We start from the raw sequence: 115,343 nt of genomic DNA, 5'->3' as shown, positions 1-115,343 counted from the left end.
CCGTAGATAGCGATCGCCTTGAGGATGAAACGAACTTACTCCCTGAAGAAAGAAAGTTGATAACTGAGGAGTGATATAGCGTTTCTTAATTACATAAGGTACATCAGAGCAAGTTCCTCGCTTGCTCTTAGGGGGTTATTGTACCTCACTCAACCGAGAACCACTATAGATATTTGCTTTTCATCATGCATTAAGCAATGGTTAATTAGTATTAATCTTCATGAGTTTTTAAGTATTTATTCTGGTATTTTTTTATAAAAATGAATTTTAAGTATTCCGATATATTTTATGCATTAGGGACTTGCAAAAAATAAATTATTCCAAATTATTTATTGTAGGGGCGCAAGGCCTTGCGCCCCTACTCTTTGTGTATCAAAAGGAAGATTAAATTTTTATTAATACTTGATTCCGGGAAATACATCGACTAGTATTAAATATATCTTTAGAAATATATCCAAAGGCGTAGGCTGTAACTATAAGTCAGAGACTGGTTAAGAGGAAATTTTATTCAAAAACTAATCCATAATTACCTATATTTCTATCGGTATATGTGCCATTGCGCCTATTAAAACTTGCTCAATAAAAAAGAATAATCATCCCATCAAGGTATTTATGCTTGAAAACTAGATTGTCTTTTTTTATCGGAAGTACTAGCGCAATCTTTCGCTGTAATTGCACCCCCGACAATCCCAGCATCTAATATTGATTAATCGTTGCACTTTCAGAAAATTTAATGGGACTTTTGAGTGAGAAGTTAAGAGTTAAAATTTCTCCCGGCTTCTGACTTTTGAATACCCAAGCAACAGGGTATTACGCACAATTATCAACAGCTATATCTGTAGTCAGTAGTTACTTGCCAATTAAGTTTTAAAGAATACAAAAAAGTTTTTCGTATCTTGATATACATATAAAAAAAGAGGAATTAAATTTGACTATTTTAGAATTTTCATTACTGGTTTGGATAGGTTCATTTAGCGCTGGCTTGTTAGGGGCGCTAACTGGGTTAGGCGGTGGAGTAGTAATTGTTCCTTTATTAACTTCGGTATTTGGCGTTGATATTCGATACGCCGTAGGTGCTTCATTGGTATCTGTAATCGCTACATCTTTAGGCGCAGCATCTACCTATATTAAAAAAGGTTATACCAATTTGCGATTGGGAATGTTTTTAGAAGTAGCGACAACCATTGGTGCGATCGCAGGAGCAATTATTGCCACTTTTGTTTCTGTAAAAGCCCTAACTATCGTACTAGCGATCGTTCTCATTTATTCAGCATACCTTTCACAACGGCCCAGAATAGAACATGCTGAAGATGAAGTAGCAGATCCGATGGCAAATTATCTGAAATTAAATAGTAGTTATCCAACTCCTGATGGAGTGATGTCTTACCAAGTTCATTCAGTACCAATGGGATTTGGTGTGATGTTAATAGCTGGGGTACTTTCTGGGTTGCTTGGGATTGGTTCCGGGGGATTCAAGGTATTGGCAATGGATCAAATTATGCGTTTACCCTTCAAAGTTTCTACCACCACTAGCAACTTTATGATCGGTGTTACAGCAGCAGCATCAGTCGGAGTTTACCTAGCACGCGGCTACATCGATCCGGGACTATCCATGCCGGTGATGTTAGGGGTATTACCTGGTGCTTTCTTAGGCGCACGAGTTCTGACAGGCGCTAAAACGCAAATTTTGAGAACTATCTTCAGTATTGTGCTAGTGCTAATGGCTTTGAAAATGGTCTACAACAGTTTAATAGGGGGGCTGTAAAATGTATAAATTTAATAGTAGCTTTCGCTGGACATTCTTGGCACAGCCCGATAGTGAAGTGGTTACACTAACCTTACCGCAGAAAGATTCAGACTCTAATATCGAACAATTAGAACAGCACAGTAGCACAGTAGCACAATTGCCTAATAGCTGTGAGATTGATGCTAACAAAAATGTGACAAAAACGTTAAGCGAGCAGCAATTGGAATACTTGCTCAGTAACTTGATGAAATATGGCGTTTTGATAGCTAGTGCTGTCGTTTTGCTGGGGGGAATACTCTACTTAATTCATCACGGTGCGGAACCTGCTGGATATCACTTTTTTCAGGGAGAACCATCAGAATTTCGCTCGCCAGCAGGTGTAGTAAAAGCAGTTTTCTCAGGTAGCGATGCCTACGGCGGGCTACGCCTACGCGGCATTATTCAACTCGGACTGTTACTATTAATCGCTACTCCAATTTTACGCGTTTTTATCTCCCTATTAGCTTTCCTACTACAGCGAGAATTTATCTATGTGATTGTTACTTTATTAGTAATGGCTAGTCTGATTTACAGTCTTGTCGGAGCATATTATTAGGAATATTTTCAAAGTTTAAGGGGAAATATTAACCTTTTCCCCTTAACGCACTCAAAAATAAATCTTTCAGACCTCTTAAGATCCTTGCAAAAGGTCATTTATTGAACTTATGCTCTGTTTAATTTGTTCTGTCAGAGAAGTTCTTAATAAGTCAAAGGTTCCGCCTGAAAGATTGAGTAATCCCAAAGCATATAATAGGCTCGAAACCCCAATAAATAAAGCTAAAAACCTACCAAAAAAACCGGGATTAATCTCAATAAAACCTAATTTAGATTGCCCGATGACAGCAATCGTTATAAAAACAATTCCTGTTATTAAAAATGTGCTATTTGGAGTTAAATCTGTCATTTTCCTATTAAGATGGCTCAGTAATTTTATTGTAGCTATTATTAATTCAAATTTCTGTCCCGGCTATATGCAAAAACATAAAAATTTTGCTACTTAACATCCACTCACCCCACCCTAAAGAGGCTCTGGCTATTGCAGTATCGGTGTTGCATCTCATCGTGTGCTATGATTTAGAAAGATATATTTTGATTTTGAAACCTATTGAGCGATAAATAGAGAGAATTCTCTCAATTGTGTTTAAATTGTTCCATTTCCTCACATAGCGAAGAACAATCCCAGATTCTGCAAGAAGCGAGCACTTATGCATCTCTGATACAAATCAGCGCCCAGTGGCATCTGAGTTAAACCTCTATTTTGCTGAAACTATGCAATGGTAAAAGTTTCAGCATCAAAAAGCCCAAATATTGTCACTCTTGTACTAGACTTTGCTTTTGTTTATATATTAAACTACACTAAGTCGATAAGAATAGTGGGTTTTTATGGAAAGCGTCCAAAACGTCAGTCAAGAGTTGAATGTAGCAGAAAACACAGCTCTGGAGGACTTACAACAGCCTACTCCAAAAGAGTTCAAAAAAGACATTTTCAAAAAACTCAGAGGTGGATTCTTTCTAGTACTGGGATATTTGTTATCACCGCTATGTTGGTGGAATGACCTACTATTTAATTTGCCAATAGCTTATGGTTTTGGGTATGCATGTAGTTTACTTTCCCCAAAATTACTTCTACCTTGTTCAATTATCGGATACTGGCTCTCTAATATTGTGGGAATTCTCTTGATGCAATTCGGTTCTAAGGACATTTTCCAAAAAGAACCTCAAGAGCATAACCTCAAAAAAGAATTAGTCACGGGTCTAATTTCTTCAACAGCTTATACCTTGTTGATTGTGCTATTGATCCAGTTGAAGATTCTAGATTCTCCTATTTTATTCTCCAACAATTAATTTAGCCGATCGCATTTTAAAAAATTAATCGGTTGTGGGGATGCACAGATGTGCATCCCTATGTATAAGTCAATACGCTTGGGTTAAGGCTAAAACTTTTTATCAAAGTTATTTTTTAACGAACCGCGTACTCCTACGGAGAAGCAAGCTAGGCGTAGCGTCTCGCAGAGAAGGACGCGAAGGACGCGAAGGAAGCGAAGGAAGAAAAAAAAAGAGAAGGAAGAAATGCTTAACTGAACTGTATTGATGTATAAGTAGATATCTCGTTAAAAAGAATATCAATTTTCATCAAATTTTAAAAATTCACTTAAATTCAACAATTTTGGAGCTTCCTTACTGACAATTAATGGCAGCTTACCATTCCATTTTTCTATTGCTTGCCTTTGCAGAATTTCTGGAGTTAAACCGTCACGTAATAATCTGTGCGCCTCAGCCTCTCCTTTTGCTAAATTAACTTTTGCCTCAGCCTCTTTTGTTGCTTTCAGCGCGATAAACTCTGCTCGTTTTGCTTCTTGTTCAGCAATCTGCTTCGCCTCCACCGCCTCACCAAATCTTTCTGAGAAATGGACATGAACTAGAGAAATATCATCAATTGCAACATGATAGCTACCCAGTCGAGTGGACAACGCATCATCTACTCCACCTTTGACTTCTCCTCGTTTAGTAATAATTTCTTCAGCAGTATACTTTGCCATTACTGCTTTTAGTACTTCTTCAACTGCTGGGTTAATAATCCGAATAACCACATCTTGCTCATCTCCAATTTCTTGAAAAATGGCATTTGCTTGCTGGGGAATAATATGCCAATTTATCGCTACATCTGTAAAAACATTTTGTAAATCTTTGGAAGAAGCCTCAGCGACAATTTCTTGTTTTTGGACTCTAATACTCAACTTTTTCACAGTATTGACTACAGGAATAATTAAGTGAAGTCCTTCTCCTAATATCTGATTTTGTACTTCACCAAATTTCATCAATACACCACGTTCGCCTGCATTTACAATTACACAAGGCGTGAGAAAGAGAGTTATCAGGAATAAAAGAGCAGTCAGTTTACCAGCACTGTTAATTGTATTTTTTTTCATCTGTGTGAAACATGTATGCGTCTGGTATAGAGACACATATTTAGGAGTTGTAAGCTTTTTCTCGTCATACTCTTATAACTTTGGCTCGAAGTCACTTTTCATATCACTGAGCAGTTAATGTGTTGAATATATATACAGGCATCTAGTTAAGCCACGAATGTGTACTTTACTACCCCAACTTGGAGATAGTGAAGGTTAGGGTAGCTTTATATTTACCTAAATCACTGTAATAATATCTAAAAACCGTAGTATTTGAAAAGGTAAGTTGCCCTTAATTCAGTAAAGCAGCAGGGCAAATCACACTTTTCTCAACCGATGTATTACATTTAGCTCGTCTTTTTGTTTACCAAACTCATCAGCTGCTTATCCAAGCCGATGAGGTAATCTTTACCGTAAGCGCCATTCTCTAAACCTGTAACAAGATGATGGGGAATGTCTTGTGTAATTTCCTCGCTACAAGAACCAGCAGCTATTGCGATCGCAGCTACTGTATCTACATCCCCGGTAAAAGCGATACAATCTCGTAAAAGTTCGCTCATGCTGTCATTTCGCATCACCGCAGTAATTGCAGCCCTGACACTCATCCAACCTTTGGACTTTACTTTACCTTCCCACGGTTTAGACCATTCCCCAGAGACATAACCTTCTAGAAACTGTCCTAATTTGCGTTTTGCTCCCAATCGATAGATAAAATAATGTGACATCAAGGCAGCCGCAACGGCAGCATTGATTCCATCAGGTGTATTGTGGGTAATTGCCGCTTGAATTGTTGCCGCCTCAATGACTTTTTCTGGTGTCGCATAGATACCAATGGGGGCTGCACGCATCGCCCCCCCACTTTTGTCACTATCAGGGTTAATTTTCGTTAAAAACTCTTCCCCATCTTGAATTTCTCCCAGAAAATGGTAGAAGTTTCGGGAATAACCTTCTCTCTCATCGCGTTTGAAGGCTCTAACAAAACTATCGGCTAAAATTTCTGGCGTCCACGGTGCTTGAGCAACAATCACTTCGGCAATGGCAATGCTCATCTGGGTGTCATCGGTGTAGCTGCCAGGATTGAGTCGAAAACGCGGATGTTCGACGTATCGACTCAAATCGTTGTTAACAATCATCTCGTCAGCATATTCAAAGCCTGCACCGTAGGCATCGGCGATCGCTAACTCTAGCAGCATATTGGTATTAAATTAAAAACGGACGCGCCAGAAAAAAGCTAGAAACTGATTTAGCATCTACCGGCTCTCCCTCCAGAATAGCTTTTTCTAATTCTTCGGGAGTCAAAAACACAGTTTCGATATCCTCGTCTCCATCTTGTGGTGGTGGTGTTTCCAGCTTTTCCAAATCCCGTGCTAGAAAAGCATAGATAATTTCATCAGAATAGCCGGGTGCTAAGAAAAATTCGCCTAGTTTGTCCCATTTTTGGGCACTATAGCCAGTTTCTTCTTGAATTTCACGCTGGATCGTCTCTAGAGGCTCTTCACCCGCTTCTACAGTTCCGGCCGGAAATTCTAATATCCGCCCTTGAATTGCAAAACGATATTGGCGCACCAGTACAAGTTTACCCTCTGGCGTCACCGGCACAGCTAGAGCGCCACCGGGGTGACGAATACATTCCCACTCTCCTTCTGATTTATTCGGCAAACGCAAGCGATTAACTTCAAAATCAAACTTGCGTCCTTTATAAAACAGGCGTTGTCTTAGTAGTTGTGGTAATTCTCTACCTAATGGCATAGTATAATCTGATTATCTGTGAATACAGAGGTGAAATCAGCGTTCTTCTGCGTTTAAGGATGGTAATTTTAATTGCCCATCAATAAATGTACATCAGAACAGTCTACCTCTTTCAGCAGTTCTTTAATAACATACCCGGATACTGGTTCTATCCAATCTGGAGCAATTTCTGCCAGTGGTACTAACACAAACGCCCGATCCCGCATTCGTGGATGAGGAATCTGGAGATTTGGTGTATCCAAAATAATGTCATCAAATAATAACAAATCTAAATCTAAGATTCGTGGCCCCCAGCGTTCTTGACGCACACGCCCAAATTGTTGTTCAATTCCTAACAAAATTTCTAATAACTGCTGGGCTGTGATTTCTACCTGCAATGTGACGCAGCCATTTAGGTAATCTGGCTGTGGTGGCCCAACGGCTTTGGTTTGGTACCAATTGGATCTAGCTTCTAAGAGAATACCTGGTGTTTGGGCTAAAGTTTCTATAGCCGCTTCTAAAATTGTTTGTGAATCGCCGATATTACTACCAAGGGCAACGGCGCTTCTTCTTGGCTTTGCTTCGGCGTCGCTCGCCTTAAGCATCGCACTCTCCTGAATTAAGCTGTTTTCGGGCTGTCTTTGGGAATACTTCGGTACACCTGTTCCAGAAAATGCCAATAATTTTAGATATCAAAATTGCAGTGTTTTTACAAAACTAAATTAACTAAATCTTAAAAACATTATTTTCTGGTGAATTTAGTTAATTATTTATAGGATATTATACTAACACAATGGTGGTGCACTAACCCCAAAGTTGATTGATGGTGGTTATATAGTTACTACTTTGAGCGAGGAACTGACGTGGGGAAGCTTACCTCCTGGTTCAAGCGAAGACCAACTAATTTGAGTGACTCTGAACAAGGAGGAACAAATGAGAGCTTACCACCAGCACATGTGGCGCAGGCGAGGCAGTTACTGAGCAAAATGAAAATTTTACCTAGAATGAGGGGCAATCAGGCAACTGGCGGTAAACCGCTCTACCTTCGCATATGGTTTTGGGCAGGCTTGGGTGTTGGTGGTGGGATAGTTGCCTCGATCTACGGCATCAGTTTAATAGATCGGACTTTGCCAGATCGGGCCGAGTTGAATGCCGTGCTCAGAGAGCAAACAATAACCATCAAAGCCGCCGATGGCACCATATTACAACAACAAGGTGAAGCAACCAGAGAACAGCTAAAGCTGGAACAAATACCAGATAATTTAAAAAAAGCTTTCATTGCCTCAGAAGATAGAAGATTTAAGCAACACAACGGAGTCGATCCTCAAGGGATTGCCAGAGCGGGTTTGAATAATTTGCGATCGCAAGGTGTAGTCGAAGGTGCTAGCACCATCACCCAACAGCTAGCGCGGATTCTCTTTTTGAAACAAGAACAGACAATCTGGCGCAAACTTAAAGAAGTCCGTTTAGCCCAAAAAATGGAGCAAGAATTAACCAAAGATCAGATTCTAGAGCGTTACCTGAATCTGGTTTATTTGGGATCTGGAGCTTACGGTGTGGCAGATGCATCCTGGGTATACTTTAGTAAAACGCCAGAGCAGCTAACTCTTGCAGAAATGGCAACGATTGCTGGATTAGCTCCTGCTCCTAGTTTATACGCTCCAGACAAGAATCCAGAAGCGGCGAAACGGCGGCGAAATCTGGTATTACAACGGATGCAAGAAGATAAAGTAATTACACCAGAGCAAAGGCAGGCAGCAGTTCAGGAGCCACTAACCCTCAAAAGCAGTTTACCCAAGCGAGTGCAAGTAGAATCACCCTACTTTACCAGCTACATCCAAAAAGAATTGCCGAAGTATGTTTCTCCTAACCTGCTAAAAAGTGGGGGTCTAGTAGTGGAAACTACGCTGAACCCGACTTGGCAGAAAGCCGCAGAAGAGGCGGTTGCCAAAACGCTGCGAAATCAAGGACGCTGGGAGAACTTTAAGCAAGCAGCAATGGTGGCCATTGACCCCCGCAGCGGTGAAATTAAGGCAATGGTTGGGGGAAAAGACTTTGGTAAAAACCAGTTTAATCGGGTTACCCAGGCACAGCGGCAGCCAGGATCGACATTTAAAGGGTTTGTATATGCTACTGCGATCGCTAGCGGTAAAAGCCCCTACGATAGCTACGAGGATGCGCCCTTCGTCGTAGATGGTTACGAACCGAAAAACTATAGTGAAAAGTTTCGGGGTTCCATGAACATCCGAGATGCCCTCACCCGCTCTGTCAATATTATTGCGGTAAAGGTGTTGATTGATGTGGGATTTATCCCAACGATTAAACTTGCCCATGATATGGGGATAAAATCTGAACTCAAGCCCACCTATTCTTTGGCCCTCGGCTCAAATGAAGTGAATTTGCTAGAGTTAACCAGCGCCTATGGCAGCTTTGCAACTCAAGGATTGCACGCAGAGCCTCATGGTATTACTCGCATCCTCAACCGCCAAGGCAAGGTAATCTGGTCAGCTAATTTCAAGCCAGAACGGGCCCTTGACGCTGACAGTGCCGCGATCATGACTTGGATGCTACGCAACGTAGTGGAAGCGGGAACTGGTGGTGCTGCTCAATTAGATAATAGACCAGTTGCAGGCAAAACCGGCACCTCCGACGAAGCCCGCGATTTATGGTTTATTGGCTATATTCCCCAGATGGTGACAGGGGTCTGGCTAGGTAACGATGACAACCGCCCCACATACGGCAGCAGTGGTAGTGCGGCTTATACCTGGCACGAATTTATGGAAAAAGCGGCAGAAGGGATGCCCGTAGAAAAGTTTCCCAAACGACCCAAGTTAGAAGGTCGTAAAGGCACCATCAAAGCGCAATCAATCAAGCCCAAACAAGTGCTGAATCGTTCTATTGACTCTGATGATGACTCAGAAGGGGAAAGCGCTAGAAATTCTAATTCTGAAGATAGTGGTTCATCTAGGAGACGTAGAAGGAGGAGAAGTTATTCTCAAGAAGAACAGCAATCGAGCGATTATACCCCAAGACGGAGAAGACGCGATGCCTACGGCGGGCTACGCCTACGCACCGAAGAATCAAGTTCTAATAACTCTTCTTCAGAGTCATCTCGCTCACGGCGGCGCTCTCGAAGAGTAGAATCTGATTCTCCCCCACCTCGAAGAACTCGGCGATCTTCCTCTGGGGAAAATAGTTCTGGTTCTTCAGGTTCTTCATCGTCACAGCCATCCTGGCGAGATAGACTTAGACCTTCTAACTAATCGTGGGCATTGGGCATGGAGAAGAGGCAGAGGGGCACAAAGCTGGGAGCAGGGGAGAAAGAGCTAATTTTTTATTCTCCCCTTTGTCCTTTGACTCTTGCTCCCCATCCTCTTTTCTCTGCAATATGAAGTTCTCAAACTAAACTCCAGAGGGATGTTAAGTGATACGCTCATTCTATAGTGTGTCAAGTAGTGTTACTTAACATTGGAGAATATACTCATGCATATATTCATGCAGGCAGCAGATTCAGTTGCAACAGGTGGTGGTCAGTTTCCCTTTGCTTTCACCTTGGTGTATGTCGTTGGTTTTATTGCTGCTGTCACCATTGGTTCAATAGCTTGGTACAACTCGAAACGCCCCGCAGGTTGGGAAAGCAAAGAGCGTCCTGATTTTGTGCCTAAGGTTGAGAAAGAAGAAACTCCGGGTCTGGGCGATCCGAAGTCATAATTTAGTCATTAGTTATTAGTCATTAGTCATTAGTCTATAGACTTTTGACTATGATTAATTTTGCACTTCAACCCAACGCCGGTAAAGCTTTTGAATTTGTTTGAGAAGTGCATTGGGAGCCGGTTGAGTTGAGTCATTCGGCTTGGCTATATCCTGCAATTGGGTCAAGAGCCTGGCTTCTTCAACGGCAACTTCACCATCGCTATAAATTAAGCCACTGATGGCTTCAATAAGATTTTCACAATCTTCCAGACTGGGGCGATCGCCTAGATACTCACGCACCCAATCGTAGCATTCTTTTGGCTGTACAGGAACCAATTCGTACAGCCAAGGCTTAATTTCTGGATCGTTAGCTAAACCTTTTGCTTGAGCTATTTCGCGGAGATATTGCCGTTCTTCTGGTTGGATTCTGCCATCGATCCAGGCTGCTCCAATCAGGATTTTAACTAAATTTTTGACATTGGAAGGGGTAACCATTGCTGCCTCCTCTGGTAGATTCAGGCCTCTACCAAATCGTACAATCCCAAACAGTATTCACTCGGAATTATTGGTTTTTCTTAAGCGAACCATAAAAAAGCCATCCATGTCCTGTCGATGGGGCCAGACTTTAAACCAACCTTGAGGGGTGCTATGGGTCGAATCAGGTAACTCAAAGCCCTTTGGAGACTCGATTTGCCAATAAGGTGACTCAGCTAAAAATGTCGAAATTACTTCTTCATTTTCTGCTGGATGCAATGTACAGGTGGCATAAACTAGTACACCACCAGGTTTGACAAAAGTAGATGTATGTGCTAATAATTCTTTTTGCAGCACCGAAAGTTCCCGGACAGATTCTGGTGTCTGTCGCCAACGAGCATCAGCATGACGGTGCATGGTTCCCAAACCAGAACATGGAGCATCGAGTAATACACGGTCTGCGGTATTTTGAAATTGCTTGAAGTGGCGGCTGTCGCCAGTGTACATTTGAATAGATTGTAAATTTAGCCGTTGAGAATTTTCTTGGAGTTTGCGAAGACGAGAAGAAGTGCGATCGCAAGCCCAAATTTTCCCTTTATCTCCCATTAACTCAGCCATGTGGGTTGTTTTACCTCCTGGTGCAGCACAGGCATCAATTACCACCTCACCTGGTTGGGGGTCGAGCAAATGGCTTACCAATTGGGCGCTACTATCTTGTACAGTCCACCAACCTTCTTTGAAACCAGGTAGTTTTTGAATTGACCCAGCACTACCAATCAATCGTAAAGCTTGGGGTAAATCAGGAATCCGTCTCACTAAAATACCAACAGATTGCAAAGCCGCCTCAACTTCTTCGATTGAAGTGCGAAGTGGGTTGATACGCAAGTCAATTGTTGGTGATTGGTTCATCCATTCACACAGTTTTTCTGTCTCAGCCAAACCCAGTTGTTCTAACCAAACTTGAATAATCCAGTCAGGAAAGCTGTGTAAAATGCCCAAGCGTTCCACTGGGATTTCTGGAAGTTGTAACGGATCTTTCTTTATCTTCTCTGCAAGGCGGATGTACTGGCGTAATAGACCATTAACAAAACCCGTGAGTCCAGAAAAACCGTTTTCTTTAGCGAGTTGGACGGTGGTATTAACAGCAGCTGAGGCGGGAATCCGCTCTTGATAGCGCAGTTGGTAGAAGCCTAGATGTAAGATGGTGCGGAGGTCTTGGGGTTGTTGATGAGATTTCTTTTTGGCAAGTTGATCGATGAGAGTATCTAGAGTGCGCTGCCTTCTGACGCTCCCATAAATCAATTCTGTCATTAAGCGGCGATCGCTATCAGCCAAATTAACTTTTTGCAGCACTCTATCTAGGGCAACATCAGCATAAGCCCCCTTATGAACATCTCGCAGGGCGATAAAAGCTAGTTGACGGGGGTTTGTCATGGAAACTTGATTCAGGAGTCAGAAGGCTTTTGTATTCTAACTCCTGTACGGACGCGATTAATCGCGTCTCTATCTCCTTCCCGATCAAGACATATACGGGTCTACAGTGGCGATTTCAAGCTCACATGCTCTAGAAACCTGTTCTGCTGGTAATTTACCAAAGCTGATTAATGGTAAATAAGTGGGGTTTGCCATCAGTTCTTTTGCTAATAAGAACCCGGTAATTGTCCAAGTTTGATATTTCCTGGCTTGTTTGCCAATCAGTCGCCCTTTCTTACCGTCGTAATATTCTGGCCATTCATCTGTACTGAGGCGTCCTTGGGCAGTTTCAATAGCCTTTTGTGCAAGATTTGTTTTGTTAGTTTTCACCGCCGCCGCCGCTAACATCCACATTAAGACAGGCCAACTACCAGCATTATGATACGACCAGGGGATATTTTTGGGGTCACATCCAGTTACAATTCTGTATTCTTCATGTTCCAAAGCTGGGAAACAAATTTTCATTGGCATATCTCCCACCAAATCATCCCATCGATCCTCAATGAGAGTCATAATCGCTAGTGACTGTTCTTCGGTGGCTAAGTCTGAAATGATTGCCATTAAGTTTCCGAGTGAAAAGAAGCGAGTATCTAGCTGCGACGGGCCAACATTACCTGCTAGATAACCACCTTTTTTTGGCAGCCACTTATCTAATTCATAATAGGGAACAGAATCTACATATATGTTGAACAGATTAACAGCACCCTTACCATATTCTTCACTTTTGAAGCGATAAATTGCATTCAGGCGATTAATATCTATCCAATAATGCTGGCGGATATGAGCGCATAAAAGAGGCAACCGATTATCTATGGCTTCAACAATATCGGAATTACCTTGGCAAATTAACAGTTCACGAGATGCACGCAATGCCGTGTAAAAGAGAACTTGTAATTCTAGAGGATGCCCATAAATGCCCATACGACGGTCAATCATACAAGCACCATCTGGAACCAACAGCGTTGGGTACATATCAAAACGATTCGCCAAGCAGATTTCCATGATTAACCTGATACCATTTTGGAATTCAGGTTGATAGGCTAGAGAAAAATCGTCTGTGGCGACTACATAAGCACGCAACAAAATAATCCACCATAGACAAGAATCTACAGGTGTAACTCTAGCGATCGCATGTTCGCCAAAATCTGCTTCTAAATATTCTTGCCCATTTTCTAATACAACTTTAAAGCTAGCTGGAATTAATCCTCGTCCAGGCTTATAAGCATCTAATGCCCTTTCTTTAGGTTGTAACTTTAAGGTTTCTTCTAAAAAATTCCGAACAATATCTGTTCTACCTTTAATCAGAAAAATTAGACCTGAAGAGACAAAATCCCGAACAAAGCACTGGTCATAATTCAGAGCCTCTACAGATGCATCATAAGCGGCTACCGTCCCAACAGGGCGTCCTTGATAGTATAGAATTGACTTTTCTAACGTTCGCCAAGCTTCTTCGACTTCTTTTAAATTTTCAGTAGTTTCCAATTCGTTTAGGTGCATCGCCAGAATAGCTCCATTTGGATAGTGAATTTGTGGTAGCTGCGTCTTCATTTATTATTTTTGCCATTCTCAGCATAACAAAAACAATTCTTTGAATAGCAAATATAATTTGGAGAAAAATTAATAAACTAAAAAGGAATAAATCTGCTGACATGTATGCAGCTTTATTGCTAGTTAATTTGCTTATAATCGATTACTCTTTTGGTGATTTATAGTTGTTCATCACCGCAAGCAGTAACATGATTTTATAAACAGTCACACAAGATATATTTTTAGATTATTTATTGTTCCGTTTTATGTACAGAATCTTTGCTTTACCAAATAAAAACATATCTTCAGTGCTGTTTAGGATTTGCATGAAGTTAAAACTGGTTGCAGTATATTTACTTGAGCAGGATTAGTTTTTGACATTAAGAAGTCAGATTATTCCCCTATAAACTAATAATTTATAACGTTTTTTCAAAATATGCAAGATAAATGCGTCAAAAAGTCAAGATGTCAATACTTCTGAAGAGTTATATATTTTACCCTACTGACAGATGATATGGGGTGTTTATCGGAGTGCGTCAAAAATAATCAAGGTGCTGAGTCGAAATACCGTCTATAAGGTATAGAGAATATATCAAGTACATAAGTACTGAGTATTAACAAATGTTCGTTACTGTTCTCCTGAAGCAGCCCTAAACACTTGTTCAGCAGTTAGATTTAGCTCTATTAAAGTTGGCGATTGAATTTGGTCTTCACCACAAAACTGAGTTACTTGGTACTCGCCTTCCACTAATTTATAAACTGATATTGTCGGTTGTTTCGGATTGCCAATAAAACGTTTTCCACCAAGAGCAGCATAGTCAACAATCCAATATTCTGAAATTCCAAGTTCCTCTCTTCTCTTCGAGAGGCTACGCCAACGAGACGCTACGCGAACATATTCACCAAATTTGAGAAAGTAATCATCTCGCCAATTTGTACTCACAACTTCTACTACTAATGGAATTGATGCGGCTTGAGTAACTGTTGATGATTTTTTCCAAAGTGGTTCATTAATTAAGTTAGGGATATTCAATACCAACACATCTGGAATATAACCAGATTTTTTATCAACAGATTTGATTAATGCTTGAGCAGGAATCGAATAAGCTAGGTTAAACCTCCGAATCTCAAAATTGAGTTCTCTAATCAGAAATGCTCTGACTAACTCATGTTCTCCTGTCGGCTGCATTTCAACTATTACTCCTTTATGTAATTCATATCTGCTGTTCTCCGGTTTACATTCGACAAATTCTTCAAAACTTATCGCTTCTACTAAATGTTGAAACATAACACTATTTCCTGAAATATTATTCATATTTTGAATTGCATCGATAAACTGCTAACTTCATATTACCCGTTCCTGAAATTCTTTATAAGCTTGATTAATTGCTTGTATAGAGGCTTTTGCAATTACAGAAGTGTTGACATCAGGATGATACAATCTTGCTAATCGACGGTAGGCAAATTTGACAACGTTAGGGCGATCGCTCTGATTTACACCCAAGACTTCCCACCATTCTCCAGATAATACAGAGGCGAGGGTAAATTTATCAAAGCTTTGCACTTGACTCCAAACCTTGATACTTCCGCCATTACCGCCACTTACCAGCGTCTTGCTATCAGAACTGAAAGCAACAGGACTACATCCAGAGAGAGTTTGTAGTAGTTCCCCAGTGTGGAAGTTCCAAAGTTTGATAATACAGTCTCTGCTGCTACTGGCGAGGGTTTTTCCATCGGGGCTGATGGCAACAGACAAAACCGCCGTTGAGTGTCCAGTCAGAGTGGAGAGTAATTCTCCAGTTTGGAGATTCCACAGCTTAATTGTGGCGTCTGTGCTACCGCTAATAAGAGTTTGACTGTTAGGACTGATGACAACTGTATTCACAGCTCCCAAATGTTCTGTGAGAATGTAGCGCTGTTGCCAAGTTTTGACATCCCAAAGCCTAATAGTTTGATCGACACTACTGCTTGCAAGAATTTTACCATCAGGACTAATAGCAACTGACAAAACTGCATCTGAGTGTCCATTCAAAGTGCGTTTTATTGTTCCTGTGTAGCGTCCCCAAATTCTTATAGTCTTATCGGCAGCACCACTAGCAACAATTGCCCCATCAGGGCTGTAAGCAATTGAGTTAACAAAACCATTATGACTATAGGGAGAGTTTAAATAAAAGAATGTACGGTGAAATTTTTTTGTGTCCATCTGCCAAGTGCTAATTTTGCAATCGACACTACCACTTGCAATCTGCTGTCCATCAGGGCTGATAGCAACAGATAAAACTGCCTCAGCTTGTCCAGAAAAGGTGTAAAGCCATTTTCCGGTTTTCAAATTCCACAAATTAACTTGTCTGTCATCACTGCCACTGATTAAAGTAGTACCATCAGGACTGATAGCGATCGCATTAACTGCCGCTAAGTGACTTTTGAGTGTGCGTACACATCTCCAGGTTTCAGGTAGCTGGGTTGTCAGAGATATTCTTTCTGCTTCAATATTGGGAGTAGAAGGTTTAGGGGTAACAAATTCTGATTTTTTCTTGAATTCAGCCTTAAGTGCTTGTAACTCATCTTCGATTTCCAAAACAGCAAATTTTTGGTTGAGATCCTCACTAGATAAAAATGCTTCTAATTCCATCACTGCTTCGGAATAGTAGTCCATCAGCAACACTTTCTCTTCCATCCGCTCAAAAAGCTGTGCTGGAGTTTCGCTAATTCCCGATTCGTCTAAAAGTTTAGCAATACCATAGGCGGCGAGTCCCACCACTGCACCAATTCCTGCCATCGGTACTGCACCAATCCCAAACGCCAGCCCTACTTTAGGCGCGACTAAACCCATACCACCGACGACGCTATAAACACCAGCACCGCCGACTGCACCAATTCCCATTGTAGCGAAAGCAGCTGCATCTCCCTCTACTATGGCTTTGAAAGCACCATAAGCCGCTGCACCAGCCACACCGCCAGCAGCCACTACAGGAGTTGCACCAATGCCAACTGCACCAAATCCGCCTGCTAGTCCCATCCCGCCTACCGTTGTAGAAACACCAGCACCTGCTATGGTTCCGCCTGCGATAAATGCTGCGCCTGTTTTAGAGTTTTGTGTCACTGGTTTTTGAAGAGGAACAGATTAGGAATGAAGAAGATAGAGTGCGATGCCTAGGGCGGGCTACGCCTACGTATTTTTATAGTTTCTCATTTGCAACGAGACTTTCTATAGCCATTAAGTTTCGTACAAGTATATCTATTGTTGCTTTCTGGTGCTGAAGCTGAGTTTGAAGAATAAGCACAATTTTATTTTGAACTTTTTTATTCACTACAGCTTCAAGAGCTAAATCATCATCATTGTTTCTCAAAGCTGTCTGAGCTTTTTCATTCCAGTATTTAGCTTCTTTCTGCGCTTTTTCAAAATTTTTCTGAATCCCTTCTTGGTTAGCAACAGCATTTGTTACAGATTCTTCTATCTCGTGAATAGCCTCTGCTAAAAGCACTTTAGTGTCTTTTTTCGCTTTAGTTAGCTCTTGAAGTTTAGGTGGTAGCAATAATACTTCTTTAAGTTGCTGTAATTCATCATCAGCACATAAATCAATATGTTCATGTTCAAAGCTGATCAATGTCCGTGAAACCTTACTAGTGTTAGGCTTGCTGCGTAATACATCATTCTGTACTTCTGAAACCTTTTTCTCCCAAGATTCCAAACTACTTTTAATTGCATCTACTTGTGGTTGTTGCTCTTCTAGCAGTGTTTTTAGCCTACTAGCAATTGCTTGGTATCCTTCCTTTTGGAATTTTGCTTGACGAATTAAATCCTGATTACTTCCTTTTAAAGCAAGTTGATATTCTTGTTCCCATTTATCAGCTTCCGCTTGAGCTTTCGCATAGTCTCGTTGAGCAATTTCTTGGGCTGCTTTGGAGTGGCTTGTTCCTTCGCGTAACTTTCGTAGTGCATCCTGTGATAATTGATTTTGGTCGTAAAGTACCATAAGTTTATCTGAGTAGCCTTATTACCCAGAGCGTAGACTAATTAATACTGTTGCGTCCTCGTAAAAATTACTTAAGCCTTGACTTTGCTTTTAATGCTACGTTAGAAAAGTCTCAACACAATATTTCATTAATTCCTAGCTAATTACTAGGCAAAACTCTGCGATACTCCGCGTTTACTTTGCGTTCCTCTGCGTTTAAAAACATTACAAGTTCATCTGTCAAAACACGTAGTGCTACTGCTTGAACTCTAGCGATCGCTGACTGTCCCACACATACTATATTCATAATGTCAAGGAAGCCTGCGCTTTTATTAATCAGCAAATAGGCGAACTTGAACAAAAAACGCATACGCGATTCGCAATTTTATTGTGGAGTCTGTGCTACCGCTAATAAGAGTTTGACTGTTAAAACTCTATCGTCAAGTTCATAGCCAGTGAAGGTATTGTAATAAAAGCGATTCCTGAAATAAAACAAAAAATTTATATGACTTCAGTTGATTCTAGCAAGCACAAAAAAGCCAGAGCCTTAAAATCTACCAGCCGCCGCCCTGCGAAAGAACTCTGTAGCGAGTGCGGACTATGCGATACATACTATATTCACTATGTCAAGGAAGCCTGCGCTTTTATTAATCAGCAGATAGGCGAACTTGAAGAAGAAACGCACACGCGATCGCGCCATCTCGAAAACCCTGATGAACTGTACTTTGGTGTTCACCAAGACATGATAGCGGCGCGGAAACAACAGCCCATCGAAGGCGCACAATGGACGGGTATTGTTAGCAGCATTGCCATTGAAATGCTCAATCGCGGCATCGTTGAAGGTGTCGTCTGCGTGCAAAATACCAAAGAAGACCGCTTTCAACCCATGCCCGTCATCGCCCGTACTCCAGAAGAAATACTAGCAGCGCGGGTAAATAAACCAACTCTTTCCCCAAACCTTTCTGTGTTGGAACAGATAGAGAAATCGGGGATGAAGCGGCTATTAGTCATTGGTGTTGGTTGCCAAATCCAGGCATTACGAGCCGTTGAAAAACAACTTGGTTTAGAAAAGCTGTATGTTTTGGGTACGCCCTGCGTAGATAATGTTAACCGCGCCGGACTGCAAAAATTCTTAGAAACCACCAGCCGATCGCCTGATACAGTTGTGCATTACGAATTCATGCAAGACTTCCGGGTTCACTTCAAACATGAGGATGGTTCAACAGAAACCGTGCCTTTCTTTGGCTTGAAGACAAACCAACTCAAAGATGTCTTTGCCCCGTCCTGTATGAGTTGCTTTGATTACGTCAATTCCCTAGCCGATTTAGTCGTTGGCTACATGGGCGCACCCTTCGGGTGGCAATGGATTGTAGTTAGAAATGATACTGGTAAGGAAATGCTGGATTTGGTGAAAGACCAGTTAGACACCCAACCAGTAATGTCTAAAGGCAACCGGAAGGAAGCTGTACAGCAAAGTATTCCTGCTTACGATAAAGGCGTTACCCTGCCCATGTGGGCAGCAAAACTGATGGGTGTGGTTATCGAAAAAATCGGCCCCAAAGGTTTAGAATATGCGCGGTTTTCGATTGATTCTCACTTTACTCGGAATTATTTGTATGTGAAGCGAAATCATCCTGAGAAATTAGAAGCGCACGTTCCAGAGTTTGCCAAGCGTATTGTTGGGCAATATAAATTACCAGAATAGTGTTTCGCGTTTGTGTGAAATATATCTGAGCCTGCAAAAGCAGGCTTTTTTGTCTAGTGGCAAACTTATATACTAAGTAGTAAAAGCTTGTTTGTAATTTTCGGCTGAGGGACAGTACTTAATCTTTAGTAATTATTAAAACTGCTGAGACGCTAATCGCTTACGGGCTAGAGTAACTGCTTTGACATTCTCGGTAATTATAGCTACTTGACCACATAATCCAACTAGATTACCTATTCTTTCCGTTTTTCCAGAATCTTTTTTATCGTATGAAGCTATACCTACTATAAAAGCAGTGACAAATACATATCCAAGAATTTTTAGATTATTTACTCCTCTGTTGAGATAAATCATGGCAGCAAGGGGAAGAAAAAATGTTAACACACCAGCAACGACAGGGCTTTTTTGCGCTAGTTCTTCAGTTCTGCTTATATCTCTTTTAGTGGGGAGGAAAGGATTCCAAGGAGAATCTGGGGTTTGGTTTTGATTAGAGTCAGTTGCCATTTTTTAAGTATTTTTAACATTCCCGTAGTTGGCTTTGATACGTTAATGATTCAACAGAAACATGATTTTTGGCTTCAGAGTCAACACGGTTTTTATTTACAAGTTTTTGTAATACATAAAGTAAAATTACCGATAAAAAACTATGATAAGTATAGAATGCAATGTTGAGCGAAGGAAGCTATAGGGCAAAATCTTCTTAAGCCTCTCCCCATGCTCCCTCATCCCCCTGCTCCCCATTCTCTACTCAGTTGTAACTACTAGCTTGACGAGTAAACATCAAATGATACTGTCCGCCTTGTGCCATTAGTTCGTCATGAGTGCCTACCTCGATAATTTGACCGTGTTCTAGTACTACTACTCGGTCTGCTAGTTTTGCTAAGGCGAGGCGATGGCTGACTACAACGGCTATTCTGCCCTTCGCCAGGGTACGCAAAATGTTGTAAATCTCGTGTTCTGTTTTTGGATCGAGGTTCGCTGTTGGCTCGTCAAGTATGAGTAGTTCGGCTGGAGATAGTCGCAACAAAGCACGAGCGATCGCTAATCTTTGCCATTGTCCCCCTGATAGATCGATACCACCTTCTAGCTGTTTGCCTAAGAGGGTTTCTAAACCGCGATCTAGCTTTTCAATCACTCTAGCCAAACCAGCCTCAGCGATCGCTTCCCTAATTGCCTCATCATCCTGCATTTTCGGTAAATTCCCAAAGGCAACATTCTCGCGCACGGTAGTGGGAAAACGAGCGTAATCTTGCATAACTACGTCAATCCGCGATCGCAAATCTTCTAAGGGGAGCGATCGTAAATCCTGACCATTCCAAATAATCGCACCTTGGCTAGGATCGTAAAGGCGACATAATAGCTTTGCTAATGTGGTTTTACCAGCACCATTCTCACCCACTAATACAATCATCTCGTTGGGGTGAATCGCTAGGTTGATATTTTTCAAGATTGCGCGATCGCTATTCGGATAGGTAAAGGACAGATTTTTGATATCAATACCTGTCTCTGATGCTTCATACTCAGTTGTATTTATACCTGGTAAAACTTGCCGACGATCGGATGAATTTTTGCCATTTTTTTGAAAATTCCGATTCTTAACAGCCGATTCTCTGACTTCTCCCCATGCCTTTGTTACTGACTTTGATTGAGAATGGGACAACTGCGGCTCTAATTCCAAAAGCTGGAAAATGGGCGTTGTTGCCAGTGCAATATCATATAACTCTGACCCGCCAGACATCAAATTATCCAAACTTCGACGCACTTCTAAAATTACCCCAGTGTAAAGTGCTAAATCCCCTAAAGTATGGGTTCCACCTAGCACTCCCTGAACTACGTACACATAAGGTAACGCAAAGCCTAAGCCACTGAGTAAAGACCAACTAATAACCGCCGTTGTCCCCCGACGGCGAATTTGTTCCATTGCTCTAAAAATGGTACGGTAAAGTCCGTGCCAACGTTCTAGTAGTAAGGGTTGCAAGCTAAACAAGCGTATTTCTTTAGCGTATGTCTCCCCAGTTAAAACCGTTTTATATAAGTTCATTTCCCGAAGAACGCTCGCTTGGGTTTTTTCTACCCTCCAAACTTGCTTACGGTATTTTCTTTCTACATACATACCAGGGGTAACGCAGATAAACAAAATTAGTGGTATCCACCAAGCAAGGGACACCGAAAGCAGTATGGCTGGAATGAAGATAAAAATTCCCTCTAACATCATCACAAGCCTGACACAAAGCTCTGGAAGTCGTTGCACTCCCTTTTCGGTCAATTGCAACAAATTGAGTAAATCTGGTGTTTCAAACAGGGCAATATCTTCAAAAGTGGCAACCTTCTCAATCACTTGTCCTTGGATAAAGCCTGTAATGCGATCGCGCAGGGATGTATATACAAAGCTATTGATGTTAGCGATCGCATCACTCACCAAATTTACCAACAGTGAACCTGCAATACTGGAAAGTAGCAGAGGTTGGGCAAGTATCAGGGCGATCGCATTCTGCGTTGTCCCGGCGCTTAATAAGCGGGTTATTTCATCAATAATTACCTTGTTGAGCCAAATGGCGATCGCTGGGCCTGCCCCACCCAGTAATGCCAGGATTGTCACATAGCGTAGCTCCTTTGGAACTACCTGGATCACCGTTGCCACACTGCGGCGAAATGCTTGGAATGGGGAAATTTCAATTATTTGCATATATTTTAAAGAAGCAAATAATAGCAAAATTCCCAGACAGACGCTGTGATCTCAATTTCAATGAGTAGCACTGATATCAAGCTAATAGCAGACATTAGCGTAGTCCGCTGTAGGCATCGCACAGGTGAGTGATATTCATGTCCAATTGGCATCCTCCCTGCAAGCGGGGCTAAGGTGTACACACAAGCCCTAATAAATCTAGCTTGATGAGGCAGAAGAGTATCAAAGATGTTATTTCTTAACGCAACAGAGTATTAGCCCGAATGAACAAAATCCTAATTTTAGCAGCCAACCCGCAAGGCGTGAGTAGATTACGTTTAGAGGAAGAGTTACGTGATATCGAGGAAGGTTTACTAAGGGCAAAAAAACGCGAGCAGTTTGTATTAAAGCTAGCATTGGCAGTACGCCATAGAGATATTCACCGCCAGATTATGGACTTTGAGCCAGAGATTGTCCATTTTTCAGGACATGGAGCAGGAGAGGATGGCTTAGTATTTGAGGATGTAAAAGGAGGGGTAAAGCTAGTAGATGCAGAAGCACTCGCAGGACTGTTTGAGTTGTTCGCGGATCATGTAAAGTGTGTATTACTCAACGCTTGTTATTCCGAGATTCAAGCTAAGGCGATCGTGCAACATATTGATTATGTAATTGGCATGAGTCAGGCAATCGGAGATAAGGCAGCAATTGAATTTGCCGTCGGTTTTTACGATGCTTTAGGTGCGGGTAAATCTGTTGAATTTGCATACAAACTTGGCTGTAGACTCATCCGTATAGCAGGTATTCCAGAACATCTTACTCCTACACTGCTGATAAAAAAACAGTTGCAATCGGGAAATTTAAATAAAACAGCTTCATGGTTGCCAGATCCAGATATAAACTCTAAGATTCCTAGTGCAGATAATTCAAAATTTGATATTGATCCTTTATTGCAACTAGTTAATAAATTATCAGTAACTGCTGTATCTAATTATACTGAGCAAGTCACAAAAGCTAAACAGTCTGAGGCCAAAAGCTACATTGGAGCTATAAATAGAGCACAACAAGTATTTTATTTAGAAAATTCAAAATTTGCTTCTACACTAAACGAACTTGAATTAGATATTTGCTCACAAACAGAAAATTATGAATATAAAATTATTGTAGTAGATCAGACAAAGAGCGTTGTAACAGCTACTGCAAAATCAGATGGATTAAAGAGTTATATAGGTGTCGTATTTCAAGAAAATATAAAGGGAGATGAGACCACAATTGCTACAGCTTGTGAAACAGTAAACCCCTCAAGAATACCTCCTGAAATGCCGCGATTAGTTGGAAGTAAAATTCAATGTGCTCCAGGTTCTGTTAATCTAATTAAATCCTAAAATCTACTATAGCAATTCTCATTTGAATGAGGTACGCGGGCAGGTTATCACACATTTGCTAACCTACAAGTATCTGTCGTGAGCTAGAGTTAATTATTTCTTTTTTCTTTGTAAGGCTGCGCCAAATTTTTTTGTGATAGTTAGCTAAATTAACAACAATCAAAAGCTGAGTGTGAGCTAATCATCCACACTAAAATACCTAAGACTTGCTCTACTGGCGAAATTAAGTATTCAGTTAAATCAATAGTTACAGTGCTATCCTCCAACTTGAGGAATGTCCACAGGTTGCCACTAGTAACACTACCGTAGATAGTCGCAATAGGTTTTTCGTATTTGGCATTAAACCTTTGAGCGGCGATCATTTCTGCGATACACTGCCCCAAACCACCTTTAAGATTTTCCTTTTTGGCTTCTACTATCACCACTGCTGGGGCTTCAATAAATAACTGTTCTGGCGAAAGCCCGATCAGAAAGTCGCAAAATCCCGCCAGTCCAACTTCTGGTTCAACATTAAATTCTTCTCTAGAAAAAAAAACTGATTTGTCTGTTGAGAATTTTTCGGACTTCAAACAATATTGGGCTGATAATCAATTCCGATCTAGCTTTCTCAGAACCCATTGCAATTGCTAGCTGGATACTTTCTGCTAAAAATTCAGCCAGCAGAGGGCTAGGTGAAATTGGTTCTATAGGAGGTAAAAATCGCCCACCTTCTACTAAGGTGAGATTAAAGTCTTGTTTTACTTTTCTTAAAGAAAACTCTCTATAGAACATCAAGTGTCTCCTAGTGGCATCCCCTCTCCGCACTGCAAAGAGGGGTTAGGGGTGAGGTTACGCCGGATAAATGCGTAAGCGGCGATTTGGTTCTTCGCCAAAACTATGCGACTTGAGGCGATAATGTTCTACCAACTCATGTTGCATTTTGCGAACTTGGGGAGAACGCGGCAATAACTCGACTGGCTGTCCTTTCGGAATCACAATTTGCTCAACAGCAAGTCTAGCTTCTTCCAAGGCGTCCATCTCATCATCGCTACCATTGTGCAAAAACAGTTGCAGTTCTAGGTCATCCGCCATCTCTGGGTCGTCAATGTTCAGCAACCGCCGCAAACCACGGGTAATTTGGGGAATGGTGCTGGACTTAATCACGTGGATGGGTACATGACGCGCTTTAGCCATTTGGCGTAATTTGGCGTGGTTTTTGACGTGCGATCGCAATGCTAAAATTGCATCAGCAGTATCTATATCTTTTGTCAAGACCACGGGCAAAGTTAGCACGCTAATTACCTGTTCCAGTTGGTGGCGGCTAACGCCATAGGGGTAAACGTGCAGTGGCAAATCTTCACCATTCGGCCCTGGCTGTCTGGTAGCAGCATCCAAATCAATGCTCTCAGAATAATTGAAGGATTCATCCAGCAAACGATCGAATTCACTGCGTCCAGTTACCCGCTCTACAGGCAATTGCGGCAATGCTACCATTTGTCCAGATGAACGCCAGCCATTAGCCTGTCGGGCTGGTGGGAAAGATTCTTCCACTGTCGCTAGCTGTCCACCGCGACCGTTGACAACAGCTAACTGCCTTGTAACAGCGATTTTGCCTTGGTCGTCAACGGTTCTGGTTTGTGGAGTAGGCTGACGCCCCCGCAACAAATTATCTACCGTATCAGCAACGCTTTCGTGTACTGTCCAACGTTGGCGTTCCAACATTTCCACAGCAATCTCGAAGGTAGGAGGGGCTTTCCGCTCCAAAACAGTCTTTTGACTGCCCCGGCGTCTGGCTTCATCGTCTCCCAGTGTCACAGCTTGGATACCCCCAACTAAATCAGCCAGGGTGGGGTTTTTAATCAGATTTTCGATCTGATTTCCGTGGGCAGTACCTACTAACTGTACACCCCGTTCCGCAATGGTACGAGCCGCTAAAGCTTCCAGTTCTGTGCCAATTTCATCAATGACAATGACTTCTGGCATATGGTTTTCCACTGCCTCAATCATCACCTGATGCTGTTGATCTGGATGAGCCACCTGCATCCGCCGAGCGCGGCCAATGGCGGGGTGGGCAACATCACCATCCCCAGCGATTTCGTTGGAAGTGTCAATAATCACCACTCGTTTATGCAAATCATCCGCCAAAACACGGGCGATTTCCCGTAAGGCAGTAGTTTTGCCTACGCCTGGACGCCCCAGCATGAGAATCGATTTACCAGTTTCTACCAAATCGCGGATCATGCCAATGGTTCCGAATACCGCTCGACCAACGCGACAGGTCAAGCCAATAATCTTGCCGGTGCGGTTGCGGATGGCGCTGATCCGATGCAAAGTTTGCTCAATTCCTGCCCGATTATCTCCGCCAAAGATTCCGACTCGTTGAATGCAATCATCTATTTGTTCTTGAGTAACGGGTACTTCGCTCAGATACTCAGCTTGATTGGGAAAGCGAGCCTCTGGGCGACGACCCAAATCCAAGACCACTTCTACTAAACTATCTCGTTTGGGATGATTCTCTAGTACTTGTTGCAGGTCTTGGGGCAAAATGTCTAATAACTTTTGGAGATCGTCTGTAATCGTCATGCTTTCTATTGGTGACGGAAACAACGTAAATCAATACTTTCAGTTTTCGCTCTTTCTTAGATGCTCATCCTAATGCTCAAAACATATAGCGATTAGCGCTTGGACTGTGACTTGATCTGGGAAACGAGAGAATGGGCAAGTTCTACAGCTTGCCAAAGTAATACGTCATCTTCTTCTAGGCGAACAGTCGCCTTCACATTGGTGTTACTTACCTCCTTATTCTCTAACTGTTCGAGAATTGGTGACAGCAGTACGCGGGCGTAGCTACCGTAGGCGACTCCGGCGATAGAGGCAGGGGAGCAGGGAGCAGGGAGCAGGGGGGAAAATTTTTCGCCTTTGCCCCCAGTCAAGTGCCCCTCTGCCTCTTTGAGTAGTCCCATTGTCTTTAACTTAGCAACGGTATAGCTATTAGTGCCGCCTGCTAACTGCACATATCCCGGTAATTTAGCTGCCAAAACTTTTTGCCCTAATTTCACCGCGGCTAAAGTAGTGCCATCGCCAATATCACCACTCATCGGACGACCATCGGTTTGCCAAATTAAAGCACTCTTGAGTGGGGCAATCAGGTCATATACTGCTCTTAGGTAGTCAGTCATCCCCTCGCCATCGGGACAGCTGATGGCTAGTAACTTTAGTCGATCGGCCCACGGTGAAATTGCCTGCCATAATTGTTCAAATTCTGCCAACCGCCCGATTTTTGTATGGATTTCTACGGCATCTACTCCCGTTGACATTACCAATGGCGCGATCGCTCCCGGCGTTGACATATACGAACTTGTATCAATTATACTATAGGGACAAACTGGGATACAACGACCGCAGCCATAGCACTTTTGTGATAATACACCCGAAAAGTCTTCTTTTATACTGTTAAACACGATTGCTTGTGCCGGACAAATCCGTTCACAGGGTCTAGGGCAGTCTGTAGGACACTCAGTAGGATTAAATTCTGCTTTCCGAAAATGGGGGTCTTCTCCATCATTCAGGCTGACCATCAAAAAGGGTGAGTTGCCTTTGTAGTCAAAGCCTCGCTTTTGGGCATCCCTAGCAAGAGTTCTGGCTACTTGTAGCGCTGTTTGCGCCGCTGCAATCACCGCTGGATCAGCTGCGACATCTATGCAGTCAGCGCCCGCCAAAGTATAGGCTAACGTTAAACTTCTGACTGCCGGCAAATGCTGGAAGCTGGCTCCGCAGATAAGCTTGAACCAGTGACCTTGTTTGAGAGATTGTAAAGGGGCGAACAGATCAGTCACACTTCTATTATGCGTTTATGCAACTAAAAATAGTAGCCTGCGAGCGAGAAAAAATCCGGATTTCCTAATTTTTCTGATGCTTTCTGTCTGAGACGCTACGCGTAGCTTGCTTTACCATAAGGATATGCCGGTCTTTAGGCGTTCTCGCAGGGTAGGTGGCGCGATGACTTTTCTCTATCCCACAAGATTGGATTATTTATTTATTTGTTGAAAATCCCTTACCGCAAACCTGGGTTAAATTTGATTACTTTTCCCAAAAGGTGAATCAATAGGGATTGCAGTTCGCGCGATAACTCAAATTAGTTACCCCATACAAGAGATGAGATAGAATTGCGGAACCAACTGGCGGTGCAACTAGCGATCGCTATTCAACAAGCCCAACTCTAATACAACCTGCAAACCCTCAACCCCAAGTTAAAAACCAAAGTGGAGGAACGCACTACTGCACTACAAAAAAGCGATCGCCGATTTCGTACCATCTTCAATAACACCTTCCAATTCATAGGTTTACTGACGCCGGATGGTATTCTACTGGAGGCGAACCAGACTGTGCTAGATTTTGGCGGACTTCAGCTAGAGGATGTCATCAATCGCCCTTTTTGGGAAGCACACTGGTGGACGATTTCACCTCAAACTCAACAAGAATTAAGACAAGCGATCGCCCATGCTGCCCAAGGAGAGTTTATCCGCTATGAAGTTGATATTCTAGGCGCAAATAACCGAGTAGCAACAATCGATTTTTCACTGCGTCCGCTTCTAGACCAGACGGGTCAAGTTGTTTTGTTGATTCCAGAAGGGCGAGATATCACCGAAAAACAAGCCTTGTTGCGCGAATGCAAAAAAGCTGAAGAACGTTGGCAATTAGCGATCGCAGGTACTAATGAAGCAATTTGGGATTGGGATATATCTACTAATCAAACCTTCCGGTCTGAGCTTTGGTTCGCAATGTTGGGATATGAACCCGATGAAATCAGCAATGAAAATGATGAGTGGAGTATTCGCATTCATCCTGATGACTATACCAGAGTCATGGCAGCACAAGAAGCTTATTTGCTCCAGCAAGTTTCAGATTATAACGTCGAATATCGTCTCCAGTGCAAAAATGGCAGCTACCGATGGTTTCGATCGCGGGCAAAAGCGATCTGGAATGAGCAAGGAAATCCAGTGCGATTGGTCGGTTCAATTGGGGACATTAGCGAACACAAGCAGACCGAGGAAAAACTCCGACAAAGTGAAGCACTGCTAGCCACTACTCAACAAATCGCCCATGTAGGCAGTTGGGAATTGAACTTAGAAACGAAAAAGCTTTACTGGTCAATGGAAACCTTTCGCATCTTTGGCCTAAATCCCACTAAAACCAAACCCACCCAAGCGGAATTTTTCCAAATAATTCACCCAGACGATCGCGCCTCGATCGAGACCCAACTGGAACAGGCGATGTCTACGACGGGCTACGCCTACGCCCAAATCACCCCTTTCAATGTTGAGTATCGAATTATCCGACCTGATGGTTCGGTGCGCTACATTGAGTCGAAAGCACAGATAGCCGATCGCGCTCAAGGGCAGGCAGTTAAGCTGTTGGGAGCTGTTTTAGATATTACAGAACGAAAACAAACCGAGTTAGAAATCATTCGTAGTCGTGACCTGCTAGAAGCTGTCTATAATGAATCCGCCGATGCGCTCTTTTTGGTAGATGTAGAAACATTACTGATTGCTGACTGCAACGATCGAGCAGTGAAGCTATTTGCAGCCTCTAGCAAAGCTGAATTCATTAATACTAAAGGTCGCACTCTGCATAAACAACCGCTCACTTCCGATGAGATAGCCACCTTTGTAGAAGAAATTAACCACCAAGGGTTTTGGAGCCGAGAAATTGAATACATTACCAAGCAGGGCAATTCCTTTTGGGGAAACATAGCAGTCAAACAAATCACAGTCGCTGGTACTTTAATGCAACTGGTACAAATCACAGATATTACTGCACGGAAGCATAATGAAGAAGATCGTAAAAGAGCAGAAATAGCTCTCAAAAAGAGTGAAGAACGACTACAATTAGCCCTTGAGGCTTCTGGGGATGGTTTGTGGGACTGGAATATTTTGACTGGAGAAGTTTATTACAGCCCCCTTTATCTCAAAATGCTCGGATACAACTTTGATGAATTCCCACAGAATTTTAGTACCTGGGAGCGATTAGTTCATCCAGACGATCTTCCTTGGGTAAAGAAAATCTTAGCAGCCCACGTGAAGGACAGTTCAGTAACCTACAAATTTGACTATCAACTGCGAACCAAGTCTGGCGAATGGAAATGGATTGCCAGCTACGGCAAGGTTGTAATGCGAGATGCACGCGGTAATCCCCTGCGGATGGCTGGTATTCATCGGGATATCAGCGAACGCAAACAAGCCGAAGCAGCTTTAGCCAAAAGTGAAGAACAACTGAGGCTAACGTTGGAATTTAACCACATTGGTATCTGGGATTGGAATATTAAAACAGGTGATGTTATCTGGAACGACAACCATTATCGTTTGTTGGGTTTAGAGCCAGAAATATCAGCAGCCAGCTATCAGCGATGGCGCGATTCAGCTCATCCAGAGGATGTTAACCGAATTGAACAGGCTGTATTAGATGCACTAGCACAACATACTAATTTTCAAGGTGAATATCGAGTGATTTATCCCGATGGCGGGGTTCACTGGCTCGTTGGGAAAGGGCGTGGCATTTACAACGAAGCAGGCGAACCTGTTCGGATGCTGGGCGTAATTATTGATATCAGCGATGTCTACGACGAGCTTCGCTTACGCAAGCAAGCAGAAGCAGCCCTGCAAGAAAGTGAAGCCCGGTTCCAGGCATTTATGAACAATAGCCCCGTGCTAGCTTGGATAACCGATCCGGATGGGCGTGTACTTTACTTAAACCGAACATACCTACAGACATTTAAATTACTATCCGAACAGGTGATTGGACAATCCATTTTTGATCTCTACCCTGATGAAATTGCTCGGCAGCATTTCGATCGCATTCAGACAGTTATACAGACAAATCAGGTAATTGAGGCGATCGAGGTTGCTCCCCGTCCTGACGGCACCCTTGGTGAGTTCTTGGTATACAAGTTCCCGATTCTCGGATTGTCCGAACAAAAGCTAGTGGGTAGGGTGGCGATTGACATCACAGAACGGAAGATTTTGGAGCGAGAACTGGCTCACAAGCAAAAGTTATTGGATACCTTCATTAATAGCGCACCCGTTGGTATAACAATTCTCGATCGGGAACTGCGTTACTCATTGATTAATGAAGCATTAGCAGAAATTAATGGCATTCCCGCAGCCGCCCATATTGGCAAGAGACCGTGGGAAATTGTTCCTGATGTGGCATCAAAGCAGGAGCAAATCTTTCAACATGTCTTGAGAACGGGTGAATCTATTTTGGATTTGGAAATCAGTGGAGAAACCCCAAAATTCCCCGGTGTAATCAGGACTTGGTTAGCTTCCTACTTTCCGATTCAATCTGAAGCCGATCGACCCATTAGCATTGGCGTTGTTGTAGTTGAAATCAGCGATCGCAAACGCGCTGAACAAATGTTAGAACTGCAAGCAGTAATCACCCGCAACATAGCGGAGGGAATTTGCCTAGTTCGTGCCACAGATGGCGTGTTTGTCTACGCTAATCCTAAATTTGAGCAGATGTTTGGCTATGAACCTGGTGAATTAATCGGTCAGCATGTATCGATTATTAACTACGGTGACGAACATAATACACCTGAATATGTGAATGAGACGATTAGGACTGCTGTCTTGCAAGATGGTGAAGCAACCTATGAAGTCTGTAATCTTAAAAAAGATGGCACTCCATTTTGGTGTAGAGCGAACACTTCCATTTTTGAACATCCTGAGTATGGAAGGGTTCTTGTGGCTGTCCAACAAGATATCACTGAGCATAAGCAAGCAGAGGAAAAAATCAAAGCCTCTTTGAAAGAAAAAGAGGTATTACTTAAAGAAATTCACCATCGGGTGAAGAACAATTTAGGAATTGTCAGCAGTTTGCTGCAAATGCAGTGCAGGCGTACACAAGATCCTCTGGTAACTGCAATTTTGCGCGATAGCCAAAACCGCATTGCCTCCATTGCCTTAGTTCATGAAAAGTTATACCGCTCTGAAGACCTCGCTGATATTGATTTCGCTCAATACATTCCAGATTTAACGACTCATTTATTTGATTCCTATAACGTCAGTTCCAGCCAGATCAAATTGAAAATTCAAGTTGATAATGCTAGCCTAGACATCCAAACCGCCATTCCTTGTGGCTTAATTATCAATGAACTGGTTTCCAATGCTTTGAAATACGCCTTTGGCGATCGTTGTGGAGGCGAAATTCAAGTTAAGTTTTATCAAGAATCCGAGTCTACTTTGACACTCATTATTCGAGATAATGGTGTTGGTTTACCCGAAAACTTTGATAGCAAGAAAGCTAAAACGCTGGGCATAACCCTTGTCCAGGGTTTAGTCAAGCAGCTAAGGGGAAAGCTTGAAATTAACTCTCAACAGGGAACAGAATTCAAAATTACTTTTACAAACAGCCGGGCATAAACATGATTGGCATCTCATCAAATACGCAAACAACAAAGGCGGCTCGGATACTTGTTGTTGAAGATGAGTATATCCTTGCGCTCAACTTACAAGAAAATTTAGAGTCTCTGGGATATATTGTTGTAGATATCGCCGATTCCGCAGAAGCAGCAATTGAGAAAGCAAGCGAGCTGCGCCCAAACCTGATTTTAATGGATATCAGATTACACGGTGACATAGACGGCATTCAAGCATCTGAGCAAATTTGGCATCATTTGCAAATTCCTGTTATCTACATCACAGGTCATTCTGATAGAAATACAGTAGAGCGGGCAACTTTGACATCCCCCTTTGGATATATTCTCAAACCGATTAAGGAGCAAGAACTCTACGTTGCTATTCAAACAGCACTCAACCGCTGCGATCGCGAACAATTTTTGAGTTCTGTGCTTGGGGGAATGAATGATGGGGTGATTGTAGTCGATCTTCAGTTAAACATCAAGTACCTAAATCAGGTGGCTGAAGCATTGACAGGGTGGCGATGGGATGAAGTCAAGGGACGGATGTTAACCGAGGCGATCGAATTCGTTGACGAAGAAACTCAAATCCCCGTCCAAAATCCAATCATCGCAGCTCTCCAAGAAGAAACTCCTATCTATCTAGGCAGTCGGGTTTTACTAATTGCCAGAGACGGGACAAGTATACCAATAGCTGATAGCGCTACTCCCCTGAGAAATAATAGTGGTGTAATTACAGGAGCCGTACTAGTTTTACGGGATGATACGCAACGACGGCTAATCGAAGAACAGAAGCTCGCAGCCGAACGTGCCCAACAAATAGAAATTCAAGTGGCAGAACTCCAACGACTGAACCAGTTGAAAGAGGATTTTCTGGCAACTACTTCTCATGAAATGCGAACGCCTTTGTCAAACATCAAAATGACAATCTCCGCGCTAGAAAATCTTCTCGATCGGCAGGGCATCTTAAATTCAAACGCACTTTCCTCATCAGAATCTGTAACCCGCTACTTAACTATCCTGCGCGATCAGTGCGAACAAGAGCTAGATTTAGTAGACAATTTGCTGCATATACGAATGCTTGATGCAAAAGTCTATCCATTGGAATTAACTTCAATTCAACTACAAAACTGGCTGCCTCACGTTGCCGAGTATTTTCAGGAACGTGCTGGAGTTAGACAACAGACTTTGCAAGTTAGCATACCTCCAAATTTACCAGCTTTAGTTTCAGACTTGGCTAGTCTGACCGAAATTGTCTCGGAGTTACTTAACAATGCTTGTAAGTACACTCCACCTAACGAACTGATTACAGTGGATGTTCGGCTAATTTACACCACAAAAAACCTAATCAATAAGGATGCTGAATCTAGTGTATTACGTAATTTTCAAGTTCCCTCCTTTCAAATCACAATTAGCAATTCTGGGGTGATAATCCCGAAAAAAGAACAGTCTCGAATCTTTGAGCCGTTTTACCGAATTCCTCAAAGCGATCGCTGGCAACATGGCGGCACAGGATTAGGTTTAGCATTAGTGAAGAAGTTGGTCGAATATCTCGAAGGCACAATTGAAGTTAGCAGCGCTCAGGGCTGGACGACGTTTACAGTTCAACTGCCGTTGAGCTTGTCAGAGTGATTGGTGACACAACAGATTAATCAACAGTTAAACTCAAGGCACGATCGAAATTAAAATGCTCAACAGTAATTTATGCAAGCGTTGGAAATTTTCTATCATGTAGTAAAACACGCTTTAGAGAAAGATGGTTGGCTAACGCTTTTGTTGCTCAATGGGAATTTCGATTGCAAACTCTGCCCCTTGCCCAACAGAAGAAGTACAGGTAATATTTCCTCGGTGTTTTTGCACAATAATTTGATAACTAATAGATAATCCTAACCCACTGCCTTTGCCCACAGGTTTTGTGGTGAAAAATGGGTCAAATAAACGCGATCGCAACGACTCTTGTATACCAGATCCATTATCAGCGATCGCAATCTTGACCATATTTAAGTCTATTACCTCTGTGTGAATCCGAATTTGGGGAGTGGAGAGGAGGGAGTAGGGAGTAAGAGATTGATTCCCCACTCTCTCTTCTATTGCATCAATAGCATTATTCAACAGATGCATAAATACTTGGTTTAGTTCGCTTGCATAACAAGTGACCAAGGGCAAGTTACCATAATCTTTTACTACAACAATTGTGGGACAGTCTGCTGCTTCCCTGAGTCGATGTTGTAACATCACCAAAGTATTTTCGATGCCTTCATGGATATTTATCCGTTTCATCTCTGCTTCATCATGCCGAGAAAAATGTTGTAGTGCCCGTACAATTTCCCGAATGCGATCGGAGCCTCTATACATTGCACCTATCAGGTTTTGCAAATCCTTAATCATAAAATTCAGGTCTAGATTTTTGGCTATTTGCTGAATTTTTGGTGTGGGTTTGGGATATTCCTGTTGATAGACCTCAATCATATTTACTAGGTCTTGCACATATTGACCAGTATATTGGAGATTCCCATAAATAAAACTGATAGGGTTATTAATCTCATGAGCAAGCCCAGCCACTAACTGCCCTAGCGCCACCATTTTTTCGTTCTGAATCTGTTTAACTTGAGAGGCTTGCAAGTTATCAAGAGCCTGTTGGAGCAAAAAGTTTTTTTCTTGCAGTTTAACTTGGAGCATACGTAAATTAATCTGATTTTCGATTCGCAACACTACCTCTGCCCCATGAAAAGGTTTTGCAATATAATCAACACCCCCAACATCAAAGGCTTTTACTTTATCTACAACATCATCCAGAGCGCTAATAAAAATTACTGGGACTTCAGAAGTTTTATCATCAGCTTTAAGTTGTTGACAAACTTGATAGCCATCCATATCTGGCATATTGATATCCAACAAAATTACATCTGGCAAAACCATTTGACACGCAGTCAGAGCCATTTTACCGTTTAAGGCTTTGCGAACTTCAAAACCTTGTGCAGTCAACATTGCCGATAAAAGCCGCAAATTGTCTGGGGTATCATCGACCACCAAAATATTTTTTTTATGATGGTTAGTTTGATTAAAATGCATTATTCTCAAAAGCTATGCTTATAATTATTGAGGATAGGAAATGCTTCTTTGAAATCACCCTAAAATTTGTTGATTAATTTCACCAAAATATTTATATTTATAGTTTAGCTTCCACAGCGACTGGAGAGTTTTACAGACTATCAAGGCTATTAGGCTAGTTATCAGCCTTACAAACTTAATAGCCTGCTTACAGTAATATATAGCGTACAAATAGCCAATCCTGAAAGACAAGCAATCAGTTGCGAACCTAATAGCCTGCTTACAGCAGTATAATAGATAGCACGTACAGATTATCTAGCCGAGCCTCAACCAAAATTGGCGGTAATTCCATCTCTTCAAGGGGTGTCCCGGATAGCCGCCCGCCTCCTTCGATTTCCTCACGACAATTCAAGAAAAAAGCGATCGCGGCAGCGTATCGGTAAAGAATTGCAATGTTTTCGTAGCCTATTTGATAGCTACCACTGAGGTGCTGCGGCAAGCAACTTCAGAACCGATTGTTGTTCTATAGGTTTAGAAAACAGATATCCTTGAGCAAAATTACAGTTTAAACTTCTCAATAGGGCTAACTGTTCTTCGGTTTCAACACCTTCAGCGATCGCACTCATCCCCATTGAGTTGGCGATGCCAATCATTGCTGGTACTAACCCCATATTCTCTTTGTTTTCCTGCATCCGTTTGACAAAAGATTTATCAATTTTGAGTCCATTCAAAGGAAAGATGTGTAGGTAACTCAAAGAGGAATACCCTGTACCAAAGTCATCCATAATCAACTTGATTTTTCGCTGCTTTAGTTGTTGAAGAATTATTTTAATCGCATTAGTATTTTCCATAATTACACTTTCTGTAATTTCTAATTCTAAATATGCAGGATTTATTTTATTTTCATAAATTATTCGGTCAATTTGTTCTACCAAATCGGGCTGTGAAAACAACCGTGCACTCAAATTGACACTAATAGTTAAAGGTTCTGGTGTGACTGGATGATGTTGCCAGATGCTTAGTTGATGACAAGCTGACTGTAATACCCAAGTATTGATGGGATTAATCAAACCTGTTTCTTCTGCCACAGGAATAAATTCTGTGGGAGAAACCAGACCGTGAATCGGATGTTGCCAACGCACCAAGGCTTCAAATCCAGAAATCCTGCCTGTAGTTAGGGAAACAATTGGCTGATAATAAACGAGGAATTCTTGCCTTTCAACAGCCCTTCGCAGGTCATTTTCTAACTCTAAAAGCTGAATAGCTTCCTGATGCATCGCTGGATTGAAAACATGATATTTGGCTCTTCCTTGAGCCTTGGCGCGATACATTGCCGTATCAGCATCCCGTAGCAAATATTCTGGGCGATCGTATTCTTTATTACCCCAACTAATACCAATACTGGCATTCATGAAGACTTCATATCTTGACAGCTTAAAAGCAAGTGATAGCTGTTTTAGAATCCGTTCGGCAACTTGGATTGCTATGTTGATATCTGTGATATTTTCTAAAAGAATTCCAAATTCATCCCCGCCTAATCGTGCTAGAGTATCAATAGATATCAGACATCCTTGCAGGCGTTGAGCGATGGCTATCAGCAATTCATCTCCCACCAAATGACCAAGAGAATCATTGACAACTTTGAAGCGATCGCAGTCCAAAAAAAGTACCGCAAACTGATAACTAGATTCTTGCTTGGCTCGGTTTAAAGCATTTTCTAGTCGCCTAATAAACAAAACTCGGTTTGGTAATCCAGTTAGTGAATCATGCAGCGCTATGTCTAGGAGTTGACTTTGCAATTTCTGGCGAGAATTGATTTCTTGTTGGAGTTTTTGTAGAGCTTTTTCTAGCTCCCCAGTCCGCTGTTTTACCCGATCTTCCAGTTCGATATTTAGTTTCAATACTTCTAATTGTGCCGACCTCAATGCCAGTTGATTTTGCACGCGCACCAAAACTTCTTGAAACTCAAAAGGTTTGGTGATGTAGTCTACACCACCGACCCTAAAGGCTTTAACTTTGTCAAAAACATCATCTAAAGCGCTAATAAAAATTACCGGAATATCGGCTGTTAGCTCCCAAGCTTTAAGGGTCTGACAAATTTCATACCCATCTACTTCTGGCATCATAATATCCAGTAAAATCAAATCCGGTAATACTGTTTGAGTTGCTGTCAGCGCCATTTGCCAGTTTAAGGCTTTACGAACGTTATACCCTTCCCTTGTCAATATGGAGGATAAAACCCGGAGGTTGTCCGCCATATCATCAACGATCAAAATATCTTTTTTATCAGGGTCTAAGTGCTCGTAATTCATTCTATGTTTGTTCTAGTCAATTCCATGATTTTCTCAAACTGGTAGTTATTTGCTAAATCCCGGAGAACTTGGAAAACTTGACCATTATCTGATGGAATTTGCTTGATTAACTCTAAAATCAGTTCGTCGCTACAGCTGGCTGCGGCATAGTGTATCTTTTGGAGCCATTCAGGTGACATTTGTGATAAATGGCTCAGGAGTTCGGCAACACTGACAAACATCTGTGTAGGTTGCTCGACAACTGCTGTGTTTGTGATTTCTACTTGGTTGGTATAGTTTACACCCAGATGTTGGCTCAGTTTTTCCAATAATACTTCCTGCGTGAATGGCTTGCGAATAAAATCATCGCAGCCAATGGACAAAATTTTCTGGCGTTCTTCCTCAAAGGCGCTAGCAGTTAGAGCAATAATCACCGTGTCTGTATTGGAGCAACCCTGTGTTACTTCAGAGAAGTCGTAAGGGGGAGCCAGGGCTGTTGGTGTCCGCGTTTGTAAAGTGGATGCACCAGAAGCATCATTTCCGATGAAACCAGTTGTTTCTGTGTAGGAGTAGAAGTTAGGGAGCCTCCCAAAATTCAGTTCGCCCGTGGCGTTGGCGTTTGCGGAGCATCTCGCAGAGAAGCTAGACGCGCCGATAACTTTGGGTAACATACTGGCTGCCCCCTGCCCTATTTTTCTAGCCTTAATTATTCTTGTCGCTTCGTAACCGTCCATGACTGGCATTCGCATATCCATAAAAATCAAGTGTGGTTGCCAAGATTTCCAATTAGCGATCGCTTCATTCCCATCTGTAGCTTCCCTGACTTCAAAGCCGATAGATGTGAGAATTTTAACTAGTAATAAACGGCTTTCTTTGGAGTCGTCAACTACTAAGATTCGGTATGCTTTTTCAGTAGGTGCTAAAGCTAACATTTGCGATTTAATTTGATTTGTCGGCATTTCTCTGGGACAAGTTAGAGCAATCTGAACATCAAAGGCAAATGTACTACCGACGCCAGGCGTACTGCTGACAGTAATATCTCCTCCCATCAGTTGCACGTATTTGCGGCTAATCGCCAAACCCAATCCCGTCCCTTGTTGGAATTTTCTGCCGATTTCGGTTTGTTCAAAAGCCTCAAATAGCAAGTCCATTTCTTCTGGGGCAATTCCACAGCCAGTGTCTTGTACCTCGAAGATTAGGGAATGGGATGAAGAAGCAGAGGGGTAGGGGGCAGGGAGCAAGGGGGATGAAGAATTACCTCTTTCTTCTTTCCTCTCTGCTCCCCAATCCCCAGCCCCCAGTCCCCAGTCTCCAGCCCCCAGTCTTACCCGTAGTGTCACCCTCCCCGTACCAGTAAATTTGATGGCATTTCCCAAGAGGTTGAGCAAGACTTGACATAGTTTATTTTCATCCGTTTCTATGTACTTAGGAAGGTTTTGGGCATATTCAAACACTAATTCTAAATTGTTAGATGCAGCACGCAAGTGTAACATCTTTTCTAAGTTCTTCAACACATGAATTAAGTCAAAGCTGCTAGGATTTAATGCGATTCTGCCAGCTTCTATTTTGGACATTTCTAGAATGTCGTTAATCAAGTTGAGTAGATGTTCGCCAGCCCGATTAATAATTGCCAAGTTTTCTTGGTGTTCTTCAGATAGCGAATAATCTCGGTTCATGACTTGGGTGAAACCGAGAATCGCATTGAGTGGAGTACGCAGTTCGTGGCTCATGTTAGCGAGGAATTCGCTTTTGGCGAGGTTGGCGGCGGCGCTTCGCGCGGCTTCTCGAACGGCTGCTTGTTGTTCTTGTGCAGCGATTTTTTGCGATTGAATCAGTTCTTCTTGGGTGGTTTGCAGTTGCTCGATAACTTGCTGAAACTCTTCAGTACGTTTTTTTACTTGAGCCTCTAAGGTGCGATTATATTCAGCTAATAGGTTTTCTGCTTGTTTGCGTTGAGTGATATCAAAAAATGTAGCGATCGCAAAAGCCAGATTTCCCGATTCATCATAAATTGGTTTTCCCAAAACTTCAATGGGAGTAATCTTGTCACAACTGCGAATTTCCATATCATCAATCCTGGCACTTTCCCCAAGCAATGCTCTCAAAATCGGCAGGCGATCGCTGGGGTAAAGTCGATCTGTCCCAGCTAGGTAAGCTTGATATACCTCTGACAATTCTTCGGCGCTAACTTCTGCGATCGCTCCTTGACCAAGAATTTGCTGCCCAATTTGATTTGTGTAATAAGGTTCGCCTTCAGCATCGATGATAAATACACCTACTGGCATGGCTTCTAAAAATTGAGTTAGCCGACTCTGACTGTGAGATAGCGCCTCATTTAAAACTTGCATCTGGGCATTCTTTGCTGACAAAGTATTAAAGGATGTTTGCAGTTGCTTTGCCATAGTTTCAAATGACTTGGCTAGTTCCCCCAGCTCATCGGAGCGCTGAATTTCTGGTGTTTGCTCCCATTCACCCTTAGCAATTTTCTTCGCCGATCTGTTTAATTGTACAATCGGCTTGATTACCCAGCGAGCAGTCAAAATCCCAATTATTGTAGCCACTAAAAATGCAACTATGCACAACAAAATGGTGATGCGGGTGTTAGCGTTAATTTGCTCCATAAATTCGCCTTCGGGGATCGCCACCACGATTAGCCAATCTAAACCCAGTTCGTCCCTCCAACTTTTTACCTGCACAAAATAACGCATTCCATCGGCGGTAAAACTTAGCTGTTGTTTTCCCACAACAAACCCAAGACTGCCAAAGCGTTCGATCAAAGACTGTGTTGTAAGTCTAATTAAAGGATTTTGACTATCTAATGCCGCTCGACGTTTTCCTCGACCATTAATGATGGTATACGGTGGCTCGTTAGTAGAAGAAGCGACTATTAAGCCAGAACGCTCTAAAATAAAAGTTTTACCCGTCTCTTTAAGCTTTAATTTGGCTAAAAAATTGCTGATTTGTGATAAGAGCAAATCAACACTAATCACCCCAACAAATTTGCTATTTTTATCGTAAACAGGATAGCTGGAAGATATGGATAAAATTTCTGGTTTATCTTCCCATGGATAAATTTGACTCCAGACGGGTTTGCCTATCTTGACTGCATCTGTATACCAGGCTTCTTCACGAGGATCGTAATTTTTGACTTGCTGAAGCTGGTGGCGATTCCCCTTGTTGTCTGTATTGTAAATCTGAAGTTTCCCGACGCCATACTTTTGGCTAACTTCATTAATCAAGAGCTTGCCATTATCTAGACGTTCAACACCGATAAATTCGCCTTTGGGATTGGCAAAGCTGTTGTAGCCAACATTGAAAACCTGCATTTGTTTCCAAAAGTAATTTCCGGTGGTTTTAAAGTCTGAAAGGTTGAGCAAATCTAGCTCAATTGCATCTAAGTTGATTTGATTGATTTGCTTCGGCGTTGTTAAATACCTATCGAGATGTTGTTCAATGCGATCGCAGATTTCATTTTCTAATTGAGTAGCAAGCTCCTTTACCGCTTTTTGGCCGTTTTGATACGAAAGATAGCCCACAAGTCCTACCGCCCCACAAATTTGCAATATAAAGGGCACAATCAGAACATACCTCAGGGGCATCTTGGCATAAACGTTGCCAACTAAGCGATTAATAGATTTGACGGGCTGAATTTTGGATAACATTGTTGTTTCATTCTTCCCCAGCATATACTGGGGGCATCTTTGCCATATCAGCTACATTTAATCCCAGCATAATTACGGCGTATGATTGACTTTGGCTATCACATTTTCCTATTCTTCGTATAAAAATAACTAAACTCTTGCTGTGTACTTCTTTGACTGACTGACTTCCTCCAACGCCTAATTTTCAAACTTGCGATATGCCTAGCCCGTCGTAGACATCGCACCTGAATTTGCTCAGTTTTATCTGGCAATATTTCAACGAATTTCCTCAGATGAACTGAAATTTAACCGATAAGCTACAGTATGCCATTCTCAAATTCAGGTTGCCATCAGCAGTCAATCCTAAATTTAATTTTTAATTGCTAAAGTCTTGATTTTCCAGTCTTAAAACCTCTAGAGTTATACAACTATCTTTAACTACAGCAATTTTAAACTTTTTATGCAAATACATAGTAAAAAATAAAAAAATTCCAAAAAGTTTACTTGGGATTTTTATTTTTAAATAAATGTTAATTTTATTGTGGAAGTATGTCAACCTCATCGCCGATTTGTAAAATTTTTCCGGCTGACGATGGGGGTAATTGGGTATTGACACTCAATCTGTAAAAGTGATTAAAAGGCGATGAAGCAACCCAATTTGGTAAAGTTGCTTGCCGTTGCGTTGCAAAAGTTTTTTGAAAGTTTGGGTAAGCTTCCCCTAAATAAGAATCGCGTGTTGGGACTATACAACGCTGACATGGTTTATCTCCAAAAAAGTCCACATCTCCGACTCGAAAAGAAACTAAATCACCTTGTTCGCCAAATAGCCGATCTTCCCAAAATGCTGGTACACCATCAATCTCAATGTTGGCACGCATCCGACGACGCATTTCATCTACACTTAAACCGGGAAACCAAGAAGCTACCTCTGCCAACGTTGCCGTACTAATTACCGTTGGGCCAAGTGAGTGTATATCGTCAGGAAAACCCATCAGAGAGTTTTGTCCCAATGTGACAGCAAACTCAAAAAAATCACTCAAAGTTGCTTCTAACGCTTGTCGTTCCTTATCCATATGAAAAATTTGTTGTAAGTCGCCGCCTGGGATTTGCAAGGAGATAGTTCTATTTAAGAGCGCAAATTGCGCCCTTAGTAAATGGATTTTAGCATGACGTTTGCCATTGACAAATCTCCCCTGTTCGTCCAAAATGGCAAGCTCGCGGTCATGCTGTAGTGCACCACTGGCAAGAACTGTAGCGTTCTCAACTTCAACACCATCCAGTGACTTAACTGGATACAGTAAAATCTTGGCTAGGTAAGGCATCATAAAATTTTGGATTTTGGATTTTAGATTAAAAGATTGTTAAGCTTCCGTGGTGTACATTGCTCTCCCTTTCCCTTCTCCTGTCAAAGACGCGTAAAACAAGGGCGACGCTCATTCCTCGCTCCAAAAGATATATTGAACACCCACACCACGGTTAAATATTCAAGGCGAATAAATGAGCCAGCGCGTTGCCAAGTTCCCGACGCTCGATAGTAAAGCGGTAGCCACTATGCGTAGTGTCTGACTCGCTAATACTGCCCTATCCGTTGTAGGGACAAACCCTCTCCATTGGCACTTCTTCCACTCTAAGACAGCCAAGTGGCTTCGGTGCCATTGGACGAGTTTCTTGTGATTTAGCAGTCCCCAATCTAAAATCTAAAATTCTTTTGTTACTTATCCATTCGATCGATTTTGTTAATTTATGGATATAGTGGCGATTTATCTATTCCTCCAACATGATTTAGAGGCCAGAAGCGAACTACAGCACGTCCAATAATATTCTCGCGAGGGACAACACCCCAGCAGCGGCTATCGTAACTGCTGTTACGATTGTCACCTAGTACTAAATATGAATCGGTTGGTATAGTCTGGGGTTTTGCCAAAAAAGGTGGCTGTGGCCCTGATTGGCAAACATCAATAACTGTGGTCTGTCCAGAACTTAGGTAATTGGATTCTGGGAGAAGTTTGTTGTTGATATAAACCTTGCCATCCTTAAGTTGGATTTTTTCTCCAGGTAAGCCAATTACACGTTTAATAAAAGCATCCTGGTATTGTTCTTTTTGTAGCTCTTTAGTAGGTGAAAATACTACGATATCTCCCCGCTGCGGGTCAGCAAATTTATACTTCAACTTATCGACAATAATTTTGTCTGCCTCCCACTGGTTTGGCGTACCATGCAGAGTTGGTTCCATCGATCCAGAAGGAATCCAGCGTGCTTCCGCAACAAAGGTACGAATTCCCAGAGCTAGAACAATGCTCAATACAATTGTTCTACCTAGCTCTGCGATCCAGGAATTATCAGGTTGTTGACTAGAATTGTTATCAGACACTTGATTATGCATGAAATTACTTAACTGAAGGAAAGATGTAGGTAATTAACTCGCCTAGTGAGACTTTATCTGTTAATCTTAACGGGAAAACTTTAATTTTCTAGTCATGTTTGCATGTTGACTACCAATTTTAGATTGTGGATTTGAGATTTGGGATTGGGGGTGTTTCTTCTGGGTCGTGACTCGCCTTTGATGGACGAAACCAATTTCAAATCCCCAAGCCGCATCCCTTTTTACGCTCAATCCCAAAGACGCTCGCGGACTTGGTTTAGCTACGCTATCGTAAATCTAAAATCCAAAATTGATTGACGGGGTTCATCATAAATTAAAAATAAACTTTTTTTAACGTCCGGCAAAAATTGGTTACTCCGATCGCGACTCAGTTTAACCTAAAAGCATAGTTCTCTGTAATACATAAGCTGCCCTTGCTTTAATTTACATCGAGTCGAGAACCAGGATGCTTGCCAAGATTGCATTTCCTCTCTCCGAGACGCTACGCGAACATTTTGAATTTTCAAATCCTTATCCCTATGTCATCTCCACAAATTTTACTGATTCGCCGCGCTCGCATAATCCTACCCAATGGTGAACTGATGATTGGGGATGTGTTGACGCGCGATCGCCAAATAGTCGAAGTTGCGCCAGAAATCTCCGAAACAGCAGTAGCCACTGAAATTGACGCAGAAGGCTTAACTTTGTTGCCAGGAGTTATCGATCCGCAGGTGCATTTCCGAGAACCTGGACTAGAACACAAGGAAGATTTATTCACCGCCAGTTGTGCCTGTGCTAAAGGTGGAGTCACTTCTTTTTTAGAAATGCCCAATACGCGCCCCCTGACAACGACACAGGAAGCTTTAGACGACAAGCTAGAACGTGCCTCACACAAGTGCTTGGTTAATTATGGCTTTTTTATTGGGGCAACACCAGAGAATCTACCAGATTTGCTTTTGGCAAAGCCAACACCGGGAATTAAGATTTTCATGGGGTCGATGCATGGTCAGCTGCTGGTTGATGGTGAAACAGCACTCTCTGCAATATTTGCTAAAGGCGATCGCTTGATTGCCGTTCATGCCGAAGACCAAGCTAGAATTAACCAACGCCGCCAAGAATTTGCCAATATTCACGATCCAGCCGTTCACTCGCAAATTCAAGATAATCAAGCGGCAGTGCTTGCAACTCAACTGGCATTAAAACTTTCTCAAAAATATCAACGTCGTCTGCATATCCTGCATATGTCAACGGCTGAAGAAGCAGATTTGCTGCGTCAGGATAAACCTAGTTGGGTAACAGCGGAGGTTACACCACAGCATTTGTTGTTAAATACGAGTGCCTATGAGAAGATTGGCACTTTAGCACAGATGAACCCACCTTTGCGATCGCCCCACGATAACGAAGTTCTCTGGCAAGCTTTGCGCGATGGTGTGATTGATTTCATCGCTACAGATCACGCGCCGCACACCTTAGAAGAAAAAGCTCAAGAATACCCCAATAGTCCTTCGGGAATGCCTGGGGTAGAAACTTCCCTAGCTTTGATGTTAACTGCGGCGATGGAAGGAAAGTGTACTGTTGCTCAAGTTGTTAACTGGATGTCTAAGAATGTAGCTGTAGCTTATGGTATTCCCAATAAGGGAGCGATCGCACCTGGTTATGATGCCGATTTAGTGCTTGTAGATTTAAATACATACCGTCCAGTCCGGCGCGAAGAACTTTTAACCAAATCCCGTTGGAGTCCCTTTGAAAGCTGGAACCTTACCGGCTGGGCTACAACTACCATTGTCGGCGGTGAGATAGTTTATGACAAAGGCCAGGTAAATACGCAAGTGCGGGGTCAAGCTTTAACTTTCTTGTAGCAAATATTTATTTAAGCTTACGTAGTTGACGGATAATCATACATCAAAGTCATACTTTAACTGGCAAGATTTTCATCTATCCAGAGTCAAGACTAGACCAATGCGGTTTGGTTAAAGCTAAAAGGTGAAAATCCTTGTTTTTCCTCGTTTACCGTTTTAACCAAAGGGTATTGACTTGTTGCTGTATCAAAAATTGCAACTTGAAACCTTGAATTTATTTGTAAGTGTTTCAAGTCAAATCTTCAATAGCTATTTCCTTTCCCCTATAAGATTACCTATTTATTCCAATACAGTTCAGTTAAGCATTTCTTCCTTCTCTTTTTTCTCTTCCTTTGCGTCCTTTGCGTCCTTCTCTGCGAGACGCTACGCGTAGCTTGCTTCTCCGTAGGAGTACGCGGTTCGTTAAAAAATAACTTTGACAAAAAGTTTTAGCCTTAACCCAAGCGTATTGCTATTTATTCTTCTTTTCCCTACTTGGCGTTCTTGGCACGGCAGCTGCTACAACGGATAGCGTGCAGCGTCTCGTAGCGAACCAGACGCTACCGCTTTGCTATGCGTCGGGAACCTGCCTTTTGGTAAACGCTCCTTCTGGTGCGGCTACGCGTAGCTTGCTTCCCCTCTAGGGGTACGTTGCTAACGCCAGTCGCCTACGGCAAGCCGCTTTGCGTCTACGTTAAAAAACTTAGATGTTCTTCCAGCCGGAGAGAAGTAAACAAAATGGAACCGTATTGCGATTAATCTCATGATGCTTGACCTTCATCCAGGTCATGTATTCGCCAGAAACATAACCAAAAAAAATAATCAAGGAGAATTGCGATGTCCTTCAAAATTTTGGCTTTAGACGGAGGCGGTATTCGTGGAGTCATTGCAGCACGAATACTTCAACAAGTAGAACAAGAAATTAGAAATCAGGGGAAAGGAAACTTTTTACACGAATATTTTGACCTGATTGCTGGCACTTCTACAGGTTCAATATTAGCGGGCGGAATTGCTGTAGGAAAGGAGAGTGATGAACTCATTAAACTCTATAGAGATAAAGGTAAAGATATATTCCCGCCGAATAGAAAAAATCGCTATAAAAACTTGCCGCCCATCATAAAATCCATTCTTGATGTATTTTCAGTACCTAAATATTCTCATGATGGAATTATTAGCGTCCTCAAAGATGCGTATAAATCTACAAGAATAAAGGATATTGAAAAACCAATTATTTTGATTCTTGCTTACGATACGTTATATCGGAATACAACATTTTTTACAAATTGTCATCCCGATCTCGGAGACAAATGGTACGATGACTGTTATTTATGGGAGATATGTACCGCTTCTGCCTCAGCTCCCAGTTTTTTTCCACCATATAAATTAGAACCTGTAGATAAACAAAAATTTGGTGATTGGGAATTCCCACACATTGATGGAGGAGTTTCTGCTAATAACCCCTCTCTTGCAGCTTTAAGTCTAGTTATGAGGATCGCTCAGTCTTCAGTCTCTCCAATAATAAAGCAAAAGTATAAACTTGATAATCTGCGATTGGAAGATATTTCTATCCTTTCTATTGGCACAGGCCAAACTGGTGAACCATATCAATATGAGCAAATAAGCAAATGGAGAGGCTTCAATTGGGCACAAAATCTTACTAATATCTTTATCGAACCTACATCTGAGATTGGTAGTACGATTTGCCGCCAAATTATGGGTGGATATGATTCTAAACGTTACTTACGTCTTCAGTTTGATTTAAATGAGAAATTCCAACCCAAGCCAGAAGAGACTTATAAAGATCCTCGGATTGTATTACCTCCAGAAGCTCGAACAAACCGATTTACAGGGGAAAAAGTCAATGAAGAAATAGATAACGCTAGTTCAGAGATTCTTCACCAGTTAATAGATACTACTTCTGAATTTATTGATAAAGGTCTTACGTACTATACTAGAGACGACTCCGGTTATCCGATAAAGAAGGCGATCGCCTCTTTCATTAGAGATAACTAGTACATGCACGTAGGCAAATATTAATATTAATTAATTTTCTATACAATATCTCGTATTTCTACAGAAAACATCGGGCAAATACGAGATACCTTATTTAAATATTTATTAATGTTAGTGTTAATTACAGATGTTAATTAAATAATTTATTGCTAGTCAAAATTATTTAAATTAATTGAAAAATCTTTGATAGTTCAGTAGTTTTGTGTATACTTTATAACTTTAAAGCGAGTATATTAAGTATAAGGAAAAGTTAGACAACTTCTACATAACTTGATATTGTTTAACTTTTCTCTACTAGCTTTGGCTGCTAAAGAATACCGATTTGTTCTCTTAATGAAAGTAGAGAACAAATCGGTTAAATCAAGCTGACTAAGTTCTGTGAAAACTCTTATTTAACCCAACAACAGTTTACGTTTGCTTGATTCATACACCATTTAAATCAGTTTTTAACTGATTATTGTAGCAATAAAGCTGCTGTTGAAAAAAATTTCATTTATTATGGGTTGAGATAACAATGTTAATGATTTCCAGTGGTGAGCGCGGAAGTGGCAGATAGAAAGAGTGGAGAGTTCTCTCTCGACAAAGTAATTCATAATTGGAACTCTTAATCATAAATTATGAATTACGAATTAGTAATTATTTCGTCAATAACTTCGCTAACGGCACAATTGAATGGTGTAATTTCGACTTGACGAGTGCCCTCATGCTCATAAGTCAAGCACACGCTAAGATAACTATCTGGCTTGTAGGGTAATCGTTCTGCCCATTCAACTGCGACAATTCCCGGTGTCGCTTCAACACCTTCCCAGTAGCTTTCTAAATTCAGGGCTGCAACTTCTTGTGGTTCTAGGCGATATAAATCTAAGTGGTAAAGCGGAAGGCGTCCTTCCGCGTACTCATTAATCAGAGTGAAAGTGGGACTGACAATGGGTTCAGTAATTCCCAAACCTTTGCCAATACCTTGTACTAAGGTAGTTTTCCCAGCGCCTAAGTCACCTTCTAGTAAAATTACACTGCCAGGAGTCAGGGTTTTACCGAGAGTAATACCTAAGCGTAAAGTTGCCTCTGTATCTGCAAGAAAAATTTTGATCATTAGTTATTAGTCATTAGTCTAAACAAATGACAATTGACATTTATCTGCCCTGATTAGCTCGACCGTACCACCGCAACAACACTCGTGCTAGTTTCTGCGGATTATGACGTACAAAACCCGTTTCATCTTCATACAAAACATTAGCTGGAACAATCCTGCGTCCTAACTGATATATGGTTTCTCGATCTAAGAATACGGGATGGGAATTTTGTTGAGCGTAACGGAGCAGTGATTGCTCTGAGGGGGATTTTTTGTGTACCAGTACAGCATCAAATAGTCGTCTTTCCCCACAAGCAGCATCAATTGCTCTGATATGATCGGCAACAGTGTAGCCTTCAGTTTCTCCTGGTTGAGTCATTATATTGCAGATATAAATACGGGGGGCATCTGATTGAGCGATCGCATCGGCAATCTCTGGTACTAATAAATTAGGAATCAGGCTGGTATAAAGGCTACCTGGGCCAATAATGATGTAATCAGCTTCTTTAAGTGCCTTAATAGCTGCTGGTACCGCTGGCGGATTAGCGGGAATGCAGCCAATTTTGACAATTTTACCGCCAGCTTTGGGAATGCTAGACTCCCCATCAATACGGCGACCATCGGCTAATTCTGCCCAGAGGCGAACATCACTGAGAGTTGCTGGTAGTACTTGTCCTCGTACCGCTAGCACTTTAGAACTGGCTGCAACGGCTTGTTCTAAATCTCCAGTAATATCACTCATTGCCGTTAAAAACAAATTGCCAAAACTGTGACCCGTCAACCCATCTCCAGCCCGAAAACGGTATTGAAACAATTCTGTTAATAACTTTTCTTCATCTGCTAGTGCAGCCAAACAATTGCGAATATCGCCTGGTGGTAACACTCCAAATTCTTGACGCAACCGCCCAGAAGATCCACCATCATCAGCTACAGTGACAATCGCAGTAATATTAGCGCTGTAGGTTTTCAGTCCCCTTAACAACGTAGAAAGTCCCGTACCACCACCAATTACCACTATTTTCGGGCCTCGGTACAATCGACGATGGGCCAGCAAGACATCAATGAGTTCCTCTCCACCTTCTGCTCTTAGTACCTTAGTAATTGAGCCTACAGTGCGAGTTTGTCCCCAAAGCACTAACAGCAAGCCGCCAAGCAGCACCAAAGGCCCACTAATATAGTTGGGTAAGATGTTGGTGATTACTCCCAGGAAACCCCTAACCAACTCGATCATCCAAAAAATTGGGGTCAGCTTAATCCAAATAGCTAACCCCAAACTCGCGAACAGTACACCCCCAGTACTGATCAACAACCAACGTTTTACCGATAGTCCAGGGGATAACCATTTGAACCACTGGTTAACCCGATAGGAAGTACGAGAACGCGATTGCTTTTGCAAGGCGTTGAGGGCTTGTCTGAGAAAACCAATTGACATACCTGATTTGGAGCAGTGCTACAAACAATAATTAACAGAAAATGTACACCACTTGGTTTAAAACACTAGGCGTGAAACTATTATATTTGTCAATCCCATTAGACTAAGGGCAAGTGGTCAAGATTGTCAGTATTCCTAGTTGAACAATATCCCTGGCTTGGTAAAAGTGAATTTAATGGAAAAACGAATTTTAGGATTAGATCCAGGACTGGCAATTTTAGGATTTGGGGCAATTACCTGCACACAAACACCTAACAAGATACAAGAAACTACAGTAAATATGCTGGATTTTGGGGTAATAAAAACCTCGGCAGATGTAGAAATGGGACAGCGCTTATGTACCTTGTTTGATGATTTACACACCGTGATGGAGGAATTTAAACCGGATTTGGTTGCGATCGAGAAACTATTCTTCTATCGTATGTCAAGTACAATCCTGGTTGCACAGGCCCGGGGTGTACTCATTTTGGTGTTGGGCCAGCGTCGTCTTCCCTACGTAGAGTTTACTCCTGCTCAAATTAAGCAAGCTTTAACAGGCTATGGCAATGCTGATAAGTCAGAAGTGCAAGATGCGGTGGCGCGGGAGTTGGATTTAGATGAAATTCCTAAGCCGGATGATGCTGCGGATGCTTTGGCGGTGGCTTTGACGGCTTCTTATCAGCTGTAGGTTTGTACATAAACAATAAAGTTCTTTACTGGCAACGCCTGAAACACTGATTAGCGATCGCACTTCAGCTACTGGCATATTCCAGTACTCATTCCCACTCCCAGTGCCACGCCGTCTCTACCAGTATTTCTTTGGTGTTGGTGAATTTGATGAATTTTTGCCCAAAGGCAATAAAGTACATCAGCAACCAGTCGATTACGTACATCATAACCCCACATTTGAACTACGACATTCTATCACCTTGCTTAATCTCTGCCGTCAAATGTCGTAGTAACCAACATATATAAATTTAGTATAAAGCAATTAAGTTGTTACATGAAGCTTATTTGAATGTTGGCTTAACTGTCTTAACTGTCCTTGCATTTCCAGGATTTAGTGTGAAAACATAACAAAGCTTAGAGAGCCAGTCCACAACTATTACTTTTATAGAAACTAAGTCGATGAAACTGATAAAGTTAATACTCATGTCTGCCACAGTACTAACAACGCTGCTTATCAGTAATAATCAGGTACAAGCTGTTAATCTAGCTTTGAGCCTTGGAGATTTGGTGACTTCTCCATCAGATGTTAATATTGCTGGTCTTTGTGTTGACTTAAAACAGTGTCAACCAGGGGACGTGATTACTGTCTCTGTTCCTGAAGGTACTACTTCTCGATTCGTCAAAAATGATACAAATTTTAACTTATCTCAAATCACCTATACGATTTTACCTGACCAAAATGTTGTTTGGAATCCAGCTTCTAAGTTTAGCTTTTTTCAAAAGCAGGAGATTTCTCTGGATGGTAAAGTACTGACTTTTAGTAATGGAGAATTTTTATCTGGAGCAACTGGACTGTTTAGCAGAACAGGTAATGTTCCAGTAAAAATTACTGTCTCCATTGAAGGTAAATCTAAATATAAATCTGTTTCTGAACCTTCAGTAATCTTGGCTTTACTAGGAGTATCTAGTTTAAGTTTGCTACTTAACAATAAGGGTTTACAAAAAATCTAAGTTCATCTTAGTTACTACAAAATAAAGCGTGACACCGAATAGCCAGCCGTAGGCATCGCAGCAATTAAAAACAACGTCTAAAAGCACTGTGGGAACTGCTACTGTCTGTGTACAGTAGTTCTAATTATCTGGACTTGATATTACACGGTATAGTATCTCGCCAGCCTTCGGCACAAACAAAATACCTTCATCCTCACGGTTAGCCCATTCAGTGGGTTGAATGGTAGCCGGATCGCGATAGTTCAAGTTATGAGCAGCACAGCGTTCAGCAGAAATACCCGTAGCTAAAGTGACGCGAATCCGCGCTTGTTCCCCTTGTATAGGATCAAAAGTACCCATACCTTTTAAGTGAGTACTATGAGCCAGTACTCCACCGGGATACGCTTGGAATTTATCCCACTGTTTGAGGAAGTAATCGCGCACATGATAGCCAATTTGGGCTAGGATTTCGCCGTGTGTATAGCTAAACTCAGTAATGTGAGGGGCATATATAATTACTTCACCTCCGTCCGCCACTACTGGCTCTAGCTTGTACATTCCTTTAGCTGCTGTCCAAATGTCGTCATACATTTGGGGCATTACTGAAAGTACTTGTTTAAAAGACCGATCTACATATTTAATATGCAGTTTAGCTGATAATTTTGCAGCAGCTTCCCAGGCTGATTCTGGTTTATCTATATAAAGTCCAGCTAGCTGATTCGTTTTTGGTGCGACTACCATCGCCAAGCAAAGTTTCGGGGTAGAAATCAGGCTAGCGGCTCGGTTAATCAAGCGCCGAACTGGTGTTATTCCCGGTGTACCAATAATTTCATAACTGGTGATTAAAGCACCCAACCAGTGTGATAAATCAATTACTTCTTGACCACCAATGCCGGGAAAAAAGTATTTATTTCCACCAGAGAAACCGACAACTTCGTGGGGAAAGACCGGGCCGCAAATCATTATTAGATCGTACTCTGTTACAAGCTTATTAACACGTACATCAACTGATTGATGTAGCATTCCACGGCTAATCTCTGCTATCTCATCTGCCGAAATTACTCCACAAGAAATAAAGGTATCCGGCTCATCCCAAAGGTGGTTAAAAATGCTAACTTTTTTAAAAGTTGTCTCTCGCTCCTCGTGTGTCACCCCCACCAAGTGATTGATTTGTTCCTCACTCATGGGATTATGTGTACCCAGAGCGATCAAAAAATCTAGAGCTGCTACCCTTTTTCCCAATTCTTGATGAAGCAATCGAAACATTTGAGGTATAGGAGCTGTACGGGTGCCATCTGGAATTAATACCAAGATGCGCTGTCCATCCAAATTAGGGTCTGCTAAAGCTTGATGAACTAGCCCGGAAACTTGTTCATCTGAAAGTATCCCGTTAGTTACGGCTAGTGAATACATTTTTAACTCTCCTTATTACGAGAAGTTTCTCAGTTGAGTAGCAGGGAAGATGCTTAAAAAGCATAAATATTTCTACTTGTACCAATTCTGTTTGTTCTTATCGATTAACTAAGGTTGTGGCTATCGCACGCCTATTACGCAAGGAATTGAATCAGACGCTATCCATTCATGACCCTGATAATACTCAACATGAGAGTGCAAACCACGTCTTGAGCTATCTGAGAAATTAAAACACTCTGCCAAAACTGCTAATTTTGATGCTTCTCCCTCTACCTTCAGAAAATTCGCTGAAACTGAAAATTTGACAGCACCTATAGCCTGACAGATTAATAAAGAATCAAGACGATTGTATGGTGCTGGATCGAAGTTAGCATCAGCCGAAATGTCAACTTGCACCTCATGAATCTGCAATAAGTTCAAAATTTGATGTCGAATGCTTCGCAGTTCTTCAGGTATACCAGTGATATTAATTTCGTCTTGGCCGTAGCGAATTTGAATCATCGAACTTTCAGATTAACTAGTAAAGAAACGATCTGTTAGCAAGTGGTTTATTCCGACGTAGACGCGTTAGCCGTTGGGCGTTATCGCAGTTAGTTTAAACTCCACTGTAGATACTAAATCCACCATCTACCGGCACAACTACCCCGTTAACGAAACTAGAACCAGAACTGCATAACCAGATTAAAGTGCTGAGTAATTCATCTGGTTTTCCAAAACGTCCGGCGGGGGTATGGTCGATAATTTTTTGCCCGCGTTCGGTCAAACTGCCATCTGGATTTAGGAGTAAATCTCGATTTTGCTCCCCAATAAAGAAGCCTGGCGCGATCGCATTTACTCTTAATCCATCTCCATACTTTTGGGCGAGTTCTACCGCTAGCCAGCGAGTAAAGTTATCTATCCCCGCTTTAGCGGCTGAGTAGCCAACGACGCGGCTAATCGCCCGAATGGCAGACATAGAAGATATATTGACAATACAACCGTGGGGCTGATTTGTTTCGACCATTGCTTGACCAAAAACTTGGCTGGGCAGTAGAGTACCGACTAAGTTGAGGCTAACCACTTCCTCAAAAGCCGTGTGTGGCATATCAAAAATAGTAGCATCAGGAGTAATTGTGGCAGCAGAAATATTACCGCCAGCCATGTTTACCAAGATGTCTATTTGACCCCAACGCTGTAGGATAACACCTTTGGCTATTTCTAATTGGGAGCGATCGCTAACATCTGCCAGCACAGCTATGCTTTCTCCACCGTTAGCGGTAATTTCAGCTACTACCGCACTCGCCCGTGCTTCATTGCGGCCCAGAACGGCTACTTGCGCTCCAGCAAGGGCCAAACCCTTTGCCATAGCCCCACCAAGCACACCAGAACCGCCTGTGACTACTGCTACTTGTTCTTTTAGGCTAAAAAGTTTATTTAAAATCAAATCTGGCATCAATGATTCCCCTGTTTATTCTAATTAGTAATTAAAAAAGTCAATATTTAATCTGGGTTTCCAGGTTTCGTTTGTAGTTAGGACTAGAGCGTGTTTTAAAACTACTTGTTTAGCCTCTTAAGTCTTTAGATCCTCCTAAATTCCTCGATAAATTGGGGGATTTTAAGAGACTATTAGCCCCCCTTTTTTAGGCTACGGTGTACACACAAGTCCTGTTGCAGCCATATCTTTATTAATAAATCTCGCACTACGTTTTTATCCCGCCTCGGAATGAATTCCGAGTCTCATAGCCTAAGTCCACTTAAGTGGACTGAACGATCAATCTAGTCCACTTAAGTGGACTTCAGCTATGAGCCGCTGAACTTTAGTTCTGGGCGGGATGTCGCAGAGTGTGACAGTCAGTGTACACCGTAGCTTTTTAAGGGGGGTTGGAGGGATCTAAAACTTTGAAAACACAGACTAGCCCTAATAGCTTGATTTTGGAAAATTGGTATTAATCCAATTTGTAAGCAACCTTAGCGAGGTCGTAAGCTAAAGCACGAGCCATACCATACCCTTCCTCTTCTTCAACCAATCCACGTGTTACCAATCCAGCTAACCAATTACAAGCTACCCGCCGCCAGACTGTGTGACGAGCCGGAATAGAAACGAAAGCCCGTGTATCATCATTAAACCCAGCAGTATTATAAATTCCGGCAGTTTCCATTACCTGATTGAAGTAGCGCTCCATGCCATTTACGCTGTCGTTAAACCACCAAGGCGGCCCGAGCAATACAGTAGGATAATGACCGGCTAACGGAGCCATTTCCCGGCTATAAGTACTTTCATCTATGCCAAAAATGATTAAGCGGAAGCGGCGATGGTTACCGTAGGCTGACAACAACGGGCGTAGATTTTGAGTCCACTCTATTTTTAGCGGAATATCAGCACCTTTATCAGATCCAAATCTCTCAAATAAAGCTGGGTTATGGTTACGCATAACACCACAATGCATTTGCATCACCAAGCCATCTTCCACACTCATCCGCGCCATTTCCACGAACATATGACCGGTAAAATGTTCTACATCACCTGGATTCAGCTTGCCGATTAATGCTCTAGCAAAGATAGCTTCTGCTTCCTGGTCGGAAAGGCGTGTGGTATAAGGCGTAGCTGCACCTTGGTCGGTAGCTGTCGCGCCCATTTTTTTAAAGAAAGCTCGACGTTCTTCTAAAGCTTGTACAAAAGTGGCGTAACTGGTAATTTCTCTGCCAACAGTGCTTTCCAATTTGCTAAGATTTTCGCGCCAACCAGGAGCATCCAGGTTAACTACTGCATCTGGTCGAAAAGTTGGTCTGATTTGAGTAAAACCTTCTTGGTGGAGCGATCGCTGATTCTCTAGGGTATCGCTGGCTGCATCGGTAGTACAAAGCACTTCGATGTTAAAGCGTTTGAATAAAGCACGAGGGGAAAACTCAGGCAAGGCTAACAGACGTTCCAGATAATCATAGATATGTCCGGCAGTGTGAGAGTTTAAAGGTTCATCTACATCAAAGACGTTAGTTAGTTCGTCTTTCAGCCATAACCCGGATGGAGTACCCTGGAATAGATAAAAATGTTCGGCGAACAATTGCCAGATTTTGCGATGGTCGGTTTCTGCTGGCGAACCATCAGTGGTAGGTATGCCCAAAGCTTGCAGAGGTACGCCCCGACTATAGAGCATCCGCAAAAGATAATGATCGGGGATAATAAATAGTTCGGTCGGCGAACCAAAACGGGCTGCGGGATTAGCTAACAAGGCTGGATCTACGTGTCCGTGTGGGCAGACCAGGGGTAGCGCAGATATGCTGTCAAAAAATTGATGGGCTAGTCGTCTTTGAGTTGGTTCTGGAGAAAAGCAGCGATCGCGAGATAAAGTCGGTTTTTTGGTTAACATAATTTTTGTTTAGTTAAAATCTTGAATATTGCTGAGTGAAAATATAAATTTGCTTCACGAGAGAGTAAGAGTTTCCAATTTTTTCAAATTAAACCCCGTCCATTTTGAAACCTGGAGTTTTTAATGAGAGTATATTTTTGATTGTGGCTTGAGTTCTCAGCTTTATTCTGATTACAACCAAACTACAGTTTTCAAGATAGATACGGTTTCAGATTACTTTCTCAATGCTGCACTGCTACCACGCTCTAATAAAAAAGGAGATAAAACGCGGTTTTCCACAGTTTTTTCTTCTAATAAATCGAGTAACATTTGCATGGCTATGCCACCAATTTCCAACATTGGCTGGCTAACTGTGGTGAGTGCTGGCGTAACGTAACGCCCTAAAGCAATACCATCAAATCCAACCAGACTTAAACTTCGCGGGACTAAAATACCTAGTTCTTGGCAGGCTAGCAGAGCGCCAACCGCTACCATATCGTTGTAACAAAAGATGCCTGTTACCTCAGCAGTTAATAGTTTAGAAAGCATATTTTGCCCGGTGGCAACATCGCTTATCCTGGTATCATATTCGTCATTAATTGAAACCCAATCAGGATTTTGTGGTAGACCAGCTTCAGCCAGAGCCATTTGATATCCTTCTAGGCGTTGCTGATTTGACCTGCTGCGATCGCCTACACCCAGATAACCAATAGCGGTGTGTCCCAGACTTATTAGATGCTCTGTGGCTAATTTAGCACCTAAGCGATCGTCTATTGCTACTGAGTGAAATATGTCGGATTGATTTTCTGTCTGACTATTAATCAGAACTGTGGGCACAGCAATTTGCGTGAGTTGCTTTGTGTGCTGTTTACTAATTCGCGAGTCGGCTATTAATATCCCGTCTACTCTTCGGCGATGAAAAGTATCAATAGCTGCTATTTCCTGCTCAAAATCTCGGTGTGAAGCACTCAACAAAACACTCAAACCTGCCGGTCTGGCTATCTTCTCGATTCCTTCTACTACCTCCGCAAAAAAGGGGTCTGCTATAGAAGTTACTACTACACCAATGGTATTAGTACGTTTATTTTGCAAGCTTTGAGCTATAGCATTTGGCACATAGCTCATCTCCTGTGCCAGTCGCTTAATCTCTTCTCGCACCTTCGGGCTAATTAGAGCGTTATCTCGCAAAGCGCGTGAAACTGTAGAATGAGAAACGCCTGCTCTGCGAGCAATATCTTCAATTGAAGTTCTTCGTTTATTCATTTTTTATCTTAGCTTTTAAACTTTGCACACGTGTGCATTTATATGTATTATAGAAAATAATTGTTATTTGTCAACAGATTTAATACAATTCACATTTTGCCTAGAAAGAAGTCAAGAGTCTTGAATTCTGCCTGCGTTTCAATAACTTAACTTTTCTTAAGAAAAAGATGATTAAGCAGTCAATGATTATTATCGTCATGGGTGTATCCGGTTCTGGCAAAACCACCATCGGAAAGCTGCTAGCAGACTCGTTAGAATGGGAGTTTAGCGACGCTGATACTTTCCACTCGCCGGAGAATGTTGAGAAAATGCGGCGCGGTATCCCCCTGAGTGAAGATGACAGGATACCTTGGTTGCAAGATTTGCAAACAGCTATTAAACACTGGCTGCAAGAAAATAAAAATATGGTGCTGGCGTGTTCGGCTCTAAAAGATAGCTATCGGCAATTTTTGGTAGTGGATAGCGATCGCATCAAGCTAGTTTACCTCAAAGGGTCTTATGAGTTGATTCAAATGCGTTTGCAAGAGCGTAGCAATCACTATATGAGCGAAAAACTCCTCGGCAGTCAGTTTAGTACTCTTGAAGAGCCATTAGATTCTATATCTATGGATGTTGTACAGCCACCCCAAATAATTGTACAAAACATTATAACGGCTTTGGGAATTTAGCTTATTGCTTACAATCAGAAGATTAAGATTAATTACGTCTCAACTAAAACACGAACTTTTGACAACTAAGTTACATCAAATATCAGTCTAAATAAATTTTCAAAGGAACCACATAACTATAGTGGTAGGAGAAAACTAGTGTTTCTAAGATTAGCGCAACAACATCAAGAATTTGTCCAAGACTTGGTAATGAACCTACAAGCTTTGACAATTACACTCGATCTGCGTGGCTATACTGCATCTTGTTATACATGCGGCGACCAAATGAACAGTGCTTCATTTATGGTTAGCCTGGGAGAAAAGCACCTGATTCGGTTTTTAGTGTCTGATTACGGGATTACTTGGATGGAATTGTGGGACGATCGCGAATTAATGAAGTTGGAGGGTGCAGAAGCGATAAACCAGTTACAAGAGTTGGCTAATATTCTCAAGTATTCTCCAGTCATACAATTGACAAATTGACACTTCTCTGGGTGAAGCCGATAAAAAAATTAATATGTATTTTGCACACCTGTGCATAACCTATTAAACAATTTATCCAACAGATGTAAGTAACATGGTGCAAAAAACCAAAATATATAACGAAAAGTAAAGTTGCTCAAAAAGCTCTTTCCTGCTGCCTCCTGCCTTGTCATAACGACAATTTTCAACACCGACCTACTTCTTTGTAAATGAAGTGATGGTTTCGGCTAGTCCTGAAGCCACTGGATACGTGCAGATGTAGGAGAACCTTATGGAAAGCAAGTTTAGGCACAGAGATTATAAGCTAAAAAACATCTAAATTGCATAATCAGATTAAATCAAACTCTTGTGGGGTGGGCATCTTGCCCGCCCTAGTTATGCAATTTAAATGTGGAACAGCTTAATTTAGTTGGGCCGGAATCGGTGATGTGATGTGTGCAGTGGTATGAATGTCCGATTGAGCGTCAACATCTGAAGGAATTGATAGAAGCACCGCGATCTGCCGACATTGCGCGATACGGCGCTGTGGTACAAGGTCGTTGCTACCGAGAAGGCATCAAAGTCTCTAGCGATCGCATCAGTGCTTTGTCTTAATTCAATTCCCCATCTTGGCTACTTTGTCAATGTGTTAGCTAATTGCTAATTTATTCCGATCCCAAGCAGATCGGACAAAACACTTGAAAAAGTGAATCGTGCACAGGTCTGCAAAGACGAAAAGAAACTTAACACACATTTTTGCACACGTGTGCAAAAATTAAAAATAAGTCCAAGACAGGTTCTGCACACCTGTGCACAAGGTGGAGTGCGAAAGTACCATTTAACAAATCAATATCGACCAGTAAAAAGATATGTCTCAAACTCTAAAGAATTCCGTCGAACAAGCTCAAAACAATCCCTTACATTCGCTAGAAGAATGGGAAGAAGACTTACTTCATCGCTATCCCGATCCGGAAAGCATAGTTAAAGAAGGTAAAACTACCGAAGAGTACAGGAATTACGAAACGCCTACTAGAGACACGGTAAAAGAATTTTATCGGTTAAATCATATCAATCAAACGTATGATTTTGTATTAGAGAAAAAAGAAAACTTTCTGAAGTTGGATAAGAAAGAAATGTCTGTCTGGGATGCATTAGAATTTTTGAATCAATTGGTTGATGATTCAGATCCTGATACAGACTTAGACCAATTACAGCACCTATTGCAAACATCAGAAGCCATTCGCGCTGATGGTCACCCAGACTGGATGGTACTTACTGGCTTGTTTCACGATATGGGGAAGGTACTTTGCTTATTTGGGGAACCCCAATGGGCCACAGTAGGCGATACCTATCCTGTGGGTTGTGCATTTTCTGATAAGATTGTTTTCTCGGAATTTTTCAAACAAAACCCTGATTACAACAACCCTATATATAACTCTGTATATGGTGTTTACGAGCCAAATTGTGGTTTGAGTAATGTACATATGTCATGGGGACATGATGAGTATGTATATTACATGATGAAAGACTATTTGCCAGAATCTGCATTGTACATCCTTCGCTATCACTCATTTTATCCTCAACATCGTGAAAATGCTTACGAACATTTGATGGATAAACACGATAAAGAAATGTTTAAATGGGTGAAGTTATTCAATCCCTACGATTTGTATTCAAAAAACCCTAATCCTCCAGATTGGCAAAAATTAAAGCCTTACTATGAAGATTTAGTGGCTAAATATTTACCTACAACCTTAAAATTCTAAATTTTTGCTAGTAGCAAAGGCAAAGAATTTAAAATATACCCTATAGACTTTGTAGCTGATTGGGCTTCTGGAGATTGCGATTATTTTTCCCGAATGATGAATAACAATTCTTCAGCAAGCCTAAAACCGAGTGGAATGTTTTCTAAAAACAATAGCACATTGCCACTTATAAAAATATAAAACGTCTGTGCAGATGTTTTGAGGTTTATAGGAACTCACTCGGCTTTTCTTTAATTCCCAGACCAACTGAACAGGCGCAAACTTGTCATCACGTCCGTTATTTCACATTTTAACGACGGCGGTAATCCGGTGAGAATTACTTTTTTGGTATTTCTTCTCTCTATATCTAAAGAAGTATTCTGAGGGAGATATAAAAAACCTATCTCTGGCGACTCAGTATAGCAAATAAGCGCACTTTACAAACATATTTGAGTCAACTCTGAAAATCAGGCAACAGGATTTATGAAAATGGTAATATGCTATAGCTTTCTACCCCTAAAAGATAGATTTGAAAGCAAAATTTTACCTCCTATGGTATTAAATTTTCTCAATTCAACTTAAGTTAAATATGTTAACTTTTTTAAACTCTACCTAAGCTGAAAACTTCTTGTTTTTTGCAAATGCTCCAAAACAAAAAGCTAAAAATACATAGAGATAGAGCAGTTTTCTTGACTTTGTAAAGTTCGATAAACGGCGCTCATATTTGGAACAATCCAGGTTAAACTAAAATCAATGTAAAACCAAATACCAAATTTCAGGTTTTATACATTAAGTTTTAAGAATTTCAGTTTAACACTATTTTTAGCCCAGGCAATTTTCAAATGTAGCTTCACAAAAAATGTGTTTTTTTGATGTAGTGTAGTGCTCATAATTTTGTTTTAACAAACAAAACATGGAATTTAAGACAATTAATAGCACTAACTCGAATCAAGTCACATTATTATAAGTCCTTTGAAAAAAGTTTAAATTGCCAAAGCCAGCAGTATTACTAGCTTGGATCTGAGTTTTTCAGACCTAGCTCATATTGCGATAAATTGGCAAATTTATATTCTTCTGACCTTTTTGAAATTTAAATCCGTTGTTAAACAATAGATGAATATGAAGAGAATTTCGCTCATACTTGGCATATTAGGTTTCGCTGTTGTTGGTTGCACAAATGGGACTCAAAATGGCAACACTGCTACTAATACTGGTACTAACACTGCTACCAACGCTAGTTTAGAGAGTCAGGTTCCAAATAGAAAATTGCAAACAATCGGCGTCGCCTTGGGTGACTTGGGTAACCCTTTCTATAATGCAGTGCAGAAGGGGGCTGAGACGGAAGCTAAGAAAATCGGGGGCAATATTAGAGTTAATGCGGTTTCCAGTGCCTTCGATCTGAACCAACAAACTAACCAAATCGAAAATTTCACGGCTGCGAATACTGACCTAATTATTCTCAGTGCTGTTGACAAAAAAGGAGTGAAACCAGTTATTGACCAAGCAAGGCTTGCAGGTAAGGTTGTGATTGCAGTAGATTCAGCCGTTGATGCAGATGTGGATGCGATGATTAGCTCCAACAATACCCAAGCTGGTGAGGTTGGTTGCCAATATATTGCCGATCGCCTCAAAGGTCAAGGTAATGTAGTCATCCTCAACGGAACTCCGATGGACTCAATAAATCAGCGAGTGAGTGGCTGCGAGAAGTCATTGTCCAAATATCCGAATATCAAACTCATCTCTAAAGACCAAAACGCCGAAGGGACTAGGGATGGAGGACTGAGAGTCATGAGCGATTTGCTCACCACTTTTCCCAAAATTGATGCCGTTTTTGCCACGAACGATCAAAGCGGTGTTGGTGCAGATTTAGCAGCTAGACAAGCAAGACGCAATGAATTTTTTATTGTTGGGGTTGACGGATCGCCAGATGCAACCAAAGCAATGGAAGACAAAGATGGTGTATTTGCTGCAACTGCTGCTCAAAACCCCGCAGGGATGGCTCAAAAAGCGGTTCAGGTTGGAAATGATATCATTCAGGGCAAAAAACCTGAGTCATCTGAGATTCTGATTCCAGTCAAGTTGGTTACTAGAGAGAACCTTAGCAGCTACAAAGGCTGGTAACTCAGAAAAATTACATAAACTTTAGGAAATAGATAAATATGAAAAAGATTGCGATCGCTTCTAGTGTTACGCTTCGCGTAATCGCAGCTAGCATACTAGGTATCATCAGTGGCAGTCTGGTTGGCTGTACAAATGGTTCCCCCGATGCCAACACTGCTACTAACACTGATACAAAACCTGCTACCAATACTAGTGCAGAGACTAAAACTGCCGCTGGGAATGGAAACTTACGATCGGTTGCTTTCACCGTTGGCGATCTAAGTAACCCCTTCTTCGTTCTGATGGGGCAAGCAACTGAGGCAGAAGCAAAGAAAATAGGCGGTAAGGATGTCAATGTTACCGTAGTTTCCAGTGCCTATGACCTCAACCAACAATCCAATCAAATTGAAAATTTCACAGCTTCTAATACTGACATTATTATCGTAAATGCTGCTGATAAAAGTGGCATTAAACCAGCAATTGAAAAAGCGAAACAAGCAGGTAGAATTGTCATTGCCGTAGATACAGGCGCTGAAGGAGGGGTGGACGCTACCATTACTACTAATAATGTCCAAGCTGGAGAAGTTGGTTGCAAATATATTGCTGACCGCCTCAAAGGTAAAGGTAATGTTGTAATAGTTAATGGCCCGCCGGTGGACTCAGTAATTCAGCGAGTTAGTGGCTGCGAAAATGTATTGTCTAAATATCCTGATATCAAAGTCCTCTCCAAAAACCAGAATGCAGAAGGTAGCCGGGATGGAGGACTCAGAGTTATGACTGATTTGCTCACAACCTTTCCAAAGATTGATGCTGTTTTTGCCATCAACGATCCGAGTGGAGTTGGCGCAGAACTAGCAGCTAACCAAGCACAACGTAAAGAATTCTTTATTGTTGGGGTTGATGGTGCGCCAGAAGCGATCGCAGCAATCAAAGCAAAAGATAGTTTATATGCTGCAACTGCTACTCAAAACCCACGAGGAATGGCCGAAAAAGCAGTTCAAGTTGGCAACGACATCTTAAAAGGAAAAAAACCAAGTAATCCCACCATTTTGATTCCAGTTAAGTTGATTACAAAAGATAATGTCAGCACAGAAAAAGGCTGGTAAATAATAAAAATTGTGAATTTGCAATTACAAATTATGTCTAATCGGAGTTGAGCCTTCCGATGCATTGACAGAGTTTTTGCACATACCCATGATGTATATATATGCATCCGCGGAAAGTTCTAAATGTCGGAAAAGGACGTTCGGAACTTTCCAAGATAATGGTAGGTTTTGAAAACATGATTTTGTGATGATTTTAATTTCACATCAGATGTGAGTTTATTGATTTCTAACTCACAAATGCGATTTTTAAATTCTTTTTCCAGGAGATGTTCATGACAACAAGTATTGAAACCTCATTTCCTGATGCACCGACCACCACCCCTGTATTAGAAATGCAAGGGATTACGAAACGATTTCATGGTGTATCTGCGCTTCAAAATGTCAATCTCACGATTTATCCAGGAGAAGTTCACGCTCTCATGGGTGAAAACGGAGCAGGTAAAAGCACATTGATGAAAATCCTGGCAGGGGCTTATATTGCCGATGAAGGAGAAATTCGGATCAATGGTCAACCCTTAAAAATTACCGATCCGGCGACAGCACGTAAGGCAGGTATTAATCTCATTTATCAAGAACTGAATGTTGCACCTAATTTAACCGTTACCGAAAATATGTTTATGGGTAGCGAGTTGCGGCGAGGTCAGTTTTTAGACCGCAAAGGTATGCAACTGGAAGCAGAGCAAGTGTTGCAAAGCCTTGGAGCCAATTTTACAGCGCAGACTGTGGTTGGTACCTTGTCGATCGCAGAGCAGCAGCAAGTAGAAATTGCGCGGGCGCTGAAGGACAAAAGCCGCGTTTTGGTAATGGATGAGCCAACAGCAGCCCTGTCTGACCGCGAGACTCAGCATTTATTTGAGGTAATTCGCAGACTACGAGACGACGGCATTGCTATTATCTACATCAGCCACCGCATGGAAGAAATATATGCCCTAGCTGACCGGATTAGCGTGCTGCGGGATGGTCAATATATTGGCAGTCTCACGCGGAATGAAATTTCTGCACAGCGATTGGTGCAGATGATGGTTGGTCGTTCCATGCAAGACTTTTACGAACATCAACGGCAGACCAATCATGGCCCGGTAGTGCTGGAAGTCAAAAATATCAGTGACGGACGCAAAATTACCCCAGCTAGTTTTCAAATTCGCGCTGGAGAGATTCTTGGTCTAGCGGGGTTGGTTGGTGCAGGACGCACAGAGGTATCCCGGCTGATTTTTGGTGCTGACCGCAAGGCAAGTGGTGAAGTATTCCTGAATGGGATGAAACTTAATATTAATTCGCCCAGCGATGCTATTGCTGCCGGCATTGGCTACGTTCCAGAAGACCGCAAAGACCAAGGTCTATTTCTGGAAATGAGTTCCCGCAAGAATATTGCCATCAACACACTCAAGCAGGAAGCCAAAGCTGGAATTGTTAACTGGAGTTCAGTTAATCGGCTATCAACAGACGCGGTGGAAAACTTTAATATCCGCCTAGCTAATTTGGAAATCAGAGCGCTGGATCTTTCTGGTGGTAATCAGCAAAAGCTACTGCTAGCGCGTTGGTTAGCCATTAAGCCGAGAATCCTGATGCTAGATGAGCCAACGCGTGGCGTAGATATCGGTGCTAAAAGCGAAATTTACCGAATTATCAGCGAGTTAGCAGCACAAGGTGTTGCTATTTTGATGGTTTCCAGCGAACTACCGGAAATTGTCGGCATGAGCGATCGCGTCTTAGTGATGCGAGAAGGTCAGTTGGTAGGCGAACTGGATGGCAGTCTTGGTAAAGAAATCACCCAAGAAAAGATTATGCACTATGCAACTGGAGCATCGGAGGTATCAGCATCATGAGTCAAACAGTCAGACCGCCTGCCAAGAAATTAGGCAACAATCCCGTATCCCGCAACCAGAAATCAATTAGCACTCTACTGGAAGTTGCGGGTATTCTGCCAATCCTAGTAATTATCTGCATCTTATTTGCATTCCTTTCTCCCAACTTCCTCACCGGCGGTAACATCGTTAATATCTTGCGTCAGGCATCAATCAATATTGTGCTGGCGACAGGAATGACCTTTGTGATTCTCACCGGAGGTATTGACCTTTCAGTTGGGTCAATATTGGCTGTTTCTGCCGTAGTTGCGCTGCTGGTATCGCTACTGCCGGCTTTAAGTTGGGCGGCTGTGCCTGCTGCCTTGCTGGCAGGATTGTTTTTGGGCTTACTCAACGGCGCTCTCATCACCTTTTTGGATGTGCCACCTTTTATTGTCACGCTGGGTTCGCTGACTGCCTTGCGGGGTGTGGCTTATTTAATTGCCAAGGGGACAACGCTGATTAACCGAGATATCAATTTTGCTTGGGTGGGTAATAGTTATGTCGGCCCCCTTCCTTGGCTAGTGATCATTGCGTTACTGACTGTAATCGCTAGCTGGTTTGTGCTGCGGCAAACTGTTTTAGGAGTGCAGATATATGCCGTAGGTGGTAACGAGCGGGCTGCCCGATTAACTGGGATTAAAGTTAATCGGGTGTTGCTATTCGTCTATGGTATTAGTGGATTACTGGCAGGTTTAGCAGCAATCATGAGTGCTAGCCGTCTTTATAGTGCTAGTGGCTTATTAGGTCAAGGTTACGAACTAGATGCGATCGCTGCTGTTATTCTTGGTGGAACCAGCTTTACAGGCGGTATTGGTACCATTGGCGGCACTCTTCTAGGTGCATTAATCATTGCTATTCTCAACAATGGTTTAACTCTGTTGAACCTATCTTACTTCTGGCAACTAGTCGTCAAAGGACTAGTAATTATTTTGGCAGTAATGATTGACCGACTCCGCAGACGTTCTAGACGGTAAAGAAGCAGGGGAGCAGGGGGCAGGGAGCAGGGGGAAATAACTAATTCCCAATTCCCAATTCCCAATTCCCCATTCCCAATTCCCAATATATAAACTATGACCTCCACTACAACTCGTCGTAAAGCCAACACGTTTTATGTAATTTTGATTGCTGGTGCTGCTGCCCTCGGCGGTTTTCTGTTCGGTTTTGACACCGCTGTGATTAACGGCGCGGTTTTATCTCTAGCAAAAGCTTTTAACACCAGTAGTTGGGTGACTGGGCTAGCGGTGTCCCTAGCCTTACTAGGATCTGCGATAGGAGCCTTCTTTGCCGGACAGATTGCAGACCGTTATGGTCGAGTCAACGCAATGGTGGTTGCTTCGGCGTTGTTTACTATCAGTGCTATTGGCTCTGGGTTTGCCTTCACAATCTGGGATTTTATCTTTTGGCGAGTATTGGGTGGGATTGGCATCGGCGTTGCTAGCGTCATCGCCCCAGCTTACATTGCCGAATGTTCTCCCACCCATTTGCGAGGAAGGTTAGGATCTCTGCAACAATTAGCGATCGTAGTGGGAATTTTCGTCGCCTTATTGAGCGACTACTTTATCGCTACGTCAGCAGGTTCAGCAGACTCGCCGTTTTTGTTTGGGGTTGCAGCTTGGCGCTGGATGTTTTGGACAGCAGTCCCGCCAGCTGTATTCTATGGGATGGTGGCTTTAACAATTCCTGAATCCCCCCGTTACTTAGTTGCCAAAGGACGAGAATCAGAAGCTGCTAACGTTCTGACCAAGATTTTGGGGGGTGACGTACTGCCAAAAATTGAAGAAATTCGGCAGACAGTGCTTCGCGAACGCCAACCCAGATTTTCTGACCTCTTAAGCAGAAGTGGCGGACTCCTCCCCATTGTTTGGATAGGAATTGGCTTATCTGTATTACAGCAATTTGTTGGGATTAATGTAATCTTCTACTACAGCAGTGTTTTGTGGCGGGCAGTCGGGTTTTCCGAAAAAGATTCCCTATCAATCACGGTGATTACAGGAGCCGTCAACATTATTACAACACTGATTGCGATCGCCTTCGTGGATAAATTTGGTCGCAAGCCGTTGCTCATACTAGGGTCAATCGGCATGACCTTGACTTTGGGGACAATGGCTTATCTTTTTGGCAATGCTCCCCTCGATGCTGCTGGGAACCCCAATCTCACCGGAAGCGCTGGTACTGTAGCTCTCATCGCAGCCAACCTCTATGTATTTTGCTTCGGTTTCTCCTGGGGGCCAGTCGTTTGGGTGCTGTTAGGAGAAATGTTTAATAACAAAATTCGAGCCGCTGCACTTTCAGTTGCTGCTGCCATGCAATGGGTTGCGAATTTCGTCATTTCCACAACATTTCCTCCCATCCTGCAATATTTCGGTCTAGGTTCTGCCTACGGACTCTATACAATTGCGGCGGCTACCTCATTATTTTTCATTCTCTTTTTTATTAAGGAAACCAAAGGAATTGAGTTAGAAGATATGTAATTTGTAGTCTCATCAAGTCGGGAGCATCCCAATTTGGACAAAAGACACAGGACTGGTACAGAAACTCTCTATAAACCTCTTTCCTTTGCGTCCTTTGCGTCCTACCCTGCGGGAAGCCGCTTTGCGTCTATGCGGTTCGTTATTTCATTCTCTGCCTAAGTCAAAATACCCTATAAAGATAAACTTGCACATTTGGGATGCTCCCCATGAAATCTGATTTTGCCACAAGTATTATGACAGGTTAAGAAAGTTTCAGGACTTACGCAAAATAATGGAAAAACGAACCGCGAAGGCGCAAAGGACACGTTCGCCCTTGGCGTTCCCGAAGGGTAGGAATGAGAGTTTCAGAGAGTTATTGCGTAAGTCCTAAGTTTGTAGTAAGCACTTTAGTGCTTAGATGAGAGTTAGAGCCACTCACTACGAACTTATCAAAATTAATTTGGTGAACTAAATACAAACTTTCGCTTCAGTAAATCAGTAAAAAGATGGAAACTATCAATACGGCTCTTTGTTCTTATGGTTTGTCCGGTATGGTATTTCATGCGCCGTTTATTGATTTGCATCCCGGATTTAAATTAGCCGGCTCTTGGGAAAGAAGCAAAAAGCTGATACAGGAACATTATCCTGAAGTAAAAAGCTATCCTTCTTTGGAAGCATTGCTAGCAGACGATCGAGTAATATTGGTGGTAGTAAATACACCCACTTATACCCATTACGATTATACTAAACAGGCTTTGCTTGCAGATAAACATGTAGTGGTAGAAAAAGCATTTACCACAACGGTAGCAGAAGCCGAAAAACTGAAAGAATTGGCACAAAAACAGGGAAAAAAATTATCTGTATATCAAAATCGCAGATGGGATAGTGATTTTAAAACAGTTAAAAAAATTGTCCGGGAAGGCTTGCTAGGTGATATTGTTGAAGCAGAACTTCAATTTCAAAAATATAAACCAACCCTCAGCCATAAACAACATGTAGAAGTTCCAAGTCCGGGGGCAGGAACATTAAACAATTTAGGGCCGCACTTAATAGACCAGGCTTTGGATTTATTTGGAATGCCTGATGCTATTTTTGCAGACATCCGCATAACCAGGCAGCGATCGCAGGTAGATGATTATTTTGAATTGATACTATATTACGACAAGCTGCACGTAAAATTAAAAGCAAGCTTCCTCGTGCGTGAGCCTGCGCCTGCCTATATCATACATGGCACTAAAGGTTCTTTTCTTAAAAGCAGAGCCGATAAACAAGAAGAGTATTTAGTAGCAGGGATGAAACCTAACATCCTTGATTGGTATACAGAGCCGGAAAGTGAATATGGCTTGCTTCATACAGAAAAAGACACAAAAGTAATTCGCGAAAAAGTGAAAAGTTCGCAGGGCAGTTATTTAGGTTATTACGATGCAATGTACCAATCAATTGTTAATAATCAGCCAATTGCCGTTACTGCTGAAGATGGAATTAATGTAATGCGGATTATAGAAGCGGCTATTAAAAGCAGTAACGAGCAAAAAGTTATAAAGTTGCGTTGAGTGGTCTAAAACCTAAACTCAAAATATGTAACTTTAATGCTGATTAGCTTATAAGCTAAAAGCTTTAATTCGAGTGTCATCTCTTTAGTTACAAAGTCAGAATTCAACCATTTGCAAATAATAAATCAATGCTAAAAATTATTTTTCATAGCTTTTTTTTCTTATTTTTGGCAATTCCAGCAGTTTGGGCAGCACCTCCAGAAGATGATTCTAATGCAGCAGATACTAATATAAATTTGCAGGGACAAGTCACCTCAGTTTCCCAGTTTTCTGATGTACAACCAACCGATTGGGCTTTTGGTGCATTGCAATCGCTAGTCGAACGCTACGGCTGTATTGCAGGTTATCCCAATTCCACCTATCGCGGTAACCGTGCCTTAAGCCGTTATGAGTTTGCCGCAGGTTTAAATGCTTGTTTGGATCGGATTAATGAGTTGATTGCCACAGCTACTAGCGATTTAGTTAATAAGCAGGACTTGGCAGTGCTGCAAAAGTTGCAGTCAGACTTTGCAGCAGAACTGGCAACTCTGCGCGGGCGAGTGGATACCCTGGAGGCACGTACAGCAACACTGGAAGCGCAGCAGTTTTCCACTACTACTAAGCTGAATGCTCAAATTATTACCGCCATTAGTGATACCTTTGGTAATAGAGTGGGTAGCGATCGCGATGAATCCCGTCTCTACTTTGCAAACCGGGGTCGTCTCAACTTTGAGAGCAGTTTCACCGGGAAAGATTTGTTGCGAGTCCGGCTAGAATTTGGCAACTTTGCAAATTCTAATGGTACAAGCCAAATTGCCACAGCAACAGGCACAGGGATGACACGCCTGAACTTCGATTATGACAGCAACAATACACTTTTTGTTCCCCACATCCGTTACTACTTCCCAGTCAGTGATTCTCTTAACTTCGTTGTTGGGCCCACAGGCATTGGTTACACCGACATTTCAACCACCGTCACTCCCGCCACAATCGCTGACGACGGTAATGGGGTTCCCTCACTATTTGGCTCATACAGTCCCTTATTCCGGCGAGGTGGCGGCGGTGCAGCCGCTAACTGGAACATTAGCAAAGACTTGGTTCTCACCTTGGGCTATTTAGCAAGCAGTCCCAATGTCCCATCGACTAGCAACGGGTTATTTGATGGCGGCTACAACGCCTTGGCGCACTTAGCCTATTATGGTAACCAAGGAGCGATCGGTGTTGCCTACTCTCATGGCTATAGCCCTGCTGGAGTAGTCGATGTCGCCGCTGGGACGGGTAGCGCCCTGTCAAACGCTCCCTTTGGCAACAACATTGCGACTTCCAACGATATTGTCGGCGCACAGGGATTCTATCGCTTCTCCCCGAATTTCCAAATCCACGGTTGGGGTGGATATATTTGGGCAAATGCCAAGAACTCTGGTTTGAGCGATGTTTCCAATGGCAGAGGTGGAACAGATTCTCTATTAGTAAACAGTGGTGACAATGCCAATGTCTGGTTTGGGGCAATTGGTATGTCGTTTCCCGATGTGGGTGGTAAAGGCAACCTGCCGGGAATTCTCTTTGGTATACCGCCGCGTGTTTCTAACAGTGATGTCCGTCAAGACCGAGACAACGCTTACCATATCGAAGCATTTTATCGTTATCGACTAAATGACAATATCTCAGTTACTCCTGGTTTTTGGGTGATTCTCAACCCGGAAAACGACAGCAGAAATGATACGCAGTATGTGGGTGTGCTTCGCACAACCTTCGATTTTTAACCGAATGGTCATTGGTCATTAGTCATTGGTCATTGGTCATTAGTCATTAGTCATTAGTCATTGGTCATTAGTCATTAGTTAAGAGTTACAAGGGACAAATGATATCATGTCCGCTTGATTACTTATTAAACCCGAAGAACCCCACCCCGCCAAAGCTATGCTTTGTCTCCCCTCCCGAAGAGCGGGGAGGGGCTGGGGGTGGGGTGGAATGACTGTGGGAATCATAACTATTTATCCGGACATGATATGACTAACCCATTTGAAGCCCAATATCAAAGGTTGCTGCGTAGCCAAGGCTTGTTTTAGTTAGCTTGAGCAAAAAAAGGAGGATCTAAAGTTTTGGATACTTTCAGCTACAACTTTTCAAACATCCTCTTAGAGGATGTTTGAAAAGTCCTCTTCTCGGTAGCAAAACGTTATATATCCCTAAGTATCCCGATAAATTGGGTATTTTGATTATTGACATGATTCATGCAATGTGTTAATAATTATAGTTTGTGGAAACTTTACTTCTTAATATAAGCTCTTGGCTAACGTCATTGTCATAGGTGCCCAATGGGGCGATGAAGGAAAAGGTAAAATAACTGACTTACTCAGCCGTTCCGCAGATGTTGTGGTGCGTTATCAAGGGGGTGTCAATGCTGGACACACAATTGTAGTCAAAGGTCAGACCTTTAAGCTGCACTTGATTCCCTCTGGTATTTTGTATCCAAACACCGATTGCATTATCGGTTGTGGAACAGTAATCGATCCACAGATTTTGATCGCAGAACTCGACCAATTAAAAGAATTAAATATTTCCACTGACCACCTGCTGATATCTGAAACAGCCCACGTAACAATGCCTTATCATCGGTTGATTGACCAGGCATCAGAAGAACGTCGGGGAAGCTATAAGATCGGCACAACAGGTCGGGGCATTGGGCCGACTTATGCTGATAAATCTGAACGTACAGGCATTCGGGTTTTAGACTTGATGAACCCGGATGGGTTACGCGAGCAGTTGGAGTGGACGATTAATTATAAAAACGTCATTTTAGAAAAGCTTTACAACTTGCCGCCTCTAGATGCACAAGAGGTAATTGAAGAGTATTTGGGATACGCAGAACGGTTGCGCCCTTACGTTGTTGATACATCGTTGAAAATATCTGATGCGATTCAGCGACGGCGGAATATTTTGTTTGAAGGCGCACAAGGTACGCTCCTAGACTTAGATCACGGAACTTATCCCTATGTCACCTCCTCTAACCCTGTGGCAGGGGGCGCTTGCGTTGGTACGGGGGTAGGGCCGACAATGATTGACCGGGTAATTGGGGTGTCGAAAGCCTATACAACCCGTGTGGGAGAGGGGCCATTTCCCACCGAATTGGATGGAGAGTTGGGAGAATTGTTGTGCGATCGCGGTGCTGAATTTGGCACAACTACCGGACGCAAACGGCGTTGCGGCTGGTTTGATGCCGTCATCGGTCGTTATGCTGTGCGGATTAACGGCATGGATTGCATGGCGCTCACCAAACTGGATGTCCTCGATGAATTAGAGGAAATCCAAGTTTGTGTCGCCTATGACATAGATGGCGATCGCACCCAACACTTCCCCACCAGTTCCCGTAAATTTGCCAGATGTCGCCCCATCTACAAAACCTTACCAGGATGGAAAGTGTCAACAACCCACTGCCGCACCCTGGAAGACTTGCCACAGCAAGCACTGGACTATCTAAAATTCCTCGCTGAATTGATGGAAGTCCCGATCGCGATCGTCTCACTCGGAGCAAGCCGCGATCAAACCATAATCGTAGAAGACCCCATCCACGGGCCCAAACGTGCTTTATTGCAAGCTGACGGTACACCTGCTACCTTGCTCAGTGCGTAAATTGGTCATTAGTCATTAGCAAAGGACAAATGACTAATGACTAATGACTAATGACAAATGACTAATGACAAAGGACAACTTTTATGGCTATTACAGTCGAATCTCAAAAACGTCCAGAAGGCAGCAAGCCAAGAGCTTTGCGCCGTGCTGGACTGATCCCTGCCAATTTGTATGGTCATAAGGGTACAGAATCCATTTCTTTGACCATTGAGGCCAAAACTGTTGAGCGTTTGCTCAAAAGAGCTTCCGTCAACAACACCTTGATTGAGTTGAATATTGCTGATGCACCTTGGCGTGGCAAAACCTTGCTGCGGGAACTTCAGATCCATCCAGCCAAAGGTACGCCTTATCACCTCAGCTTTTTCGCGGTTGCTGGCCACGGCGACACTACTGTAGAAGTACGTTTACGTTTTGTGGGAACTGCCGTTGGTGTTAAACAAGAAGGTGGTGTATTAGACACCGTAGTCACTGAATTGCAAGTGACTTGTGCGCCAGAAAACATCCCAGATGTAATTGAAATCGATGTCTCTAACCTGCAAATCGGAGACAGCTTGAGTATTAGTGATATACCCTTTCCTGAAGGTGTAACACCTCTAGCTGAATCGGAGCGACTTGTTGTGAGCGTTTTGCCACCACAAATTAGCGCTGAAGATGCTGGGATAGAAACTGAAACTGAAGCAGCTTCTTAAGCTAGGTAAACTGTGTAATAATTTTTGATGACACCAGGGGGAAACTCCTGGTTTTTTTTGTATTTGAACCGCAGAGGCGCAGAGAGCGCAGAGAACAGAGATGACAGAGGCGACTCTTCCAGTCTTAATTCAGCAAATGTTGCAGCCGGGATTTTATCCCCATCCAGTAACAGAACCTATTCAACTAATTCAAACCCACATTTCTTATGTGCTGCTGACTGGGGATTACGCCTATAAGCTGAAAAAACCGATGAATTTTGGTTTTTTGGACTTTTCTACCTTAGAGAAGCGGCAGCATTTTTGTCAGGAAGAGTTACGGTTAAATCAACGCGGAGCAGGCGAACTGTATTTAGAAGTTTTGCCCATAACTTTGGTAGGAGAGCAATACCAGTTAGGGGGAACGGTTGAAGCTGTAGAATACGTGCTGAAGATGCGCCAGTTTCCTCAAGAGTTGCTATTAAGTACCCTTTTTGAAGAAGGTAAGTTAGATGAGACCCGCCTGGATGAGTTGGGACGGGTAGTGGCTCAATACCATGCCCAAGCACAGACGAATGATTACATTCGCAGTTTTGGTGAAGTGCCAAATGTCCGGGCTGCATTTGACGAAAATTTTCAGCAAAGTGAGAATTATATTGGTGGCCCCCAGACTCAGGCACAATTTACAGAAACAAAGCAATATACAGATAACTTTTTTGCCGAACGTCCAGAATTATTTGCCAGCAGAATTCACAACAACTATATTCGTGAATGTCACGGGGATTTACACCTGAGAAATATTGCGCTGTGGCACGATAAAATTTTGCTGTTCGATTGCATTGAGTTTAATGAGCCGTTTCGCTTTGTCGATGTCATGTACGATGTGGCGTTCACGGTGATGGATTTGGAAGCGCGGCAGCGCAAAGACTTAGGTAATGCGTTTTTGAATGCCTACATAGAGCAAACTGGAGACTGGGAAGGCTTACAGGTGTTGCCCTTGTATCTAAGTCGTCAGGCTTATGTCCGGGCAAAGGTGACATCATTTTTGCTAGGCGATCCAAGCGTACCCGCGACGGTGAAAGAAGAAGCGACAAAAACTGCCGCTGACTATTACAAACAGGCTTGGGAATACACTAAACCAAAGCTGGGAGAACTAATTTTGATGTCGGGGTTGTCGGGTTCTGGTAAAAGTACCACAGCAAGGCATTTAGCCCGTCAACAAGGAGCGATTCACCTGCGTTCTGATGCGGTGCGGAAGCATTTAGGGGGAATTCCTTTGTGGGAAAAGGGTGGCGCTGATTTGTATACACCGGAGATGACCGAGAAAACTTATACACGGCTGTTGGAATTGGGGATTATACTGGCTAAACAAGGTTTTTCGGTGATTTTGGATGCCAAGTATGATAAACAACAGTTACGGCAAGAAGCGATCGCTCAAGCTACAAAGCATCAACTTCCCCTTCAGATTATCCAATGCACAGCACCGCTTGAAGTTCTCAAAGAGCGTTTGAATAACCGCACTGGTGATATTGCTGATGCCACTGCCGATTTATTAGCCTCACAAATCAAACAAGCTGAACCTTTCACTGAAGAAGAACAATCTTACGTAAAGATTTTCGATACAACTCAACCACAACAGGCACAATTAAAATAATTCGTAAGTAATTAGTTAATAACTTTCTTATTTTATGGCAGACAAAAAGAACGACTTTTTCAGTATTTCTCCCAGCTTCTTTTCTCAACTGTTATTTGGGGCATTTTTAACATTTATATTAATAATGACCGGCTCCGCACCACCTTTGAGCATCTTCTTAGGTCTCATGGGAGGTTTTATCTTAAGCTGGATTACAAATGTAACTGATAATAGCGCCCAAGCTCCAACTGTAGCCTCCTCTGATGGCGTCGATACAGGACTGAAATACTGGTTATTTTTTATGCTTGGTTTTGTATATTTGGGGTATCCAGCACCCATGAGTATCTTACTAGGTGGAATAGGCGCTTTAGCTGGAGGCTGGATTACTGCTTGGTGGGGAAGTAAGGAAGAAACTAGAACTCAATTGCAAGTTCAAGAGTTAGAAGAGGGTGAAGTTGAACCAACAAACGAGAGGATCAACAAACGGCAAATAAGAAAAGCCGGTCGCCGTTACCGTCGCCCTCCTGGAAGTAGTTTCAATTTCCGGTTTTGGGAAAAGTAGTAATTTGGGAATTGGGAATTCGGCATTGGTCAATAATCAATAGTTCTTCTCCTATTCCCCATTATGTTTTTATATCTATCCAAATTACTGCCACTATTTTTTTATCCACTAGGATTAGCTTGCGTGAGCTTGGTCGTAGCATTAGTCACGTTGGGGAAACGACCGCGCACTGCGGCGATCGCAATTGCTTTTGCTTTGACTTTATTGCTATTTTGTAGTAATGCTTGGATCGCTAAATCATTAGTGCGATCGCTAGAATGGCAAAATCTTCCACCCGCCCAAATACCAGTTGCAGAAGCAATTGTGGTTTTGGGTGGCGCAACTAAATCAGCTTTTTTCCCAAGACCTACCGTCGATTTGAGTGAAGCAGGCGATCGCGTAATTTATGCCGCACAACTGTATCGCCAGAAAAAAGCACCTATAATCATTCTGAGCGGGGGACGCATTGATTGGCGTGGAAGTGGTTCGCCAGAGTCGGCAGATATGGCAACAATACTTACATCTCTTGGTATTCCATCAGAGGCGATTGTTCAAGAACCTGACTCTCTGAATACTTATCAAAATGCTGTAAATGTCCAAAAGATTTTGTCATCTCGTGGCATTCGTCAGGTATTATTAGTAACTTCTGCCATGCACATGCCGCGATCGCTTCAGATTTTCCAGCGTCAAGGAATCAATGTTATTCCTGCACCGACTGACTTTCTAGTTAGTGAGGGTGAACTGCAAGAACTCGGCAGCACTCCCAAAGCCGCTATACTGAATTTATTACCTGATACCGACAACTTGCACCAATTTACCACAGCTTTAAAAGAGTACATTGGTTCTTTAGTTTATCGCTTACGCGGTTGGCTCTAATTGTAAATGACTAATAATTAATGACTAATAGCTAACTCGATTAATTTTATGTCTAAAAATTTACCTTATATTATGCCATCCCCTCAACCCCAAGTTGAGGAAGCTTTTGCCGCTTACCAAACAACCCACCAGTTCTACCACGAAGTTCGGTCGCGGTCAGAGTTTCAGCATTATTGTGATTGGTATTATACAACAGCAGAACAAAACCGCCAAGAGCTTAAAAAAATGCGCGGCGAACTGAATATTTTTCAGTGGTTTCGCCGCCGATAAGCGATTTAGATGACTTCTAACTCATTTTCACGTAAGTGGGCTTTAAACTTTTTACTAAACTGAACTACAATCGGCAGATTAGCGCTTACTGGTCTGTCTCGCCATTGGGTGGCAATACCTACTACATCGCCTTCTGTGCCTTTGATGTCAAAAGGCTGATTTCGATGTTCGGGATGATGATAGACTACTACCGAATCTTTAACGCGGACGCGATCGCCAACTTTCATAACAACATTTACACCTAGCATTTGCTTTTCCACAAGTATCTGCTACAAAATATATGATTAAATCGCTTTAAATTTGATTTAATCAGCTATTTCTTGACGCTTCGTCGGGATGCAACGGCGCATTTAACCCTCTGCGTCCAGGCACGTCTTAGCAATCCGTGCGTACTTTTTTAAGTATTTTTGCCGCGTTAATACCTATCGCCCTTACCCTCTGTGTTTACCCCAAAAGCAGGGAAACGAAAGGAAACCAGGCGATATCAGATGTGCTTAGTACTTTGACAAGATATCTAACCCTTTTATCTTGACTCTAGGATGTTCCCCAGGTCAACTCTCTTACGAATTTTCGTGCATAGTCAACTTAGAGCCAGAGCTACTAGAAGGCTCAATCAACAAAGTTTTGGCTTTTTTCGAGAATGATATCATGTCCGCATAATTAGTTGTGATTCCCACAGTCATTGCACCCCACACCCTTATGGGGGAAACCCCCAGACGCTCGATAACTCGCTCTAAGCGAAGCCATGCCGAAGGCTTTACGCTGCGCTATCGCCCTTGGCGTCTCCCCTTGGGAGAAGACCGCGCTGGCTCGCCTTAATCCCCTCCCCGCAAGCCTACGGTGTACACACAAGTCGAGTTACCCCCCTTAATCCCCCCGATATATTGGGCTACCGTGTACACACAAGTCGTGAAATTCTACCTAACGCCTGGTTCCGTCGTTTAGCTCTAAGCTGTTGGAACGCTCCGTCAGCCTGTCATTGCGAACGTGAGTGCGTCTCGTAGAGAGGAGGAACGACGAACGCAAGTGCGTGTCGCAGACAAGCAATCGCTTTAACTACGGGATTATTGCGATTACTTCGCTTGGCTCGTAATGACAATTTTATTGAGACTAGAAACCTTGAAACCTTTGCAGATAGAACTTGTGTGTACACCGTAGCTTTTATAAGGGGAGGGTTAGGGTGGGGTAAAACCCCGGTTAATCAGCTAGCTATTTCAGACTTGTGTGTACACCGTAGCCCCGCAAGCGGGGAGACGCAAAGGGCGTTAGCGAGGTACGAGCATCTGGGGGTTTCCCCATGAGCGACTGGCGTGTGGGGTGCAATATCACCACTTCATTGGTCGTCACCCTGAATCTAGAAGCTGTTGTTACCAATATTGCGATATTCATCATCAACATTGCGATATTTCTCATCAACATCGCGATATTCATCATCAACATCGCGATATTCCTCATCAACATCGCGATATTCATCATCAACATCGCGATATTCATCATCAACATCGCGATATTCATCATCAACATCGCGATATTCATCATTAACATCGTAATATTCATCATCAACATTGCGATATTCATCATTAACATCGCAAGATTTCGGTATAAACTATTCTTCAGTCCCCAATGCCTATTTTCCAGGCGGACAAAGTTGCTGCACTTTTTGGGGAAATTGCCGACACATCTGCTGGAATGCTTGAGGATTAATTTGCCACCAAGCAAATAATCCCAGACTTGTACCCCCCACAAGCAACGCCAACACTCCCCCCAGCATTACCAAACGTTTACCCCGATTGGGTTTTGTAATTAAGGTTGGTGGAATTTCTGGGTTTAAAGGTGGTTCCTCTGAAAGATCCAAATCTAGATCCAAATCTAACAGCGATCGCGAACCTTCTGTGAAATCAGTTGGTTCTTGTAGTTCCTCTTGTTCTTGTAATTCTTCTTCTTGTAGTTCCTCTTGTTCTTGTAATTCTTCTTCTTGTATTTCCTCTTGTATTTCTGCTTTTATAATCTCTTCTGGCAACGCCGGAGTCACAGGTAGCAAGTATTCTGGGGAGACACGGTAATAAGTGAGAACAACCGAGGTATTATCACGCCCATTTTTTTCGTTTGCTAAGTTAATCCAGTTGCAAACAGCATCTTCAACTGTCAGTTCGCCTGCTAACACGGGTATTGCATAATCCTGCCAAGATTGTTCCACCCAGTTATTATCACTTAAACCGTCAGAACACAGTAGCAATATCCCATCTTCTTCTACAATAAATCGCTGAACCTTGAGACGCAAAGATTCTGAATTTCTTGTCCCCAATGCTTGAGTTAGAGCACTAGCATCCGATCTCACAAGTGCCTTTCGATACAAGCTTTTAGCAAAGCGTACTTCCCGCGTTGCCACATCATCATCTACTGTCAATAGCTGACAATAATTGTGAGTAATCCAATAGGCACGGCTATCGCCAACACTAATCAAGTAAAGTTCATGGCTATTATTTGATTGCCACCCGGTACTGGTCTGCACTCGTTGTGGAACTTGCACTGCCATTACAATAGTTGTAGCCATGCGTTCTCTGCCTTGGCGTTTTTGTTCGTTATTGCGGGCACAAATCACATTATTTACCACTCGCAAGCTTGCTTCTAGTTGTTCCTGCAACAACTCTGGTGGTACAAGTACAGTTTGTTCTGTTACCTCTGTTAGTAAGGCGCGAATTTGCAACTTTACAGACTGCACTGCTAACTGGCTAGCAACCTCGCCGCCTTCATGTCCGCCAATGCCATCGCAAACAATTGACAAGTGGCGTAACAAAGGTTCATCTAAATCACTCAAAGCATTGGGGTAGCAAGCGTCTTCATTTTGCGCCATAATTGGGCCAATATCTGTAGAACCTGCCACTTTCAAAACTAATGGCAATTCTGCCGCAGATGCTAGTAATAAATTATTGAGTTGAATATTAATAGCTTTTAACTCAACCTCAGTTTCACACATCTCCTGAGCTATATTTTGTAAGCCTTTAGCTACTGATAACTTTGCAGACGATACCCAAAACTGCCAACACTCGCCCAGATTTTGTAAACTCAGTTCCTCATCTGCTGGTGTTTGGTAGAGTTCCAACAGTCGCACACACCAACCCTGGACTCTCAAGTTATCTACTACTAGTAAACTGCGGCTAAATCCCAATTCTGATAAAGGTGTCCAAAGTTGGAGAATTTGCCACAGCCAATAAACTTGTCGTACCCCTGTCGCTTCCTCCCATGCCTCAACAATACTTGGATAGATATTTCCTGTCTCATCTATCGGCACATTTTCCAATAAGAGGATATCAGTTGTATCTCCCTCAAAATTACTAGCAAACCCATAAGGTTGGGGCAAATGTAACCGCTCTTGATATAACTTTAGGTAAGGAATTACTTCCTTTGGCAATTCTTCGGGTACATCTGGCGGCAGTCCCGGTTGAGTATCTAGCCAAATCTGGCGACTAATTACGTCATACCTATCAGCTACCTTTGTGCCTGGCGGGATTTGAGCAGACAATGAGCTAGTAGCCCAAAGATAGCGGTGAACTAAAGGAGTTTGACAACTGGCACAAACACTATCTCCCATAGGATTAATCGGGCTATTACAGCCTGGATTTATACAATAAATTATCCGTTGAGTAGAAATCATAAAAGTATAAATTTAAAAAATCAATTAACTCATGAACTTCGATTAACTTTAGCTGGCAATGACTTGAAGGCTAGAATAGACTGGATTTGTGTACCGCTAGCTACACCTTGTTACTGAAATTAATCCAAATTACTGGTAGAAATACCAAGTTTTGTTTTCTGTAAATAACTTACGTCTGGCTGTATCTAATCGTAGAAATGCATTTACGTCAATGTAGAGACTAGGATGGCGCTATGCCAAGTTTTACCTTAATCTGGCTTCTGGCAGGAGCAGTTCTGTGTCTGATGGAATTGTTCTTACCATCGTCGTTTGTTGCCTTCATGATGGGAATTAGCGCTTTTGTAGTAGCGCTGCTGTCTAGAGTGGGTTTGGGAAATGTATGGTTGCAAGTTCTACTTTGGCTATTAGTTTCCACATTACTAATCGTCCTTTCTCGTCGGTTTTTGCAACCACGACAACGCAAATCGAAAATTCAGGATGCAGTCATAGCTGAAACCTTAACAGAAATTCCGCCTGGTAAAACAGGGCGGGTGTTGTATGAGGGAAATTCTTGGCAAGCACGATGTGACGATGACAAATTTACCGTACCACCCCATCAAAAAGTTTATGTGGTTAGGAGAGAAGGTACTACTTTGATTGTGATACCAGACAATCTGTTGAATTCTTAGCCAAGAGGGCAGAAAGTAGGAAACAAGAGTTATAAAGACTTATCTCTCATTAAGACCGCAAGGGGGCAGGGGGCAGGGGGAGAAAGAAAGAGTTTTCATTTTGCACAGATGGAGGAATCATAACTAATCAGCCGGACATGATATTAGTAGTTCTTCTGCTCCCGACTCCCCTTTAGTTTTGAGTGACATTTAATACTTAAAAAATCAGGAGGTTCACAATGGAACAGTTCTTTTTACTAGTATTTTTAGCCCTTGGTGGTTCTGCGGTAGCAGGATCTGTGAAAGTCGTCAATCAGGGCAATCAAGCTTTGGTGGAAAGATTGGGTAGTTATAACAAAAAATTGGAACCAGGACTAAACTTTGTTATTCCTTTCCTAGATAAAATTGTTTACCGAGAAACTATCAAAGAAAAAGTCTTAGATATTCCTCCCCAACAGTGCATCACCCGTGACAACGTTGGCATTGAGGTAGATGCTGTGTTTTATTGGCGGATCGTGGATATGGAAAAAGCCTGGTACAAGGTAGAAAATCTCCAGTCGGCAATGGTAAATATGGTGCTGACTCAAATTCGTGCTGAAATGGGACAACTGGAGTTGGATCAAACCTTTACTGCTCGTTCCCACATCAGCGAACTTTTATTACAGGATTTGGATGTTGCTACCGATCCTTGGGGTGTGAAAGTGACACGAGTAGAACTGCGAGATATTATTCCGTCTCAAGCCGTGCGTGAATCGATGGAATTGCAAATGTCGGCAGAACGACGCAAACGGGCAGCAATTTTAACTTCTGAAGGCGAACGCGAATCTGCTGTTAATAGTGCTAGAGGTAAAGCGGAGGCGCAAATATTAGATGCGGAAGCTCGTCAAAAATCAACAATTTTGCAAGCGGAAGCTGAACAAAAGTCGATCGTTCTGAAAGCTCAAGCTGAACGTCAGCAACAGGTTTTGAAAGCGCAGGCGATCGCAGAGTCATCAGAAATTATTGCCCAAAAGCTCCACAATAACCCCAATGCCAATAAAGCAGTGGAAGTTTTGTTTGCCTTGGGTTATCTCGATATGGGCGCGACAATTGGTAAAAGCGATAGCAGCAAGGTGATTTTTATAGATCCGCGTTCCATTCCCGCCGCTTTAGAGGGCATACGTTCTGTCGTTTCAGATGGTCAGGGTAACTCTAACGAATTCTTTTCTAAACAAATATCAGGATTAGAAAATAACCGCGCTAGTTAGCAGTAGAGGTGGAGAGTAGGGACAAGGGAGGACAAGCTTCTTCCTTGTCTCTTTGTCTTTTTCCAATGACAAATGACAAATGACTAATGACTAATGACTAATGATAATTAACCCAGAACAGGTTATCAACGCTATTATTGCGATCGCTAATCCTTTAATTAAGGAAAAAATTCAGCGCAATGAGACTGTAATTAAATTACTTCAGCAGTTTAACCTTGACCCAGAGCATCCACCAGCAGATTTTAGTGGGGTTTATAGTTGTGGTTCCCGGTGCTAAAGTTGTTTTAACTTGTCGCACCGAACATTTTCCCGAAGCCAAGGAAGGACGCGCCCTACTCAATGCCGAGTTGCAAGCTTCTACCAAGCAACTGACGGGAGAAACACCGCAATTTGAAGTGCTGGAACTGGAGAAATTTAACGACGAGCAAATTCGACTGGTGTTGTCGCACCAAACAGAAGCTGCAACAGTTGAACAAGTAATGGGAAATCCACAATTATTGGATTTAGCCCGTCGTCCGGTGATGACTGAGTTAATTTTAGAAGCTTTGCCAGATATTGAGGCGGGTAAACCTGTAGATATGTCGCGGGTTTACTTGTATGCGGTGCGGCGGAAAATGGAACGGGATATTAAGAGCGATCGCACGTTTACTTCTTTAGCAGAAAAGTTATACTTTTTGTGCGAACTATCTTGGGAAATGCTGTCTACAGACCAAATGAGCCTCAATTATCGGCTTTTCCCTGACAGAATTCGGCGGTTATTTGGTTCGGTGGTGCAAGAAGAAAAAGATTTAGACCACTGGCATTACGACATGATGGGGCAAACAATGCTCATCCGCAATGCTGATGGTGATTATACTCCAGCGCACCGGTCTTTGTTAGAGTTTTTTGTAGCGTATAAATTTGCAGCAGAGTTAGGAGCGTTATCTAGCGATTTTACTGAGTTAGCGCGGGTGCGCTTCCAGATAAATCATGATGCTGCACCTGTTGATTATAGTTGGTCTTCTTATTTTATTCGTCAGGTAGATGCATCTGGGGAGATTTTGCAAGCTGCGGAATTGAACAGATTTATAAGTGAATCGTTGGAGAAATTGAGGGTGACTTTTGGTAAAGCACCTTTAACAAAAGCAGTGATGGATTTGCTGGTAGGGATGATTGATGTTGAGGCTAAGGAGTCAGTAATTAAGATTATTGAGGAGACGCGGGGGAAAAGTGAGGATGAGGTTGGTTATGTCGGGGGAAACGCAGCAACAGTTTTGGTAAAGATTGACAAGTTTGCTTTGGATGGAAGAGATTTAAGCCATGCTGTGCTTAAAGGTGCTGATTTTAGTGAGGCTAGCTTGCGTCATGTTAATTTTGCACAAGCAAATTTGGTTGACACTACTTTTACTAAAGTATTTGGTGCAATTTTCTCAGTTGCGTATAGTTTTGATAGTCAATTTGTAGTTACTGGTGATGGTGAAGGCATTGTTCGTATATGGAAAGTTACTACTGGCGAAGAAATTTTAACTTTTAATGGACATACTAACGCAATACTTTCAGTTGACTTTAGTCACGATACAGGCGTTACAGGTTTAAATGAATCTAAAAAAGCAACTCTCAAAGTCTTAGGTGCTATAGAAGATAAGGAATAAATTTTAGGCGATACTTGATGGTAAGCTAGCCCGTGGTAGACATGGCCTCATATTTAATTTGACCTATTTGATAAAATCACAATGTGTAGTGAAAAGAATGCGATATCTACGACGCTCTACGCCTACGCACTAATTGTTGCATTCTTCCAGCGATAAAATAATCAAGCTTTGATAAGTTTAAAATTATGACATTATCTATTCAGCCAACCACAGCACTAAATATAGAAGAGTTCTTACAACTACCAGAGACAAAACCAGCAAGCGAATATTTTAACGGACAAATCTACCAGAAACCTATGCCACAAGGAGAACACAGTACATTACAAAGCAGTTTAGTTACAGCTATTAATGAGATTGCTAAACCGCAAAAAATTGCTTATGCTTTTCCTGAATTACGCTGTACATTTGAAGGTCGTTCAATAGTACCGGATATTGCTGTGTTTGAATGGCAAAGAATTCCCCTTGCTGCTAAGGGTAGAATTGCGAATAAATTTGAAATTCCCCCAGATTGGATAATTGAAATTCTCTCACCAGAACAATCGCCCAACCGAGTTATCCGCAAAATTACATTTTCTATTCAAAATGGAGCAAAGCTAGGCTGGTTGCTCGATTCGGCTGATGAGTCAATCATGATTTTTGAACCCAATAAATTACCAGAATTAAAAGAAAAACAAGATATTTTGCCCGTTCTAAGTGTTTTGGAGAATTGGCAATTAACAGTTGCAGACGTATTTAGTTGGTTGAGCTTTGTTTGAATAAAGCATTTATTACAGCAGAATTCAGGAGTCGGAATTCAGAATGGGCTACGCTCCGCTCCGCTAACAGAAGTAAAACATGCTTTATTCCTTTGATAAAATCGGTATAACTATTGACTAATCCCAGTAGCTTGATTTACTTGGCATTCGCTGCACAACCCAAAAAACTCTAGGGTGTGGTAAAAAACTTTAAACTTATGGCTGGATTCTAACTGGTCTTCTAGGTCATGGACTGGGCATTGACTAATCGGAATTGAGACACCGCATTGCAAACAAGTAAGGTGGTGTTTGTCTTGTTGCGCTAGGCTGTAGAGGGCTTCACCGTTAGCCAAATTCCGCACTTGTACGATGCCTTCGAGTTTTAAGACATCTAGGGAGCGGTAAACTGTCGCTAAACCCATGCTCTGATTGGTATTACGTAGTTCTACGTAAATATCCTGGGCAGAAATGCCTTTTTTGATGTTTTTCAGTAGGTTCAAAATACGCTCTTGACTGCGGGTGCGTATGGCTCTCATAGACAATAATTTAAATATGCCACTTGTAGTTGAAGCTGTTAGATGGGTTAATCGATCGATTAACTTTAACGGCTTCGTAATCTTATTTTCACTCAGTTGGAACAGAAAGTTATAGTATAGCGATCGCAGCATTCAGCAAAAGCCCGTGCAAACCAAGTATCTAGCTAAAATTTTCGTGACACTTCGTCCTTCAGTCTTAGACCCTGCTGGTGTGGCTGTACAATCCGGTCTTCAGCAACTGGGATACGATAACGTTGACCAGGTGCGGATTGGCAAGTACATTGAACTCACCATCACCTCAACTGATGAGAAGAAAGCGCGTAAAGACCTTGATACCATTTGTGACCAAATGCTATCAAATCCCGTAATTGAAAACTACCGCTTTGATTTGATTGAGGTCGAAACCCAAACTGGGGTATTTTAGGTACTGGGGATTGGGGACTGGGGACTGAGGATTGAGCATTGCTTCTCCCTCATCCCCCTCATCCCCACTCCCAATGACTAATGACCAATGACTAATGACTAATGACTAATGACTAATGACTAAATTCGGTGTTATTGTTTTTCCCGGTTCTAATTGCGATCGCGATGTTGCTTATGTAACCAGAGACTTGCTAGGGCAACCAACTCGCATGGTTTGGCATCAAGAAACAGATATTGCTGATTTGGATGTCGTTATCATCCCTGGTGGCTTTAGTTACGGCGATTATCTGCGCTGCGGTGCGATCGCGCGTTTTTCACCCGTGATGCAGCAGGTTGTCGAACACGCTCGAAAAGGTAAGTTTGTCCTCGGTATTTGCAACGGTTTTCAGGTATTAACTGAAGCTGGACTTTTGCCGGGGGTATTGACTAGAAATCGGGATTTGCATTTTATCTGCGATCGCACCCCCTTAAAAGTTGAGCGGACTAATCTCTTATGGACGCAAGCTTATAGCAATAGTGAAGTCATCACTTTGCCTATTGCCCACGGAGAGGGGCGATTTTACGCTGATGAAGCCACTCTTGCAGAAATTGAAGATAACGGGCAAGTCGTGTTTCGCTATGAAGGGGAAAATCCCAACGGTTCGCTGAACAACATTGCCGGGATTTGCGATCGCCAGGGCAATGTGTTGGGGATGATGCCGCACCCAGAAAGGGCGTCTGACCCTATGCTGGGGAATAGCGATGGCTTGAGGTTGTTTCAGGGATTGTTAGAGAAAATAGCGGCATTAGCGTAGAGCAAATGCCGGGCGAGTATGTTAGATCCCAAAGCGATCGCTATCTCGGCGATCGCTCCAATGAATAATTAGCAACTAGGGTTAACTTTCCGCAAAATCTCAAATTGGCTCACCATCCCCAAGTCCCAGGAGCGCCTTTGAAAGGCCCAACAATATCGCTGGTGACCCAACCGCCATAGAAGTTACCCGGTTGTGGTTGCACCTCTTCGCCATTCACGTAGCATTTCTCCATTAAATGAGCGTAAAAAGCTACATAATCCTTGATAGCTGCAAAAGCTGGTGTAGGGTTAGGGTAAAACCAAGCAGCATTATAAACTTCTTTTTCGCCAACTCGGATTGTATAGTATCCGGCACTACCCTTCCACTCACAAAAGCTAGATTGCGGTGTCGGCTGCAAATATTCCATTTTGATATCCGCAGGGGGAATGTAGTAAGAAGGAGGATGACTAGTTTCTAAAACACGTTTGGCGTTGTGGGTATCTACAATTATTGTGCCGTTAAAGATTATTTGGATATGTTTACTTGTGTCCTCCAGACGAGGAGGACGGGGGTAATCCCAAACTGATTCTTGTCCGGGAGCGGGTTCAATGCGTTGAGAATTAACCATCGGAAAATCTTGATGTCAAATTAACGTACCTCTTTAAGAGTATCAATTTGCTTGGTAAACAACTCAGTGAATAAACTCAGCACAGTCCGTTCTTCGCGCACTTTTATATTGGCACTGATTGACATACCTGATTGTAAGGTAACGTTTTTACCCTTAATCACTAAGGATTGTTTATCCAATGAGAGCTTTGCCGGAAATCTATAAAACTGATGTGTTTGGTCTGGTGGTAATGCGTCCGATCCTATCCCATCCACTTCCCCTTTGATATCGCCAAATTCGCTGTAAGGAAAAGAGTCAATTCTGACATCTACCTTCATACCTTTTCGGACAAAACCAATATCTTTGTTAGTGATGAAAACTTCAGCTATATAGTTTTCATTGGGGACTATTTGCAGCAGTTTTGTAGTCGGAGTTGCTACAAATCCAGGGTTTTTTGCTTGTAAATCGAAAACTGTTCCAGCTACAGGCGCACGGAGTTCTTCATATCTAACATTTAACTCTGCTTGAGAGATTTTACTATTGACATCTGCTAAACGCTGCTCATTATCCAGCACAACTTTCATAAATTGGCTATCGATTTCGGCAATCCGCTGTTTGTTATCAGCTATCTTATCCGAAATGTTTTTATCAGAAAGAGCCACCGTATTGCTTAACTCTTGTCGTCCTTTTTCTATATCAAACTGGAGGCGTTTCTGTTCCTCACCAAGTTGTGCTACTTCTGCCGTGCGGTTTTGTACTTCTTGTTGCTGGTTGAGGTACTGAAGTTTAGAAATGCCACCTTCTTCTGCTAATATCCTCAGTTTATCTAAAATCTGCTGTTGAATAGCTAAACTGGCTTTACTATCTGCCTGCTTAATCTGAGTTTGAGTCAGTTGTTTTTTAGTTTTTTCTACTTCTAATTGCGCTGCTAAAGAGCGAGAATATAGTTCTTTTTTGGTAAGTTCTAGACGTTGTTGCTCATCAATTCCTAGCGCATAATATTGACCGGAATTTCTTAATTGAGTTCGCAAGAATTCATTTTCTCCTACTAACGCTGCCCGATTTTTCAGCAGAAAAGCAGTTTCTTGTGGCAAATTACCGCGCAAATATAACAGTTCAGATCCTGTGGTGGTAGTTGCACCCATCAATCGACGATAAATCTGGTTTTCTTTAAGTAATGCAATGCGAATTTTCTTCAAAGAATTTAATTCAGCAACAGAAGCGATGGAATCAAAAGTCAGCAACAAATCTCCTGGTTTTACTGCTTGTCCATCTTTAACATTAACCGTTTTCACCACTCCACTAACAGGAGCCTGAACTTCTTTGACTGTTCCTTGGGGTTTTAATTGCCCTGTTGCTGGCACTACTTGCTCAATTTTTGCAAAATAAGCCCAAGCAATTGCAAAACAGGCTAGCCCCATTAGAGTCACCATGATTGTCCGCGACCAAATTGGAGATTGGCGCAAGACAATGGATTGCTCAAATTCCTGACTGTTTGAGTTAATTAAAGGCTGTTGACCAGTTTTCTGTTGTTTTGTAAGTACTCGTGAATCTTGCTTGACTCCGTTTTTCTGATTGCCGTTGAGGTGATTCCCATTAAGTTGAGTCATAACGATTTTTGATTTTAGATTTGGGATTTTTTGTAGGGTGGGTAGAGTGGGTACTATTTATCTATACCGAAAACCTAGATTTTGATATTTGTAAAATTACCTACTCTACCCTGATTCCTGCGTCTATAAAATGTTGGGAAAACAGAGAATTTACTGATGCCATGCCCCCAGCAGGGACTAATTACAAGTTGACATCTTGTTGCTGATACAGGTAATAATAATGACCTTTAGTAGCCATTAATTCTTGATGGCTACCTTGTTCTATAACCCTGCTATTATCCATCACGACAATCATATCTGCATTACTCACGGTGTTCAGTCGGTGGGTAATAAAAAATACTGTATCACCCTTGAATGCCTTAGCTAAATTGAGACATATTTGCCGTTCTGTGGGATAATCTAATGCGCTAGTTGCTTCATCTAAAACTAATAATTTTGGTCGTTGTAAAACAGAACGAGCGATCGCAATTCTTTGTCTTTGTCCGCCGGAAAGTGCAGAACCCCTTTCTCCCACCCGCGTGTTGTAACCGTTGGGCAAGTTCATGATAAACTCGTGGGCACACGCCACCTGAGCCGCTTCGATAATTTCTTCGGTTGTCGCATCTGGATTCGTCAGAGCAATATTTTCCTGAACGCTGCCGTCAAACAATAATGTCTCTTGGGGAACTACGCCAATCTGCCGTCGCAGTGAATAAAGTTCTACTTTGGCAATATCATAACCATCAATCAAAATTCTACCGGACTCAGTTTCATAAAGTCTGAGTAGTAATTTCATCATCGTACTTTTACCAGACCCACTTTGTCCGACAATGCCGACAAATTTACCTGGCGCAAATTCGAGGTTGACATTGGAAAGTTGCAGAGGGCCAGTTGTGCCAAAGCGGAAGGAAACATTTTCATATTTCACTGCTCCCTTGATCGTAGGTAAGGGGATATTGTAGCGGTCTGTTTCTCCTTCTTGCGGTGTATCGACAATATCGCTTAAACGCTCTAGAGACAAAGCTGTTTCTTGGAAGCTTTGCCAGAGTTGAGCCAAGCGCAATATTGGGCTGGTGACGTAACCCGATATAATTCTAAAAGCAATTAATTCGCCTAAAGTTAATTCTTGTTGCAGTACTAGATAAGCTCCTACCCACAAAACTAGTAAGCTGCTGAGTTTGTTGAGGAAGTTGCTGGTAGAATTAGCCAGGGTAGAAGTCACAACTGTTTTAAAACCAGCGGCGACAAACCGAGCGTAACGCTCTTGCCAGGAAAAGCGCGATCGCAATTCGATATTTTGCGCTTTTACTGTTTGAATTCCTGACATCACCTCAACTAAATAAGATTGAGTTTCGGCGTTGCGTTCGGCTTTGGCACGTAATTGTCTGCTAATGGTGGGAGAAGCAATTAAGGTGATAATCACAAATATTGGAATTGTGCTTAAGCCTACTAAGGTGAGTTGCCAACTGTAAATCAGCATTACACCGATATAGACCACCGAAAACAGAGCATCTAACCCCACTGTTAGAGCAGTACCCGTGAGGAATTGGCGGATATTTTCTAATTCGTTGATGCGAGTGGAAAGTTCGCCCACCGGTCGGCGTTCAAAGTAGCGCAGTGGTAAACGTAATAAGTGGTCGATGATTTGCGACCCTAAACCCATATCGATCCGGTTAGTGGTATCGACAAATAAGTAGGTTCGTAAGGTAGTCAGTACTGCCTCAAATAGCCCGACTACTAATAGCAAAATCCCCAAAATATGTAGCGTGCCAATACTATTTTGAGTGATAACTTTGTCGATAATTAACTGAACGACTAGCGGATTTGCCAACGCTGCCAACTGCACGAAAAAGGAAGCGATAAAGACTTCTATTAGGACTCGACGGTGCTTTGATAAATAGGGCAGAAACCACCGTAAACTAAAGCGCTCTTGAGGTGTTTCTTTAGTAGCAGTGAGCAATAATACCCTAACTTTGGGCGGAAAGTCGGTTGGGTCAACATCTAATTGTTCAACCAATTGAGCAGGTTTGCAGCGGACAATTCCTTTGGATGGCACACCTAGAACCATAGTATTTGCACCCGCTTCATATAAAACGGCAAAATTCTCACCATAGCGAATCAATGCTGGTGTAGGAACGCGCGTCACCGAGGCGACTGGTAGCTCTATCAACTGCGCCTTAAGTCCGATTAACTCTGCCAGGTAAGCAGTAACTTGAAACGATATAACACCCTGACGTTTGACTTGCTCAGTTAAGATGCGGCGAACCACCTCTCGACGAAACGGCATTTCTAAGTGCTTCGCAATCATTTGGAAGCAGGCGAAGGCTGTATTTAGTTCTCCCTTACCACCAAAAAACGGGTATTTCTGTTTTGACGAGCTGTTTGAGGTTTGGGGGGCTGTCTGTGGAACTTCTTCGTCCGATGCGTAGGGGATATCTAGTTCCTCTGCGCGATCTGATTTGGTGTCGCTTACCACAACTTCTATCTGATGGCTATCTTCCAAGCTCAAATCTGACGGATCTATACCAAGCAACCGTGCGGGGTTTTGACTTAGGACCTGGATCTTGTCTCTGTCATCGTCCGATTCTAGAGGATCGCCAGGTGAGAAATTCGTTACGGTACCACCTCCACTCACAAACCAGACCCTTTCTTTATCTAGTTGGTTGAATGGAGTTGTTCCTGGAGGGAGGTAATGTATTTTCGCCTTTGGTAAGGCATTTTCTGCCAGTTCTCTAAGATTTAAAGTAGCGATCGCTTGCTTTTGCCAATAGGAACTGAGAATATCGAAAACTTCTATCAAATAACTGCGGTTTTTGCGAGCATTGGCAAAAGCTGGGTATAAAGCCAGAAAACTAAAATATGCCGATGCATTCAAGGTTAAACATACTACTTCGGTGGAGGCGATCGCTGTTTCACAGGCGATATCGCGCAACAAACCTATTTCGCCAAGAATTTCCCCAGGTTGCAGTAATTTTAGGGTGATTGGCATTTGCGTCTGGGGATCGTATCCCAACAGGCGCACTTGTCCCTCATAAATTATGGTAATGTTTTCCGGGAGACTTTCTTTACCGATGATTTTCTGACCTATGCGATAGCGCCAGGCTTGCACCTGTTCTGATAGATTAGCGATCGCTGCATCTGGTAACCCATCAAACCCTTCTAGGGTGGCGATAAATTCAACAAAAGTGTTCTTAATATAAGTCATAAAAAACAAGTCGAAGGTAAAAGCGAGGAATAAAGCCGAGAATATTAGGGAGTATCTGTTTTACTAACGGTGGCAGTTTTTGCTTTTATGCCAGCAACTGCAAGACTTCTGTAGAATCAGCGTGCTTAAATATGTAAAAGCACAGAGGCGAGGTTCGTCTAATTCCATACCTGCATTCACCTCACAGAGTTCCTGCTGTTTGTTATGCGTTGTTCAAAACAATGATAGTTTAAGTAGATTGAGGACAAGCTATCACTTAGTTCGCACTACATAGTTTATACTATCTTAAAATAATTATTTAGCATTGCAGGTATGCAATATTGATACTTATCATTAAATTAAGACACAGAAACGCGGTTGTTAAACTTAGCGTTGCATATTTTAATTTATGATAATCAACATGAAAATATCACAGATGCTTTCCTAAGTAAATACCCTATTTAAGAAATATGTAAGAAAAAAAACTTTAATTTTTTGAATGATTTTTTACAAATTATTAAATATAAAGATTGACAGTATCACTGATGGCGAAAGACTGTGAGCTTTGCTTGCCAAACAGCGCTACGCTCCATTATTAAATAATTCTTTATCACTTTTTTGCTAGTTAATTTTTATAAAAATTAACTAGAAAAGTAAAGGTGAAGATTTTTGTCCTCGTAGAGAAATCAACTATTAAATTTACGCAGGAAACACTATAACTGCCTTCAGTAAATTTACTAGTTTAATTAATATCGAGTCCATTTAATCGCCACCAATAAAATAACCCCACCCCTTAACTAGGATGAGGTTGTTCTATTTTGCTAAGTAATATCATGTCCGACTAAATACTTGTCATTACGTTCGCTCCTGGCGTTCCCGTTGGCGCAGCCTCTCGTAGAGAAGGGTACGCAGCGATAGCGGAGTGAAGTAATCGCATCCGAAGTGATTGCTAACGTTCCCCTCTGTTTCACTCGCAATGACATATCGTAAGTGATTAAGCGGACTTGATATAATTACTTGAATTTAATATTACGCAACATTGACACTCAAATTTACCTGCACAATCAGATCGTTGTAATCTTTGTCACCACTATTTGCTAAATCTTCAAAGCCAAAGGTATTATTTCCCAACAGGCGAATGTGATCTACTTTATCTGAGTTAGCACCCAAGTATGTGAAGTAAATCTTCCTATTGGCATTGCCATTGGCATCGAGAATTGCATCGGGTTTGCCATCTACAATAATAAATGGTGCAAACAAAGAATTCCCCCCGAAAGTACCGGCGTAATTTGCACTCCCTTGGTTTTCTACCGCCAAGTCAATGCCTCCAACACGCCCACGCACAGCGGCTTCGGCGTAACCAGCCTGGCCAACGAGGATATCTGCTTTCCCATCGCCATTGGTGTCAATACCACCATTCTCATCAGCCACCTTATAGAAGCCGACAAAGTTGTTGTAAGATGCTTCTCTGTTGACTACAAACTCAGCTTTTGCCGATTGTGTCACACTCCGTAAATCAATCACTTCACCTTGCTTTTTGCCTTGCAGACCAGTACCTAAAGATACCTCTTGCTCTGTTGCCTGAATATTCACAACCAAATTCTGGAAGTTGAGAGAAAACCCTTCCTCTTCTGTGCTGTTATTTGTAGTTGAGGAAAAAAGGACACTTGAGGAGGAGGTTTTCCCAGACAGTACAGACTGAGTAGTACTGTTGGATACCAGATAAAATCTGAGTTTGGTGTCAGACTCAAATTCTAATATATTTTTCAGGTCAGTTTGCTTAAAACCCTTGGGCAGCTTGTTAATGGAAGATAAAATCACCTTTGAGCGCAAAAGAGCAGCTTGCGTATAGCCTTGTGCACCAGGAGCTATGCCGTTAATTTTACCTTCATCATCATCAACATTAAATACACATAGTTCATTTACCTCTTTAGCGGTGTTATTTTTAATCTTGATTGAGAGTTTTCTTTTACCACCTTTAATGTTCTGCTTAGTCTTGACACTAAAGATATCGCCTGTAACTATTGTCAGTAGGGTAATCGACTGAATACTAGAAGTAGTATCTTCAGCAACAGAAAGTTTAAACACATCACTGGCTTCATCTCCAGCAACATCCTTGGCGGTGACTTTGATGTTTAAGTTGCCTACATCCTCATTTGTCGGAGTGCCACTGAAGGTACGGGTAGTAGGATCGAACTTCAACCCACTCGGCAGAGGCTTATCGTTTTCTAGGGTAGCAGAATAGGTGAGGATGTCTCCAAGATCCTCATCGCTGAAGGTGTTAGCTGGGACGGTGAAGTTGAAGAGTGTGCCTTCGGTAGCTTCTTGGTCTGCAATTTCTTTTACCAAGATTGGAGCATTATTGACATTATTTATCGTGATTTTAAACACATCACTGGCTTCATCTCCAGCAACATCTTGAGCGGTAACTTTGATGTTTATGCTACCTACATCCTCATTCTCAGGAGTGCCACTGAAGGTTTGGGTAATAGGATCGAACTTCAATCCAGTCGGCAGAGGCTCATCGTTTTCTAGGGTAGCAAAATAGGTGAGGATGTCTCCAACATCCGCATCGCTGAAGGTGTCATCTGGGACGGTGAAGTTGAAGAGTGTGCCTTCGGTGGCTTCTTGGTCTTGAATTGCCTTTGCCACCACTGGAGCATTATTGACATTATTTATCGTGAGTTGAAACACATCACTGACTGTTTCTCCAGCAACATCTTGAGCGGTAACTTTGATGTTTAGGCTACCTACATCCCCACTTGTCGGAGTACCACTGAAAGTTTTGGTAGCAGGATCGAAATTAAACCCAGTCGGCAGAGGGGTATCGTCGTCCAGAGTTGCAGTGTAGGTGAGGCTATCTCCGACATCTGGATCGCTGAAGGTGTTATCTGGTACAGTGAAGGTGAAGAGACTATCTTCAGTGGCTATTTGGTCAAGGATTTGATTTGCCACCACTGGAGCATCATTGACATTATTAACCGTGAGTTGAAACACATCATTGGCTGTATCTCCACCAGGATCTTGAGCGACAACTTTGATATTTAGAATACCTACGTCCCCATTATCAGGAGTACCGCTGAAAGTTTTGGTACCAGTATCGAAGTTCAACCCAGTCGGCAGAGGGGTATCGTCGTCCAGAGTTGCAGTGTAGGTGAGGCTATCTCCATCCGCATCCGTGAAAGTGTTATCTGGTACAATGAAGCTGAAGAGAATATCTTGAGTAGCTATTTGGTCTTGAATTGCATTCGCTACTATTGGAGCAGTTAGTACTGAAGCGTAGGCTGCCATTACTTCTGGGTGAAACGCCAGAGCAGGAACAATTCCCCCTGTAGAAACCTCCAGTTCCCAGTCACCACCTAATGCAGCACTCCCTGTTAAGTCATCAGATGCTGCTACTACAGCAGCTGTCAATTCACTCAGGTGCTGTAGAAATGTTTTACCTTGCTCTGTTTGCCCGACTTCGCAACCATACAATAATAGTTGTGCATCCGCACTCAAAACATTTGCCCAGCCCATGAGTTCCCAAGCATAAAGGTTGAGGGTTTCGTGGCTGAGTAGACTGTTCCCCAGGTAGACTTGCCCTGGTGCGCCGTGAGAAACAATGTGTAGGCTGTTGATTTCCCGATGAGTTGCCAGCACTTGGCTAATTTGTTCAATGCCATTCTGGTCAGCATCTAAGACTACAACAGAGGTGTTCGGCAAGACACCTGCTACTAGACTTTGGTAGTTCTCAACCTGTGGGTCGATGAAAACTAGGCGAGTAGCAGGTAGTTGCTCGTGCAAGTCTTGAGTTGGCTGAGTAGCGATCGCGATCGGAATGGTGTCTGACATAATTACTCTTAATTAATTAATAGTTTTTTCGTTGCAGCCGTTACGTGTCATAACCTGGAAATCACGTGGAAGCAGAATTTTTTGGCATAGCGGAAGGGTCAATTATTCAACTTATAGAAAAAGTTAACAGTTAACTACAGTAAAATTACTGTTTTAATTGATATCGAGTCCATTCTATTGCCCAAAATCAAAAGACTTCCAAATAAAAAAATATCCCATCGCTTTTAAGGCAGGGGCCACTTGGGAGCAACGCGAAAAAGTGAGATCGTCGTGAAATAAGCAGGGGGAGCAGGGGGAACAAAGAGAAAAAATTGGTGATTTTTACTACCTAAATAGCCATGAATACACTTATTTTTTTCTCCCACCCTGCCTCCTCTGCCTCCCCTGCCTCAAGAGCTTACCCATCTCACAAAATCGCATTGCTCCCGGGCACTTAGCTGGGGAAGCAAAAGTCGTTTTGATTCCAAAAATTGGATAATTTATTTTTTGGAGTTCCCCAAACAAACCCACCCCAGAAGCGGCGTGAGTCCATTTGGTTCAGTTTACCAACATCTGGTATTAATACTGCCTATGACCAACTATCTCAGTAGAGGTTTAAGGATTTTAGTAGTTTGGACTCCAGTGAAACGCGGGTGGGGTGGGCATTACAATGGCCACCCCACAATAACGAACTATTTACTGGATCTAGTTTACGTAATTGAAAACCGCTGTTTCGATAGTTATTTAAACCACGCTGCACTTTGGCGTTTAGACTAAGCCACGACGCTAGCAGAAAAAACGAAATCATTTACACTGAGGCTACTTGATGCAATTCCCAGCAATGAAACCAACTCTGTATCTCCGGTTTTCACGATAGTGTCAGCACCCTGTTGGAATAGCCTTAGATTACTGACGGCAATACCGCCCAGCCCGATTTTATCAATGCCGATCGCAAAATCAGTCACAATATTCTTGCTAGTTGGCAGACTGGCGTTAGCAATCCAGAATTGGTCAGCACCAGCACCACCACTCAAGCGATTACCGCCCTGTTGACCAGCAAATAGCACATCATCACCATCGCCACCAAACAAGGAATCATTCGCACTGGAGAAGAGTTTGTCATCACCGGAACCACCATAAAGACGGTTATTGCTGCCATTACTGGTGAGGGTGTCATTGCCGGAGCCACCGAAGGATAATTGACGAGAACCTTCAATTACTGTGAGTTTATCGGCACCTGCTGCCCCAAATAAATTATTACTACCACTAGCTTCAACTACAGCGATCGCATCATTACCATTACTACCATTGGCACTGATATTTTGAGCTGGGCTATTTTGACCAATAAATATGCGATCGTTACCGTCTCCCCCGGATACTGAAGAGTCACTGCCAACGAGTACAGTGTCATCACCGTTTCCAGTCTGGATTGTGTTAGCTTTATTAGCCTCTACAAAGTCTGCTCCATCACCTGTGGATAAGGTTTGATTTGGCTGAACGGTAATATCATCGTTGTTAGTCGAGCCAAACTTAATTTTTTCAGCTTGAGGTTGACCTAAACCAGCAGCAAGGTTGAGAGGATTTTCCAGCTTCAACAAAATGATTTCGTTGTTGTCTATTACTGGATGTTGAGGATTGTTGCCAGGACGCCCTGTTGAGAAGGGATAGTTATTGTCATTAGCAACCAAAATGGTGTCTTTGTCAACAACTAACACATTTTCAATTGTTTGAAATGGGAAGTCAAAGGTTGTTTTCCCGTCACCGTTGATATCGTTAGGGTCTTGGATGTTTAACAAGTCTGCAACTTCTTGTTTGGCTACATAGCCATTAGAATCTGTTTTAGACAAGTCTATTTTGTAAATCCTCTTAAATTTAGCCGCAGCCCCTTGATTGTTATCCCGTTCAATAACTAGATACTCATTATCATTAATAACTGCTAAATCCCCGATGGAATTTGACGGATTATCCAATCTGTAGTAGCGTAACCGATCGCTGTATTTGTGGCTGGCTATATCAAATTCGTTAATCCGTAAAGCACCAGGAGTATCGCCTTGAACAGTACCTTCTAGAAGGAAATAAAGCTTGGTTTTGCTGGCGTTAATTGCTCCGCCTTCAAAACCTTTGGAACTACCCAAGTTAGCAAAAGCATCACCTGAAAGAACATCGGGATTTTGTGGCGATCGCACTATATTATATTGAGGATCGTCTCTGAGGCGATCGCGTACTCCATCGGCGATATCTGGGAAATCTGAGAAGAGTGCATCTACCCCTAATTGATAGAACTGCTGAATTTCTAGTGCTAGCTTGCCTTTATAATCTGCTGCTAGGTATTGATCTTCCGCCCGGAAGGTGTAAGGATGAACCTGCAACCCGGCATTGTGAGCATCTTGAATTAAGGTAGAGGGAGGTAACGTTGTCTTATCAGCATCATTGACTGCTCCATCGCCATTGACATCATCGGCTTTGCCATCACCATTAGCATCAGTACCTTTGACGCTAACAATCATCCGCTTCCAAGGGCCAATGCCATCAGCATAGGTGGCAACTTCAGCCAAGCCTTCTGGAGTTCGCAAGTCGCCATAGGTGCGAGTGTCACCGCTTACCTTCAAGTCATAAGGCTGACTTTCTATAATCTTGCCGTTGATATCAATGTCACTTGCATCTAGCAATTGAACTAGAGGAATATCCACCCCTGCCGCAGGCATAATGCGATCGTGGAGTTCTTTGAGATTACTCACTTCAAAGGACTGGATGAAGATCCGATTGGGGTCAGTAAAGTTATTTGCCTTCAGCGCATCAATTAGTAACTGACTGATGTTTCTGTTAACTTTTTCTGTGGTGCCTACATAGGTAGCTTCATTGGCCAAATAGGTAGGATGCTTAGTTTCAGGGTAGATGCCAATCTTTTTACCTGTTGTCGCTTCTACATCCTTAACCAAATTGATGATTTCCGTGAAAGTAGGAATTTCAAATCGATCGTCAAAGGAATGATCGCGGAAAGGTAAACGTTCTTCTGCACGTAAAGTTTTGATTTCAGCTAAAGTAAAATCTTCAGCAAACCAACCTGTAAGTGTGTTTCCATCTAAACTTACTGTTTTTTTGCGATCGGCAAACTCTGGATGTTTGTAAACATCTGTGGTTGTGTTGCTGAAATTGACAGTGCCATCAGTGTTCAAAACTGCTAAAGCAGGTTCATGGCGAGCAATTAGCACACCATCTTTTGTAACTACTAAGTCAGGCTCAATAAAGTCAGCACCTCGTGCAATTGCTTGCTTATAAGACTCTAAGGTATGCTCTGGACGATAACCACTTGCACCTCTATGACCAATAACTTTAGGTGCTTCTCCATCTAAAGTCTTGAATTGATCGGGTGTAGAAATGGGAGCCTCTAATAACTTACCAGTGGCATCAAAATGCAGCAGATAGGGGCCAAACTCATCTCCAACCCAGATTGTCCCGTCTTTATCAAAGACGAATGACTCTACATCAAAGTCTGCACCAGTCAGTAATCTTCCAGTAGTTCCCTCATTAACTATTTCAAAAGGAACTTTATTGTTAGGGTCAGACAGTTGAATGTAATCTAAAACTTTAACGCTGCCATCGCCATTTTCTGTTCCCTTAAAATTTGGGTCTAGACGGTTGATCCGCAGTAAAAAGTCTTCACTATTATCTTTGCTACCGTAACCATTATCTGATAGGAAGTAGAAAGAGTTGCTGTTAGCAAATTGGACACCACTGAAGCCTTGAATTGGCTGTCCTGGGAAAGGCCCCGTTCTAGCATTGGCTGAGACTTCCTTACCAGAAGCGGGGCCATCACTAAAGGTATCAGCGGGTAAAGAGGCAAAGCCTACTAACTTAGTTGTCATAATTAGAATGTTGGAATATTTGTTGGGTATTTGGATTTAATTGCATCACAAGCTATTCAAGTTATCTCATTACATTACTTGTGGAAAAAATAAATCATGTTCTCATTTTATAAACTGGAATTACGGGGAAATTTCAGAACTACAAAAATATAGTTTGGGCAAGTCCGTTAAGTGAGAGTTATGGAAGGCTTGAGAAATGATAATGGGATGTTAACTACTAATATGTGTTAGTGAGTGTGTAATATTTGGATTACGAATTTAAATCTGTCGATAGTAGTTACAAGAGAACTTAGCTAATACCAAACATATTTTCATCAAAAGATTAAGAAAAGAATAAGTGAAGCAGAAGATATGATTAAAATAGACTTCAGCTAAAAAAATCTTATTTATTAAATTTTATAAAAATTAATTTTTTGTCGTTTTGCTACCAAAATATTTTTGATAATTCGGAAGAAATAGAACTTAATTTTTCAGTTTGAATTTGCTAGCGATCGCATCAATTTTTCTGCATAAGAATAAATAAATCGGCTAGTAGGGGCGTACAGATGCCCCTACGAAAGCCTCAAATACAATCGGCTGTGTCTTCTTTACGAAAATCTAGGTAAACAGACTAAGCCACTACGCTGGCAGAGAAAACGAAGTCATTTGCAGTCAGGCTAGTTGCTGTAATTCCCAGCAATGAAGCCAACTCTGTATTTCCGGTTTTCACGATAGTGTCAGCACCCTGTTGCAATAGCATTAGGGCACTAAATTGAGTAACACCAATACCACCCAGCCCGATTTTATCAATGCCGATCGCAAAATCAGTCACAATGTTCTTGCTAGTTGGCAGACTGGCGTTAGCAATCCAGAATTGGTCAGCACCAGCACCACCACTCAGGCGATTACTACCCTGTTGACCAGCAAATAGCACATCATCACCATCGCCAGCAAACAGGGAGTCATTGACATTAGAGAAGAGTTTGTCATCTCCAGAACCACCGTCAAGACGGTTATTGCTACCGTCACTGGTGAGAGTGTCGTTACCTGAGCCACCGAATAATGATTGACGAGAACCTTCAATTACTGTGAGAGTATCATCACCTGTCGCCCCAAACAAATTATTACTACCACTGGCTTCTACGACGGTAATAACATCATTACCACCGCCACCATCGGCACTGGTATTTTGAGCCGGGCCATTTTGACCAATAAATATGCGATCGCTACCGTCATTCCCGTAAATTGAAGAGTCACTCCCTGCAAGCACTGTGTCATCACCGTTTCCAGACAGGATTGTGTTACCTTTACTAGCCTCTACAAAGTCTGCTCCGTCACCTGCATTAAAGAATTGTCCTGGTTCAAGATTGACTGTATCGCTGTTGTTAGAACCAAAACCGTTCGGAAAAGTAGGTTGTACAGTTGTTAGGTTATTGGGTAATTCGAGAATGCCGAGTTTTTCAGCAGGCGTGTTACCCGTAATATTAAAGTCGTTGTCGTTAATCAAAGCTAGAGTGTTCGGTGCTACCAGTGCCAGACCTTCTAACTTTTCCACCCCGGTGTAACCAACTTGAGCAGCATTAGCAATCAAACTCTTGGTGACAGGGGTAATATTGGCAGCAGCTAACTCCGCAGAGGTCAGTTGTTCAATAGTTTTACCAGATGGCAAGGTAAAGTTTGCAGGGTTGTTGATATTGGTCGCCCCAGCTAAATCAATTTGATAAATTAGTTTATTGCCAGCAGATGTAGCATTGTCATCTCGCTCAACTACTGCAAATTTGCCGTTACCCAAGGAGACTGCATCGCCAATCTTATCGGTTCCTGGTAAACCTTCCAACAGATATAAATACTCTCCTGTTACCTGCTTGGTGACAATATCAAACTCTAGAATTCGCAGATTGAGAGAACTCTTGGAAGTCGCATCATTGGAGACATCGGGATTATCGATCGCACTCTGAATAAAGGCATATAATTTATTACCTTGTAGCGCTACAGCTTCAAAGCCCCGGTTATTGCGGCGTTGGGCATAAACTGCTGGCAATACCTCAGTACCAAAAGTTCTGACTGGTCGATCTGGGTCGGGTGCAGTAGCAGTTCCTGTGGGAATAAAGCGGTCAATCAGTTTACCATCAACATCAAAGTGGTAAATTGCCGGACGGTACTCATCTACCATCCAGTAATCTCCATTTTCCTCAACTACAATCCCTTCCAAGTCTGCACCCAAAGGATCGTTCGTTAGGGGTTGATTGTCCAGATCGACGCCAATTTCATCGGTATAGGCTGTACCATTTGCCCCTGCTTGCAAATTAGGCAGTCCCGTTAATGGCGTCGTCCCTTCTTGGCGAAATAGCCCTGTTCTGTTGGTAATGCTGATTTCACCTGTGGTGCGGTTGAGTTCAAAGCTGACTATTTCTGGCTGGAAGTTGGGTAAGAAAAATGGTCTGTTTGAACCGTTAGATTCTCCATTGGGGCCACGGTCTGTGTTGGTGACAAATTTCAGGTTGCCATTTGCTGCAAACCCTTGGAAATACAACCCAGAAAAACCACCCAAGAAAATATCTTGATTTTTAGAGGTGATACCTAACTTCGGTAGGTTTTCAAATTCATAAATGGTTAGCTTGGGTTGGGCGACAGGATTGCGAGGATCGTAACTAGTGGTGTCGATATTTAAAGAATTGGGGAAGGCATTGGTAATATTCTCCCAAGGCACCAGCTTAAAGTTAGAGTTGACGTTTTCGCCATCGATTGTCTTGGCAGGTTCATTGGAGCCGTCTTGGGTAACAAATAAACCAAATGGGAAGTTAGTCCCCAGCGGTACGTTAATTACATCAGCCCCATCTGACTCTTGCACGCTATCAATTGACCCATTGTTACCAATGGCAAAGTTACCCACATATTCGTTGTTACCTTCACGTGTGTAGGCAACAAAGGTGCTATCGCCTTGGCTGGATGCTAGCAAGTAGCCTGTACCGTTTTTGCCATAGTAGATAGTCAACCCTTCTGCGTCATCTGTGAGGTGAGAACCACCCTCAAAACGAACGCCATCGATCAGCTTGCCTGTTGTGCCACCGTCCGGTTCAGCCTGGAATTTCCAAATGCCCACATCTTCTTGGGCGATGTAGAGAAAGCCGGTTTCTTGGTCAACCACCATCCCCTCTGTTTGGGGAGAACGCCCTTCTGTGGTGGGCGAGGGGATGGTAAACTCCCGCACCAGTTCTGCTCCAATTTTGCCATTCCCTTTGTCAATCAATTTGAACTGAGCTATATCTCCAGTTTGTCGGCGACTAGTAAAGACATAGTAATCATTAGTTACGGGGCTACGGTATAAAGTAACTCCGTAAGAACTGCGAGTTGATGCAGAATAAGGAGGTTCAAAAGGTGATGCTTGGAAGATAGTAGCAATATTGCTATCGGTGATATCTTCCAAATATTGACCGGGGGTGGTGGGGTTGGGGTTAATTTTGAAGATTGCTAGTTTATCATTTTGGCGATCGCTAGCTACGGCAATATCAACAGATTGATTGCCTAATTTAAAACCGTATTGCAAGTCAATATTGTTGTAGCGAATACCACCAGGATTAACTGTTTGTAACAAATTACCAGATAAGTCATAAACCCGCAGTCCAGCATTTTTGACTGAGGTTAGTACTAGGCTATCGGCAGAATTTGTGGCATTGACATAGATCGCAGGATCGTCAGCATCAGCATTTCGATCTACAGCAGGCAGTGCCGGATCTTCATCGTCAAATAAATCGGGGCGGGTTTCTACTATGGGTGCAGCAGTTGGAACTAAGTCTGCATCTAAGGTGAGAATTTGGGTAAATTGGCTTTGGTTGAAATTGTTATCACTCACCAGCACAATTGACTGGCTACCATCTGCTAGTTTGGGGCCAAAGGTAATACCCTCGATGTTATCTGTACCGTTAGGCAAGTTTAAGTCATTTAAATTCAACAGCAGACGTTTTTGAGCGGGTTTGATAGCAGCTAGTTGTTCAGCACTCAAATTATTGAGAGAATCGTAGAAACTAATATCAGTTGCACCTTGCAAAGAAACTTCGTAAATTTTGATGGTGTTGCCTACGCCTTGTGCAAAGGAACGTTCTAACGCCAGTAAAGTGCCCCGATTATCTATTGCTAATAAATCTGTCAAACCATTGTCACTTGAGCCTGTGCTAGGGTTGGGCGATTGAGCGATAGCATCGGTAATATAAAGGTATTCCTTTTCTGGCTGTCCACTAACCAGATTGTATTGCAGAATTCGGGAACGGCTGCCACTAGTGAGTGAAGCCTTTAATCCATCTTGGGACAGGGCGTTTTCGGTGGCGGTGAATAAGGTTTTCTGGTCGGGTGTAATGGTGAGGCTTTCAAAGGCTAAGTTATTGTAAACACCTGATGTCTGCGTATCGTCGGCATCGATAACACCATTGCCATTACTGTCTTCTACTACTGGTAGAAATTTGCGGGGGACAAATAGCGACCGCACTTCTTGCCCCGTTGTCAAGGAAAATTCTTTAATAAAGGGATTGGTAACGCGACCTGCACCAGGATTAACTTCGCCCTCTGAAGATATAAAGACTGTTCCATTATTAGTTAAAGCAATGCCTTCTGGGTCAAGGCTATTGAGTGCAAAGAATTTGCCACTGGTATCTTTCAGAGGTGTGACATTGGTAAAAGTCACTCCCGTTGTAGAAATAGTACCTGGCTCAGTGGTGAAGGTATAAAAGCGGGCAGGGGCAACTTGGGAGCGATCGTCTGAGATAGCATAATAGCGGTTGTTAATTGCATCGTAGGTGACACCAGAAAGTCCACCCACTGGAGTCTGTACCCCATTCACTGTTCCTGCGACACCAGAGGGAATAAAGCCTGTAGCGAAGGTCTTCTGTCCCAAAAATTCTACATTAGGAATGGTTTTACCTGCTTCAGTTGGCCCGGTTTGCACATCTGCGAATATCAAGCGATGGTCAGAACTGGGGAATGGAAAAGTACCTACTGGGGAAAAAATCGAATCAGTATTCAGCGGCCAAAATACTCCTGAGTTGGCAATTTTCAGGTCAGCAGAAGGTAGTACGTAATCTGTTCGCAAGTTTCCGGGAGTCGTATCAGCAAAGTCTGCGGTATCAAAGCTAGGATTACCCTTTTGGCTAGCGTTTGCACCAGCTTGTAAATCTGCTTGTTGGGAACCACCCAGACTGGTAGGAATGACATTAGTATTGATATTGGGATTTTGTAACAGTTGGCGAATAGCGTTATCAAAACTATCACCATCCAACGGATCTGCATTTTGATCGCCCACAATCACAAAGCTTGAACCAGAATCAATCCCGCCCGTTTTACCCTCATCATCGTAGATGTAATTACCTTTACCAGGGGTAATATAGTCTGCCCAAAAGCGGATCTCGTCGTGGTTACGCTTACCGTTGCGGTCTTCCGCGCCATCAAAGCTTGGGGGTGTGGGGTGGCTGGCGAGAACATGAATTATCTCCCCATTCACTTGAATAGGTACGTCCCAATGACTCTTGGAGGACAGGCGTAGAACTTTGAGTTCCTCGTTAGAATACCAATCATTTAGCTGCGGTGTTGTAAGATCGTCAGGAAGCACAGCATTGGGCATATCCTTCCAGAGGAAGTTTTGGAAGGTGCGGACGTTGGCTGTGTCGATGGGATATTTGGACAGCAGCAACATCCCGTATTGACCAGGGAAATTTCCGAATCCTAAAGCATCATCACCGTATCCGGCTGCACCTGGGGTTGTAACAACTGTACCGTTGTTATTTAAGTCAAATCCAGAGGCAATACCCGTGTTGGAAGGAGCGATGTAGAAGTAGGGGTAGTCAACGGGAGTTGCACCGTTTTGGCTGATGGCTAAATAATTTTGCTGGAATAGTTGAACTGCCTCTTGGGAGTAGTCAAACTCGTTAATTAGCAGCACATCCGGGTTATTACGCTGGATAATTTCTGCAACAGCTTTTGCCTGAGCATTATCGGGGGTTGACAAATCGCTTACTAACTCAGCTTCAGCGTTACGGTTTAGGGAAGCATTGAATTGGGAAAAGCGGATTGTATTATTAGTTACCATAAGTTAGTTCTGGGGTAGATTCAAGTTTTGCGAAGATTAGTGGTTATCTACGGAAAACCACAGAACCAAGTCGAAGAGTAGGGGTACGATGAACGCAATATCAACATGGACAAAATAAAATACGTCTTCCAAACCACTATTCTTAGAGGTTGTTAGAAGACAGCTACATAACTTTTTGGTATTAGTTCTTAATTGGGCATCCTCAAACTATCCCAGCTAGATTAAGAAACAGCTAGCAAAAGGTTAAGACAAAAAATCTAATTCCTAATTAAAAAACTTGCCATAACCAGTATTTGCTAAAAAGCCAGGGTTTTTGCCGGATCGAAAAAACCTAGTAACCTGTCCCATTAATTTGGATAGGTGAATCAAATTTCAATTTCTCTTCTTTCTTTCTTCGTGTACTTCGCGCCTTTGCGGTTCGTTCTCTTATCCCTGAAAATCTAACGAGACAAACCACTAATTCTTAATTTTGGATAAAGTCAAGCTTAGTCAAACGAAAATTAGGGTAGGCAAACAGCCTACCCTACAACTTTTCTTAACTACAATTCTTCTTAACTGAACTGTTTGATATCAACCAATGAACTATCAATTAGCGGAAATTACCAGGCTTTAGACGAGCACCGTTAGGTTGAGACTGACTACGAATTGCCACTCCACTCCGCAAATTGTTTCCAGTACCGCCATCTTGGCGATCGAGGAAAGGTTTTAGATTAATGCCACTTCTAGATGAACTAACCCGATTATTGCCACTGCCTAGAAGTGTGCGTCCTAAATTATATAATTCGTTGCCTCCAGTACTGCGATCGCCATAAGTGTTAACGGCTATAGTCTGTTGTCCACTGTCAGCAGTAGTCAAGTTCTGAAAAATGCTATTGCGAATAACATAGGGGTCTTTCCCACGGGGGACTGTCAGCACAATTCTACAGCTTGGGTTAGCTTCAGTTGTGACACAGACAATATTTTCGTTATTTTCTACAGCTGTCTGGAGTTCTTGTAAACCATCTGGGCGATAAAGTTCTAAACGACTGGCAATTGCTGCACAACGTTTTTGTGCATCCCAACCACCGCCCAAAGCCGCAGGCGCTGCCCAAGGAAAGAACTGTCCTGGTTGACTTTGTGGCTGATACATAACGGTGGACTGACCATTGTAAGTCTGACAGGTAAACCGAGTTGTACCGTCAGCTGAGGATGAAGGTGGTACACCTGTCGATGTGTCTATTGGTACTGGTGCTGATGTACTGCCTGATGGCACTGTTGGCACTACTACACCCTCCCCAGTAGAATCATCATATTGTGCCATTGCTGCGGAATTGCCCAGACACAAAGATAAGCCAAGACTGCCCAAAGATATCAATCGAAGCAGTTGTGATGACATAAATCATCCTCCAGTAGAAATAGATAGGGAATTGATAGTTTCATTGACGAATAATTCTGTTTTTTGATTCATCAAAAACGCTATTTTTTTCCTCTGTTACTTTTTGATCTTCGAGTAGCCTTTTCATCCATGTTTGAATTTATACATTATTCCTCACTCCTTCATAGTCGTGACGGTTGTAGCTACTACGGATAATGAGATTTTCTAACATTACTAACTCGCTTACTACCGCTTGGGTGCGAAGATAACCAACTAAAAGGAGCACTTATTTGCTTAAACTGAGTCATTGAAATACTTGAAAATTTTGTCTATATATGCTATTGCAAATTATTTGGATCGATACCTTGAGATTGTAAATAGGCAATTAGCCGTTCTTTTTGCTGGCGTTCCTGTTCAATTTGTTCCACTGCCCAAAGCAACAAATTACCTGCCTCATCCCACCAGCGCAACCAGTAACCAGTTCTAGCTTCTTTTGTTCCTTGCCAAGTTCCTAGAAATAAACCCATTGAATCAATCCAATGACGACCATTTTCATCAGGTTGCTTTAACTCGTAGCGCCTGTTTTCGAGTTGGTAAAATTCTAACAAACCGCCATTTGGGTCAAAAATTACGTAAATTGGAACTTGAAGAATCTGCTCATAAAAAAACCATTTTCCTGGTGGATAGGTTCGCTTAAAAGAGTATTCTCCACCCTCAGTGTCAGATAGAAATTCCATCACAATTGCCGGAATATGTCCATCTAAATTGGGTGTATAGCTTTTGCGTTCTCCTAAAACTTGATTTACCGATGGCACATAAACCCAGTCAGGTGCTTTAGCAACAAATTGCCCGTTTATCGTTGCACAAAGTCCAAAATTCGAGGCTATCAACATCTGCGGTTGGATGAAACCACTTATCTCTAAGCTTTCGCGCAAAGCACCAGCTAATAGTGGCTGACCTGTATTTTCCACTGGTTCATCCTCTAACTGAAAATCTGCGGGCAACGCTTCCCAAGATATTACCAATTCTATTGAAGATTTAGCTTCACCGAGTTGGGTTGCCATAAACACCCCCTTTTATTGATTTGTCTTTATTTTATGGCTGACCCGTAGCTTGTTGCTGACGGGGCGACAAAAAAGGCTAGGATGCAGATAAAATAAGTTCCATAGCCCTAAGACCCCGTTGAGAATACTTACGCTGATTGCGACTCTATTAATTATGGTTGTGAATTCTTTTAGAGATTTGTGTTGAGATATTGGTAATCAATGTTGGGTTACCCTGCGGGAAGCCCCTTTGGATCTACGTTCCTCAACCCAACCTACAAGCGATCGCACTACTAACGATCGCACTGATTCTCAACCAACAACAGTCTCACCAGTCGTGATCGTCGTTGAGGACACTCCCATCCTCCAAAACAAGACCTCTGACGCGAGTACCAGTCCAGTCAACATTACTCACATGCTTGGCACCACTCATATTGGTGTTACCCAGTTGAGTTTGGGTGATAGAAGCGGATCGCAATTCAGCACCACTCATGTCAGTATCCATGAACTTAACAGCATCCAGACAAGCTTTAGTCAAATTGGCTCCACTCAAATTAGTACGAATCAATTTGCACTGACCCAAATCGGCACCAGTCAGATTGGCGTTACTCAAATTGGCATCAGTAAGATTAGCACCAGCCAAGATAGTATCAGTCAAGTTAGCTCCACTCAAATTGATTCCACTCAAGTCAATATTAATAAAAACATCTTCCATTGGTTCGGAGCCACTGATATTAATACCCCTGAGATTGAGACCGCTAAAATCTCTTTCCCCAGCAGCATATCTTCTTCTCAATTCTTCTCCATCCATAATTTACCTCCCATATTAATCAACACGTTTATGCTATTGTTTGAGCGATATCGGCGACGAGATGTGACGCTTGTTTGACAATATAATACACTCGCTGTTTGTAATGCATAAAACACAAAAAACCCCGGCGAAACTAGCCGAGGTAAGAGAGAGAGGTACGAATGACAATGAGATACAGCGATACCGAAATCTAAAAAATCTTAGCTAACGCTAAAACCAACCAAAACTAAAGTTGTGATTATTAAAGTCGCAAAAAGACTTTGTAAAACATATTTACGTTGTTCCCAAATTGCCGGGTACTCGGCGTAGTACATCTTGGGTTCAGCTGCGTAGTTATTGAGAATGCCGTCTTCGTTAGTGGTGGTATACATAGTTTTTTCTCTTTTTTGTTTCCTTATGTAACTAAATTTAACAATATTGTTACAAAACGTCAAGAGGACTTGACAAAAAAAGACTGATGCTTTTAATAAAAGTTACTTATCAGGCATAGAGGATTTAGGCGAAGCTGCTCCAGCCGCCGAAAGTTTTTAATTGCAAAATTTAAAATCTAAAATGGTATAAAAGAGTAGAAACACGTTGCTGTAACGATTTCGCGTCTCTACTAGCGATCCAGGGCTATTTCGTTCTAGACATAAACCGCTCAGAACTAAAGTTCCACGGCTCATAGCCCAAGTCCACGCTTAGTGGACTAAAAGCCTTTCTAGTCGTCTTTAGACGAATGAGTGCTATTAGCCTCAGAATTTATTCTGAGGTGGGCTAGATGAGAATGAAATAGCCCTGACTAGCGATCGCATTTAGCGCTCCATCTGTTTTGGATGAAGTAAAATCTATATCTAATTATTCATCACCGCATCCAAAAGCACATTGGCATCAAAGCGGACTACATCTGTGCAAGGTAGCCCGGTTTCTGCTATTGTTTGAGCGATCGCATCCTCTGCCGCAGATTCATCAAGATGGGCTGTGTTAAGAGCTATACCCACTACAGGAACACTTCCAAAAGCACCACCAGCACTAGCGACAGTTTCATAAAGCCGGATTACTTCTGGTAAAGGTGGAATTGGTACGTGGGGATTATTGCGGTTGTGAGTTTGCCCCGCGCGATGTACTAACACCAGTTGGGTTGGTTGCGAACCACGGATGAGCGGTAAGGTTGCTGTTGAACCAGGGTGTAGCAGCGAACCTTGTCCTTCAATGTGCAAGATGTCGTAGTTTTTGCCATAGCGCATAACTATCTGTTCCACAGCACCAGCGGCAAAGTCTACTCGCACGGCATCTAAAGCCACGCCATCCCCTTCTAACATCACCCCAGTTTGACCTGTAGCCAGGAATTTAGAACGCCAGCCCCGCAGTTTTGATGCCCAATGTAACTCTAGGCTAGTTGACATTTTACCGATCGCCATGTCGGTTCCGACTGTCAACACCCGCCGACAAGGAAGGGTGCGTGCCATTCCACTAGCAACACTTATATTAGACGGCTCTTTGCGTACATCCCAAATTAGTTGTCCTGGTTTGAGCAGTGCATTTAACTCTGGGATGCTTGCCATTGGTGTATGTAAACCATTTACCAGCGACATTCCAGCTTCTAGAGCGTCTTTGATTTCCACCCAGTAATCATCTGGTACAGCACCACCTCCCGGAGCAATACCAATTACCAAAACTTCTGGCTTGTACTTTAGGGCTGCGGCTAGCGATGCCACAATGGGCACATCACGCTTGAGACCTGTTAATTCTGGTAAGGATTTGCCAGCACACTCGCGATCGATTACGGCTACGATTGGGGCTTCACTATAGCGTAAAATAGATAACCCCGTTTTGCCTTGAGTTCCAGTAGTTCCTTCATGTAGCAAGATAGCTACTCGTTGATTAAGTGATAGCCGCACTGTGTTGTACCCCCAAACCTGGTAAATCGTTTGGTAAAACTCTCCCTTCTTTTACCAATGCTCCCGTAAAGGGATCGTTGATTAAGTTGAGGTGACTGTCTAAATCTAAATAATCAGCTAGTGGCGCTAGCTGTAATGCTGCTGTATTAGCTAGCGAACTGTCAGAATAGCAACCGAACATTACTTGCAACCCATAGGCTCGTGCTGTATGTACCATTCGCATTGCCTCCGTTAGTCCCCCTGATTTCATCAGTTTGATATTAATACCATCCACGTAGTTTGCTAAATGGGGAATATCGGAGCTTGTGAAACAACTTTCATCGACAAAGATGGGCAAGGGACAGTGTTCTTTGAGTTTTGCTAAACTTTTTTCCTGCCCCCGTGGCAATGGCTGTTCTACATACTTTATACCCAATTCAGCTAGCCAATTGCACATTGCGATCGCATCTTCTAAACTCCAACCCCCATTAGCATCAACAAAAAATTCTAGTGATGGTGCTTCTTCTCGCACTGCTAAGAGCATTTTTTTATCTGCATCTATGCCATCTGGACTACCTAGCTTCACCTTGAAAAGGCGGATATCAGTAAATTGTAACCAGTCTCGCGCTCTCGCTCTGGCTCCTTCAGGCGAATTAATCCCAATTGTGACAGAAGTCGGTACTATTTGATTGCGATCGAGTCCCCAAATTTGCCACAAGGGTAATCCTACGCGCTTACCCAACCAGTCATGCATTGCTATATCCAAGGCTGCTCTTGCAGCAGAAGGAACATGGTTTTGTGTTAAAACTTGCTCAATTTCCTGTCGCTGTAAAGGGCTGAATCCTTGTAATAGCGGCACAACTTGCTGTAGGGCGTCTTTGATTGCATCAGTTGATTGCCGATGATTACCCACACCGAATGGCGATGCTTCCCCCCAGCCTTCGATGCGATCGTGTGAAATTCTCACCCATACATTCGTTGTCTGTGCCGTTGTACCTCGACTAATAGTCAACGGAAACCTTTTGTTTACTGTAAATAAATTTATATTTATTTGCATAGTTGTTATACATATTATGTTATGCAAAAGCCAGTGTAAGTTCAAAGTTTAGATTATCAGATGCATCTGTTATACTTTTTTACATTCATTGCTTGATGACTAAAGGTTTTATACATTATTTTTATTTATGAACGAATTAAAAAAATGGAAGATTTTAAAATCAAAAATGGTTTTAGATCGTCCTTGGTGTCAGGTGAGGCAAGATGAAATAGAATTACCAAATGGTAAAATTATAGATGATTATTTTGTCAGTATTAAGCCTGAGGTTGCGATGGTTTTACCTATTACTAGTAATAAAGAGATAATTTTTGTCCGGCAATACAGACATGCGGTAGGTGATTTTTTTTTAGAACTACCAGCAGGGAATTTTGACCCAACAAAAGAGAGTGCAGAAGTAGCAGCAATTAGAGAACTCAGAGAAGAAACTGGTTATATTCCCCAAGAATTTAGAAAAATCGGAACTTTATACGATAAGCCGAGTAAAGATACCAATAAAATACATTTATTTTTAGCAGAGAATGTGAGCAACGTTGGAGAGCAACAACTAGATATTACTGAAGAAATTGAAGTTGTATTAATTCCTGTAGAATCAGTTTTAGATAAAATCGCCCAAGGTGAAATTTCTGTGGCGGGAACTATTGCGGCTATATTTTTAGGTTTAAACTTTATTACTTAATTAATAATCAATGTAGCTTTTTCCTGTTATTTAATAAAAATGCTTGAGGCGAATTATATTCTGAAGCTTTTACAGCAACTTTTTGGGCATTTTACTAGAGAATGACATTCAGAAAGTTTCCGTATAATGTCCTGATACGGTTGTTATTCAGAAAAATTATGGATATCAGCGAAGGATATACTGAAAACTTTATATATCTGCAACAAGTATAGTAAATATACGGTAATGAGTTGTATAAGATTTGAGTATGCTTAGGCTCAATAGGCTGAAGGTTTTAAATCGAGAAAACCTATCCAACTAGCCGTTCTTAATATTTAGGTAGAAGTTATGGCCATAGACAGAGTAATTATTTCTCAATTGGATGCTGATACATACCCTAAAGGTTTTGATGCTGAAATGGCTCGAAAGCTGGCAGGGCTAACTCAGCAAGCGTATAAGCAGTTCAATTTGTTCTCTCTTAAAAATAACTCACAAATCTTTAAGCTTGAGGATGTGTACCAACTAGAAACTGAATTTGCGGAAAAGGACATTCCGTTTGGGTTTGTTGCCTCTGAAGCTGGTAGTGACAATGTATATGTAATCTTCCGTGGCACCAGACGCTTTGTTGAATGGTTCAAGGATGCGAATATTGAGCTTGTCACCTTTAACGATAGTACTAACGAAAGGAGTAAAAGAGTAGAGATTAAAGGTGAAATTGCAGATGGGGTTGTGCAGGAAAATCAAAGTTCACTCATCATCCCTAACATTGACAATGATTTTGGGTTTGTAACAGCAGGCTTTAGAGGCATCTATGTAAGTCTACGGAAGAAACTCATTGAGGCACTTAATCAAAAGTCCCCGAATGCTAAGGTCTTTGTCACAGGACATAGCTTAGGTGGGGCGCTAGCAACATTAGCAATTCCGGATATTCTAAAGAACACTCACTTTAAAAATCCTGACAACATTGTACTGTACACCTTTGCTAGCCCTCGGTGTGGAGACAGAAATTTTGCAATGAGTTTTCAAAAGTTAGGTGTTCGACACTGGCGAATTGCCAACACGGAAGATTTTATCACTACGCTCCCATTTCCAACAGGAAACGTTTTAAAGCCAGCACAATCTGATGACCTACCAGAAGAAGAACTTGGAATTGGCGGAGTAGCTGGAGTGGACAAAAATCCGAATCCAATTTTTGGCTTTTTTAAAGCAATGTATGACAGAACTAAAAGAAGAATGCCAGACTACTTACATACTGGCACACCCCTTTACTTTACTATTCATGAAGCTGCCTTGGAGAAGCATCATAACCTAGACGAGGTATATATGCTTGGAATCTCACAAGACCCTCTTACGTAGCTGCGAATGTGGTTAGTAAAGCCGCCGACAAGATTGAAGATAAAGTCACTGGTTAGTGACTGAAATCTTGTACTACTTTAAAGGCTCTGATTCTAAAATAGATTGATTTGTTTAATTAGGAACATTATGAAAACTGTTACTACTATCGCTGTTGCAATTGTTGCTGTTATTCATGTCGCCATTGCGATGGTAGAGATGTTTTTCTGGGAAACCCCCTTTATCTATGAAAGACTTAGATTTACGCCTGATATCGCGCATCAAGTCGCTCCAATTGTCAATAATGCAGGTTTGTACAATGCATTTATTGCCGCTGGTTTATTCTGGGGGGCTTTTAACCAAAACAGATCGATTCGGCTCTTTTTCTCAGTTTGTGTTATCGTTGCTGGTCTTTATGGTGCAGTCACATTAAGTCCTACAACGCTCCTACTTCAAACACTTCCGGCAACGATCGCTCTCATTCTTGTTTGGTTAGCACATTCTCGATCCAAACTGTAAAGCGCCGTTAGAGTGGGTAAGCAACGCCTGACAAGATGAAGTTAATTGTCAAGAGGCTACAGTTATGGCTTTAGCATCTAATGAATAAGCTGCTATCATTCACACGGAGCGAGTCCTCGCGATCGCAGTTACCCACATTATTCTTTACGATGTGAATTTTTAGTTTTTTATCTAGCCCATTGCTGCAAAATGTAAGCGTAAAAAGCCTCTTTATCTACCTTATCCATTGCATAAATTTTCCGCCCACCAGAAACTACTTTAGTCCGCCCCTGACTAAGACCAGTAGTAATAATTTCTGTTTCCCATTCGCGCAGTTGATAAAATTCTGGATGTCCTAGATAAGCTGTTGCTAAGACATCCCAAAAATAATAATCTTGGGGAATAACTAGTGCATAACATTGTCCTGCTAAATCAGAGATGGGATAGTGGCGTTGTCGTCCCATTTTGTATACTAACTCCGATGTAACTGGGACATTATTAGTCAAATCTAAAGGACACATAATAATTTCAATTTGGGTTTGCCATACCCGCGCTGCTGAAACCGCGTCCCAATAAACATTCCATTCGGCAGAACCATCTTGTCCTGCTTCCAGACTTTTTTCCACATTACCACCAACATTTAATGCACCTCCCATCCACACAATTTTGTGAATCTTTGCTTCGATGTCTGGTGCTTTGTCTAAAGCCACTGCTACCGTGGTCAACGGGCCAGTTACCATCAACGTTACGGGGTCTGATGCCTTCCGCAAGACCTGTATCATGAAATCTTGACCTGTTTCGGCAACCAAAGGCGTAGTAATGGTTTCGCTTTGATTGAGAATGGGGAGATGGTCAACGATAAACGAATCACGGCGATAGAGAGTAGGAAATGGATTGATACCGCGCACAGTACTTTCTGCTACCGGGATATGAGAAAATCCCATCAAATCTATAATTTTACGTGTGGCGCTAACAGCAGGTTGAATGTAGCAATCTGCTGGAGTGACGACAACACCAAGGAGTTCAATATGATCCATCGTCAACAGCAACATAGTTGCTAAATAATCATCTACACCGCCATCGTGATCCATTAATACTAGTTGTTTTGTCATAAAAGGAGAATTAATATGGATGAGTTTATGGAAGTTGCTATTCAAGAAGCGAAACAAGGCAGACAAGAAGGTGGAATTCCCATTGGTTCGGTTCTCGTCAAGAATGGCAAAATTCTCGGCAGAGGACACAATAAACGCGTGCAAGACGCCGATCCTGTCACCCACGCGGAAATCGATTGTCTCCGCAATGCTGGGAGAGTTGGCAGCTACAGAGGTACTACACTCTATTCAACTTTAATGCCGTGTTATCTGTGCGCTGGGGCAGTGGTGCAATTTGGGATTAAAAAAGTCATAGTCGGAGAATCCAGAACTTTTCCTGGTG

The 115,343-nt window shown here is 42.4% G+C and carries 89 protein-coding genes and 2 pseudogenes (2 of these 91 cut by a window edge); 44 read left to right on the top strand and 47 right to left on the bottom strand.

Annotated elements, in window-relative coordinates; all coding sequences use genetic code 11:
• From V7L01_RS15475 to V7L01_RS15465, 3 genes are all read left to right on the top strand, one after another.
• On the top strand, window positions 1-74 hold the 3' end of the coding sequence (locus V7L01_RS15475) for a phosphatase PAP2 family protein (RefSeq protein WP_335036129.1). The gene continues 694 nt to the left of window position 1, outside the view; 74 of the gene's 768 nt are visible here — the last part of the coding sequence; its start codon lies off the left edge, out of view; it ends in the stop codon at window positions 72-74.
• Window positions 75-928: 854 nt separating this feature from the next.
• A complete protein-coding gene (locus V7L01_RS15470) occupies window positions 929-1,765 on the top strand; it encodes a sulfite exporter TauE/SafE family protein (protein WP_335036127.1) in 837 nt (278 codons plus the stop codon).
• Between the two features lies 1 nt (window position 1,766).
• A complete protein-coding gene (locus V7L01_RS15465; RefSeq protein ID WP_335036125.1) occupies window positions 1,767-2,342 on the top strand; it encodes a DUF1634 domain-containing protein in 576 nt (191 codons plus the stop codon).
• A 75-nt stretch (window positions 2,343-2,417) separates the two neighbouring features.
• Here V7L01_RS15465 and V7L01_RS15460 read toward each other — a convergent pair whose 3' ends face one another.
• On the bottom strand, window positions 2,418-2,690 hold the full coding sequence (locus tag V7L01_RS15460; protein WP_335036123.1) for a hypothetical protein: 273 nt from the start codon (window positions 2,688-2,690) through the stop codon (window positions 2,418-2,420).
• Window positions 2,691-3,169: 479 nt separating this feature from the next.
• Between V7L01_RS15460 and V7L01_RS15455 the strand changes: the two genes are divergently transcribed.
• Window positions 3,170-3,631, top strand: coding sequence for a hypothetical protein (locus tag V7L01_RS15455; RefSeq protein WP_335036122.1), 462 nt, complete (start codon window positions 3,170-3,172; stop codon window positions 3,629-3,631).
• 278 nt (window positions 3,632-3,909) lie between these two features.
• On the opposite strand, the gene V7L01_RS15450 is transcribed toward V7L01_RS15455, so the two are convergent.
• The 4 genes from V7L01_RS15450 to folK all read right to left on the bottom strand — a co-directional run bounded on the left by V7L01_RS15450 (window position 3,910) and on the right by folK (window position 7,028).
• Window positions 3,910-4,716, bottom strand: a complete 807-nt coding sequence (locus V7L01_RS15450; protein WP_335036121.1) for a prohibitin family protein — start codon at window positions 4,714-4,716, stop codon at window positions 3,910-3,912.
• A gap of 326 nt (window positions 4,717-5,042) precedes the next feature.
• Complete coding sequence (locus tag V7L01_RS15445) at window positions 5,043-5,888, bottom strand: ADP-ribosylglycohydrolase family protein (RefSeq protein ID WP_335036119.1); 846 nt, start codon at window positions 5,886-5,888, stop codon at window positions 5,043-5,045.
• A 7-nt stretch (window positions 5,889-5,895) separates the two neighbouring features.
• Entirely contained in the window at window positions 5,896-6,444 is a 549-nt protein-coding gene (locus V7L01_RS15440; RefSeq protein WP_335036117.1) for an NUDIX hydrolase, read from the bottom strand.
• 68 nt (window positions 6,445-6,512) lie between these two features.
• Complete coding sequence (gene folK / locus V7L01_RS15435; RefSeq protein ID WP_335036116.1) at window positions 6,513-7,028, bottom strand: 2-amino-4-hydroxy-6-hydroxymethyldihydropteridine diphosphokinase; 516 nt, start codon at window positions 7,026-7,028, stop codon at window positions 6,513-6,515.
• Window positions 7,029-7,409: 381 nt separating this feature from the next.
• Between folK and V7L01_RS15430 the strand changes: the two genes are divergently transcribed.
• The gene (locus V7L01_RS15430; protein WP_442936977.1) at window positions 7,410-9,686 is read left to right on the top strand and encodes a transglycosylase domain-containing protein; all 2,277 of its coding nucleotides are present in this window, start codon (window positions 7,410-7,412) and stop codon (window positions 9,684-9,686) included.
• Between the two features lie 220 nt (window positions 9,687-9,906).
• The gene (psb35, locus tag V7L01_RS15425) at window positions 9,907-10,134 is read left to right on the top strand and encodes a photosystem II assembly protein Psb35 (RefSeq protein ID WP_335036114.1); all 228 of its coding nucleotides are present in this window, start codon (window positions 9,907-9,909) and stop codon (window positions 10,132-10,134) included.
• Between the two features lie 54 nt (window positions 10,135-10,188).
• Here the strand turns inward: psb35 and V7L01_RS15420 are convergent, their stop codons facing one another.
• The 7 genes from V7L01_RS15420 to V7L01_RS15390 form a co-directional block, all read right to left on the bottom strand.
• Entirely contained in the window at window positions 10,189-10,611 is a 423-nt protein-coding gene (locus V7L01_RS15420) for a tellurite resistance TerB family protein (protein ID WP_335036113.1), read from the bottom strand.
• 57 nt (window positions 10,612-10,668) lie between these two features.
• Window positions 10,669-12,024, bottom strand: a complete 1,356-nt coding sequence (locus V7L01_RS15415; RefSeq protein WP_335036112.1) for a 16S rRNA (cytosine(967)-C(5))-methyltransferase — start codon at window positions 12,022-12,024, stop codon at window positions 10,669-10,671.
• 84 nt (window positions 12,025-12,108) lie between these two features.
• Complete coding sequence (locus V7L01_RS15410; RefSeq protein WP_335036285.1) at window positions 12,109-13,560, bottom strand: glycoside hydrolase 100 family protein; 1,452 nt, start codon at window positions 13,558-13,560, stop codon at window positions 12,109-12,111.
• 658 nt (window positions 13,561-14,218) lie between these two features.
• Entirely contained in the window at window positions 14,219-14,878 is a 660-nt protein-coding gene (locus tag V7L01_RS15405; protein WP_335036111.1) for a Uma2 family endonuclease, read from the bottom strand.
• 57 nt (window positions 14,879-14,935) lie between these two features.
• Window positions 14,936-16,693, bottom strand: coding sequence for a DnaJ domain-containing protein (locus tag V7L01_RS15400; RefSeq protein ID WP_335036109.1), 1,758 nt, complete (start codon window positions 16,691-16,693; stop codon window positions 14,936-14,938).
• Window positions 16,694-16,769: 76 nt separating this feature from the next.
• A complete protein-coding gene (locus V7L01_RS15395) occupies window positions 16,770-17,567 on the bottom strand; it encodes a PspA/IM30 family protein (RefSeq protein WP_335036107.1) in 798 nt (265 codons plus the stop codon).
• Window positions 17,568-17,706: 139 nt separating this feature from the next.
• A complete protein-coding gene (locus V7L01_RS15390) occupies window positions 17,707-17,853 on the bottom strand; it encodes a hypothetical protein (protein WP_335036105.1) in 147 nt (48 codons plus the stop codon).
• A gap of 198 nt (window positions 17,854-18,051) precedes the next feature.
• Between V7L01_RS15390 and V7L01_RS15385 the strand changes: the two genes are divergently transcribed.
• A complete protein-coding gene (locus V7L01_RS15385) occupies window positions 18,052-19,251 on the top strand; it encodes a Coenzyme F420 hydrogenase/dehydrogenase, beta subunit C-terminal domain (protein ID WP_335036103.1) in 1,200 nt (399 codons plus the stop codon).
• A 135-nt stretch (window positions 19,252-19,386) separates the two neighbouring features.
• Here the strand turns inward: V7L01_RS15385 and V7L01_RS15380 are convergent, their stop codons facing one another.
• Together V7L01_RS15380 and V7L01_RS15375 are read right to left on the bottom strand one after the other, a co-directional pair.
• Complete coding sequence (locus tag V7L01_RS15380; RefSeq protein WP_335036101.1) at window positions 19,387-19,755, bottom strand: hypothetical protein; 369 nt, start codon at window positions 19,753-19,755, stop codon at window positions 19,387-19,389.
• 244 nt (window positions 19,756-19,999) lie between these two features.
• On the bottom strand, window positions 20,000-21,937 hold the full coding sequence (locus tag V7L01_RS15375; protein ID WP_335036099.1) for an ABC transporter ATP-binding protein: 1,938 nt from the start codon (window positions 21,935-21,937) through the stop codon (window positions 20,000-20,002).
• A gap of 263 nt (window positions 21,938-22,200) precedes the next feature.
• Here V7L01_RS15375 and V7L01_RS15370 point away from each other — a divergent pair, with 263 nt between their 5' ends.
• On the top strand, window positions 22,201-23,298 hold the full coding sequence (locus tag V7L01_RS15370) for a type IV pilin-like G/H family protein (RefSeq protein ID WP_335036097.1): 1,098 nt from the start codon (window positions 22,201-22,203) through the stop codon (window positions 23,296-23,298).
• Window positions 23,299-23,447: 149 nt separating this feature from the next.
• Here the strand turns inward: V7L01_RS15370 and V7L01_RS15365 are convergent.
• The 3 genes and pseudogenes from V7L01_RS15365 to ldpA all read right to left on the bottom strand — a co-directional run bounded on the left by V7L01_RS15365 (window position 23,448) and on the right by ldpA (window position 27,113).
• Window positions 23,448-24,069: pseudogene (locus V7L01_RS15365) on the bottom strand (hypothetical protein).
• A 57-nt stretch (window positions 24,070-24,126) separates the two neighbouring features.
• Window positions 24,127-25,860, bottom strand: a complete 1,734-nt coding sequence (locus V7L01_RS15360) for a R3H domain-containing nucleic acid-binding protein (RefSeq protein WP_335036095.1) — start codon at window positions 25,858-25,860, stop codon at window positions 24,127-24,129.
• 92 nt (window positions 25,861-25,952) lie between these two features.
• On the bottom strand, window positions 25,953-27,113 hold the full coding sequence (gene ldpA / locus V7L01_RS15355) for a circadian clock protein LdpA (RefSeq protein ID WP_335036094.1): 1,161 nt from the start codon (window positions 27,111-27,113) through the stop codon (window positions 25,953-25,955).
• A 426-nt stretch (window positions 27,114-27,539) separates the two neighbouring features.
• Between ldpA and V7L01_RS15350 the strand changes: the two genes are divergently transcribed.
• On the top strand, window positions 27,540-31,697 hold the full coding sequence (locus V7L01_RS15350; RefSeq protein ID WP_335036092.1) for a PAS domain S-box protein: 4,158 nt from the start codon (window positions 27,540-27,542) through the stop codon (window positions 31,695-31,697).
• Between the two features lie 2 nt (window positions 31,698-31,699).
• The gene (locus V7L01_RS15345; RefSeq protein ID WP_335036090.1) at window positions 31,700-33,325 is read left to right on the top strand and encodes a hybrid sensor histidine kinase/response regulator; all 1,626 of its coding nucleotides are present in this window, start codon (window positions 31,700-31,702) and stop codon (window positions 33,323-33,325) included.
• Window positions 33,326-33,457: 132 nt separating this feature from the next.
• Here the strand turns inward: V7L01_RS15345 and V7L01_RS15340 are convergent, their stop codons facing one another.
• The 6 genes from V7L01_RS15340 to lepB form a co-directional block, all read right to left on the bottom strand.
• Window positions 33,458-34,765 (bottom strand): hybrid sensor histidine kinase/response regulator, encoded by a 1,308-nt coding sequence (locus V7L01_RS15340; RefSeq protein ID WP_335036089.1) that lies wholly within the window; start codon window positions 34,763-34,765, stop codon window positions 33,458-33,460.
• 259 nt (window positions 34,766-35,024) lie between these two features.
• Window positions 35,025-35,243 carry a hypothetical protein gene (locus V7L01_RS15335; RefSeq protein ID WP_335036087.1) on the bottom strand — a complete coding sequence of 73 codons (219 nt, stop codon included), beginning with the start codon at window positions 35,241-35,243 and terminating at the stop codon, window positions 35,025-35,027.
• Entirely contained in the window at window positions 35,221-37,056 is a 1,836-nt protein-coding gene (locus V7L01_RS15330) for a two-component system response regulator (protein ID WP_335036085.1), read from the bottom strand. Before V7L01_RS15330 ends, V7L01_RS15335 begins: the two co-directional genes overlap by 23 nt.
• A complete protein-coding gene (locus tag V7L01_RS15325) occupies window positions 37,053-40,697 on the bottom strand; it encodes an ATP-binding protein (protein ID WP_335036083.1) in 3,645 nt (1,214 codons plus the stop codon). Before V7L01_RS15325 ends, V7L01_RS15330 begins: the two co-directional genes overlap by 4 nt.
• Before the next feature lie 515 nt (window positions 40,698-41,212).
• Window positions 41,213-41,998, bottom strand: a complete 786-nt coding sequence (locus V7L01_RS15320; protein ID WP_335036283.1) for an MOSC domain-containing protein — start codon at window positions 41,996-41,998, stop codon at window positions 41,213-41,215.
• A 419-nt stretch (window positions 41,999-42,417) separates the two neighbouring features.
• Window positions 42,418-43,059 carry a signal peptidase I gene (lepB, locus tag V7L01_RS15315; RefSeq protein WP_335036081.1) on the bottom strand — a complete coding sequence of 214 codons (642 nt, stop codon included), beginning with the start codon at window positions 43,057-43,059 and terminating at the stop codon, window positions 42,418-42,420.
• Window positions 43,060-43,577: 518 nt separating this feature from the next.
• Here lepB and V7L01_RS15310 point away from each other — a divergent pair.
• Together V7L01_RS15310 and V7L01_RS15305 are read left to right on the top strand one after the other, a co-directional pair.
• On the top strand, window positions 43,578-44,897 hold the full coding sequence (locus V7L01_RS15310; protein WP_335036079.1) for a dihydroorotase: 1,320 nt from the start codon (window positions 43,578-43,580) through the stop codon (window positions 44,895-44,897).
• A gap of 816 nt (window positions 44,898-45,713) precedes the next feature.
• Window positions 45,714-46,889: a patatin-like phospholipase family protein gene (locus V7L01_RS15305; protein WP_335036077.1), complete on the top strand. Its 1,176-nt coding sequence runs from the start codon at window positions 45,714-45,716 to the stop codon at window positions 46,887-46,889.
• A 622-nt stretch (window positions 46,890-47,511) separates the two neighbouring features.
• Here V7L01_RS15305 and tsaE read toward each other — a convergent pair.
• Both tsaE and V7L01_RS15295 read right to left on the bottom strand, forming a co-directional pair.
• The gene (gene tsaE / locus V7L01_RS15300; protein ID WP_335036075.1) at window positions 47,512-47,982 is read right to left on the bottom strand and encodes a tRNA (adenosine(37)-N6)-threonylcarbamoyltransferase complex ATPase subunit type 1 TsaE; all 471 of its coding nucleotides are present in this window, start codon (window positions 47,980-47,982) and stop codon (window positions 47,512-47,514) included.
• 40 nt (window positions 47,983-48,022) lie between these two features.
• Window positions 48,023-49,393 carry a gluconeogenesis factor YvcK family protein gene (locus V7L01_RS15295; RefSeq protein WP_335036073.1) on the bottom strand — a complete coding sequence of 457 codons (1,371 nt, stop codon included), beginning with the start codon at window positions 49,391-49,393 and terminating at the stop codon, window positions 48,023-48,025.
• A gap of 175 nt (window positions 49,394-49,568) precedes the next feature.
• On the opposite strand from V7L01_RS15295, the gene ruvC reads away from it, so the two are divergent.
• Together ruvC and V7L01_RS15285 are read left to right on the top strand one after the other, a co-directional pair.
• On the top strand, window positions 49,569-50,060 hold the full coding sequence (gene ruvC / locus V7L01_RS15290) for a crossover junction endodeoxyribonuclease RuvC (RefSeq protein ID WP_335036071.1): 492 nt from the start codon (window positions 49,569-49,571) through the stop codon (window positions 50,058-50,060).
• Between the two features lie 464 nt (window positions 50,061-50,524).
• A complete protein-coding gene (locus V7L01_RS15285) occupies window positions 50,525-51,052 on the top strand; it encodes a hypothetical protein (RefSeq protein ID WP_335036069.1) in 528 nt (175 codons plus the stop codon).
• A gap of 120 nt (window positions 51,053-51,172) precedes the next feature.
• Here the strand turns inward: V7L01_RS15285 and V7L01_RS15280 are convergent, their stop codons facing one another.
• From V7L01_RS15280 to V7L01_RS15260, 5 genes are all read right to left on the bottom strand, one after another.
• Window positions 51,173-52,444, bottom strand: coding sequence for a lactate racemase domain-containing protein (locus V7L01_RS15280; RefSeq protein WP_335036068.1), 1,272 nt, complete (start codon window positions 52,442-52,444; stop codon window positions 51,173-51,175).
• Between the two features lie 120 nt (window positions 52,445-52,564).
• The gene (locus V7L01_RS15275; RefSeq protein ID WP_335036066.1) at window positions 52,565-52,945 is read right to left on the bottom strand and encodes a hypothetical protein; all 381 of its coding nucleotides are present in this window, start codon (window positions 52,943-52,945) and stop codon (window positions 52,565-52,567) included.
• 94 nt (window positions 52,946-53,039) lie between these two features.
• Entirely contained in the window at window positions 53,040-53,876 is an 837-nt protein-coding gene (locus tag V7L01_RS15270; protein WP_335036064.1) for an SDR family oxidoreductase, read from the bottom strand.
• 493 nt (window positions 53,877-54,369) lie between these two features.
• The gene (gene uxaC, locus V7L01_RS15265) at window positions 54,370-55,791 is read right to left on the bottom strand and encodes a glucuronate isomerase (protein ID WP_335036063.1); all 1,422 of its coding nucleotides are present in this window, start codon (window positions 55,789-55,791) and stop codon (window positions 54,370-54,372) included.
• A gap of 213 nt (window positions 55,792-56,004) precedes the next feature.
• Window positions 56,005-57,033 (bottom strand): LacI family DNA-binding transcriptional regulator, encoded by a 1,029-nt coding sequence (locus V7L01_RS15260; protein WP_335036061.1) that lies wholly within the window; start codon window positions 57,031-57,033, stop codon window positions 56,005-56,007.
• Between the two features lie 182 nt (window positions 57,034-57,215).
• Here V7L01_RS15260 and V7L01_RS15255 point away from each other — a divergent pair, with 182 nt between their 5' ends.
• From V7L01_RS15255 to V7L01_RS15175, 17 genes are all read left to right on the top strand, one after another.
• Window positions 57,216-57,701 (top strand): gluconokinase, encoded by a 486-nt coding sequence (locus tag V7L01_RS15255; RefSeq protein WP_335036281.1) that lies wholly within the window; start codon window positions 57,216-57,218, stop codon window positions 57,699-57,701.
• Window positions 57,702-57,839: 138 nt separating this feature from the next.
• Complete coding sequence (locus V7L01_RS15250; protein WP_335036059.1) at window positions 57,840-58,163, top strand: DUF1815 family protein; 324 nt, start codon at window positions 57,840-57,842, stop codon at window positions 58,161-58,163.
• 435 nt (window positions 58,164-58,598) lie between these two features.
• A complete protein-coding gene (locus V7L01_RS15245) occupies window positions 58,599-58,757 on the top strand; it encodes a hypothetical protein (RefSeq protein WP_335036058.1) in 159 nt (52 codons plus the stop codon).
• A 254-nt stretch (window positions 58,758-59,011) separates the two neighbouring features.
• Entirely contained in the window at window positions 59,012-59,908 is an 897-nt protein-coding gene (locus V7L01_RS15240) for an inositol oxygenase family protein (RefSeq protein ID WP_335036057.1), read from the top strand.
• Between the two features lie 1,098 nt (window positions 59,909-61,006).
• Entirely contained in the window at window positions 61,007-62,008 is a 1,002-nt protein-coding gene (locus tag V7L01_RS15235; RefSeq protein WP_335036055.1) for an ABC transporter substrate-binding protein, read from the top strand.
• Window positions 62,009-62,046: 38 nt separating this feature from the next.
• Window positions 62,047-63,093 (top strand): ABC transporter substrate-binding protein, encoded by a 1,047-nt coding sequence (locus V7L01_RS15230; RefSeq protein ID WP_335036053.1) that lies wholly within the window; start codon window positions 62,047-62,049, stop codon window positions 63,091-63,093.
• A gap of 272 nt (window positions 63,094-63,365) precedes the next feature.
• Window positions 63,366-64,919, top strand: a complete 1,554-nt coding sequence (locus V7L01_RS15225) for a sugar ABC transporter ATP-binding protein (RefSeq protein WP_335036051.1) — start codon at window positions 63,366-63,368, stop codon at window positions 64,917-64,919.
• Complete coding sequence (locus tag V7L01_RS15220; RefSeq protein ID WP_335036049.1) at window positions 64,916-65,914, top strand: ABC transporter permease subunit; 999 nt, start codon at window positions 64,916-64,918, stop codon at window positions 65,912-65,914. The genes V7L01_RS15225 and V7L01_RS15220 overlap by 4 nt, the downstream gene beginning before the upstream one ends.
• Window positions 65,915-66,010: 96 nt before the next feature.
• On the top strand, window positions 66,011-67,411 hold the full coding sequence (locus V7L01_RS15215) for a sugar porter family MFS transporter (RefSeq protein WP_335036047.1): 1,401 nt from the start codon (window positions 66,011-66,013) through the stop codon (window positions 67,409-67,411).
• Window positions 67,412-67,896: 485 nt separating this feature from the next.
• Entirely contained in the window at window positions 67,897-68,943 is a 1,047-nt protein-coding gene (locus V7L01_RS15210) for a Gfo/Idh/MocA family oxidoreductase (RefSeq protein WP_335036045.1), read from the top strand.
• A gap of 128 nt (window positions 68,944-69,071) precedes the next feature.
• Entirely contained in the window at window positions 69,072-70,685 is a 1,614-nt protein-coding gene (locus V7L01_RS15205; protein WP_335036043.1) for an iron uptake porin, read from the top strand.
• 526 nt (window positions 70,686-71,211) lie between these two features.
• Window positions 71,212-72,555 carry an adenylosuccinate synthase gene (locus tag V7L01_RS15200; protein WP_335036041.1) on the top strand — a complete coding sequence of 448 codons (1,344 nt, stop codon included), beginning with the start codon at window positions 71,212-71,214 and terminating at the stop codon, window positions 72,553-72,555.
• A gap of 83 nt (window positions 72,556-72,638) precedes the next feature.
• On the top strand, window positions 72,639-73,244 hold the full coding sequence (locus V7L01_RS15195) for a 50S ribosomal protein L25/general stress protein Ctc (protein ID WP_335036039.1): 606 nt from the start codon (window positions 72,639-72,641) through the stop codon (window positions 73,242-73,244).
• 100 nt (window positions 73,245-73,344) lie between these two features.
• Complete coding sequence (locus V7L01_RS15190) at window positions 73,345-74,874, top strand: bifunctional aminoglycoside phosphotransferase/ATP-binding protein (RefSeq protein ID WP_335036037.1); 1,530 nt, start codon at window positions 73,345-73,347, stop codon at window positions 74,872-74,874.
• A gap of 34 nt (window positions 74,875-74,908) precedes the next feature.
• Window positions 74,909-75,415 carry a hypothetical protein gene (locus tag V7L01_RS15185; RefSeq protein WP_335036035.1) on the top strand — a complete coding sequence of 169 codons (507 nt, stop codon included), beginning with the start codon at window positions 74,909-74,911 and terminating at the stop codon, window positions 75,413-75,415.
• Between the two features lie 63 nt (window positions 75,416-75,478).
• Entirely contained in the window at window positions 75,479-76,270 is a 792-nt protein-coding gene (locus tag V7L01_RS15180; protein WP_335036033.1) for a YdcF family protein, read from the top strand.
• Between the two features lie 48 nt (window positions 76,271-76,318).
• On the top strand, window positions 76,319-76,540 hold the full coding sequence (locus V7L01_RS15175) for a hypothetical protein (protein ID WP_335036032.1): 222 nt from the start codon (window positions 76,319-76,321) through the stop codon (window positions 76,538-76,540).
• Window positions 76,541-76,545: 5 nt separating this feature from the next.
• Here V7L01_RS15175 and V7L01_RS15170 read toward each other — a convergent pair whose 3' ends face one another.
• Window positions 76,546-76,767, bottom strand: coding sequence for a ferredoxin-thioredoxin reductase variable chain (locus V7L01_RS15170; protein WP_181985194.1), 222 nt, complete (start codon window positions 76,765-76,767; stop codon window positions 76,546-76,548).
• 439 nt (window positions 76,768-77,206) lie between these two features.
• On the opposite strand from V7L01_RS15170, the gene V7L01_RS15165 reads away from it, so the two are divergent.
• Complete coding sequence (locus tag V7L01_RS15165; RefSeq protein WP_335036030.1) at window positions 77,207-77,359, top strand: hypothetical protein; 153 nt, start codon at window positions 77,207-77,209, stop codon at window positions 77,357-77,359.
• Between the two features lie 390 nt (window positions 77,360-77,749).
• Here the strand turns inward: V7L01_RS15165 and V7L01_RS15160 are convergent, their stop codons facing one another.
• Complete coding sequence (locus V7L01_RS15160; protein ID WP_335036028.1) at window positions 77,750-78,121, bottom strand: hypothetical protein; 372 nt, start codon at window positions 78,119-78,121, stop codon at window positions 77,750-77,752.
• Between the two features lie 46 nt (window positions 78,122-78,167).
• On the bottom strand, window positions 78,168-80,195 hold the full coding sequence (locus V7L01_RS15155; RefSeq protein ID WP_335036026.1) for a PP2C family protein-serine/threonine phosphatase: 2,028 nt from the start codon (window positions 80,193-80,195) through the stop codon (window positions 78,168-78,170).
• A 233-nt stretch (window positions 80,196-80,428) separates the two neighbouring features.
• On the opposite strand from V7L01_RS15155, the gene V7L01_RS15150 reads away from it, so the two are divergent.
• The 5 genes and pseudogenes from V7L01_RS15150 to V7L01_RS15130 all read left to right on the top strand — a co-directional run bounded on the left by V7L01_RS15150 (window position 80,429) and on the right by V7L01_RS15130 (window position 84,475).
• Window positions 80,429-80,863: an NfeD family protein gene (locus V7L01_RS15150; protein ID WP_335036024.1), complete on the top strand. Its 435-nt coding sequence runs from the start codon at window positions 80,429-80,431 to the stop codon at window positions 80,861-80,863.
• Between the two features lie 218 nt (window positions 80,864-81,081).
• Window positions 81,082-82,089 carry an SPFH domain-containing protein gene (locus V7L01_RS15145; protein WP_335036023.1) on the top strand — a complete coding sequence of 336 codons (1,008 nt, stop codon included), beginning with the start codon at window positions 81,082-81,084 and terminating at the stop codon, window positions 82,087-82,089.
• Between the two features lie 100 nt (window positions 82,090-82,189).
• On the top strand, window positions 82,190-82,366 hold the full coding sequence (locus tag V7L01_RS15140) for a hypothetical protein (protein WP_335036022.1): 177 nt from the start codon (window positions 82,190-82,192) through the stop codon (window positions 82,364-82,366).
• A pseudogene (locus tag V7L01_RS15135) lies at window positions 82,347-83,645 on the top strand (pentapeptide repeat-containing protein); the annotation flags it as partial. The gene V7L01_RS15140 and the pseudogene V7L01_RS15135, both read left to right, overlap by 20 nt.
• Window positions 83,646-83,905: 260 nt before the next feature.
• Entirely contained in the window at window positions 83,906-84,475 is a 570-nt protein-coding gene (locus V7L01_RS15130; protein WP_335036021.1) for a Uma2 family endonuclease, read from the top strand.
• Window positions 84,476-84,585: 110 nt separating this feature from the next.
• On the opposite strand, the gene V7L01_RS15125 is transcribed toward V7L01_RS15130, so the two are convergent.
• Window positions 84,586-84,990 (bottom strand): Fur family transcriptional regulator, encoded by a 405-nt coding sequence (locus V7L01_RS15125; protein WP_335036019.1) that lies wholly within the window; start codon window positions 84,988-84,990, stop codon window positions 84,586-84,588.
• Window positions 84,991-85,135: 145 nt separating this feature from the next.
• On the opposite strand from V7L01_RS15125, the gene purS reads away from it, so the two are divergent.
• Window positions 85,136-85,414 (top strand): phosphoribosylformylglycinamidine synthase subunit PurS, encoded by a 279-nt coding sequence (gene purS / locus V7L01_RS15120; protein WP_335036017.1) that lies wholly within the window; start codon window positions 85,136-85,138, stop codon window positions 85,412-85,414.
• 115 nt (window positions 85,415-85,529) lie between these two features.
• Window positions 85,530-86,207: a phosphoribosylformylglycinamidine synthase subunit PurQ gene (purQ, locus tag V7L01_RS15115; protein WP_335036015.1), complete on the top strand. Its 678-nt coding sequence runs from the start codon at window positions 85,530-85,532 to the stop codon at window positions 86,205-86,207.
• 109 nt (window positions 86,208-86,316) lie between these two features.
• On the opposite strand, the gene V7L01_RS15110 is transcribed toward purQ, so the two are convergent.
• The 8 genes from V7L01_RS15110 to V7L01_RS15075 all read right to left on the bottom strand — a co-directional run bounded on the left by V7L01_RS15110 (window position 86,317) and on the right by V7L01_RS15075 (window position 107,718).
• A complete protein-coding gene (locus tag V7L01_RS15110) occupies window positions 86,317-86,814 on the bottom strand; it encodes a DUF427 domain-containing protein (protein WP_335036013.1) in 498 nt (165 codons plus the stop codon).
• Between the two features lie 20 nt (window positions 86,815-86,834).
• Window positions 86,835-88,403, bottom strand: a complete 1,569-nt coding sequence (locus V7L01_RS15105; protein WP_335036011.1) for an HlyD family efflux transporter periplasmic adaptor subunit — start codon at window positions 88,401-88,403, stop codon at window positions 86,835-86,837.
• 181 nt (window positions 88,404-88,584) lie between these two features.
• Window positions 88,585-91,587 (bottom strand): peptidase domain-containing ABC transporter, encoded by a 3,003-nt coding sequence (locus tag V7L01_RS15100; RefSeq protein ID WP_335036009.1) that lies wholly within the window; start codon window positions 91,585-91,587, stop codon window positions 88,585-88,587.
• A gap of 1,008 nt (window positions 91,588-92,595) precedes the next feature.
• The gene (locus V7L01_RS15095; protein WP_335036007.1) at window positions 92,596-95,400 is read right to left on the bottom strand and encodes a putative Ig domain-containing protein; all 2,805 of its coding nucleotides are present in this window, start codon (window positions 95,398-95,400) and stop codon (window positions 92,596-92,598) included.
• Between the two features lie 752 nt (window positions 95,401-96,152).
• On the bottom strand, window positions 96,153-99,248 hold the full coding sequence (locus V7L01_RS15090; protein WP_335036278.1) for an esterase-like activity of phytase family protein: 3,096 nt from the start codon (window positions 99,246-99,248) through the stop codon (window positions 96,153-96,155).
• Window positions 99,249-99,855: 607 nt separating this feature from the next.
• Window positions 99,856-105,300 (bottom strand): phytase, encoded by a 5,445-nt coding sequence (locus tag V7L01_RS15085; RefSeq protein ID WP_335036005.1) that lies wholly within the window; start codon window positions 105,298-105,300, stop codon window positions 99,856-99,858.
• 589 nt (window positions 105,301-105,889) lie between these two features.
• On the bottom strand, window positions 105,890-106,675 hold the full coding sequence (locus V7L01_RS15080) for a COP23 domain-containing protein (RefSeq protein WP_335036003.1): 786 nt from the start codon (window positions 106,673-106,675) through the stop codon (window positions 105,890-105,892).
• 317 nt (window positions 106,676-106,992) lie between these two features.
• On the bottom strand, window positions 106,993-107,718 hold the full coding sequence (locus V7L01_RS15075; protein ID WP_335036002.1) for a Uma2 family endonuclease: 726 nt from the start codon (window positions 107,716-107,718) through the stop codon (window positions 106,993-106,995).
• 191 nt (window positions 107,719-107,909) lie between these two features.
• Here V7L01_RS15075 and V7L01_RS15070 point away from each other — a divergent pair, with 191 nt between their 5' ends.
• Window positions 107,910-108,038 carry a hypothetical protein gene (locus V7L01_RS15070; protein WP_335036001.1) on the top strand — a complete coding sequence of 43 codons (129 nt, stop codon included), beginning with the start codon at window positions 107,910-107,912 and terminating at the stop codon, window positions 108,036-108,038.
• Here V7L01_RS15070 and V7L01_RS15065 read toward each other — a convergent pair.
• The 4 genes from V7L01_RS15065 to V7L01_RS15050 form a co-directional block, all read right to left on the bottom strand.
• On the bottom strand, window positions 108,026-108,508 hold the full coding sequence (locus V7L01_RS15065) for a pentapeptide repeat-containing protein (RefSeq protein WP_335036000.1): 483 nt from the start codon (window positions 108,506-108,508) through the stop codon (window positions 108,026-108,028). The genes V7L01_RS15070 and V7L01_RS15065 overlap by 13 nt on opposite strands.
• Before the next feature lie 200 nt (window positions 108,509-108,708).
• Window positions 108,709-108,879: a photosystem II assembly protein Psb34 gene (gene psb34, locus V7L01_RS15060; RefSeq protein WP_335035998.1), complete on the bottom strand. Its 171-nt coding sequence runs from the start codon at window positions 108,877-108,879 to the stop codon at window positions 108,709-108,711.
• Between the two features lie 462 nt (window positions 108,880-109,341).
• Window positions 109,342-110,388, bottom strand: coding sequence for a DUF1611 domain-containing protein (locus V7L01_RS15055; protein ID WP_335035997.1), 1,047 nt, complete (start codon window positions 110,386-110,388; stop codon window positions 109,342-109,344).
• Window positions 110,372-111,424, bottom strand: a complete 1,053-nt coding sequence (locus V7L01_RS15050) for a dipeptide epimerase (protein WP_335035995.1) — start codon at window positions 111,422-111,424, stop codon at window positions 110,372-110,374. Before V7L01_RS15050 ends, V7L01_RS15055 begins: the two co-directional genes overlap by 17 nt.
• A 127-nt stretch (window positions 111,425-111,551) precedes the next feature.
• On the opposite strand from V7L01_RS15050, the gene V7L01_RS15045 reads away from it, so the two are divergent.
• The 3 genes from V7L01_RS15045 (at window position 111,552) to V7L01_RS15035 (ending at window position 113,930) form a co-directional block, all read left to right on the top strand.
• Complete coding sequence (locus V7L01_RS15045; protein WP_335035994.1) at window positions 111,552-112,100, top strand: NUDIX hydrolase; 549 nt, start codon at window positions 111,552-111,554, stop codon at window positions 112,098-112,100.
• Between the two features lie 327 nt (window positions 112,101-112,427).
• Window positions 112,428-113,435 carry a lipase family protein gene (locus V7L01_RS15040; RefSeq protein WP_335035992.1) on the top strand — a complete coding sequence of 336 codons (1,008 nt, stop codon included), beginning with the start codon at window positions 112,428-112,430 and terminating at the stop codon, window positions 113,433-113,435.
• Between the two features lie 126 nt (window positions 113,436-113,561).
• Window positions 113,562-113,930 (top strand): DUF1304 domain-containing protein, encoded by a 369-nt coding sequence (locus V7L01_RS15035; protein WP_335035990.1) that lies wholly within the window; start codon window positions 113,562-113,564, stop codon window positions 113,928-113,930.
• A 167-nt stretch (window positions 113,931-114,097) separates the two neighbouring features.
• Here V7L01_RS15035 and V7L01_RS15030 read toward each other — a convergent pair whose 3' ends face one another.
• Entirely contained in the window at window positions 114,098-115,021 is a 924-nt protein-coding gene (locus V7L01_RS15030; protein ID WP_335035988.1) for a nucleoside hydrolase, read from the bottom strand.
• Window positions 115,022-115,036: 15 nt separating this feature from the next.
• On the opposite strand from V7L01_RS15030, the gene V7L01_RS15025 reads away from it, so the two are divergent.
• Window positions 115,037-115,343: the 5' portion of a nucleoside deaminase gene (locus V7L01_RS15025; protein ID WP_335035987.1), read on the top strand. The gene runs 125 nt beyond the window's last position; 307 of the gene's 432 nt are visible here — the first part of the coding sequence; its start codon is at window positions 115,037-115,039; its stop codon lies off the right edge, out of view.

The organism is Nostoc sp. (assembly GCF_036917095.1).
GTDB lineage: Bacteria > Cyanobacteriota > Cyanobacteriia > Cyanobacteriales > Nostocaceae > Nostoc.
Note: the sequence above shows the minus strand (reverse complement) of the source record. Positions and strands in the feature narration are given on the sequence as shown.

What these genes read in the sequence shown, in the direction of transcription:
- V7L01_RS15050 (WP_335035995.1), bottom strand. Translation starts at nt 111,424, where the DNA reads ATGCAAATAAATATAAATTTATTTACAGTAAACAAAAGGTTTCCGTTG.
- V7L01_RS15065 (WP_335036000.1), bottom strand. Translation starts at nt 108,508, where the DNA reads ATGGATGGAGAAGAATTGAGAAGAAGATATGCTGCTGGGGAAAGAGAT.
- V7L01_RS15295 (WP_335036073.1), bottom strand. Translation starts at nt 49,393, where the DNA reads ATGTCAATTGGTTTTCTCAGACAAGCCCTCAACGCCTTGCAAAAGCAA.
- V7L01_RS15170 (WP_181985194.1), bottom strand. Translation starts at nt 76,767, where the DNA reads ATGAAAGTTGGCGATCGCGTCCGCGTTAAAGATTCGGTAGTAGTCTAT.
- V7L01_RS15415 (WP_335036112.1), bottom strand. Translation starts at nt 12,024, where the DNA reads ATGACAAACCCCCGTCAACTAGCTTTTATCGCCCTGCGAGATGTTCAT.
- V7L01_RS15385 (WP_335036103.1), top strand. Translation starts at nt 18,052, where the DNA reads ATGACTTCAGTTGATTCTAGCAAGCACAAAAAAGCCAGAGCCTTAAAA.
- V7L01_RS15085 (WP_335036005.1), bottom strand. Translation starts at nt 105,300, where the DNA reads ATGGTAACTAATAATACAATCCGCTTTTCCCAATTCAATGCTTCCCTA.
- V7L01_RS15450 (WP_335036121.1), bottom strand. Translation starts at nt 4,716, where the DNA reads ATGAAAAAAAATACAATTAACAGTGCTGGTAAACTGACTGCTCTTTTA.
- psb35 (WP_335036114.1), top strand. Translation starts at nt 9,907, where the DNA reads ATGCATATATTCATGCAGGCAGCAGATTCAGTTGCAACAGGTGGTGGT.
- V7L01_RS15080 (WP_335036003.1), bottom strand. Translation starts at nt 106,675, where the DNA reads ATGTCATCACAACTGCTTCGATTGATATCTTTGGGCAGTCTTGGCTTA.
- ruvC (WP_335036071.1), top strand. Translation starts at nt 49,569, where the DNA reads ATGGAAAAACGAATTTTAGGATTAGATCCAGGACTGGCAATTTTAGGA.
- V7L01_RS15420 (WP_335036113.1), bottom strand. Translation starts at nt 10,611, where the DNA reads ATGGTTACCCCTTCCAATGTCAAAAATTTAGTTAAAATCCTGATTGGA.
- V7L01_RS15205 (WP_335036043.1), top strand. Translation starts at nt 69,072, where the DNA reads ATGCTAAAAATTATTTTTCATAGCTTTTTTTTCTTATTTTTGGCAATT.
- V7L01_RS15260 (WP_335036061.1), bottom strand. Translation starts at nt 57,033, where the DNA reads ATGAATAAACGAAGAACTTCAATTGAAGATATTGCTCGCAGAGCAGGC.
- V7L01_RS15445 (WP_335036119.1), bottom strand. Translation starts at nt 5,888, where the DNA reads ATGCTGCTAGAGTTAGCGATCGCCGATGCCTACGGTGCAGGCTTTGAA.
- V7L01_RS15305 (WP_335036077.1), top strand. Translation starts at nt 45,714, where the DNA reads ATGTCCTTCAAAATTTTGGCTTTAGACGGAGGCGGTATTCGTGGAGTC.
- V7L01_RS15220 (WP_335036049.1), top strand. Translation starts at nt 64,916, where the DNA reads ATGAGTCAAACAGTCAGACCGCCTGCCAAGAAATTAGGCAACAATCCC.
- V7L01_RS15125 (WP_335036019.1), bottom strand. Translation starts at nt 84,990, where the DNA reads ATGAGAGCCATACGCACCCGCAGTCAAGAGCGTATTTTGAACCTACTG.
- V7L01_RS15185 (WP_335036035.1), top strand. Translation starts at nt 74,909, where the DNA reads ATGGCAGACAAAAAGAACGACTTTTTCAGTATTTCTCCCAGCTTCTTT.
- V7L01_RS15075 (WP_335036002.1), bottom strand. Translation starts at nt 107,718, where the DNA reads ATGGCAACCCAACTCGGTGAAGCTAAATCTTCAATAGAATTGGTAATA.
- V7L01_RS15360 (WP_335036095.1), bottom strand. Translation starts at nt 25,860, where the DNA reads ATGACGATTACAGACGATCTCCAAAAGTTATTAGACATTTTGCCCCAA.
- purQ (WP_335036015.1), top strand. Translation starts at nt 85,530, where the DNA reads ATGACTAAATTCGGTGTTATTGTTTTTCCCGGTTCTAATTGCGATCGC.
- psb34 (WP_335035998.1), bottom strand. Translation starts at nt 108,879, where the DNA reads ATGTATACCACCACTAACGAAGACGGCATTCTCAATAACTACGCAGCT.
- V7L01_RS15280 (WP_335036068.1), bottom strand. Translation starts at nt 52,444, where the DNA reads ATGTATTCACTAGCCGTAACTAACGGGATACTTTCAGATGAACAAGTT.
- V7L01_RS15255 (WP_335036281.1), top strand. Translation starts at nt 57,216, where the DNA reads ATGATTATTATCGTCATGGGTGTATCCGGTTCTGGCAAAACCACCATC.
- V7L01_RS15455 (WP_335036122.1), top strand. Translation starts at nt 3,170, where the DNA reads ATGGAAAGCGTCCAAAACGTCAGTCAAGAGTTGAATGTAGCAGAAAAC.
- V7L01_RS15270 (WP_335036064.1), bottom strand. Translation starts at nt 53,876, where the DNA reads ATGCCAGATTTGATTTTAAATAAACTTTTTAGCCTAAAAGAACAAGTA.
- V7L01_RS15465 (WP_335036125.1), top strand. Translation starts at nt 1,767, where the DNA reads ATGTATAAATTTAATAGTAGCTTTCGCTGGACATTCTTGGCACAGCCC.
- V7L01_RS15275 (WP_335036066.1), bottom strand. Translation starts at nt 52,945, where the DNA reads ATGATTCAAATTCGCTACGGCCAAGACGAAATTAATATCACTGGTATA.
- V7L01_RS15210 (WP_335036045.1), top strand. Translation starts at nt 67,897, where the DNA reads ATGGAAACTATCAATACGGCTCTTTGTTCTTATGGTTTGTCCGGTATG.
- V7L01_RS15380 (WP_335036101.1), bottom strand. Translation starts at nt 19,755, where the DNA reads ATGGCAACTGACTCTAATCAAAACCAAACCCCAGATTCTCCTTGGAAT.
- V7L01_RS15370 (WP_335036097.1), top strand. Translation starts at nt 22,201, where the DNA reads ATGAACAAAATCCTAATTTTAGCAGCCAACCCGCAAGGCGTGAGTAGA.
- V7L01_RS15095 (WP_335036007.1), bottom strand. Translation starts at nt 95,400, where the DNA reads ATGTCAGACACCATTCCGATCGCGATCGCTACTCAGCCAACTCAAGAC.
- V7L01_RS15130 (WP_335036021.1), top strand. Translation starts at nt 83,906, where the DNA reads ATGACATTATCTATTCAGCCAACCACAGCACTAAATATAGAAGAGTTC.
- V7L01_RS15390 (WP_335036105.1), bottom strand. Translation starts at nt 17,853, where the DNA reads ATGAATATAGTATGTGTGGGACAGTCAGCGATCGCTAGAGTTCAAGCA.
- V7L01_RS15105 (WP_335036011.1), bottom strand. Translation starts at nt 88,403, where the DNA reads ATGACTCAACTTAATGGGAATCACCTCAACGGCAATCAGAAAAACGGA.
- V7L01_RS15180 (WP_335036033.1), top strand. Translation starts at nt 75,479, where the DNA reads ATGTTTTTATATCTATCCAAATTACTGCCACTATTTTTTTATCCACTA.
- V7L01_RS15410 (WP_335036285.1), bottom strand. Translation starts at nt 13,560, where the DNA reads ATGCACCTAAACGAATTGGAAACTACTGAAAATTTAAAAGAAGTCGAA.
- tsaE (WP_335036075.1), bottom strand. Translation starts at nt 47,982, where the DNA reads ATGATCAAAATTTTTCTTGCAGATACAGAGGCAACTTTACGCTTAGGT.
- uxaC (WP_335036063.1), bottom strand. Translation starts at nt 55,791, where the DNA reads ATGTTAACCAAAAAACCGACTTTATCTCGCGATCGCTGCTTTTCTCCA.
- V7L01_RS15230 (WP_335036053.1), top strand. Translation starts at nt 62,047, where the DNA reads ATGAAAAAGATTGCGATCGCTTCTAGTGTTACGCTTCGCGTAATCGCA.
- V7L01_RS15190 (WP_335036037.1), top strand. Translation starts at nt 73,345, where the DNA reads ATGACAGAGGCGACTCTTCCAGTCTTAATTCAGCAAATGTTGCAGCCG.
- V7L01_RS15225 (WP_335036051.1), top strand. Translation starts at nt 63,366, where the DNA reads ATGACAACAAGTATTGAAACCTCATTTCCTGATGCACCGACCACCACC.
- V7L01_RS15150 (WP_335036024.1), top strand. Translation starts at nt 80,429, where the DNA reads ATGCCAAGTTTTACCTTAATCTGGCTTCTGGCAGGAGCAGTTCTGTGT.
- V7L01_RS15030 (WP_335035988.1), bottom strand. Translation starts at nt 115,021, where the DNA reads ATGACAAAACAACTAGTATTAATGGATCACGATGGCGGTGTAGATGAT.
- lepB (WP_335036081.1), bottom strand. Translation starts at nt 43,059, where the DNA reads ATGCATAATCAAGTGTCTGATAACAATTCTAGTCAACAACCTGATAAT.
- V7L01_RS15320 (WP_335036283.1), bottom strand. Translation starts at nt 41,998, where the DNA reads ATGCCTTACCTAGCCAAGATTTTACTGTATCCAGTTAAGTCACTGGAT.
- V7L01_RS15160 (WP_335036028.1), bottom strand. Translation starts at nt 78,121, where the DNA reads ATGATGAATATCGCAATGTTGATGATGAATATTACGATGTTAATGATG.
- V7L01_RS15110 (WP_335036013.1), bottom strand. Translation starts at nt 86,814, where the DNA reads ATGGTTAATTCTCAACGCATTGAACCCGCTCCCGGACAAGAATCAGTT.
- V7L01_RS15310 (WP_335036079.1), top strand. Translation starts at nt 43,578, where the DNA reads ATGTCATCTCCACAAATTTTACTGATTCGCCGCGCTCGCATAATCCTA.
- V7L01_RS15215 (WP_335036047.1), top strand. Translation starts at nt 66,011, where the DNA reads ATGACCTCCACTACAACTCGTCGTAAAGCCAACACGTTTTATGTAATT.
- V7L01_RS15440 (WP_335036117.1), bottom strand. Translation starts at nt 6,444, where the DNA reads ATGCCATTAGGTAGAGAATTACCACAACTACTAAGACAACGCCTGTTT.
- V7L01_RS15195 (WP_335036039.1), top strand. Translation starts at nt 72,639, where the DNA reads ATGGCTATTACAGTCGAATCTCAAAAACGTCCAGAAGGCAGCAAGCCA.
- V7L01_RS15155 (WP_335036026.1), bottom strand. Translation starts at nt 80,195, where the DNA reads ATGATTTCTACTCAACGGATAATTTATTGTATAAATCCAGGCTGTAAT.
- V7L01_RS15175 (WP_335036032.1), top strand. Translation starts at nt 76,319, where the DNA reads ATGTCTAAAAATTTACCTTATATTATGCCATCCCCTCAACCCCAAGTT.
- V7L01_RS15035 (WP_335035990.1), top strand. Translation starts at nt 113,562, where the DNA reads ATGAAAACTGTTACTACTATCGCTGTTGCAATTGTTGCTGTTATTCAT.
- V7L01_RS15340 (WP_335036089.1), bottom strand. Translation starts at nt 34,765, where the DNA reads ATGCATTTTAATCAAACTAACCATCATAAAAAAAATATTTTGGTGGTC.
- V7L01_RS15405 (WP_335036111.1), bottom strand. Translation starts at nt 14,878, where the DNA reads ATGTTTCAACATTTAGTAGAAGCGATAAGTTTTGAAGAATTTGTCGAA.
- V7L01_RS15330 (WP_335036085.1), bottom strand. Translation starts at nt 37,056, where the DNA reads ATGAATTACGAGCACTTAGACCCTGATAAAAAAGATATTTTGATCGTT.
- V7L01_RS15145 (WP_335036023.1), top strand. Translation starts at nt 81,082, where the DNA reads ATGGAACAGTTCTTTTTACTAGTATTTTTAGCCCTTGGTGGTTCTGCG.
- V7L01_RS15285 (WP_335036069.1), top strand. Translation starts at nt 50,525, where the DNA reads ATGTCTGCCACAGTACTAACAACGCTGCTTATCAGTAATAATCAGGTA.
- V7L01_RS15430 (WP_442936977.1), top strand. Translation starts at nt 7,410, where the DNA reads ATGAAAATTTTACCTAGAATGAGGGGCAATCAGGCAACTGGCGGTAAA.
- V7L01_RS15235 (WP_335036055.1), top strand. Translation starts at nt 61,007, where the DNA reads ATGAAGAGAATTTCGCTCATACTTGGCATATTAGGTTTCGCTGTTGTT.
- V7L01_RS15140 (WP_335036022.1), top strand. Translation starts at nt 82,190, where the DNA reads ATGATAATTAACCCAGAACAGGTTATCAACGCTATTATTGCGATCGCT.
- folK (WP_335036116.1), bottom strand. Translation starts at nt 7,028, where the DNA reads ATGCTTAAGGCGAGCGACGCCGAAGCAAAGCCAAGAAGAAGCGCCGTT.
- V7L01_RS15395 (WP_335036107.1), bottom strand. Translation starts at nt 17,567, where the DNA reads ATGGTACTTTACGACCAAAATCAATTATCACAGGATGCACTACGAAAG.
- V7L01_RS15460 (WP_335036123.1), bottom strand. Translation starts at nt 2,690, where the DNA reads ATGACAGATTTAACTCCAAATAGCACATTTTTAATAACAGGAATTGTT.
- V7L01_RS15375 (WP_335036099.1), bottom strand. Translation starts at nt 21,937, where the DNA reads ATGCAAATAATTGAAATTTCCCCATTCCAAGCATTTCGCCGCAGTGTG.
- V7L01_RS15325 (WP_335036083.1), bottom strand. Translation starts at nt 40,697, where the DNA reads ATGTTATCCAAAATTCAGCCCGTCAAATCTATTAATCGCTTAGTTGGC.
- V7L01_RS15240 (WP_335036057.1), top strand. Translation starts at nt 59,012, where the DNA reads ATGTCTCAAACTCTAAAGAATTCCGTCGAACAAGCTCAAAACAATCCC.
- V7L01_RS15345 (WP_335036090.1), top strand. Translation starts at nt 31,700, where the DNA reads ATGATTGGCATCTCATCAAATACGCAAACAACAAAGGCGGCTCGGATA.
- V7L01_RS15040 (WP_335035992.1), top strand. Translation starts at nt 112,428, where the DNA reads ATGGCCATAGACAGAGTAATTATTTCTCAATTGGATGCTGATACATAC.
- V7L01_RS15045 (WP_335035994.1), top strand. Translation starts at nt 111,552, where the DNA reads ATGAACGAATTAAAAAAATGGAAGATTTTAAAATCAAAAATGGTTTTA.
- V7L01_RS15100 (WP_335036009.1), bottom strand. Translation starts at nt 91,587, where the DNA reads ATGACTTATATTAAGAACACTTTTGTTGAATTTATCGCCACCCTAGAA.